We start from the raw sequence: 115,343 nt of genomic DNA, 5'->3' as shown, positions 1-115,343 counted from the left end.
TGGGTAAAAAAGACCTCTTCCCTTCTCAATTGTCAGGTGGTCAGCAGCAAATCGTAGGAATTGCAAGAGCTTTAGCCATTTCACCAAAAATATTATTGGCTGATGAACCCACAGGAAACCTAAATTCTAAACAAGGAGAAGAAATAATGCAGCTCTTTAACGAATTGAATCAGGAAGGGGTAACCATTATTCAAGTAACACATTCAGATAAAAATGCTGAATTTGGAAAACGAATAATCAATCTTTTGGATGGGCAAATAAAACATTAAACTAGACAGAGCCTCACGAAACATATAAAAACAACTTAGAAAACGTATTTAGGATTAAAAAATAAACAAGAGAATACGAGATTCAATGACCTGCTTTATGGAATATTTTTTGTAAAGTTTCAATTATTTCGTAAATTTCAATGTGGAAGAGAAAGAATTAAAAGCGCTGATTTATTTATTAGGTGACCCTGACGCAGACATATATAAGGAAGTAGAGCACAAGTTAATTACATGTGGTCCGGAAGCCATACCCATGTTAGAACACTCATGGGAAACTTCTTTTGACCCTATTTCTCAAAGCAGAATAGAAAATATTGTTCACAAAATTCAATATGATCAAATAAAGAACGAATTGCAATTATGGCGATTAAACAATTCTGAAGATCTATTGGAAGGCCTATTGGTTGTAAACCGATATCAATATCCAAATCTGAATGAAGAAGAGGTTTATTATCAACTGGCAGAACTCCGCAGAAGTGCATGGTTTCATTTGATGTATGACATGAGTCCATTTGAGAAAGTGAAATTGTTGAACAATATCATTTTTAGAGAATTTGGATTATCAGGAAATACAAGCAATTATCACGATCCACAAAATTCGTTCATACATAAAGTTCTAGAAAGTAAAAAGGGAAATCCAATCAGTCTTGCGTGCATTTATGCGCTGGTTGCTCAAAAATTAGACATTCCAATTTATGGTGTCAATTTACCGAAACATTTTGTATTGGCCTACCTAGATAGTGAGAACAGTGATAAAGTTGCTTTCTATATCAATGTATTTAACAGAGGTCAGATTATGAAAGAAGAAGACATTACCGCATTTCTTCGCCAGCTTAATCTTCCTCAATCAGATCAATATACCCTGCCTTGTGATAATCTAGCCATTATCAGAAGGGTATTACGCAATTTAATGGCCGCTTACGATCACGTAGATAACGCTGAAAAAAGATCGGAAATAGAGATTTTATTAACCCTGATGGAAGAAGATTAAAATAGCAAGGGCATTAAAATTAACATTAATCTCTCGCGTCTAGGGAAATGCTAACAGGAGTAGATACATCTGGCATCCGATCCTGTTTGTACTGAAATTCCCCATTAGGCTCAACATTTCCATTATCAGATTTTAAAAATCGATAAACGGCTTTAGAAACCGGATCGGCAACATACAAATATTTACTGTCCTTTCTAAAATCCAGTTCTACATCAACTGGTTGTTTTAATTGCGTTAGAGGGCCTGTGATGATTCTCGATGGCGTGATGGTTCCAGAATTTTGACTAATTGTAGAAAAATTCTCAAAAATTAAAATTCTGCCTTGGTACGTTGCAGATGCTCCGGATCCGGTTTGAATAAAATCTGTAAGTGCTAACATATTGTTTACGGTATCCACCGACATCCCTCTGATATTATTGGCATTTTCAACCCTTAAACTGCGAGTAGGTACCAAATCACTTTTTAAAGAATCTCTGCTACTGATTAGGTTCTCATAAATATCTATTCCAGCTTCACTACCAGATTTATTAATTAATAAATTACTGTTGACAATAGTTAAGTCCCATGGGGTCAATTCCTCCTCGTTTAAGAACGAAAAAGTTTGTCCTGGTTTGCGATCATCAGCTAACCCTCTTGGTCTGTCAAGAACATATACCCTGGGATTAGGATCAACATCTATAAGGTAAAGTTTATCCAAATTAGGATGAAAAGCCATTCCACGAACAGCCCTCAATACTTTATTGGGGATTTTTGGAAGAGTTTCCAAAGCACCACTCAATTCACCTACTGATAATTTATAAAGAAAAGTGTCTATAGCGGAATTATTAGTGGCAGAATGAAAAATCCTTTGTGCTGATGGATTAAAGTAAATGGTATTACCTCCTTGAGCTTCTGAGCGAAACGGTTGAATAATACCACCCATATTCGTGGAGTCATCCGAAAAAGGCAATAAAACAACGTTATTATATCGTGTTTCTCCAGTATTAGGCTGATAGTTCGAATAGGAAATATACAATCTCGAAATAGAGGCGTTTTCAGGTGGTTCGTCGTCCGTACGTTCACAAGAACTATAAACCAAAACACAAACGACTAAAAGTATGAAATAGAAGGACCTAACTGTCATCTTAAGAATATTTTATTACAAATATAAAAAATTATCCGTCTTGCCAACCAGATCAAGAGACCAATAAGTGTTAAAGTTGCTTTAACAAATGCTTTTACGTAATATTGCAAGAGAAATTCTATAGCAATGCAAAACAAAGAATTTGTAAGAGAAAAGTTAGAATTGCCAAAGGGTGGAAAAAAATTATTGCTACACTCTTGTTGTGCGCCTTGTTCGGGAGAAGTCATGGAAGCCTTAATATCGTCGGATATTGATTTTACCATTTATTTCTACAACCCGAATATCCATCCTAGAAAGGAATACGATTTACGTAAAGATGAAAACATTCGCTTTGCAGAAAAGCATAATATTCCCTTTATAGATGCTGACTATGATGTAGATCATTGGTTTGAGTTGGCTAAAGGCATGGAGAATGAACCGGAGAAAGGTTCTCGATGCACGATGTGTTTCGACATGCGGTTTGAAAAAACAGCAGAATACGCCGCTAAACATAATTTTGATGTGATTTCCAGCTCTTTGGGCATATCGCGTTGGAAAAACATGGAGCAGATCAATGATTGCGGATTACGTGCTGCTTCAAGGCACGAAAACATGGAATATTGGACGCTGAATTGGCGTAAAAAAGGCGGATCAGCAAGAATGTTGGAAATCAGCAAAAGAGAGAAGTTTTATATGCAGGAATACTGTGGCTGTGCTTACTCCCTAAGAGACACCAACAAATGGCGCATGGCCAATGATCGTCAAAAAATTGAATTAGGTAAAAATTATTACGAATAGCCTGTAGATTTTTTAAAATAAATTTCATTTATACTTAATTAATCATTACTTTTGCAGGCTTAAATACAAGATTGTGAAGTATCTAAAAAAATACAGAATACCCTTTTCAGGTCTTTCGACAGGTAAACACAGTTTTGACTTTTATATTGATGAAAAGTTCTTTGATTGTTACGAAGATTCAATTGCTAAAGACGGCGATTTAAAAATTGCAGTTCAACTCCAGAAACAGGAAGACATGTTGATTGCAAATTTTGACATCCAGGGTAGCCTAAAACTAACTTGCGATGTATGCCTGTCAACGTTTGACTCCCCAGTCCATATAGAAGAACGTGCATTCGTTAAGTTCGTTCAGGAAGACTGGAATAAGGATAGCGAAGAAATAGTTGTTCTTTCAAAAAACGACTATGAATTGGATATTGCACCTCTGCTTTATGAATACATAAATGTAGCGGTACCTCTTTACACCAAATGTAGTGAACAAGGGAACGGTATTAGCTGTGACCCTGAAATGCTAAACTGGATTAAAAGCGAAACAGAAGACACTTCTCCATCAATTGAGGAAAATGAAAGCATTGACCCACGTTGGGAAGCATTAAAAAATATTAAAAATAACTAAAACACAAATACGAGATGGCACATCCAAAACGGAAAACTTCTAAATCAAGAAGAGACAAAAGAAGAACTCATTATAAAGCAGAACTTCCTAGCTTAACTGTTTGTAAAGAAACTGGTGCGGTACATATCCCTCACCGTGCTTATACAGTAGACGGTAACTTATACTACAACGGTAAATTAATCATTGAGAATACCGCCGTTGTCTAAAGACAATTTTCTAGAAAACATCCCAAAAGAGTGTAATATTTTAAAATATTCACTTTAACTTGGGATGTTTTTTGCGTATTATTGAATATTCTAAATAATAACGAATGAAGATTGGACTAGACGTCTCGGGAGGAGATTTTGCACCTGATTCGAATATAAAAGGGGCAATTGAAGCTCAAAAATTGTTGGAAGAGACCCAGCGTATCGTGCTTTTTGGCGATGAAATTGCCAATAGAAAAGCGATTGAGGAGGCCGGATCGGATTCTTCAAAATTTGATTTTGTCCATGCGCCTGATATAATCAGCATGCATGAACATCCCACTAAAGCGATCACACACAAACCAAATTCTTCTATTGCAAGAGGTTTTGAGATGCTTAAATCCGGAGAGATTGACTCTTTCTCTTCAGCGGGCAATACAGGAGCTATGTTGGTTGGAGCCATGTTTAGCGTAAAAACAATTCCTGGAGTGTCAAGACCTGCTATTGCGACGAACGTTCCTAAATTAAAAGAAGGTTTTGGAATCTTATTGGATGTAGGTGCAAATGCAGACTGTAAACCTGAAATGTTAAATCAATTTGCTATTTTAGGCAGTTTATACGCTGAATATGTATACGGAATACCTTCTCCAAAAGTGGGATTATTGAATATTGGTGAAGAAGAAGAAAAAGGAAATAACCTAACCATTGCTACCTACCCCTTATTAAAAGAAAACAGCAAAATAAATTTTATCGGAAATACGGAGGGTCGTGACCTATTCAATGACCATGCTGACGTAATTGTTTGTGATGGTTATACCGGTAATGTAGTTTTAAAACTTGCTGAATCATTTTATGTAGCAACTCTTAAAAAAGGCTTTAAAGACGAATTTTTTGATCGTTTTGACTATGAAAGATATGGTGGAAGCCCAATCTTAGGTGTAAACGCACCTGTACTCATCGGTCATGGCATCTCAACGCCTACGGCTATAAAAAACATGGTTTTACTGTCAAGAGATATGATTTCTTCAAATTTTATTGAAAAAATCAGATCAGCATTTAATTAAAAAAATATGTCGAAAATTCATGCAGCCATTACTGCTGTAAATGGCTATGTTCCTGACTATATCTTAACCAACAAAGAGTTGGAAACCATGGTCGAAACTAACGACGAATGGATTGTAAGTCGTACTGGAATCAGTGAAAGAAGGATTTTAAAAGATCCTTCGAAAGCGACCTCTGACCTTGCTGTACCCGCGGTACAAGGCTTACTTAAAAAAAGAGGAATTGAAGCAACAGACATAGATCTAATTATTTTCTGTACAAGCACCCCAGACATGTTATTCCCTGCAACAGCAAATATTTTAGCTGATAAAATAGGTGCGAAAAATGCATGGGGATTTGATTTGCAAGCGGCTTGTTCTGGATTCATTTTTGGATTAAATACTGGAGCACAGTTTATTGAATCAGGGAAACATAAAAAAGTTTTGGTTATTGGCGGAGACAAGATGTCCTCAGTTGTCAATTACGAAGACCGCAACACATGTATCCTTTTTGGTGATGGGTGTGGCGCTGTGTTGCTAGAACCCAATGAAGAAGGAAATGGATTAATTGACGCTGTTTTAAAAACAGATGGATCGGGAGGTCAATACTTAAATATTAAAGGAGGCGGATCATTAAATCCAGCTTCACATCAGACTGTAGATGCAGGACTACACTATGCTTACCAAGAAGGTCGAACAGTCTTTAAATTCGCAGTAACGAACATGGCTGACGTAGCCGCGGAAGTTATGGAAAGAAACAATCTATCCTCAGAAGACGTGGCATGGTTAGTTCCTCACCAAGCGAACAAAAGGATTATTGATGCAACAGCTGATCGTGCTGGATTACCAGAAGAGAAAGTAATGGTCAATATCCAAAAATACGGAAATACAACTAGTGGAACTATTCCATTATGTTTATGGGAATGGGAAAGCAAACTAAAAAAGGGCGATAATCTAATATTAGCCGCTTTTGGTGGAGGCTTTACATGGGGCTCAATTTATTTAAAATGGGCCTACTAATCCACAAGATTTTATTACCTTTATAGCTAATCATTTTTTCAACAATTAAACAAACCTGCTAGCATATGAGTATGGACATTAAACAAATTCAAGACCTGATAAAATTCGTTTCAAAATCGGGTGTGAATGAAGTAGCAATCGAAGAAAAAGATTTTAAAATAACAATAAAAACCAATCAGGAACCTACTTACGTTACGGCATCAGTTCCAACACAACAAGCTGTACCTGTAGCTTCTGCACAATCACCAGCTCCTACACCAGCTCCTCTCGCCACACCAACTCCAGCAGTAGCTGTAGCGGATGATACTGCAAAATACATCACCATTAAATCTCCGATTATTGGAACGTTTTACCGTTCAGCAGGACCAGATAAACCTGCATTCGTAAACGTAGGCGATGAAGTGACTAGTGGGAAGGTTATTTGCATTATTGAGGCAATGAAATTATTCAACGAGATTGAATCTGAGGTTGCCGGTAAAATTGTCAAAATTTTAGTAAATGATGCACAACCAGTAGAATACGACCAGCCTTTATTTTTGGTAGATCCTAGTTAATTTTCAGATAACTGAACTTAACTATACAAAAAATAAAGTGTTACATTAGTCAAAATTATGTTTAAAAAAATATTAATTGCCAATAGAGGTGAAATCGCACTCCGAATCATCCGTACTTGTAAAGAGATGGGAATTCAAAGTGTGGCGATTTACTCAACAGCTGATCGCGACAGTTTACATGTTCGTTTTGCTGATGAAGCGGTATGTATCGGTCCTCCTGCGAGTAAAGATTCTTATTTAAATATCCCAAATATTATTTCAGCCGCAGAGCTAACAAACGCTGACGCAATTCATCCAGGATATGGGTTTTTATCAGAAAACTCAAAGTTTTCTGCAATCTGTGCTGAGTACGGCATCAAATTCATCGGTGCAACCGCAGACCAGATTGAAAAAATGGGAGATAAAGCTTCCGCTAAAGAGACAATGAAGTTAGCTGGAGTTCCAATTGTGCCTGGTTCCGATGGATTAGTTCAAGACATAAGAACGGGTATAATAACCGCTAATGAGATTGGTTATCCGGTCATTCTTAAAGCAACTGCAGGTGGCGGTGGCCGCGGAATGCGCATCGTTTGGAAAGACGAAGAATTTGAACCTGCATGGGATTCTGCCCGTCAAGAAGCAGGAGCAGCATTCGGAAACGCTGGATTATATCTGGAAAAATATGTGGAGGATCCCCGTCATATTGAAATTCAAGTCATTGGGGATCAATACGGAACCGTATGCCACTTATCTGAACGTGATTGCTCAATTCAAAGACGCCATCAAAAACTGGTAGAAGAGGCACCCTCTCCATTTATTACAGCTGAATTAAGATCCAAAATGGGTGAAGCCGCAATTAAAGGAGCTCAAGCAGTCAAGTATGAAGGTGCTGGAACAATCGAATTTTTGGTTGATAAACACCGTAACTTCTACTTCATGGAAATGAATACCCGTATCCAAGTAGAACATCCAGTTACTGAGGAGGTAATCAATTTTGACTTAATAAAAGAACAAATAAAAGTAGCTGCAGGTATTCCAATTTCTGGAAAAAGCTATGAGCCAACCATGCATGCTATTGAATGCCGAATCAATGCAGAAGATCCGTTTAATAATTTTCGTCCATCACCCGGCAAAATCACGAATTTCCATTCCCCAGGAGGTCATGGAGTGCGTGTAGATACTCACGTGTATTCTGGATACAGCATCCCTCCTAACTACGATTCAATGATTGCCAAGTTGATCTGTGTTGCACAAACACGCGAAGAAGCAATCAATACGATGGAGCGCGCATTAAGTGAATTTGTTATCGAGGGAGTGAAAACCACCATACCTCTTCATTTGCGTTTAATGCGTGATCCGAACTTTAGAGCAGGGAATTTCACAACAAAATTTATGGAAACTTTTGACCTTACAGAGTATCCAGATGAAGAAGTTGTATAAAATTTACTTTACATAACTAAAACATGCCATTCTTCTGCTGAAGAATGGTATTTTTGTTTCTCAGGAATATTAAAAGCGCACCAAAAATACATGTCCAGAAATATTAAACTTATTGAAGCAATTAAAAATAAAGGGAAGAACTTAGAATCTGAAATGTCATTCTTTGATCACCTAGAAATTCTAAGATGGCACATCATACGTTCCGTCATTGCTATAACCGTATTTGCAATCCTATCCTTCACGTTTTACGATTTTGTATTTAATGAAATCATTATGGGCCCAAAAAGCCTCGATTTTTGGACTTACAGAATGATGTGTAAAGTTGGCGCTTTACTAAATCTGGAAGGATTTTGCGTAGAACAGATTCCATTCAACATTATCAATACAGAATTGGCGGGACAATTCATGTTACAAATCAACTCTTGTCTTTTAATGGCAGTCGCTTTAGGTTTCCCTTACTTATTATTTGAGGTGTGGCTGTTCATCAAACCTGCTTTAAGTGAGATAGAAAAGAAGTCAGCAAGAGGTTTTGTATTCTACGCCACTTTGTTGTTTGCAATTGGGGCATTATTTGGATACTATATTGTAGTACCACTTTCGGTTAACTTCTTGGCAAACGTATCTCTAAGTATTGAAATTACGAATCAAATCACTATAGATTCGTATTTATCAACAATTGCTACATTAACTTTAGGTTGTGGAATTATATTTTTATTACCAATTTTGATTTTTATTCTTTCAAAAATTGGCATAATGACTCCTGAGTTTATGCGGGCTAGCCGTAGATATGCTGTGGTTATCATTTTGGTAATTGCTGCAATTATCACTCCTACTGCAGATATTATAACCCTATTGACAGTAAGTGCCCCCATGTTTCTCCTGTATGAATTGAGTATAATGGTGTCTGCAAAGGTGAAAAGAGCTAAAGAACAAGCTGAAAAAGAGTTTTACAACACAAAATAAAAATACCATGTCTAAAAAAATCGCAATTGGCAGTGATCATGCTGGATTTGAATACAAAACCGAATTAATCACATTCTTAAATGAATTAGGTTACACGGTTCAAGATTTTGGGCCCTCAACAGCTGACTCAGTAGATTATCCTGATTATGCTCACCCGGTAGCCATGAGTGTTGAGAAGAAAGAAAATGAACTTGGCATATTGATATGTGGCAGTGCAAACGGTGTAGCTATCTCAGCGAATAAACACCAAGGCGTTCGTGCTGCAATTTGTTGGTTAGAGGAAATTTCAGCTTTAGCTCGTCAACACAATGATGCAAATATAGTATGTATTCCAGCTCGATTTATTGATTTAGATTTGGCTAAACGTATATCAAAAACCTTCTTAACAACTGATTTTGAAGGTGGTCGTCATGCAAATCGAGTTAATAAAATGAGTTGTATCTAATCAATGATAATAGTTTCATGAAAAAATATCTAATTCTTTCACTTTTAATTCCGACGATCTTTAGCTGTTCAGTCGGACAGGACATTGCTCAGAAAAAATATGCAAAACTGCTAACTGAAGAATCTGCCAAGCAACATCTAACAATATTAGCCTCTAGAGAGTTCGAGGGTCGTGGAACTGGTCAACCAGGTGGCCAAAAGACAGTCGAGTATATCGCAAATGAGTTTAAAAAACTAGGATTAAAACCAGCTGTGAATGGATCCTATTATCAACCCGTTGCTTTGGAGAAAACATCCTATGTGGTGGACAACTTCACCCTCAATGGTCAAAACTTTAAAAACGGGATAGATTTTTTCATCCAAGGTGATAACAATCTTCAAAGTTTCAAAGCTGATGAGGTTGTCGTTATTGGTTATGGAATTCAATCGGAAAAATACAACGATCTATCGGGTATTGATATAACCGGAAAAGTAGTTTTGTTTATAAATGAGGGTGAACCTACTGACAAAACTGGTCTATCTATCATATCAGGAACAAAAGAATCTTCAGAATGGGCAACAAGTCGATTTAAAAAAATACAAGAATTAAGCAAATTAAAACCACAATTGATTATTGCAACTAGTTCTCAAAATTCTAAAATGATTGAACGTTTCGGGAATAGGTTAACAGGTGGAAGGTTTAGTTTAAGATCTGAAAATAAGCCGACAGATCCAAGCATGGCTATCCCAGTGGTCAATCTTACAGAGGAAAGAGCAAACGAGATTTTATCTGCGCATAAAACTACCATTTCTCAAATTAAGGAAAAGATTTCAACGACATTAAAACCTCAATCGTTTCAGATCAAGGCGAAATTATCGGCCACTATGGGCATTAAAAAAGAACAACACAATGATCCAAATGTATTAGGATTGGTGGAAGGTTCTGACCTGAAGGATGAAATTGTTATCATATCAGGTCATTACGATCATGATGGAATCTTACCCGACGGAACTTTTTTTCCAGGTGCTGATGACAATGGTTCAGGTACTGTTGGCGTGATGGAATTAGCCAAGGCCTTTGCCGCGGCCAAGAAAGATGGAAAAGGACCAAGGAGAACAATTTTATTTATGGCTTTTGCAGCGGAGGAAAAAGGTTTACTAGGATCCAATTTCTATTCTGAAAACCCAATATTTCCGTTGGCCAATACTGTTACTTGTTTGAATATGGATATGATTGGACGAATCGACGACAAACATTTGGAAGGAAATCATAATTACATCCACGCTATTGGATCGGGAATGTTAAGTAGTGAACTCAAGGCAATCAATGAAAAAGCAAATCAAGAGTTTACGCAGATGGAATTGGATTATATGTACGATGATCCCAAAGATGAGATGCGTATTTATTACCGTTCTGATCAATACAATTTGGCTAAGCATGGTATTCCAGTAATTTTCTTCTTCTCGGGGTTGCATCCAGATTACCACACTCCGAATGACACGGTCGAGAAAATAGATTTTCCGATGATGGCTAAACGAGAAAAATTAGTTTTCCATACCGCTTGGGAAATTGCAAATCGTGATAAACGTTTAGTTGTTGACAAAACACCTGAAAAAATAAAATAACTTTTGTTATATCATATTCAAAGAAAGGATCGGAAATATACTTCCGGTCCTTTGTTGTGTTGAGGACCCAATAACTCAATAAATAATATCTTAATATTCTTACCGATAACCTACCACTCAGATTTTGCTAATGGAAATGCAGAATCGATATTCTGACTTTAATCTTTTCTTAAACAAAACTTAGAACTTCTTGTTTTTAGTATAAATCAATAAATCACGATGGCATTTCTAGATTATTATAAAGTACTGGGCTTGGAGCAATCCGCAAGCCAAGAGGACATCAAAAAGGCTTTCCGAAAATTGGCAAGAAAATATCATCCGGATCTGAACCCCAATGACCAGGAGGCTAAAAAAAGATTTCAAGAGATAAATGAGGCAAATGAAGTACTGACTGATCCGCATAAGCGTAAAAAATACGATCAATATGGCCAAAATTGGAAGAGTGGAGCGGAATATGAAAAAGCGAATCAAACCCAAGATACATCTAGGGCTAATACAAGAAATAATCCATTTGAAGGTTTTGATTTTAATTACGATGGAAATTACGAAACTGGAGAATATTCAGACTTTTTTGAACAAATGTTTGGGTCCCGCTTTGGAAGTGAAAAAAGATCGGGTCGTAGAACCAGCTATAGAGGTAGTGATTTTGAAACTGTTTTAGAACTGACCTTGTTGCAAGCATCCAATACCCATCAGCAAACATTCAATATCAATGGGAAAAATATTCGAATCACCATTCCGGCAGGTGTAGATAATGGTCAAAAAATCAAACTAAAAGGACTAGGATCTCAAGGAACTAATGGAGGTCCTAATGGAGATTTATACATTACTTTCACGGTTAAACCACATCCTAATTTTCAACGTAAAGGAAATGATTTGTACACCAAGATTGATATCGATTTGTATACCGCTTTGTTAGGGGGAGAAACCATTGTGGAGACCTTAACAGAAAAAATTAAAGTAAAGATCAAACCGGAGACCCAAATTGGAAGTAAAATTCGATTAAAATCAAAAGGTTTTCCGGTATACAAAAAAGAAGGAGAATTTGGCGATTTGTATGCTCAGGTTCTGGTAAAACTTCCAACCAATCTAACCGAACAAGAAAAAGAATTGATTCAACAACTAGCAGATTTAAGTAAATAGATCATGGAAAAGACATTATTCAAAGTGATCGATATTTGCAGATCCAATAATATCGAGAGCACTTTTATCAAAGAGTTGCACCAAAACGGACTGATAGAAATAACAGTGATTGAAGAGCAAGAATTTATAGAAGAAGAAGAGCTTGTTCATTTAGAACGTTTTTCAACTTGGCATTATGACCTTGAAATAAATATGCAAGGAATTGAGGTTGTTAGTAATCTACTTCAAAAAATTGAAGAGTTGCAAAACGAGATAAGAATCCTAAAAGGATAAAATACTCAACACAAAGTACTGAGAGATTAATTAACTAGCAGTGTATCTCTGACCAAAAGTTCCTTACTTGCAGATAAGTATTCAAGTACATATAAGTTAGGACATAGTTTTAATTCAATAGGATCTTTATCTTTTTTAGTAAACAATTTAAAAAAGGACATACTTTTGTTCATTCCATTGATGTCATATAACTTCAAAAATAATGTTTTGTTATCCTTTAAAAGTTCCGTTCTTGGGACAATAGTTAGTTGTTTTCTATTTTGAGGTTCGCAATCAAAAATTTGCCATGTATTTAAATAAGTGGTATCCTGTTTCCGTTCTAAAGCATTGATATTAGCAAGGTAATCAAATTTGCAGAATGGACAATTTCGATGCTCCACAGCAAGAGTGTAATATAGTAATGACAATGCCTGTTTATTTCCATAAGGGATATAGGCATGTCGCACATCAATTCCATCGAATGAAAAATCTTTTTGAAAATATTTAGCTCCCTTGTAGTCGACTTCGTTATATCCCTGAAGATTCACATTACGTTTTTCATGTACTACTGCAATGAAATTATAGAACGGCTTCCGTTCAGGAACCGCGGAAAATAAAACTTTGTTGGTACTTTTTTTCAAATCTGTTAACTGCAACATCCGTTCATCCAATGGGTACAAACTCGTAAGGCGAACACCATTTTTAAAGTCTTCCTTCGGAACAAACGATCTATATACCCAAACATTAACGCCATGCTCTTGATTGAAATATTTATCAACATCTTCGAAAAAATATCCGCCTTCAGCCATTTTCTGCGTTTTACAAGAAGAAATACAAAGAAGAAAAAAAAGTATGAAGCATGCCTTTATTGCAAGATTTTCACTTTTCATAGAAAAAATACGACAACTAGCAATTCGAGATTTATATGGTTCCATTTTAAGTAAAATTTTAGAGATTGAGTTACATGGCTGATAAATCTAGACGAATAGGTAAGTTATATCTCACAGCAACAAAATCTCCATTTTTTCGTGCCGGAATCCATAACGGAGCCTGTTTTATGGTTTTAATAACGCTTTCTTCCAAACCATATCCTAATCTCCTAAGAACTTTAAAATCTTGTGCCGCTCCATCCTTGTTGATCACAAAACTTATCTCGATTGTCCCCTTGATCTCATTATCAAGAGCCTCTTGCGTATATTCAAATTTATTATTGACAAATTTCCTGAAATTATTAATTCCACCGGGATATTCTGCTTTTATCTCTACATCCTCAAAAGTAAAAATACTGTCTTTATCAACTTGAACATTAGCAGATTGAGTATTCAAAGATGAATAATTCATGGTTTTTAAGCCTTGATTGTCAGATGGACCCACCATTTGATCAAAATTTCCTTTGCAACTTGAAATTAGGGTAAGTTCTAGAAAAGATAGCGGAAGGATAATAAAATAGCTATACTTAGCCCAGGATTTAGACTGTTTTTTAAATAACATCTCTATCCTGTGTGTTAAAATTGATTTTTCAGAAAAATTATGACCTAAAACTGAACTATTCACTTGCAAAGCTTGCGCTAATAATAATTCAGCATATTGCACTTTATTGTTAGAAAAAAAGGAATCAACCGAACATTCATGTTGAAATTTTAAAGCCTGCTTAAGAAAGTAAATAATTGGATTAAACCAATTAAAAACTTGGACTAATTCCATAAAAAGCAAATCATAACTATGACCAAGTTTAATATGGATATTTTCATGGTTATTTATAATTTCATTTTCTTTTACGAATGAACCCAAACGGACCTTTCCAAAAAAGGAATAGCTTTCATAATCATGTATAGTGTTCTTTTTTTTATATAAAAAATAAAATTTGATAATTAAAATAATCATTGAAATCAATACACCGACCCAATAAGCGAACACCACCCAATCAAATGCATTTAATGATGTTGTTTTTGTATACATCTTAACTAACTCTGCTGATTTGGAACTTCCTAAATTAACCTCAGGCAAATAAATTAAAGGCAACTCAGTGATCTGATTTTTACTAAATAAAACCAAGGGTATGGCAAAAGCTAACCCGACCGAACCAAGAAGATACCATCTGTTAAAGTTGAAAAAAGTTAATTTACTTAAAATCAATCGATAGATTGAAAAAAATAGCAACAAACCTAAGTTGGAAAGAATTAAATAAATCATAAAAAAAATATTGCTGTTACGATTTGTGTTTATTGATCAATTCCAAAATTTCATCTAAATCAGAAACTTTCATTTGCTTTTCCTCTAAAAAGTAGGATAACATTTGGCTTGCGGAATTCTCAAAATAACCTTTTAATAGTTTGCCTGTGATCACTTTCTTATATTCCTCTTTTCGAATTAACGGATAATACTGATGACTTTTTGCAAACACAGTATGTTGAAGATATCCCTTGTTTTCTAAAATTCTAACAATTGTTGACACAGTGTTATAGGCTGGTTTTGGTTCTGGTAATTGGTCAATAATTTCCTTTACAAACCCCTTTTCAATCGACCATAGGACGTGCATAATCAATTCTTCAGCCTTAGTAAGTTCTCTTAAATCCTTCATATTTCAAATCGAATAACTTGAATCTGACCACAATATATAACTAAATATTTAGTTATACAACTATATTCTTAGTTATTGATGATAAAAAAATATATTGCAGGATAATTAAATTGACAAACAGTGATCGTCTAATTTAAACTAAGAGTCATATTTCCAGCCTCGATCCGATTTTTTAGCAGATAGTTTCTTTTTTCGATCAAGTCTTTCCAAGATAACGGATTTAGGAACTTTTGTAATCATGCGGGGTTTATCTGTTTGGAGCCCTTGGTGAAGAATCTCGAAAAACCTTTCAATTACTATTTTTTTATTTCTCAACTGACTCCTATCTTGGGAAGACTCTAAGAGAAGTTTTGAATCCTTTGTAAGTCTATTTGAAAGATTTTTTTGCAAATTACTTTTTTGTTCTTCATTAAATACAGAAGATTGCATCAAGTCCCAAATCAATAAAACTTTGGAAGACACCTTATTAACATTCTGACCACCCTTACCTGACGATCTTGAGGCCTTAAAAATCAGCTCCCTTAATAGTAATTCTTGATTCGCATTCATTGTTGTGAAATTACTGTTTTTTGCAAACTAATAAAATAATTACACAACAATTATAAAAGCATCCTTATCTTTAGTGTACAAATTCAGCAACTAAGGCAATTTATGAAAATAGGCATTGTATGTTATCCTACCTTTGGTGGGAGCGGTGTGGTCGCGACAGAACTTGGAAAGGCTCTTGCGAATAATAATCACCAAGTCCATTTTATCACGTATAGCCAACCGGCCCGCTTGGACTTTTTCTCTGAAAATCTATTTTACCATGAAGTAGCAATAAACCAATATCCATTATTTGATTTCCCCCCTTATGAAACAGCCCTTGCTAGCAAACTTGTAGATGTAGTCCGATTTGAAGGCTTGGATCTTTTACATGTGCATTATGCAATTCCACATGCCTCTGTTGCCTATTTAGCAAAACAAATTTTAGCAACCACTTATGGGATAAATATTCCTGTTGTGACCACCCTCCATGGTACAGATATCACCTTGGTAGGTAAAGACAAAAGTTTTAGCCCTGTAGTAACATTTTCAATTAATCAATCCGATGGGGTTACCACTGTCTCTGAGAGTTTAAAAGAACAAACCTTAAGTTATTTTAAGATCGACAATGACATTCAAGTTATTCCAAATTTTATTGATCTTCATCGATTTAAAAATAAAAACCACGAACACTTTAAAAAAGCAATTGCACCGAATAATGAGCGAATTATAGTACACACCTCAAATTTCCGTAAGGTTAAACGGATAGAGGATGTTGTACGTATTTTTCATAAAATTTCCCTAGAAATTCCGAGTAAACTATTAATGGTTGGAGATGGTCCTGAACGAAGCAATGCAGAAGAATTAGCTCGTGAATTAGGAATTACAGACAACATACGTTTTTTAGGTAAACAAGACGCTATAGAGGAAATTCTATCCATTGCTGATTTATTCGTAATGCCTTCAGGCTCGGAAAGTTTTGGATTGGCCGCCTTAGAGGCAATGGCATGTAAAGTGCCCGTTATTTCGACCAATACTGGTGGGTTACCTGAATTAAATCAACAAGGGTTTAGTGGCTATTTAAGTGAAATTGGGGACATTGATGATATGGCAAACAAAGCTATCCATATTTTAAATAAAGACGATGTACTACAAGAGTTTAAAGAAAATGCATTAATTCGAGCAAAGGATTTTGAGCTCTGTAAAATAGTTCCAATTTATGAAGAATTTTATGCAAGGATAATAACGAAGGTAAAAAAAGGAAATTAATCTAGTTATTCAAAAGCAAAAAGTCATATCTTTGGCTTTTGGAAATATTCCAGAATAAAATATGAAATATAAACGCATCCTACTAAAACTGAGTGGCGAATCTTTGATGGGTGAGCAAAGCTACGGTATCGATATTAATCGTGTTCAACAATATGCTAAAGACATCCAAGCGCTTCATAGCTTAGGCATGGAAATCGCGATTGTCATCGGTGGTGGAAATATTTATCGAGGTCTTAGTGCAGAAAAATCAGGAATGGACCGTGTGCAAGCAGATTACATGGGTATGCTAGCAACTGTGATCAATTCCATGGCACTTCAAGATGGCCTAGAAAAAGAAGGAATAAAGACGCGATTATTAACAGCGATAAAAATGGAACAAATTTGCGAACCATTTATTAGAAGACGTGCTGTAAGACACCTTGAAAAAGGTCGGGTTGTCATCTTTGGCGCTGGAACAGGAAATCCTTATTTTACAACTGACACAGCTGCTTCATTACGCGCAATTGAAATTAATGCAGACGCGGTACTAAAAGGAACTCGAGTAGATGGAATTTACACAGCCGATCCTGAAAAGGACCCCGCTGCTGAAAAATTTGATCATATATCTTTTACTGATGTATATGCCAAAGGATTGAATGTAATGGACATGACAGCATTTACCTTATGTCAGGAAAACAACTTACCAATTATTGTGTTTGACATGAATAAGCCAGGCAACTTATTAAAACTGGCCAATGGAGATAAGATTGGTACTATAGTAAGCTAATTAAAATTATATTTTAAGTAATACAAGATCACGATATGAACGAATTAATTTCACTTCAACTGGAAGATTGCAAAGACGGTATGGCCAAAGCAGTAGCTCATACAGATTCCGAGTTAACAAAAATTCGTGCTGGAAAAGCAAATCCTGGAATGCTTGATGGAATTTATGTTGATTATTACGGCACATCTACTCCACTTGCACAAGTAAGTAACATTAATACTCCTGATGCAAGAACGATTGTGGTTCAACCATGGGAAAAACAACTTCTTTCTATTATAGAAAAGGCTATCATGGAATCAAACATCGGTTTGAATCCACAAAATGACGGAACTATTATTCGTTTAGCTGTACCTGTATTAACCGAAGAACGTCGCCGAGATTTAGTAAAAAAAGCTAAAGAAGAAACTGAAAGAGGTCGTGTTTCAATCCGTAACATTCGTAAAGAATCTAACGAGGCCATCAAGAAGTTAAAAAATGATGGTGCATCTGAAGATGAAATTAAAACAGGTGAAGCTGAAGTTCAAAAACTAACTGATGCTTACATTGCAAAAATCGACCAATTAGCAGAGCTAAAAGAGAAAGATATCATGACTGTTTAATAAAAACAATCTAAAAATATTATTAAAGGATTCTTGAGTAAAGAATCCTTTTTTTTTCAAAAAAATAGGTATATTCATTCTCAAATAGAATCCTAAATGACACACTCAAGAAGAAATTTTATTAGACTAGCTAGCCTAGGTTTAGTTGGAGGGTTAGTTGCTCCACATTTGATTTCTTGCGACAGCATGAATTCTAAATCGGGCTCACCTTTAAAAAGTATAGGTCTTCAACTATATACGCTTCGGGAGCTATTATCACAAAATCCCAAAGAAGTTATTAAATCAGTAGCCACCATCGGATACAGCCATGTAGAAACCTACGGAGCAGATCCAACAAATGGCACTTTTTGGGGGTTAAGTGTAGACGAACTCAAAAAATTATTAAACGATAATGATTTAAAGACACATAGTGGACATTATGATTTAGGAAAATACCTAAGTAAAGATCATCAAGATAAAGAAAACCTCGAAAAGTATATTGAGATTGCTCATAACCTCGGCCAAGAATATATAATCGCTCCTGTCCCACCTATGGACAAACTCAATTCGTTAACTGTTTCTGACTATCAATATATGGCGGATCAGCTTAACAAAGCAGGTGAAATGGCAAAAAAAGCAGGTGTTAAAATCGGTTATCATAACCATTTTTGGGAATTTAAAGCCTTTGGAAATGGGACCAAAGGACTAGACATTCTTTTGGCATTCACAGAACCTGATCTTGTGGTCTTTGAGTTGGATTTATTTTGGATTAAAAAAGCGGGAGAAAGCCCTCAGTCCTATTTTTCAAAATATCCTGGTAGATTCCCGTTATGGCATGTCAAGGATATGGATAGAGCGGTCTCAAATCCACTTGAGCAAAATAAATTTGACCCTAGAACTGGTAAGCGAGACACTTTGAATTTAGAACAGGTTCTCAAAGATATTAGATATACTGAGGTGGGATCAGGGAGTATTGATTTTATCAATTTAGCAACATTCGCTAATGAGAGCGGATTAAAATATGCGTTTGTCGAACAGGATGAAATCTATACTCCGGATAAATACAATAGCATCAAAAAGAGCTATGATTATATGCAAAAGAACTTTAAATAGCTATTAATCCAAATGGCCAGCGAAAAACTCATTGGCCATTTGGATTTTATATCCTTTTATACTTTTTAAATCTTGGAAATTAAAAACGAAGTCGCTCTACTTCTTTTGCACTTTCTTCCACTTTTTCCCTTAATTCGTTTTTAAACTTGATGATTTCGCTAACCAAATGATCATCGTAAGTCGCTAATATTTGCGCAGCCAATATGCCGGCATTTTTAGCTGCATTTAAAGCCACTGTAGCAACAGGAATACCATTAGGCATCTGTAGGATAGATAAAACAGAATCCCAACCATCTATCGAATTTGAGGATTTCACAGGCACTCCAATAACTGGAAGATGAGTGATTGAGGCTACCATCCCCGGAAGATGGGCAGCGCCACCCGCACCAGCGATAATTACCTTAATTCCTCGATCGGCAGCTTGTTCTGCGAAATCGAACATCCGCTTAGGTGTACGGTGTGCAGAAACGATACTTATCTCATAGTTTACGCCCAAATATTTTAGAACTTCAATAGCATCTTGCATAACAGGAAGATCTGATTGACTTCCCATAATTACGCTTACCTTCGGATTCTCCATTTTTTTAATATAAATTATGCAATAACTCTAATGATTTTTTGAACTTCTCGTGCAATATCAATAGCCTTTTCTCTATTTTGATTAATGATACAAACATGCCCCATTTTTCGGTAGGGTTTGGTATATTTCTTTCCGTACAAATGGATATATACACCCTCCAATTGAAGGACATCTTCAAGTCCTTCGTATTTAGCAAGTCCTTCGTAACCTTGTTCTCCCAAGAGATTTACCATAATGGCATTTCCTCTGGATGCTGTGTCACCTAAAGGCAAATTAAAAATTGCCCTTAGGTGCTGACCGAATTGAGAGGTATAATTCCCTTCAATAGTTTGATGACCGCTATTATGAGGTCTAGGAGCAAGTTCATTAACTAAGATTTCGCCTGATTTGGTTAGAAACATCTCAACAGCTAATACACCCACAATCTGTAAATCGTTTGCTATCTTTTTAGCAATATTTTCCGCTTTCTCTTGAATTTCTTTCGAATAAGTCGAGGGTGAAATCAAAAATTCAACTAAATTAACTTCTGGGTTAAATTCCATTTCAACCATTGGAAAGCACGATAAATTCCCCTTATCATTACGCGCAACAATAACTGCTATTTCTTTCTCGAAATCAACAATTTCTTCTACTATGCTGGGTTCCTCGAAAGCACCTGTCAAGTCTGTCGCATCGTTTAGTCGCATCACTCCTTTTCCATCATAACCATCTTTACGCAATTTCTGAATAAGGGGAAACGGTATTAAACTGTTTGAGAGTCCTTGTTTATTGCTGATAAATTGAAAAGGAGATGTTGGGATATCATTTTGTTTAAAAAATTGTTTCTGTAAGCCCTTATCTTGAATTAACCGAATAACACGAGATTGCGGATAAACAACAACACCCTGTTCTTCAAGTTTTTCTAAGGCGTCAACATTTACTTTTTCAATCTCAATTGTGATCAAATCTAAATCTTTACCGAAATTATACACGGTGTTAAAATCCGAAAGAGACCCTGTTTCAAACTGATTGCACAAGCGTCTACAAGGTGCATTGGGGTCTGGGTCCAAAACATGTATACTTACATTGAAGTTTATTGCCTCTTGGATAAGCATGCGTCCTAATTGGCCGCCACCTAATATTCCTAAGCGCAAATCACCGTAAAAATCTTTTGCCATAATTATTTTATTGCTGTACTGCCTCAGGAAATATCCTGCCTTGAAGTAAAGACTGTTTTTCTATTTTTTGTTGTAATTCTAAGAACGCACCAATCAAGGCTTCAGGTCTCGGTGGACATCCTTGTACATATATATCAACGGGAATTATTTTATCAACTCCTTTGACCACATGATAGCCATGTTGCCAATAAGGACCACCACAGTTAGAACAAGATCCCATCGAAATAACATATTTCGGATCTGGCATTTGTTCATAAAGCTTTTTTATTCGATCAGCCATTTTAAAGGTAACTGTTCCAGCAATTATAATTACATCTGCTTGTCTTGGTGAAGGACGTGGAAATACGCCTAAACGATCTAAATCATATGTAGAAGCCATCGCTCCCATCATTTCAATTGCACAACAAGCTATTCCAAAACTAACAGGCCACATGGAGGACAATCTCGCCCAGTTTAGCAAATCGTCCATTTTGGCGATGATTACCCCATTATTTTGTTGTAATGTTGAATCTATACTCATGGTTACGAATTTGGGTTCTTAAATTTAGGTCTGAATCCCATCTTTACAGGGGCTGCAACTTTTGGTTCTAAATTATCAAGCAAAGGCTGTACTTTATAATCAATAACCGCGTATTTCTTTTGATTTAATTTCTCATAAACAGCACTCGGAATGTTCACATTCACCACAGGAGTTACATGTCTAGGTTTTATCCAATTAATGTCTCCTCTATTCCAAACATAGATTAGTCCTATAATTAAAACGCCAATAAATATGGCCATTTCGATTAAAGTCAACCATCCCCAGCGCGGATCTATCGCATTTAATTCAGCATGACCAAATACTATTGCCCATGGAAAGATAAAAATCAATTCCACATCAAATAACAAGAAAACCAAAGCAATCACATAAAACCTAGGATTAAACTGAACCCAAGAAGTCCCTAGTGAATCTTCACCACATTCGTAAGTGCTCTGTTTAATTGGGTTTGGATTTTTCGGAGAGAGAATACGAGCCAGTAATATGGTTGCACAAACCAACACAATACCAATGATTGCCATCAATAATATTTTACCGTATTGGGATATCTGTCCGGGGTCCTCCATAAGAAGTTTTCTATAAAATTTATTTTAAAATGGTTTACCAGGCATTTTAGGCATATTACGCATCATTTTAGCAGCCATACTAGGGTTTGACATTTGCTTCATCACTTTACGCATGTCGCCGAACTGCTTCATTAATTTATTTACCTCGTTTAAATCTGTACCGGATCCTTTGGAAATACGAAGTCTTCTCTTTTGATCAATCACATCTGGATTGCTGCGTTCAAAAGGAGTCATAGAATCAATAATCGCTTCAATTGGTTTAAAAGCATCATCGTCTATTTCGACATCTTTAATTGCTTTACCAACACCAGGAATCATACCCATCAAATCCTTCATATTACCCATTTTTTTAATTTGATGGATTTGTGATTTAAAGTCGTTGAAATCAAATTTATTTTTACGTATTTTTTTCTGAAGTTCGGCTGCTTCCTTCTCGTCAAATTGCTGTTGAGCACGTTCAACTAAGGAAACCACATCACCCATACCCAAAATTCTAGAAGCCATACGATCTGGATGAAACACATCCAGGGCTTCCATCTTTTCGCCGGTACCGATAAACTTAATGGGCTTATTGACAACTGATTTAATCGATAAGGCCGCACCACCACGGGTATCACCATCAAGTTTAGTTAAAACTACACCTGTAAAATCCAAGCGATCATTAAATATTTTAGCTGTGTTTACCGCATCCTGACCAGTCATCGAATCCACAACGAATAATATTTCATGCGGATTTGTAGCATTTTTAACAGCAGTGATTTCCTCCATCAAAGGTTCATCAATGGCTAAGCGACCTGCTGTATCAATAATCACAACATTATGACCGGATCTTTTCGCTTCATCTACCCCTGCGGCTGCAATAGCAATGGGATCAGTAGATTCTCTATTTACAAAAACGGGTACTCCAATCTGCTGTCCAAGAACTTCTAGTTGATCAATTGCCGCAGGACGATAAACGTCTCCAGCTACTAACAAAGGTTTTTTACCCTTTTGAGTCTTTAAATAATTAGCTAATTTTCCAGAGAAAGTAGTTTTACCAGCTCCGTTTAAACCTGCTATTAAAATAACAGTAGGGTTTTTGGCAATTTCCAACTCATCAACAGAACCACCCATTAATTGAGTAAGTTCATCGTTCATGATTTTAGTCAGGAGCTGACCAGGAGAGATGCTCGTTAATACATTTTGGCCTAAAGCTTTTTCTTTTACATCGTCAGTAAACGTTTTGGCAGTTTTGTAGTTCACATCGGCATCTAATAATGCCTTGCGAATCTCTTTCATCGTTTCTGCAACGTTAATCTCTGTAATATTGCCTTGCCCTTTAAGTACTTTAAAGGCTCTGTCTAATTTATCTTGTAGATTTGAAAACATCGTATAATCTCTTGAAAATCCTTGCTAAGTCACAAAGTTAATAAATCCAATCGAAAGCTTATCAATTCATTCTTTAAACTTCTCACTAAACGTATTTTAAATTAAAAAAACGAAAATAATCTTATAATAAGCAAATCAGATATGTATAATCAATTGCGATTAAACATTAAACGGGATGAGGAAATATTCCTCACCCCGTTTAATGTTTATATTTTTTTTAGTCCCTTCTTCCGAACAAAATGGAAGCGTAGTAAAGCAAGGTAACTAAAGCCGACAAAGCAGCAACAACATACGTCATAGCAGCCCATTTTAAAGCATCTTTTGCTCCATCATGTTCTTCAGTACTGTTTGTTATCCTTGAAGAATCCAACCAGGCAAGGGCCCGATTTGACGCATCGAACTCAACTGGCAAGGTAATAAAACTAAACACTGTCGTTAAAAACAACGCCCCAACACCAATTGCTAAAACAATTGGATTTTGACTATATGCCATCAATAACACACCAATTAACAACACCCATGTTGTCAGCTTAGAGGCTACTGATACGATCGGCACCATGGATGAACGAAACTGTAACCATGAATAGGCCGCGGCATGTTGAACGGCGTGTCCACATTCATGAGAAGCCACTGCCGCCGCGGCAACACTACGGCCATGGTAAACATCAGGGCTAAGATTTACAGTACGATTAGCAGGATTGTAGTGATCCGTCAATTGTCCTTCAACTGAAATAACCTGTACATCTGTGATTCCATTCTCATTTAACATCTTCTGAGCAATCTCGGCTCCAGAGAGTCCGGATGAAAGTGGCATCTCTGAATATTTCTTAAATTTACTTTTGAATCTGAACTGAACTATCCAGCTCACCAACATGATACCAATAAAAAGAATCCAATACATATCTATAATATTTTATTTTTCTGTTTTTTTGTAACTCTAATATACACTATCAAAATTAATTCCATTAGTGATATGACGACAAAGAAATCAAAAACAGACGGAAAATAAGCCTTTTTTACAGATAAATAGACAAACTGTCATAAACAGATGAATTAATAGATTCCATTTTACTAATCAAACGAATTGAATGGACAGAATCCTACCCGAAGAACCGCTTCCTCCATTGGGAGCATACAAACATTTTCCTTGAGTTGATGAACATATCTAGCCATGATTAAGAAGCACTGAATAAGGATAGGCTTGGCGAGCTAGTGAACAAAAAAGGTTCATTTGTAAGCAACAAATGATGCGAAACAAAGATTTTTATGCAGCAAATCCACCTTATTAAATCCCACTTCTTGCAATAGGTTTAATTGGAATGTGATTGAACGAGGACTATCCTCTTTTTCAATATAATTAAATACATGGTTACGGTAATTCTCATCAACAAGTGAGCTCAAATACGCTCCATACAAATCCTTGTATAGGTAATTTTGCATCTTACTATCTTCTTGGAAAACCAAATCAAACACCCAAATACTCCCCCCTTTTTTAAGTAATCTATATAATTTTGAGAATGTGCTGTACCAGTCCTCTTCTTCACGCAAATGATGAAGAACTGAGGTTGCGATCAATACATCGTAACTATTTTCCACTAGATCAACAGTTCTAAAATCTCCCTTAATACCAATTGCTGACAACGGTTTGTAGGCATTCACTCGCTTTAATGCACGATTAATCATTGGTTGACTTAAATCCAAAAGAGTGAAATTCACATTATTTTTCTTGGTCAGAAGTTTTACCGAATAATTACCTGCTCCACAACCGATATCTAGAAGGTTGATCTTTTCAGGATAATTTTGAGTGATTCCCTGAGTAATCAACTCCATATTAAATAGAGCATCTAAAGTTGTTTGCTGCCCGGTATCAAGATTTGAAAATCGCTCGACATCATTGTTGAATCGTTCTTCAATTTCCTTAATTGTTGATTTCATAGCATTAATTTTTCTCAAAACTACACATATCACTTATGCAATAAAAATACTAAATTTATCACAAATTGATACCTTATAAGTATGGAATTACGACATATTCGCTATTTTCTGACTCTTGCTGAAGAACTTCATTTTGGTAAAGCAGCCCAAAAGCTATTCATTTCCCAACCTCCTTTAAGTCGACAAATCAAAGAGCTTGAGCAAGAACTAGGTGTGCAATTGTTTTCACGAGAAAACCGACGGGTCACGCTCACCACGGCCGGCGAACACTTTCAAAAGGAATCTTTAGCTATAATCAAACATCTTGAGTTAGCAAAATTTCAGACCAATCAAATCCATCATTCATTGGCTGGGGAAATTCGAATAGGCTACATCAGCTCAATCAACAAGAAAATTCTAGGTTTCCTGATCAAAAAATTAAACAGTCAATATCCTTTTTTGCAAACAAAACTATTTGAGTTATCGAGCAATCAACAATTGGAGGCTTTAATTGATCAGAAGATGGACATAGGGATCATTCGTGCGCCCATCTCCTCCCCATTAATCCAGACAGAGAAGTTATACGACGATGGATTTTCTCTTGTTTATCCAAAAGGATTCACATTACCCAAAGATCTATCCAAATTATCTTCTGAATCCTTTATTTCCTTCCATGCCGATTATGCACCTGTTTACCACAATCATATGTTAGCGTATTGCGCGGAACTCGGTTTTTCACCGTTGATGCGTCATCAATGCAATAATATGTCATCGATTATAGAATTTGTTCAGCTTGATTTAGGTATCAGTGTAGTCCCAAAATCTTTAATCCAACAATATGAACATCTTAGTTTAAATTTTTTAAGCTTAAAAGATTCCACATTAAAAACGGACATTATTTTAGCACACGCCAGAGAAAACAAACATCCTGCATTAGCGCATATCCGTTCTTTAATTCGAGAGTTATTCACACCATGAAGCAAAATATTGCGCGAAGGAATCAAAAAAAAGAAAAGTTTTTCTTTTTTTACTATTGAATTCAAGAGAATAGCTTGTAAATAGCTTTGGTAAATCATCACTAAAGAAGAGTTATTTTACATTAAAAGATCAAGTAAAACTGTTTTTACTTGATCTTTTATAAATGAATACTTATTCATATTTGAAGAAGTAATCCACGATCTTAACTATGTGATTCCAGAATTATCCTAATTGGAACAACATATTATTTTCTTCTATCATTTTACGAAGGTTAGCCAAAGCATATCGCATTCGTCCAAGTGCGGTATTGATACTAACTTCAGTGATATCTGCAATATCTTTAAAACTCATGTCGCAAAATAACCTCATAATCAGCACCTCCTTTTGATCATCAGGCAATAATTGTATGATTTTCTTCAGGTCCACATCACGTTGATCTTTTAGAATCTTTGTTTCCACATTCTCATCTGAAAATTGAAGGACTTCAAAGATATCAAAGCCATCATTGCTCACGATATTAGGCGCTCTTTTTTCTCTTCTGAAATGATCAATTACCATATTATGTGCTATACGCATAACCCAAGGTAAAAATTTACCCTCATCATTATAGCGTCCGGCTTTTAAGGTATTGATAACTTTAATAAAAGTTTCCTGAAAAATATCTTCTGCGAGATATTGATCCTTTACTTGATGATAAATTGAGGAATAGACTTTGGTCTTGTACCGTTCCAATAGAACTTGCAAAGCTCTCTCCTGCCCCTTAACATACGCTTGTACCAATTCCTGGTCACTCATTTTATTCAATAGTTTCATAATTTTTCCTCCACAAAACCTGTTAGAGTCTTCTATGTCTTTGTAATATTTTAGTTTAAGCGTATTTGTGTTTAATAGGCAGTTTATTTAAATAGTGAAATCAAAGAGAAATAAAATTTCCGGGTATTCAAAAAAAACGTTTTTCTTTTAACATTTCTTCACACAACAGGAACAACAAAAATGGCTCCAAAGTTTTCCTTTGAAGCCATTTTTTTAAATGTTATTTTTTTTATTTATACAATGGAAATTCAGCCATCATAGATCGAACCTTATTGTGGATGCTTTCTAAAGCAGCTTGATCTCCACGATTTATTAAAGCTTCATCAATAAATTCACCAATTTGAATAATTTCAGACTCTTTAATTCCGCGTGAGGTGATTGCGGCTGTCCCAAAACGAACTCCTGAGGTAACAAACGGCGAACGGCTATCGAAAGGAACCATATTTTTATTGGTGGTAATTCCTGCCAATCCCAATACAGCCTCAGCTTCTTTACCAGAAATGTCTTTATTTCTTAAGTCAACAAGCATTAAGTGGTTATCAGTTCCACCCGAGATAATGTTATAGTCTTTGTCAACGAAAAATTGCGCTAAAACTGCAGCATTTTTCTTGACCTGGGTAATGTATGTTAAATAATCATCGGAAAGCGCCTCACCATAAGCAATCGCCTTTGCAGCAATTGTATGCTCTAAAGGTCCGCCCTGAGTTCCTGGAAATACGGCAAGATCTAAAAGTTGAGTGATGGTACGAGTTTCACCTTTTGGAGTTTTAATTCCCCATGGATTTTCAAAATCCTCGCCCACCATGATCATTCCTCCACGTGGTCCACGTAGGGTTTTATGTGTTGTTGTTGTTACAATATGGCAGTGAGGAATTGGATCATTCAATAATCCCCGAGCAATGAGTCCTGCAGGATGAGAAACATCCGCTACAACTAAAGCTCCAATTTGATCAGCCACGGCACGAATTCTTGCATAATCCCAATCACGAGAATAAGCAGAAGCACCGCAAATAATAACCTTAGGCTTCTCTGTTAATGCAATTTCTTCTAGTTGTTCATAATCAATTAAACCAGTATCTTGTTTTACACCATAAAATAAGGGTTGATAAAGTTTTCCAGAGAAATTGGCAGGTGAACCGTGTGTCAGGTGACCACCATGTGAAAGGTCAAACCCTAAAATTTTATCTCCAGGTTTCAAAATGGCTAAAAATACAGCTGCATTGGCTTGCGCACCGGAGTGAGGTTGAACATTTACCCATGCTGCGCCAAACAATTTCTTAGCACGATCAATTGCGATAGTTTCAATCTTATCAACTACTTCACAACCACCATAATAACGCTTACCCGGAAGTCCTTCAGCATATTTATTGGTTAAAACTGAGCCAGCAGCTTCCATCACTTGCTTGCTAACAAAGTTTTCTGAAGCGATTAATTCTATACCTTCTTCTTGGCGTTTTTGCTCTTCAGCAATTAGATTAAAAATGGATTGATCTCTTTCCATATTGAAACTCATTTATAGGGAATATTTAATTATTTCGATTTAGTTGCAAATATAGATAATTACAAAGAATTGCTTTTATAATTAACTAACTTTTATATGTTAAATTCCGATTTTGCAATTTTTTTAATCAAACAACCTGATTTTCGATATTCATAAAAATGCTGCTTTCCCTTAATTTTAAAATTAAAATATTGCCTATTGAAAGTAAAATTGCTTCCAACAGCTCAACAAGCAGCCTTGCTTCTGGAAACCTTTCGGGAAACAAACCTTGCTTGCGATGCGATTTCTGAAGTCGCATGGATTAATCAATACAGAGAAAGAAGACAACAGGTTCGTAGTTCTATTCAAGGCAAAGGCACACGCAGCTCCAAAAGGTTGAGCAAACGGCTTAGTGGCAAAAAACGAACAACATCTGCTATTATCAACCACACCATTTCCAAATCGATTGTAAAATCCGCTAAGGATAAAAGACAAGGGATTACTATTGAAAACCTGACTAACATCCGTTTTAGTTCGAAACCTAGAAATAAAAAGTTTAGAACAAAACTTGGTCGTTGGTCTTTTGGTCAGCTGCGTTCCTTTCTGGAATACAAATCTCTTTTGAATGGTGTTAAGTTGATCGTTGTAGCACCTCAGTACACCTCCCAAACCTGTAATTGCTGCAGATATATTGGTAAAAGAACCAATAAGGTTTTTAAGTGTATAAATAAAAATTGCAAAGTGAATGTGATTGATGCGGACTGTAATGCCGCTCAAAACATTGCTTTGCTTGGGGCGGCTGTAAATCTGCCCGAAAGATGCAATATCTATAGTTGTACTGTGCATTATTGATATCAAAAGCCCATGCCATCACAAAGTGTGCGTGGGTAGTTTACACATTCTAAGTTTTGATACTATTTTCCAAACCACATTAAACATCGGGTCTGTGTCGCCCGAAATCAAAAAACCTATTAATGAAACTCTATTACAGATTTTTTGAACATTATTTCCACCAAAAGCCCTGGGAGTGTGTTTGTTCTTTGTCAAAAAATGTTATATCAATAAAGAAAACTTAAAATTATGTATTTTTGTAGGAATAATTAATACAAGGAATTCATATGGCTTCAGAAAATTTGACAGTTGCAGCTCCGGTAACTTTGACCCAGGGTGCATTAAAAGAATTAAAAAAACTGATTGACCAGCAGGAAATCAGTGAGAATTTTGGTTTACGAGTTGGTGTTGAGGGCGGAGGATGTTCAGGGATGAGCTATATTTTAGGGTTTGATCAAAAAAAAGAAGGCGATTCTGAATATGATATTCAAGGAATCCGTGTTTTTATGAATAAATCACACGGTCTCTATCTTGCTGGAATGGAAATTGATTTTAAAAATGGTCTTGAAGCTCGTGGATTCACCTTCAACAACCCAAATGCTTCTAGCACTTGTGGATGTGGTAGTAGTTTCTCCGCATAAACATCAATCCTCTTTGGGAACTTTTGGAATGACAATTCCATTATGTTAAATTGGGCCGGATTCATCCAGGCTTCCTGAAGAGTATTTTATTGTATGATTTGCCCGGGAGGTTAAAATAATTTCCTCCATTTCTACAGAAATGCTAACGATGAGTCTAACCATCCCACCTTGATGTGATTAGATACGCACTCACTATTTTGTAATAATGTGACCTTTTGTGCAGTCATTTTTAAACACTTTAGGCAATTCAGTGTGAAGTAATCTTTAAATCTTTATCTAAAGTATCAGCACTATTTCACCTTTACTTTTAATTCACTAAATTAGCGACCTTTAAAAATCTGATTTGAGAGCGTAATGTATAAGGAATATAAGCAGTTAAATTTACCAGAAATTGGGAAGGAAATATTAAAACGTTGGGAAGTAGAGGATATTTTTGCAAAAAGCATTTCCAATCGTCCTGGCAGTAAGACATACACTTTCTATGAAGGACCTCCTTCGGCAAATGGAATGCCTGGGATTCACCATGTAATGGGGAGAACTATAAAAGACATATTTTGTCGTTACAAAACTTTAAAAGGATTCCAAGTAAAGCGTAAAGGCGGATGGGATACACATGGACTCCCTATTGAACTTGCTGTTGAAAAAACCTTAGGTATTACTAAAGAAGATATTGGTAAAAAAATCTCTGTTGAGCAGTACAATGAGGCCTGCCGCAAAGAAGTAATGAAATACACTGATGTTTGGAATACCTTAACTCAAAAAATGGGATACTGGGTGGATTTGGAAAATCCATACATTACCTATGATAACAAGTATATTGAAACGTTATGGTTTTTGTTAAAGGATCTATACAAAAAAGGCCTTTTGTATAAAGGGTATACAATACAACCTTACTCTCCTGCTGCTGGTACAGGACTGAGTTCACACGAACTTAATCAACCAGGAACATACAAAGATGTTAAAGACACCACAATTGTAGCGCAGTTCAGATTAGACAAGCAACAAATTCATCCTGCAGTCGATCTTCTATTAGATTCGACGGAAGAGGATCTTGTATTTTTAGCCTGGACAACTACACCTTGGACTTTACCCAGTAATTCAGCTTTGGTTGTTGGAAAAAATATCGATTACGTAAAAATTAAAACCTTCAATCAATACACCGGTCTTCCTGTCTCGGTTGTATTAGCAAAAAATTTAATTTCAAAGCATTTCAAAGCAGAAGGTCAACAAAAATCTTTTCAAGATTTCAATTTAGGGGATAAAATAATACCTTGGGAAATTGCTGCAGAATTTAATGGGGCTGATTTAGCAGGTTTACGCTACCATCAGTTATTACCTTATATTACCTCTGAAGAGTTGCTGGAAAAAGCCTTTAAGATAATTATCGGTGATTTCGTGACGACTGAGGATGGTACTGGGATTGTTCATGCTGCCCCAAGTTATGGTGCTGATGACTTCCGTGTAGCTAAAGAGAACGGCATCCCTGCAATCATGGTCCAGGATGAAAACGGCAAGGAAGTCCCCACCGTAGACCGAACCGGACGTTTTGTAAAAGAAATATCAGATTTCGCCGGCCGTTTCGTTAAAGAAGAATATTATTCACCTCAGGAGCGTGAACAAAAGGATTTTAGACCAACGGATGTACTAATTGCTATTAAACTGAAGGAAGAAAATAAAGCATTTGATGTAAAAAAATACGAACACACCTATCCTCACTGTTGGCGTACTGACAAACCCGTGCTCTACTATCCACTGGATAGTTGGTTTATCAAAACCACTGCGAAAAAAAATGAGTTAGTCGCTTTAAATAAAACGATCAACTGGAAGCCAGAAGCTACCGGATCAGGTCGTTTTGGAAATTGGTTAGAAAATCTGGTCGATTGGAATCTTTCACGTTCTCGGTATTGGGGAACTCCCCTTCCGATATGGAGGAGCGAAGATGAAAATGAAGAAATTTGTATAGGCTCAATGCTTGAACTAAAGTCTTTGTTAGAGGAATCTATTCAGTCTGGAATTCTAACAGAGAGTGAAAAATCAACCAATCAAGCCTACCTAGATAAATTCGGAACGGAAAAATTGGATCTCCATAGACCGTATGTTGATGATATCATTTTGGTTTCCCCAGGATCTCAAAAGTTGTATCGTGAGCCTGATCTGATTGATGTATGGTTTGACTCAGGAGCAATGCCGTATGCACAATGGGGCTTGGATTACGATAAATTAGAAAAAGGCGATCCGCTTCCTTTTAACAAGCAATATGAATCTTCTTTCCCAGCTGACTTTATTGCTGAGGGGGTGGACCAGACAAGGGGTTGGTTTTTTACGCTGCACGCCATCTCAACAATGGTACAAAATTCAGTTGCATTCAAAAATGTTGTATCCAACGGTTTAGTACTGGATAAAAATGGCAACAAAATGTCAAAACGTTTGGGAAATGGAGTAGACCCCTTTACAACGATTGACAAATATTCGGCTGATGCTACTCGTTGGTATATGATTAGCAATGCTGCACCTTGGGATAATTTAAAATTCAATGAAGATAGTTTGGATGAGGTTCGACGCAAATTTTTCGGAACCCTCTATAACACTTATGCATTCTTTGCTTTATACGCAAATATCGACAAATTCAGTTATTCAGAACCAGATATTGCAGTTGCCAACCGACCTGAAATCGATCGTTGGATACTATCTCTCTTAAACAGTTTGACTCAGGAAGTTGACGCATATTTTGAAGAATACGAACCAACAAAAGCGGCAAGAGCTATCCAAAATTTTGTAGATGAACATCTGAGTAATTGGTTCGTAAGGTTATCCCGTCGACGATTCTGGAAAGGTGATTATTCTGCTGATAAAATCTCAGCATATCAAACTTTATATACATGTTTGGATACCATTGCTAAATTGATGTCTCCTATTTCACCTTTTTTTGCAGATCAATTGTATTTGGATTTAAATGCAGTTACTAAAAAAGAATCTTTCGAGTCAGTTCACTTAGCAAACTTTCCAGAGTACCATAAAAACCTGGTGGACAAAGACCTTGAAGAGCAGATGGAACTTGCACAGCAAATTTCTTCGTTAGCTTTGTCTTTGCGAAAAAAATCAAGCATAAATGTTCGCCAACCCTTAAGTAAAATATTACTTCCAGTTTTGGATAATAGTTTTCAGCAGAAAGTAGAGCGTGTAAAAGATTTGATTCTTTCTGAAACAAACATAAAGGACATCGAGTTTATCATTGACACCACTGGAATTATAAAGAAGAAAATTAAACCAAACTTTAAAGCTTTAGGGGCAAAAGTTGGAAAGGATATGAAAATTGTCACAAGTGCAATTCAACGTTTAGATATCCAACAAATCAGTGAGCTTGAAAACAGAGGCAAAATTGCATTGAATGGCACAGAATATGTAATAAGCCTTGAAGATGTAGAAATCATTGCAGAGGACGTTGAAGGGTGGCAGGTCGCCAATTTAGGCAAGTTAACAGTGGCATTGGATATACAAATTACACCGGAATTGAAAAATGAAGGAATTGCTAGAGAGTTGATTAATCGAATTCAAAACTTACGAAAAGAAAAAGGATTTGAGGTCACCGATCGCATAAAAGTGATATTAAGTCAAAATACTGAAATTCAAAAAGCTGTAGATAATAATTTGTCGTATATTTGTACGGAAATTTTAGCTGACACTTTTCAATTTGATAACACGCTGGCACACGGGGATGCAATTGAAATAGATGAGAAGAATTTATTGCTAATTATTGATAAAATTTAATCATGGGAAACACAGAGAAAACAAGATACAGTGACAATGAGCTACAAGAATTTAAAGCAATAATTCTTGAGAAATTACGTGTTGCCAGAGAAGAGTTGTCGTCATTGACAAAATCTCTTAGCAATAGCAATGCGAATGGCACAGACGATACAGCCGGCACTTATAAGACATTAGAGGATGGGTCTGCAACCTTGGAAAAGGAACAAACAAATCAATTAGCTGCCCGTCAGAAAAAATTTATTGATAATCTAGAAGCTGCTTTAATTCGTATTGAAAACAAGACTTATGGAATCTGTAGAGAAACTGGCAAATTAATCCAAAAGGAAAGGTTAAAGGCAGTACCTCATACTACATTGAGTATTGAGGCTAAAAACAAACAATATTAAGTAAAAGATTAATAAATGGTCTTTGTAGGATACACAAAGACCATTTCTATATACTATGAAAGGATACTCAAAGCCCGTTCTATTAATTATTGTCATCTTATTGGTGGACCAGATTTCTAAATTCTGGGTAAAAATGAACATGACCATCGGTCAAGATTTCAAAGTCTTAGGAGATAAAATCTTAATTCACTTTATTGAAAATCCAGGCATGGCGTACGGAATGGAATTTGGTGGTGAATATGGAAAATTATTTTTGAGTGTATTTCGAATTATAGCAGTGATGGGGATTGGCTATGGTTTGTATTATATGATAAAAAACAAATACAATCGAGGTTTTACCTTAAATGTAGCTTTGATCTTTGCTGGAGCTTTAGGCAATATAATTGATTCTGCTATTTACGGAGTCATTTTTAGTGAAAGTACTCATGTTCAAAAAGCCGTTCTATTTCCTGAAGGGGGTGGATATGCGAGCTTCCTACATGGAAAGGTTGTAGATATGTTTTATTTCCCCATAATAGACGGAACTTTCCCAAGTTGGTTCCCAATTTGGGCTGGAGAAGATTTCTTATTCTTTCGACCAGTTTTTAACATTGCCGATTCAGCCATTTCAATAGGTGTTATTTTGATACTAATTTTTCAAAAACGTTACTTTAAAGAAGAACACGAAGAAAAATCAAATGTACACAATGAAATTGTAGAAGACTAAGGATAACCTTATAATAACTTTTCTACCGATACAATTCTTGCTTTATCCTTATATTTGGACATGAAAAATTTCCGAACCCCAATCTTTTTGGCCTTTAGTCTATTGATATTAGGAGTACCAAACGTAGTTTTTTCCCAAATCAATCTGAAAAATCTAGAGAAACATGTCAAGTTTCTCTCGGCAGATAAAATGAAAGGAAGAGAGACTGGCAGACCTGGATCATTCAAAGCGGCAAATTACGTTGAAAAATACTTTAAAAAATATGGCCTTGAACCTAAAGGAACAAATGATACATACCGCCAACCTTTCCAATTCAAAATTACCAAAGTCAAACTAGCAGACAGTGTTAGGCTATCTGATAATATTATAGGATTTTTAGATAATCAAGCGCAATACACTATAGTCATTGGTGCCCATTATGATCATCTGGGTAGTGCCCAAATTGGTGGCAGCAAGGATCCGGATGGCGTTGGAAAAATACATAATGGCGCAGATGATAACGCATCTGGGGTTGCTGGCCTATTGGAATTAGCTAGACATTATGCAACTAATCATCAAAAAGAAGCATTCAATATTTTATTTATAGGCTTTGGAGCGGAAGAACTTGGTTTATTGGGGTCCAAACACTTCACCCAATATCCTACCATTCCATTAGAGCACATTCACTGGATGTTAAACATGGATATGATTGGTAGATATAACCCTGAAAATGGTCTGGCCATTATTGGTTATGGGACGAGTTCAGCATTTCCGGAAATTTTCCAGAATGTAGAAAGCTCAATTAAATTCAACAAAAGCAGAGATGGAAATGGTGGATCAGATCAAACCTCTTTCTATCGAAAAAATATCCCTGTTTTATTCTTTCATACGGGAGGGCATGAGGACTATCATAAATCGACTGACGATGAAGCAAAAATAAATTACAAAGCCATGCAGGCAATCCTTCAATTAGAAATAGATGTAATTGACAATTCAATGAAACAATCTAAAATGGATTTTATATGGACGAACTAATGGATCAAACTTCACGCATACTTCTGACAGGTGCAAATGGGTTCTTAGGTCAAAAGTGCACCGATTTAATCTTGGAGACTACAAACTATGAGCTCTGTTGCACTTCATACTCCATCCAAAAAAATCCAACTAAGCGTAAGCATCAATTTGTCCAATTGGATTTATTAAATCACCAAGCGCTAAGGGAACTAATCAGAAACTTCCGTCCCACCCATATTATTCACTGTGCAGCAATAACCAGCGTGGAGATTTGTGAACAACAGCCCGAACTCTGTCAAAAAATGAATGTTGATGTTGTCGGCTTATTGGTGAACTTGTGCAAAGAATATAACATTCACCTTACCTTCCTTTCCACTGACTTTGTTTTTGACGGTAAAAACGGACCATATGATGAACTTGCAGAATGCAATCCTTGCAATGCATACGGCCAAAGCAAATTGGATGCAGAAAAGGTGATTTTATCCTCAAATACCAGAGCAGCAATATTGCGAACCATATTAGTTTATGGTGTTATTGCTGATAAAAACAGGTCCAACTTGGTCCTTTGGGCTAAGAATAAACTTCAATCGGGGCAATCCATTCATGTCGTTAAAGATCAATGGAGAATGCCTACTTGGGTCGACGATTTGGCAATGGCGTGTCTATTGACAGTAGAAAAAAATGCTCAGGGAATCTTTCATATCTCAAGTGATAAACAATATTCAATAATAGAGGCAGTTTATCTTGTGGCGGATTATTGGAAGCTAGATCGAGCTCTCATTCATCCAATTACCGCTGACGAAATTGGACAACAAGATAATCGTCCAAAGAAAACTGGTTTTATATTAGATAAATCAAAAAATGTTTTAGGATTCCAACCCACCCCATTTATAGAATCATTAGCTCGTATTGACCAGCAAATAAAAAAAATAAATCAATAGAAATGAAAGACGTATTCGCAAAAGAATCCTACACAGAAATGAATGAACTTGTTCTTCCTAATGATACCAATACCTTTGGAAATCTTATGGGTGGTCGGTTACTGTATTGGATGGATATTTGCTCAGCAATGGCTGCTCAAAAGCATTGTAAAAACCAGGTTGTTACCGTTTCGGTGGATAATGTATCCTTTAGGAGATCCATTAAGTTAGGAGAAGTCGTTACTATTGAAGCTCAAGTTACCCGTGCATTCAACACCTCTGTTGAGGTTAGAATGGAAATATTTGCTCAAAATTTACCCTTAGGGACAAAAGTAAAATCAAATGAGGCCTATTATACTTTTGTCTCAATAGATGAGCATAATAAACCTAAACCAATTCCTTCTTTAATTCCTGAAACAGAGGTCGAAAAAGTGTTATTTGAGGAGGCATTGCAACGAAGAGAGCTTCGACTACTCTTAGCTGGAAAATTAAAACCAGAAAATGCCACTAAAATTAAGGATCTAGTCAACCTATATAATAAAATATAAAGACTCGTTTGTCCAATTCAGTTATGATCACAGTTACTAGAACATAAGGGGTGAGCATCAAATGATCTCATTTTTTTAATCTTATGTTCTAGTTAACTCAATTGAATATATTAAGTTCGAGCTCAATCAAGAATTGCCTAGTTCAACGAGTCTATCAAACTCTTCAGCTTTTAGAGGCATGACTGATAATCTTCCTTGTCTAACCAAAGCAATGTTTTGTAAAAAAGGATCTGCTTTAATAGTTTCTAGATTTACCGGAGTTCGAAAACTCTCCACTGGAGCCAAATCTACAACTACCCAACGTTCATCTGAGGTTGTGGGATCTTGATAAAATTCCTTTACCACTTTAGCAATACCGACAATTTCTTTACCCTCATTACTGTGATAAAAAAGGACTAAGTCTCCCTTTTTCATCTCTTTTAGGTTATTTCGGGCTTGGTAATTACGTACACCATCCCAAAAAGTTTCCTTGTCTTTATTAAATTGGTCCCAGCTGTATTTAAAAGGTTCTGATTTTACTAAAAAATAATTCATGCTTTTAGAGTTGTTTACAATAGAATACCCATGGATCCAAAAAGGAAAAGTATTTTAGCTATTTTCTTCTAAGATTTCCATTTTATCCGCGTAATGAGCGCAATAATCACGTAAATCGCCTACAATTTTTTCTGCCATTGGATCACCACCAGATGCTCTTAAAAAAGAATCCCCAAGCGTTTGCAGGGTTTCATAAAAGAATCTTTTCATTTCATCATATGGCATATCCTTAGTCCATAAATCTATTCTCATCGAATTCTTATACTGCGAATCCCAAAGCGCTAAAAACATGGCTTTTGCTGGGAGTTCTTCAGTACTTTGGCCATCGGATGAACTCCATTGAATCCGCTCAGGCACATTTGAATCATCCAACTCAACTTTGAGATTTATTTCTGCTTTTTTCATATTTTATTATGTAATTTAATCAATAATGTGATAACAGCAACCACTATTATAAAACCAATTTCCATGATCCACAATCGCTTAATATTCTTAGTCCAAACCCGAAACAATATATCCACAACCACAAGTACCAACGACAAAATCAAAAGCCAAATCCATGAAAAAGTCGGAACCTCATTATAACTTATCTCGGGGATTGCCCAGAAAAGTAAACAAGCCAAGGTGATGTTTAGCGGAGTGAGTTTCATCGTTTTTTAAAAGGTTTAGAGGAAGTTTTTTTACCCACCTTCCCCTTTCCGTTACCTATAGGTTTCTTTTTATTAATTTTCTTAGCAAATTTCTTCTCGTGGAATGCACCTTTAAATTCAGGATCATTCATTTTCATTTGATTATCAATTTCCCGAGCAATTGCTTGTTTTTCATCAAATGGTGTTTTTTCGATCGTTACCGATTCTGGAATTGTTTTTAATGGAATGGTCTGCCGAATTAGCTTTTCAATTTTACGTAAATTGTATTCCTCAGCCGGATTACAAAAAGTCATGGCAGCACCGGTATGAAATGCGCGTCCTGTTCTACCTATTCTGTGTACATAATCTTCAATAACAATTGGCACATCGAAATTGATAACATGGCTAACTTGAGAAACATCTAATCCTCTAGCGGCAACATCTGTAGCTACCAAAAGTCGAATACTTCCCTGCTTAAATGAATTAATGGTATTAATCCTGGTATTTTGTCCCTTATTAGCATGAATAACACGTACATCCTCTATCCCATATTTACGGGCTAAAAAATTATATATATTATCTGCAACTGTTTTAGTTCTACAAAAAACAATAACTCTTGAGAAAACTTCATCATCTTGAAAGAAATGTTGAAGTAAGTTCAATTTTGTTTTCTGGTTGGGTACCATGTATAAGGATTGCTCCACAGTTTGAGCAGGAGTCGCTTGTTCGGTGACCTCAATTACGGTTGGAAACGCTAAAAAATCTCCAGCAATTTTTCGGACTAACTCGCTCATTGTTGCTGAAAACAATAAATTTTGACGTTTTCTAGGAACCACTTCCAAGATCCGATGGATCTTTCCAATGAACCCCATATCCATCATTTTATCAGCTTCATCCAAAACCAAAAATTTTAGACTTTTTGTATTTATATCTCCCTCGAGATAAAGATCCAGAAAGCGTCCAGGTGTTGAAACAATAATATCACAACCCTTAGCCAACTTTTCCTTTTGTGTCTTTGGGCCTAAGCCACCATAAAGCACAATCGTTCTTAAATCCAAATAGGTCGAAAATAACTGGATATGTTCTTCAATTTGCATAGCCAACTCTCGAGTTGGGCTTAAAATCAATGCCCTAGGATGATCACCTTGAGCATATTTCAACTTCATCAATAAAGGCAACACAAATGCAGCTGTTTTACCTGTCCCAGTCTGAGCAATTCCCATGATATCTTGTCCTGCAAGAATTGGGGTTATTGCCTTGCTTTGTATCTCAGTAGCTGTTGTGTATCCAGCTTCTGCTACTGCATTGAGAATTTGTTTGTTAAATTTAAAGTCTTCAAATGATGCCATCCCGGCAAAGATAGTTATAATCTGGCATAAGATAGAAGTTGAATTCCCGAAATAGCATTTTGATATATGCCTAAATTCCACCAAATTTGTTGTCTACTAAAAAGAAAAAGATGAAAAAAATAGTATTATTATGTGCACTCACAATCTTGAGTACCTTTTCGTTCGCAGATGAGGGAATGTGGTTTTTAATGCACTTAAAACGCATGAATGAGGCCGACATGCAAAAAAAGGGCCTGCAATTGACCGCAGAGGAGATTTACAGCATTAACAACTCAAGTTTAAAGGATGCTATTGTGCAATTTAATGGTGGTTGTACAGCCGAGATTGTCTCTTCAACAGGTTTAGTATTCACTAATCACCATTGCGGCTATGGAGCCATTGCAGAATTATCGACACCTGAAAACGATTATTTGACCAACGGATTCTGGGCTAAGAATCACTCCGAAGAATTAAAGCCAAAATCACTGTATGTACGCTTTTTTGTTCGAATGGACGATGTGTCTAAAAGAATCTTGGGTTTGGTAAATGACTCAATGTCAGAAAAAGATCGGGAAAAAATTATCAATCAAGAAATTGCAAAAATCCAGAGCGAAAATGATGAGAATGGGAAATATGTAGTTTCTGTTCGATCATTTTATGGCGGAAACGAATATTATTATTTTGTATATCAGGATTTCACAGATGTTCGATTAGTTGGTACCCCACCTAGCAGTATTGGTAAATTTGGGGGCGACACAGATAACTGGGAATGGCCTCGTCATACGGGTGACTTTTCAATCTTTAGGGTATATGCAGATAAAAATGGTAATCCTGCTGAATATGCACAAACCAATGTACCTTTAAAGCCAAAGTATCATCTACCAATTAGTATCAAAGGTTTTCAAGACGGTGATTTCTCAATGATTTTAGGTTATCCTGGCCGTACTAATCGATGGATGAATGCCTCGGGAATCGACCAAAATGTGAATTTTGCATACCCCGCATGGGTAGAGGCTTCAAAGGTCGGAATGGATGCGATGAAAAAACATATGGATCAAAACCAAGCCGTGAAGTTAAACTATGCTTCTAAATATTCGGGAGTAGCCAATTATTGGAAAAACAGACAGGGAATGATAGATGCGTTGAAAAAGCATAAAACCGCAGCATCCAAGCGTAAACAGGAAAAGAAGTTTGATAAATGGGCTAATAAATCGAATAACAAGACAAAATATGGCGATGTTATTGAGCAGATCAATACCTTCTATGCAAAAACAAATGATAAATCAAGACATGACAATTATCTGGTTGGTATGTTGAGATCTTCCACTTTTGCTGCTCTTCCCTATTCATTAGGGAATGCATTGAAACAATTCGCAAACTCCAATGAAGCAAAACGGTCTGAACTTTCTCCAGGATTAGAATCATTTATCAACGACAATTACAGCGAGACCTACATGCCACTTGAGGTCGATGTATTGACAGATGAATTAAACCTGTATGCAGCTAAAGCTGGACAAATTGCACCATTGATTCGTGAGATGGCGGATAAAAATGCTGGAAATTTTAAATCAGATGTTCAATCGGCCTTTGATAAAAGTGTCTTTGGTTCCAAAGAAAGGCTTGAAACTTTCCTAAAAGCACCAAATGTTGAAATTATAGAACAAGACCCTCTCTATAAATTATCAACGGCGTTAATGATAAAATATCGTGAGACTAATCCAGAATTAGATAGTTTAAATGAAATTTTTCTTTCGGCTAGCCGAAAATATATTGCAGGAGTTTTAGAAATGGATCCAAATGGCAAGTATTATCCAGATGCAAATTCTACACTACGTTTAACATATGGAACCATAAGATCCCTACCTAAAGACAAACGAAATGATGCAAAAAAGAATTATTACACAACCTTAAAAGGCACAATCGCTAAATTAAAACCAGGCGATGAAGAATTCGATTTACCTCAAAAATTAGTGGAACTCTATGAAAGTAAGGACTTTGGACCGTATGCCGATAAAGACGGCTATCTTCCTGTTAACTTTTTAAGTGACCAAGATATCACTGGTGGTAATTCAGGCTCACCTGTATTAAATGGAAAAGGAGAATTAATTGGTCTAGCTTTTGATGGAAACATAGAGGCAATGGCCGGAGACGTGATATTTGACCCGAAATTACAACGGACTATTTCGGTAGATATTCGATATGTTCTTTTCATCATTGATAAGTTTGCTGGGGCTAAAAACATCATAGATGAATTAAAAATAGTTGAATAGAATTGCCTAAGGGGGGTTTATATACAAAAAAATCAATATAAAATTCGCTTTGTATATTTTCCTTTTGTATATTTATGATATATTAGAGAATTAATTAAGGAAAACTAAAATTATATTAATTGAAAATGGAAAACTACACTAAATTAAAAGATCTAGTAGCTTCTATCGAAGCTGATGCAGAAAAATTCTTTAACAACGGAAATTCTGCTGCAGGAACACGTGTTCGTAAAGGTTTACAAGAAATCAAAACTTTAGCGCAAGATATTCGTAATGAAGTGACTGCTCAGAAAAATAATGCTGCTAAATAAGTAGCATTTATTAAAATGCATAAATAAACCCGTTACAAATTGTAACGGGTTTATTTATGCATTTTTTTTTGTGTCTCCTTCAAGGAATCATTTCTACTACATCTTAGTTAGATCGGCTAATGTATAAAATAAAAATGGAGTGTTCATTCAAACACCCCATAGTCTAACTACTTAATAAATAAAACTTTTAATTTTTAAATGTTTACCCAAATTTAGTCAATCGATCGTCTCTATCCTATTTTATAAAAACATAGCGGCTATAAACAGACTAAATTGTTTATCAGACATCCATTGTCCCATGATTTCTTTCATGCGGGTTTTAGTTTGTAATCGAGTTGTTGTATCAGCCTTCTTTTTTATGAAATTAGAGTTTAAGCTCGCCGCTGTCATTTCCACTTTCTTGGCATAAATATTAAAATGTTGTTCAGGTATTACCAAACCTAAAATCATTCCAGGCAAGCCGTGTAAAGTACTAGGGCTACCGGATGTTGGAATCTGTTCGGTATAAAATGCAACTACATAAACTGAATCTAGAGTTACCCCATTTGCTCTTCGACAATCATACCCGGCGATGTTTCTGTATTCGTTGGTAATCTTCCATTTTACATTGGTTAAGGAGTCCGAGATATTAACAACTGACCCCCCGATATCCATAGTCATTTTACTTTCCTGATTATCTAAATTTTGATAAATTTTTGCTCCATAATCAAGCAGACCCATACGCAATAGATTCGAAATAATTTGTGGTTGTTCCTTCTCCACAGGCTCTACACTAAATTCATTTCTATTGAACGCCAGTTTTTTATCCAAGACAGCCGTTTCAGGCGCTTTGGTCATCAAATCTTCAAAATATTTCTTTGAAAAACCATCGTCTTTCATGCTGGAAAGATGTCTGCGAATCAGATTCTTCACATGGACTGTTTTTTCAAAATGTATATATCCTTGTTCAGGAAAAAAAGCATGCTGTGCATGTGCAAAATTAGAGCCTATTACCAAAAATAATAAGGACACAATTAATAGTTTCATTTTCTTCATCATTATTCTCCTCCTCCATTCATTGAAGTAAAGTCCCAGGTTACTTTTAACATGTAATACCTGGATATTGTGTTATAACTGTTTTGAGTAATCGCGTTTCCGGATTGAAAACGACGAAATCCTTTGTTTTGATTGAATAGATCACTCACATAAAAATCTAGCATTAAATTTTCACCTTTTAAAAATTTCCGAGAAATTCCAGGCTTAAATAAAATTCGTTCAAATTTTTCAGGGAACGCATCCGTTGGTGCTTCGTAAGCGTAATTCATATCACCATATAAGGCAAATTTAGCTGGTAAGTTCCATTTAAACCATAGGTTTGAGTTGAAGGTAAAACCTTCAGAATTACGTTCCGGATTAAGGGTTGTAGTCATTACCCTCCAACCTGGTTCAAAATCGATATTAAAATCTATATTTTTAGTGGTATTCTTACTAATCCCATAACTGAAATTATAATTATAGCTGGTATTGTCATTCAATTCAGAAGCTCCATCTGAGGAATTATCTGATAAATCTCGAATGTAATTGCTGTATTTATTATAACTACCTCCACCTCTAATATTAGATTTAATTTGGAGTTTACGAATTAAATCAAAACCTCCTCCTAACCACGCATTAGCACCGTAGGCTGGTCTGTCCATATTTTCATAAAACATCTCCGTACGTCCTCCCGGATGAATTGTAATATTTTGCTGAATCGCGTCATTGTTTTGATTAAAGGAAACATTACCGTAAATGTATTTTCCCTTCATCATATCGTAAGTATTGAAATAAACACTAACTGAATTACTATTTGAAGGCTTTAAATTCTCATTCCCAATGATCACGTTCATTTGATCTGTATTCTGACGTAGAGGCTGGATCTGAGTAAGGCTTGGTAATTGGTTGTTCCGATTAAAGTTCAATCCGATTCGCTTATTCTTAGTCAAATTATATCGCAGGTAAAAGGAAGGGTTATATGTAAAATAATCCCTGCTCAATTCTACGCTCTCGTAGTTATTACGTTGGAACATATCATCCAAACGTAGATTATTGGTTAGGTTTGCCTCAAATTTGTCTGTTTTATAACCTAATGAAACATTTGCTGCATTTCGGACCGTATTGAAATTAAAATCATTGCTGAATTCCTCATCTAAATCTGTGTAATTCCCCGTTTCATCCTTGTTGTAAGAATTGTTAATAGAGTTTGATTTTGAAGAATTAAATTCATATCCGACAGAAGCTTTAAATCTTTTACTAAGAGGTTCAGTATAGACAATAGAAGAACGTACGTTGTTTCCTGTGTTTAGGATATCCTTGTATTGGTCAATTGTATCAATTCTATCTAAGGTTAAATAATTCGCTTGTGAATTCAGTTGCATATCCCCCTTATCTTCTGAAATATTACCAGCAAACCTTAAGGAAACTGAACGACCCTCTTTTTTAAATTTTCGTGTTAAATAACCATCATAAGTAAAGTTATTATTCTGTGTTTTTAACCGTTGATCAGAAAAATTTTCCGAAGATAATTCATCACCTTGATAGGTCGTACCATCAACTCTGGTATGCCTGTCTACTTCACTTTTTGAACCAGAAAACTTTAATGTTAATGTGGTTAGCGAATCAAGATTAACGTCATATTTTGTATTAATACGATGTCTGAAGGCATCACTTGAGTTGTTATTATTTGTTGTGTTATTCAATAACCCATAATCCGAAGGAGATTGTCTGATTGTAGATTCAGAAATATCATTTTGAATTTTTGCATACTTATAACTTAAATTCAGCTTATGCTTCTTTTCCTTCCAGGCATCCATAAAAGATAGTCCTGTAGAAATTGCCCGTGGCTGACCTTTTCCATTCCAATAGCTAAATTCATCGCGATTCAAAGACATATAGAAACCACCGTCATCAGTCACACCAGATTCCATGGAGGACATATTGAACTTCTCTTCTTCTTCCCAGTTCAAACCGACGGTTCCATCATTTGAACCGATTATATAAGCACCTATTTTCTGTGAGCCTTTAAATTTGTTAATTGCAGCCTTTCCTAAATAATAACCACTGTTATCATCGGTACCTCCAGCTCCCTCAAGTTTGCCAAAAATTCCCTTTTTTGCATCCTCCTTTAGTTTCACATTGATGGTTTGAATACGTTCTCCATCATCAACTCCGGTGCGTTCAGATTCTTCGGATTTCTTTTCATAAACCTGAACCTTATCGACCATATCAGAACGAATATTCCGTGTCACTAAGGTAGGATCATCTCCGAAAAATTCTTCACCGTCAACCAAAACCTTTTCGACCGTTTTACCCTGAGCAGTAATTTTCCCTGTTGCATCCACAGAAATACCAGGAAGCACTTTCAATAAGTCTTCAACTTTTGCATTTTTTTCAGTGACAAAACTCGATGCATCATATTCAACGGTATCTCCTTTGATGACCACAGGAATTTTACCCGTAATAAGTACTTCTTCGATTAAATTTGCGGCACTCTGTAGGGTGATTTGCCCCATCTGTTTATCCCCCGATCCCTTGGCAATGGATTGAAAGAAATCTCCGAATTTTGGATAACTTACCAGAAGTAAATAATCCGCAGTATCGGGATTGTTAATAGTGAATTTCCCATCTTGGTTAACACGTGTAAAATCCACTAAAATTGAATCTTTTGCTTGTAACAACATCACCGTCGCATTACTAAGTTTAGACTTATCTGATTCATCTACAACTTCCCCAGTGACTTTTGATTGCGCAAAAGAATCGAGCGTGAATAAACCTAAAAAAAAGCAAAGAAAAATACTGGTTAGTAGTTTCATAAATTTAATATAATTTCCATTAAGTTAAGGCATTACGAAAATATCATAATTGTGTGAATTATTAGCAACCATTCATTTTTTTTAACAAAAATTTAACACAAGAAATAAGTCATCCAAAAATGCATACTTTCACTCTTATAGGTCGTCTAAGGAAACAAAAAGTTACAATTTTTGTAAAATTTATTTCGTTACCTTTGTCAAAATCCATTTGAAATGCAAAACATCAAAGATTATGTAGAAGCAAATAAAGAACGCTTCTTGGAAGAACTATTTGAATTATTGCGCTTTCCGTCCGTTAGTGCTGATCCACAATTTAAAGAAGGTGTACTCAATACCGCAGAATTTGTTGCTCAAAAATTAAAAGCTGCCGGCGCTGATAATGTAGAAATTTGCCCTACTGCAGGCTATCCAATTGTTTATGGAGAAAAACTTTTTGACCCTTCATTACCGACTGTATTAGTATACGGACACTATGATGTTCAGCCTGCCGATCCAATTGAGTTATGGGATACTCCTCCTTTTGAACCTACCGTTAGAGATGGGAAGATATATGCCCGTGGAGCCGCTGACGATAAAGGTCAATTCTATATGCATGTAAAAGCTTTTGAATACATGATGCAAAATGATCAATTGGCATGCAACATCAAATTCATGATTGAAGGGGAAGAAGAGGTCGGGTCAGAAAATTTAGGAATTTTTGTTCAAAAAAACAAAGAACGTCTAAAAGCAGATGTTATTGTAATCTCTGACACATCAATGATTAGTTTAGAAACTCCTTCTTTAGAAACCGGGCTTCGAGGTTTATCATATGTTGAGGTTGAAGTTAGCGGTCCGAACCGCGACCTTCATTCTGGTGTCTATGGCGGAGCTGTAGCGAACCCTGCGACCATTCTCTCGAAAATGATTGCTTCATTACATGATGAAAATAACCACATCACCATTCCTGGATTCTATGATGATGTAATTGATTTAACAGATGCTGAAAGAAAGGCCCTTAATGAAGCTCCATTTGATATCGTTGACTATAAAAAAGATTTAGGGGTTGAAGAATTATGGGGAGAAAAATCCTTCTCGACTATCGAAAGAACAGGAACTCGTCCGACTTTAGAGGTTAATGGAATTTGGGGAGGCTATATTGGAGAGGGAGCAAAAACGGTGTTACCAGCTAAAGCCTTTGCTAAAATTTCAATGCGTTTGGTTCCAAACCAAAACTCAGAAAGAATCACCAAATTATTCAAGGACCATTTTGAAAAACTGGCACCAAAATCAGTGAAAGTGATTGTAAAACCGCATCATGGAGGTGAACCAGTAGTTACTCCTACAGATAGTATTGCCTACAAGGCCGCTGAGAAAGCGCTAGAGGAAACATTCAAAAAGAAACCTATCCCAACTCGCGGAGGTGGTTCTATACCAATCGTAGCATTATTTGAAAAAGAATTAGGAATTAAAACAGTCTTGCTCGGTTTTGGATTAGACAGTGATAACCTGCATTCACCAAATGAGAAATATGGAATTGAAAATTACTTGAAAGGTATCCAAACGATCCCGCTTTTCCATAAATACTACGCAGAATTAAGTAAGTAAAATACAAGGACTTTAGAAAAACTTCAATTTAAAGAGGAGTGCTTCTAAAGTCCTTTTTAAACTCGAATTACACTATTAATCATGAATTCCAGATTTTAATTTAGCAATGGTATTAATAAGAAAACTGCATAGAGTATTGTATTTCTTTTCTGCCTTCGTTTTCTTTTCAATAAGCTTTCCATTTCTATATTATTTAGCTAAAAGGCCAGAAAAAAACTTTGCAGCAATCGTCTTTTTTAGAAAATGGTTCTCTGTGATCAGCATTCATTCTGTTGGAATTCGGTTCAAAATCACCCATGAAGTCCCGATTGACTGGAGTAGACCATATATCCTTTGCCCCAACCATACCTCCATTCTTGACATAACTGCTTTAACCTATTTATGTCCTCAACAATTTACCTTTTTGGGAAAAGATGATTTGTTACATAATCCTATAACAAGAATATTTTTTAAAAGTATTGACATACCTGTTAATAGGGATAGTAAAATATCATCATTCAAAGCATTTAAAAGAGCTTCTGAATTATTACAAAAAGGAAAGTCGATCGTGGTTTTCCCTGAAGGGGGAATTGACAATACTTTTCCGCCAGTATTACAAAAATTTAAACCTGGCGCATTCCGTTTAGCAATGGAACACAACACACCAATCCTTCCAATTGTCATTCACAATGCTTGGGAGATAATGTGGGATAATGGAGCCAAATTTGGATCAAAACCAGGTGTTATTAAAATTAGTATTCTAAAACCAATTGAGAATCATTTCGGCCAGAACCAGCATCATAAATCTATTGAAGTCGAAGTGAATGAAAAAATGAATAGAATTTTGAATGGATAATTAAAATTATTATATATATAATAATTTTATCTAATTGTATATCAATCGTTTATAATAATTAATAAAGAAATAAACAGTTTTTACTTGTAATAGTTAAATTTAATATTATTTTTGCGAAAACGTAAAACTTAATTAGAGAGATATGTATTGGACACTTGAATTAGCTTCGCATTTAGAAGATGCTCCATGGCCAGCAACAAAGGATGAATTAATTGATTACGGAATACGTTCGGGGGCGCCAGTTGAAGTTATTGAAAACCTTCAAGCTTTAGAAGACGATGGTGAACCATATGAAAACATCGAGGAAATTTGGCCAGATTATCCTACAAAAGATGATTTCTTTTTCAACGAAGACGAATATTAAATTCATTATAAAAAGCGCCTTGAAATAAAGGCGCTTTTTATTTAATCCTTTTTTGTTTTTACAAGTCCAACGAGAAACAAATTATCCATGAAGCACCTATTAGTCTATATTATTTTATTTAGTTTTCCTGGATTTCTGTTTGCTCAAAGGAATCAAGATACAAATCAAGCTGATCATACTGGGTTACAAATTGTAAAATCATTTATCAGTCAACTCGCCGATCAGAACCAACCACTCGATGTTATCCTAAGTCAAAAAGTACTAATCCAAAACCCAACAGAAGAATGGTACGACTATTTGGAAGTCAGCCTTCAAGAAATAAGAATTAATTTATCGTCAAAAGATCTAGATAAAATCGAATATAAAAACTATCATCAATTACCTCAAAAAGAAATTCGTGATATAGATCCGGAAGATCTAAGCGTAGACCAGATGTATTTTTTATATTATAAAAACCGTCTAATAACCAGCATCTATGTAATTGGAAACAAAATCGGGTCATTCACCTTAGTTTCCAAAGGAAATAATCTAGCTCATTTTGTAACATATTAACAAAAAATCATTTTTTAAACAGATTCCTTGCAAATATCAAAACAATCTAAGATATTTGTTTTACTAATGATGAAGAAAACACAATTCAATACAGCTTGGTGGTGGCACAACAATTAACGTTGTGGCAGACACCTATTGGTTGAATTATACGAACTAAATAATAGTGGGCTTGCCTTTTCGGCAGGCCTTTTTTTTTGAAAAATTATATGAAAGAAATTTTAGCACACTTATTCGAATACAAATCCTTTAGCAGGAAACAAGCATATGATATACTGACAAATATTGCAACAGGAAAATATGATTCACACCAAATAGCGGCATTTATGACGATTTATGGTATGCGAAGTATTCGCGTAGAAGAACTTGGAGGATTCAGGGATGCCATGTTTGATCTTTGTAATCAGATTGATTTTGATGGTCAAGATTTAATTGATATGTGTGGAACTGGTGGAGATGGTAAAAACACTTTTAACATCTCAACTCTTGCCTCATTCATAGTGGCTGGAGCAGGGTACAAAGTTGCAAAACACGGCAATGTTGGTGTTTCCTCTGGATGTGGTTCATCCAATGTTATGGAAGCATTAGGTTATACGTTCACCGCGGACCAAGACATTTTGAAAAAGCAATTGGATAAGTCTAATATTTGCTTCCTTCATGCACCATTATTTCACCCAGCGATGAAAACGGTTGCACCTATCCGGCGTGCTTTGGGGGTAAAAACATTTTTCAACATGTTAGGACCGTTAACGAATCCAGCTAATCCAAAATTTCAATCAGTTGGTGTTTTCAGTCTTGAATTAGCACGACTTTATGCCTATTTATATCAGAACACAGATAAACAATATAGTATTATCCATGCCTTAGATGGATACGACGAAATATCTCTAACTGGAGATTTTAAAGTCATCAGTAATCAAGGCGAAAATTACTACACAACACAGGAATTAGGCTTCGCGCCCGTTGCGGCAGACGACCTTGCTGCTGGTGAAACTGTTACTCAAGCAGCCCAAGTATTCAAACAAATTCTACAGGGAGATGGAAGTGATGTTCAAAACAATGTTGTATTAACCAATGCAGCCTTTGGTATCAAAGTTTTCCATCCAGAATTAAGTTTCGGAGATTGTTTTTATCAGGCTGAGGAATCATTATTAGCAATGAAAGCCCTTAATTGTTTCAACACACTGATCAATGGTTAATAACTTATTTATAAAAGTATGTGGCATGAGAGACGCATCAAACATCAAAGCGCTTTCAAGTCTTCCTATTGATTATATTGGTCATATTTTTTACAAAGAATCAAAACGTTACGCCTATGATTTGGAAAATCAGCAATTAAAAAGGATCAAAAAAACAGGTGTATTCGTAGATTCAGATTTAGCGGAAATTAGAGCTATCATCAGAGGACATGAATTGGATGCAATCCAACTCCATGGTCAGGAAAGTCCAACTTTAATCAAATCATTAAAAAATGATACCATTGAAATTATAAAGGCATTTGGAATTGATGATCAATTCGATTGGAACATTCTTATTCCTTACCTAGACCAAGTTGATTTCCTTTTATTTGACAGTAAGAGTCCATTGCATGGAGGTACAGGCAAAAGATTTAACTGGAAAAAATTAGAAGAATATCCTTTTCAGAAACCCTATTTTCTAAGTGGTGGAATCTCCTTAGAAAATATACTCGAGGCTAGTGAGTTTCCAGACGAAAGGTTGATAGGGTTAGATTTAAATTCTAAGTTTGAAATTGAACCTGGGATAAAAGATATAGAAAAATTAAAACAAGCATTGAAAATTATAAATAATGAGTAAATATCAAGTAGATAGCAAGGGATATTACGGTCCATTTGGAGGTGCCTATATTCCAGAAATGTTATACCCGAACGTACAAGAACTTCAGGAACAGTACCTTAAAATAATGGAAAGTCCCGAATTTAAAGAAGAGTTTGAGCACCTATTAAAAGATTATGTAGGTAGACCTTCTCCATTGTATTTTGCTAAACGTTTATCCCAAAGATACAATGCCAAGATCTTTCTAAAACGAGAAGACCTAAATCATACAGGTGCTCACAAAATTAACAATACAATAGGTCAAATATTATTGGCAGAGAAACTCGGGAAGAAAAGGATTATTGCTGAGACCGGTGCTGGTCAACATGGTGTCGCTACGGCTACGGTCTGTGCTTTGAAAGGCTTGGAGTGTGTCGTTTATATGGGAGAAATAGATATTCAAAGACAAGCTCCGAATGTTGCCCGCATGAAAATGATGGGCGCTAAAGTTGTCCCTGCGATATCTGGAAGTAAGACCTTAAAAGATGCGACAAATGAAGCCTTGCGAGATTGGATTAATAACCCTGTAGATACACATTATATTATTGGCTCGGTAGTGGGGCCTCATCCATATCCTGATATGGTTGCTCGTTTTCAATCTATTATTTCTGAAGAAACTAAAAAACAACTTTTAGAAAAAACCGGAAAATCAAACCCTGATATCGTCATGGCATGTGTCGGTGGTGGTTCAAATGCCGCTGGAATGTTTTTTCATTATTTAGATGAACCAGAAGTCGAATTAATCGCTGTTGAAGCCGCTGGTCATGGAATAGAAAGTGGAGAAACAGCAGCAACAACTGTTTTGGGTAAAGAAGGCGTTTTACACGGTAGTCGTTCAATATTGATGCAAACTCAAGATGGACAAGTTATCGAACCTTATTCGATTTCTGCAGGATTAGACTACCCCGGTATTGGTCCTCAACATGCCTGGCTTTTCAAATCCGGGCGAGGAAAATATGTTAGTGCCACCGATGACCAGGCAATGAAAGCAGGGCTCTTATTAACCCAACTAGAGGGGATAATTCCCGCTATAGAGAGTTCACATGCATTAGCTCATTTAGAAAACATGACTTTTAAAGGTAATGAGACAGTGGTTATTTGTCTTTCTGGGCGTGGTGATAAGGACCTTGATAATTATATGAACTATTTTGGATTTTAAATAATGATGCAATTAAAAAAACAAGCAAACGGATTGTTATCTATATATTTTACAGCCGGGTACCCTTCTTTGGAGAGCACAGTTGAAATAGCTTCTGCCTTAGAAAATGCAGGTGTAGATTTTCTTGAAATTGGTTTCCCTTACTCTGATCCAGTTGCAGATGGGCCAACCATACAACACAGTTCCCAGGTGGCATTACAGAATGGGATGACCTTAGATCTTCTATTTGAACAACTGAAAGATCTTCGAAAGTTCGTTTCTATTCCTGTTTATTTGATGGGGTATTTTAATCCTGTTTTGCAATTTGGTGTAGAGAAATTTTGTGAAGCCTGTAAACAGGTTGGTGTGGACGGCACAATCATTCCTGATTTACCAATGTATGAATATGAAGAACTATACCAAAAAATCTATGAGAAAAATGAACTCAGCAACATTTTTTTAGTGACTCCACAAACTTCATATGAACGAATTCGAAAAATCGATGCATTATCGAGTAGTTTTATCTATTTACTTTCCTCTAATGCAACAACCGGGAAAAAACTAGATATTGAACAGCAATCAGAAGCCTATTTTAAAAGTATTAAGGACATGGATTTAATAAATCCAATAATCATTGGATTTGGGATTCACAATAATGAAACATTCCAAAAATCTATAAATTATGCAAATGGGGCAATTATTGGGACCGCTTTTGTCAAACTATTAGCCGAAGAAAATTTTCTATTGAAAATACCAGAATTCGTAAAGAAAATCAAAAATCCTTAGCACTCTCCCGCCTACCGTGAAAAATCGATATATTACACTAGGTTGGAGATGGTTTTCCCAACTTAGTGTAATATAAAAAAACAAATTTCAGTAAACGTATATTATAAATATATATAACATAACTAGGATTCAATTGACCCCAGAAATATTAATCCTTCCCTTTGTTTTAATTCACTCTTTTAAGAATTTTGTTAAATAAAAACAAGACCATTCCTGCCGCAAATAAAAGTCCGAAAACTCCTATATAGAGCAAATTTGGGTGTGCAGCTAAAGTTTCCATAAATTATTAGGTTTTATATAAATTAAGTTAATTCGAATATAAAACAGATAATTCTATCCGCAAATAAAATTTGAATTATTTTATCCACATTTTCATAATTTCTTTGTTACTTTGTCTACCATATGAGACAAATTGTTGCCATATTATTATTATTTATTTATTCTGTATGTAGTACAGGGGCAACAGTCTATATGCATCAATGTGGAAAAAATACTTCAATCTCTTTACTTCAAGAGGTTAATGTATCACATGATGGCTGTCCAATGTGCTCAAACGATCATCAAAGCCTTCAACTGGACAGCGAGTTTGGTAACCTTTCCTCTTGTCACAATCAAGACGACTGCAAAGATGTCGAGGTAGAGCTAAAAACCGATTCTGAACAACTTCAAACTAAATTGCTTTACGGTAATTTTATTGATTTCAGTCCGGCGGTTATACTTATCCCTTGGCTAAACAATTTTTGGAATACAACACCAAAAAATGATTCTCTTAAACCACAACAAAAGCAACTCTCCTTATTAGTCGATTTAAATCCGCTTTTTTTGATAAACTGTACCTTCAGAATTTGATTCATTATTGTTTTTAAAAGTTATTTTTTTTAAAATTCAATAATTCAAAATTCATGTACGTAAAAAAATATTTTATTCTATCAATATTAATTATTATCGGTTCGCAATTGCATGCTCAGTTGAGTATAATAACTGATAAATTCGAGGTAGCAGGAAATTGCGCAATGTGCAAAAAAAGGATTGAAAATGCCTCAAAAACAGCAGGTGCAACTAGTGCTACCTGGGATATTGAAACACATTATGTTTCCGTTACTTTTGATTCCACGACAACAAATGTTAACAAAATCAAAGAAAATATCGCTAAAGTTGGTCACGACACTAAAGAGTTTAAGGCCTCAGATGAAGTTTATGAGACCCTGCATCAATGTTGTTTATATGATCGATGGAAAGATGAACACGACAATAGCTTCATGGAATCCAGCACCCATTCAGGAGAATCCAAAGCATCACACAAGCATAATGATGGATCACACGATGCTCACGATCATGACCATGAAGTTACCGGGGTTGTCGTCAATGAAAATGACAGAGGAGATCTTACTCCTATCACCCAAGTAACCGTTTACTGGCTCGAGAATCCCTCTGGAAAAGTCAAAACTAATGAAAACGGCGTTTTCAAAATTAAGCATATAGCACCTTACCAAAAACTCGTTGTATCGCATACAAGCATGATCGCTGACACTGTTGAGGTCAAGAACCTGGACGAGGTAGTTGTCATTCAGGCGAAAAATAACGTATTACAAGAAATCGTTGTCACTAGAAGCCAAAAATCAAACTATATTTCAAAATTAACACCTAATCGTGTTGAAAATATCACAGCAAAAGAACTGTTCAAGGCTGCTTGTTGTGATTTAAGTGAAAGTTTTGAAACAAATGCCTCAGTCGACGTGATTAGCAGTGACGCTGTAACCGGAAGTAAACAAATTCAAATGTTAGGACTTTCTGGAATATATACGCAGTTAACGGTAGAAGGTTTACCAGGTCCTCGTGGTTTTTCTTCCCCTCTTGGACTAAACAGTATTGCAGGAACCTGGATTGAATCAATCAATATCAGTAAGGGAATTGGATCAGTAGCCAATGGGTTTGAGAATATGGCTGGACAAATAAACGTTGAGCTTAAGAAGCCGCATAACAGCGAAAAATTATTCTTCAATGCTTATGTAAATAATATGGGGAGAACTGATGTGAACTTAAATTTAGCACACCATATCAACGAAAAATGGTCAGTTGGTTTACTTCTACATGACAACTTCATGTTTAATAAAACCATGAATTATAGTGACAACGGTTTCCGGGACGCTCCAGTCGGTAATTTATTTTCAGGTGTAAATAGATGGCATTTCGAGAACGGAAAAGGGATAATCGCACAATTCGGAATCAAGTTTTTACATGATGACCGAATTGGAGGTCAAATTGAGTTCAATGAAAGCACCGATAAATTTACAACCAATACCTATGGATTAGGCTTTAAAAATCAAAGAATTGAAGGATTTGGTAAATTAGGATATGTTTTCCCCAGCAATAAACACCGAAGCATAGGTCTTCAACTTTCTGCTAGTCAATATAAACAAGAGAGCTTTTTCGGCCTCACTGGCTACGATAATCAACAGAAATCTATTTATAGTAATTTACTTTTTCAAGACATTCTGGGAAACGTCGCTCATAAATATAAAGTAGGAGCCTCTGCTCAATATGATAATTATAATGAAAAAATAGCCATTCATAATTCTTCCAACACAGAGAACTTAAACTTTGCAAGGAAGGAAGCTGTTGCAGGTATTTTTGCGGAATACACTTTTAGTCCTAGTGAAAAGTTTGACGCTGTTTTAGGAATCCGACAAGATTACAACAACCTATATGGATGGTTCACCACTCCAAGGGCAGTTCTTCGTTATGAGCCCATACTCGGTTCGACCTTTAGACTTAGTGCCGGTCGGGGACAGCGAACTGCAAACATTTTTGCCGAAAACTTAGGTATTTTCGCCTCAAGTCGATCAATCGAAAATTTAGAACAGTTAACCAAAGGCGCGAAGGCATATGGTTTAAAACCAGAAGTTTCTTGGAACAGCGGAATAACTTTCGATCAAAGTTTTCAATTATTTTCAAGAGAGTCCGGTCTATCGGTTGAGTTATTTCACAGCAATTTTGAAAATCAAATCGTCGTCGACTTTGAAGACCCGCAAAAGATTTCATTTTATAATTTGAATGGAAAATCTTTCTCAAATAGTTTACAAGCCGAATTTAGATTTATGCCGACACCACATTTTGAGGTTAAGACAGCTTATAGATTATTAGATGTGCGAACAGATTACACATCCGCCCGGCTGCAAAAACCATTAACAGCAAAACATAGAGGATTTATGAATCTTGCTTACAGCTTACATTCTGGATGGAATTTTGACTACACATTAAATGTAATAGGTAGTAAAAGAATTTCAAACACGATGTCTAATCCTCAAGAGTTCCAATTGCCTAGCGAATCGAAGGCATATATCACGATGAATGCACAAGTAAGTAAGACATTTGGAAAAGATAAGAATTTTGATATTTATTTAGGAGGTGAAAATTTATCAAATTTCTATCAAAAAGATCCTATTTTAGGGTTTGATCAACCATTTGGGGCCCATTTCGACACCAATATGTTATGGGGTCCTATAACTGGGAGAATGTTCTATTCAGGAATTCGATACCATATTAAATAAAAACTAAGGATTCGTATTCAAAAATTCAATAAAACCCGCTGGTCTTCGATTTTCGACTCGTTACCGGCGGGTTATTGTTTTATACGATTTAGCTTAAAAAAAGTCCTTTAAGTTCTTGCTGCAATCGAGCAGTTGGAAGACCCATCACATTTTCATAAGACCCATCAATCTTTTTGATACCGATTCTGCCAATCCATTCTTGTATACCATATGATCCAGCCTTATCCGTTGGCGGGTAATTCTCAACGTAATATTCAATTTCATTTTTGCTAAGCTCATTGAACCAGACCTTAGTCTCTTCCACAAAAGAAAGCCTTTGGTTCTGATAAGAGAGAGCTACAGCCGTAAAAACACAATGTTCATGGGCCGATAGATCAGTTAATACCTTCAAAGATTCTTCTTTGTTGGCCGGTTTACCGATAACATCTCCATTTTGATTAACGACAATTGTATCGGCACATATCACTAATTTTGTATAAAAAGAGGGTTCATTAAAACTTACTAATTTAGATTCAGCTATTTTTAAGACTATTTCTTGGGCATCCTTACCCGGATCGAAAGATTCATCAATTTCCCGTACCAGTATCTCAAAATTAATATCCATCGCGAAAAGCAAATCTTTTCTCCTTGGTGATTTTGAACCCAAAATGATTTCGATGTTCTTTAGTTTTTCCTGTAAAATCATTAAATGCTTTTAATTTGAGTAAGAACTGGCCATTTCCCCTGTAATTTAAGGATTTTCTCTAGTATGTCTCTCACAGCACCTGCTCCACCATTTTGGGGCGACATGTAATGTGCGATATGCTTTATATCTTCAACCGCATCATTTGGACAAGTAGCAAGCCCAACAAGCTTCATGATTTCATAATCAGGCATATCATCGCCCATATACAACAAATCTGAAGCATCCAATGCATATTTTTCAAGCAATTGATACACCAATTCTTTCTTATTCTCAACCCCTAAATGGATTTCTTTTACGCCTAAACCTTGCAAACGAAGTTGAACACCTTGGTTATATCCACCGGAAATCACCCATATTGGAATTCCCATTTTTTCTGAAAGTTGTATAGCATATCCATCTTTCACAAAAAATGTTCTGAATTGCTGACCTTCATGATTCACCTGTACGGTACCATCGGTGAGCACTCCATCAACATCGAGTACCACTACTTTTACTTTTGCAAACTTTTTAAATATCATGAGATATAAAATATTTTCAAAAATAATTAAAGTTTCTGATTTCTCTACCACGCATAATTAATCAATATCGGACAGTAATTTATCTGTTAAAACACATAAATCAGAGAAATGTCAGAAAATGGTTGCAGAGGAAACTTTACACTCAAAATCCTTGTGTATTCTCCGTTCAAGCTGTACATTTGTATAGAATTCAGAAAGAAAGCAGAATTCGTTTAAAATGTCTTTTCATAATTTAGGTTTATAATTGGTTAGTATCAAACCCTGGCGCCCATCGTCAGGGTTTTTTCAATATTTACATCTCAATAACACCGAAAATTTTTTCAAAAAAATACCATTGAAAAAATGATTAAAAATAGATCCTTTCAATGGTATAATTATTTTACCTGCTAGTTTAGAAAATTTTATTTTTGATCTGAACCATGAGGTTTGGTAATCGAGTTTCTCATATCAGTATCTGATTGGATATTTTGTAATTTATAATAATCCATAATACCCAAATTTCCACTCCTAAAGGCATCTGCTATTGCTAAAGGCAATTGAGATTCTGCTTCTATTACTTTTGCTTTTGCTTCTTGTGCTTTAGCTCTCATCTCTTGTTCATTAGCTACAGCCATAGCACGACGTTCTTCTGCGCGGGCATTAGCAACTTTTAGATCCGCCTCAGCCTGATCAATTTGAAGTTTTGCACCAATATTTTCACCGATGTCAATATCAGCGATATCAATGGATAGGATTTCAAAAGCTGTGCCCGAATCCAGCCCTTTGGACAGTACAGTCTTCGAAATTTTATCTGGATTTTCTAAGACCTCTTTATGGTCTTTGGAAGATCCGATTGTGGTTACAATACCTTCGCCAACGCGAGCTAAAATTGTTTCCTCACCTGCCCCTCCGACCAATTGATTGATATTCGCGCGTACTGTTACTCTTGCCTTGGCGATTAACTGTATCCCGTCCTTTGCCACTGCAGCAACCGGCGGAGTATTAATCACCTGAGGGTTTACTGATAATTGAACCGCATCGAACACGTCCCTTCCAGCCAAATCGATTGCAGTCGCCAATTTAAAATCTAAAGGAATATTTGCTTTATCGGCAGATATCAGCGCTTTTATAACTTTATTTACGTTGCCACCAGCCAAATAATGTGTTTCAATATCATTGGTTGATATTTTTAGACCAGCTTTAGTGGAGGTGATCATTGCATTGGTAACCAAAGCGGGAGACACTTTACGCAAGCGCATTAAAACTAAATTTAACAAGCTTATTTTTACATTAGAAAGCTGTGCTGTAAACCATAGATTCACGGGTAACACGTAAAGCAAAAAAAAGAATGCCACGACAGCCCCGACAATGATGAGCACTAATTGAATTGAAGATTCCATTTTATTTTAAGATTAATATTTTTTCTACAGTACTAAAGATAGATAAAAAATCTGATTATTAACATAGGGTTCAGAAGCTCACCTAAAATCAAAATATTTGAGAAATTCGAATTGAGTATTACTATCTTTAATTTTACGGAAGTTTTAAGATTCTTAATCTCTATTTTTGAATTAAAATCTCAATTTTGAACCATTATAGCTGGTTAAAGTCAATTATTTACAGTAAATTCGTATAAAATTTATAATAATTAGCTATGAAGAAATTATTTTTTGTTCCTGCGTTAGCATTAGCTATTGGAATCTCTTCTTGTGGAAATAACACAGAGAAGAAAGAAGAAGGAACTTCAACTGAAACTACTCCAAGTACCGAGACTGCAACCACTGTAGAAACAGTACCTGGCATTGAGGATGTGACATTATCAAACACATGGACTGTAGAGGCAAATGATCAAATGCAATTCAACACGAACCTAATCCGTGTAAAAGCTGGAGAACCTGTTGAGATTACATTAAAAAACGTTGGCTCCATGCCAAAAGAAGCTATGGGACATAATTTAGTCGTATTAAAACCAGGTGTAGATATTGCAACATTTGGCGGAGAGGCTACTGCAGCCGCTGACAATGAATATATTCCAAAATCAGCGTTAACTTCTATTGTTGGTCACACTAAATTGTTAGGTCCAGCTGAGGAAGATAAATTAACTATTACCCTTGAAGCTGGTGTATACCCTTACTTATGTAGTTTCCCAGGTCATTTTGGAATAATGCAAGGTAAAATTGTTGCAGAATAATTCCATACAACTTCAAATAAATACCAAGATAATTTAAATGCTCCAAAATTTTGGAGCATTTTTTTTGACTTTCTCAAGATCCATTATTGTAAGAATAAAATAACAGTTCCCTGACCAAAAACTATAAAAACACATACGTTTGTCCTGTTATTTATCAATTTTGGTTCGTAGAATCTCCTTTAAAATAGTATTTTTGTAAAATAAAATAAATCATATTTCTATGCAATACGACGTAATCGTAATCGGAAGTGGTCCAGGTGGTTATGTTGCCGCTATCCGCTGTGCTCAATTAGGTTTAAAAACTGCTGTAATTGAGAAGTATAGTACATTTGGAGGTACTTGTTTAAATGTTGGTTGTATTCCATCAAAAGCATTATTAGATTCCTCTGAGCATTTTCACAATGCTGCTCATAATTTTGAGCAACATGGCATCAATTTAAGCGGTCTGAAACTCGACATGAACAAGATGATCGAACGTAAAAATGATGTTATCGCCCAAAATACCGCTGGTATTACATATTTATTCAAAAAAAATAAAATAGACAGTTTCCAAGGTCTAGGATCCTTTGTTGATAAGAATACTATTAAAATCACCAAAGAAGATGGTAAAACGGAAGAGATAAAAGGTGAAAAAATCATTATTGCAACAGGTTCTAAACCTACTGCATTACCTTTTCTTCCAATAGATAAAAAAAGAATTATTACTTCAACTGAAGCACTAAATCTAAAAGAAGTTCCGAAACACCTTATCGTTATTGGAGGTGGAGTGATTGGATTAGAACTAGGCTCTGTCTACGCTCGCTTAGGTGCTAAGGTTTCAGTTGTGGAATATGCAAAATCCATTATAGCAACTATGGATGGTGGACTAGGAAAAGAATTGCAAAGGGTTTTGAAAAAAAATCTAGGCATGGAATTCTTTTTAAGTCACAAAGTTACGGGAGCATCTGTGAAAGGTAAAAAAGTAACAGTTACCGCAGAAGATTCCAAAAATAATTTAGTAGAATTAGAAGGAGACTATTGTATTGTTGCGGTTGGAAGATCCGCCTATTCTGAAAATCTTGGTTTAGAAAACATCGGAATTCAAGTAGAAGAAAGAGGAAATAAAATTCCAGTAAATGAACATCTAGAAACCTCAGTTGAAGGTATTTATGCGATTGGAGACGTAATAAAAGGAGCTATGCTGGCCCATAAAGCTGAAGACGAAGGTGTTTATGTAGCGGAGCGCATCGCAGGTCAAAAACCACATATTGATTATAATTTAATTCCAGGTGTCGTATATACTTGGCCAGAAGTTGCCTCTGTTGGCAAAACCGAAGAGCAACTGAAAGAGGTAGGTACAAAATATAAATCTGGAAGTTTCTCATTTAAAGCGTCTGGTCGTGCAAAAGCATCTGGAGATACAGATGGGTTTGTAAAAGTTTTGGCCGATTTTGAAACAGATGAAATATTAGGTGTACACATGATTGGGCCCCGTGCAGCTGATATGATTGCTGAGGTTGTAGTAGCCATGGAATATCGTGCATCGGCAGAAGATATTGGTAGAATTTGTCATGCCCACCCTACCTTTACGGAGGCAACAAAAGAAGCCGCTTTAGCCGCTAGTGCAAATCGAGCAATACACGCTTAAAAAATAAAAAGGGCAGACGTAAAGTTTGCCTTTTTCATTATTAAACTTTTTATATAAGATCATGAATTTTTATACTAGAAAATGGATTAAACCTGAGGACCTGAATCCTAATGGAACTTTGTTTGGCGGAACACTTTTACGATGGATCGATGAAGAAGCAGTAATTTATGCCATAGTCCAATTGGGGAATCCAAATGTGGTCACAAAATTTATCTCTGAAATCAATTTCGTTAGCTCGGCGAAACTCGGCGAAATTATCGAATTAGGTATCGAAGCAGTAAATTTCGGAACAACTTCAATCACCATGCGCTGTGTGGTAAGAAATAAGATCAGTAGAATGGTTATCTTATCAATTGAGAAATTAGTGTTCGTAAATCTAGATGAAAATGGGATCCCTATGCCTCATGGGAAAACTGAAATAACTTACGCCTACATGGGAATTGAAAGCAATCTTAAGAAGCCTTAAGGATAAGTTAGAACGCTAAAAATTATAATTAGAAAAGGAAACCTAAACCTAGAATAACTTATTACTTATCCTGAGCAATAAACGTATCTTAAAACACAAGGCAAATACCTCAATTACAAGCGCTCCTAAATATTGTAGCAGAGACACCTCTATTACTAAGCCGTCTTTTGTTCTGCGATCACTTTCTTAACATCCTTTTCAACCCAAAATGAAACTACTGGAATTAAACTGATGACCATGTATTTGGCTACACGTTTAAAACTCCAATTATAAGTTTGCCAACAGGCAACTAATAAAACAACAAATAGAACAACCAAAAAGCCATGAATGGAACCAGCGATACGCACCGCTTCCGGAATTCCAGCAAAATATTTTAATGGCATAGCTATAAAGAATAAGCAAACGGTAGAAATAGCCTCCCAAAGTGCAATTTGTTGAAATATTCGTAACATATAAATTTTTATTAATCAGGGCAAAGAAAGGAAAAACCCTATTCTAAAAAAAATGTAAAACACGAAGTGACCTCCTTATGACATATGCCTTAGCCTTTTTCCTAACATACGTGATCGTCATGGGGTTGTTTTACTTAAGAGTCTCATTATTCAATAATTGTCACCAACTTATACCCTTATTAAATTTAAGCTTCTCAGGCTGCTATCCCGCAGATGGGTTTTCCTCATTAATTATAATAAAATTTGTGTATTTTTGATAAATTCTATTATGCAAACATAACGACAATCAATATTTATGAATTACGACATTATTGTTATTGGTAGTGGTCCGGGCGGTTATGTAGCTGCTATAAGAGCTTCCCAATTGGGGTTCAAAACAGCCATTATCGAACGTGAAGCACTCGGCGGAATCTGTCTTAATTGGGGCTGTATTCCAACAAAAGCGCTTTTAAAGAGCGCTCAAGTTTTCGAATATTTAAATCATGCTGCCGAATATGGGATAAAAGTAAGTGGTGGTGAAGCCGACTTTGAGGCCATTGTGAAAAGAAGTCGTGGTGTAGCAGATGGCATGAGCAAAGGCATTCAATTCTTAATGAAAAAGAACAAAATTGATGTCATCATGGGTACTGCTAAAATCAAAAAAGGCGGAAAAATTGATGTAAAAGCAGAAGACGGTTCGGTGAAGGAATATTCTGCAAAACATACTATTTTAGCAACCGGAGCTCATTCTAGAGAACTTCCAAACCTTCCTCAAGATGGTAAAAAAATCATCGGTTATCGTCAAGCTATGAATTTACAGAAACAACCTAAATCAATGGTTGTCGTGGGTTCAGGTGCTATCGGAGTTGAATTTGCCTATTTTTATAATGCAATTGGAACCAAAGTGACCATTGTAGAATTCATGGACCGAATCGTACCCGTTGAAGATGAGGAAGTGTCAAAACAATTAGAAAAATCTCTAAAGAAAGCTGGAATTAACATTCTGACAAAATCTGAAGTTCAATCTGTTGATACAAAAGGAGAATTAAGTAAGGTACAAATTAAGACAGATAAAGGAACCGAAACTATCGAAGCTGAGATTGTATTGTCTGCAGTTGGAATTACTCCAAACATTGAAAACTTAGGCTTAGAAGAGGTTGGTATTAAAACAGAAAAAGGACGCGTTATTGTTGATGATTTCTACAAAACATCAGTTGATCAGGTATATGCCATTGGAGATATAGTTAAAGGTCAAGCCTTAGCCCATGTTGCATCCGCTGAAGGAATAACTTGTGTTGAGAAAATCAAAGGATTACATGTTGATCCAATCGATTATAATAACATTCCTGGCTGTACATATTGTACGCCAGAAATTGCTTCAGTTGGGTTAACTGAAAAAGCAGCTAAAGAAGCAGGTTACGAAATCAAAGTTGGAAAATTCCCTTTTTCTGCCTCAGGTAAGGCGTCTGCAGCTGGAACAAAAGATGGATTTGTCAAGGTTATATTTGATGCTAAATATGGTGAATTCCTTGGAGCTCACCTAATAGGAGCCAACGTTACTGAAATGATAGCTGAGATTGTAGTTGCTCGTAAACTTGAAACTACAGGACATGAAGTCCTTAAAGCTGTTCATCCACACCCGACGATGAGTGAAGCAATAATGGAAGCAGTCGCTGACGCTTATGGCGAGGTAATTCACCTGTAAGCACTAGCTTTCACTTATAATAAACCACAGTAAAAATTTAGACTGCCCCCAAAAAGTTAGATACTTATTGGGGGCAGTCCAATTCAGTAGCCTTTTAATACATCCTCTTTTTAATCTACAAACATAACCTGCACAATAGAAGATTAAAATAGGATGCTTTAAAAGATGTCATTTTTGCTTTTTCCAAATTTTTTCTGCCCATCTGCCCACAAACCAAAAAGACAAGGCTAAAATCAAGAAAAATATCGTTCGATTTAAGTTGTCCCATAGATACTCTACAAATCGAGTATAAAGATTTATTACAAAGAACACAAAGCCAATATCCCGTGATACATGATCTTTCACTTTTAAACCATATATAGCAAGTCCTAATGAAAGTAATATACCAATTAGTCCCCAATAAAAAATTTCGTATTGCTTAATTTCAGACCATTTATCTAGATCACTAAAATTTCCAAAGATGGATAAAAGCCAAAGAGCAATCATCGTATACAATAGTCCAATTACATAACTTGTAGATTGAAAATTGGCTAACACTTTAATTTTTCTTTGAAAAAAATAAGCAAATCCTGTTAATATCAGACCAAATATGGTAAACCGAAGTGGATAATTCATACCCCAAAATTTAAAACCCCACTGACTATGATATGCAGTTTCTGTGGCAAACCAAATTCCTAAAGCGACTAAGGTAAAGACCCAAATAAGTTTTGAATTTAGTTTAACAGATAAGACACCATAAATTATAATTGACAATAAGAACAATAAGGTGTAATGACTCTCAGCCTTGTTTAAAACTTGCCCTAGAAACCCAATACATGCAGCAGTAGAAAATGAACCCGCAAGCATTAGGGTCTCATTTGAAAAGGTTTTCTCAGGAAACCTGTGTTTGTTTCTAAAGCCTAGAAAATAAAACATTATTGCTAACCCAGCAAATAGAACACAAAATACAACGTCAGGAGTATCATAAAATTTCGCTATCAACTTTTCAAGATAACCATCAGAAAATAAAGAAATAACAGAAAAAATCAGTGAAGCCAAGGCAATCCAAAATGCATATCTGGCCAACATTCCCCATTCAAAACTCTTATCATCAAGACTTTCTCTAAGCTCTTTCACTTTGACAGGATCTAAAACATTTTCTTGCTGCCAATGAGACAGAGCCTGTTCTATAGTTTCTCTTTCTTTTTTTGTTACATCAAGTTTTTTCAAAATTTATTTTTTTTGAATACACATTAATTACTTGATTCCAATATAATACAATATTAGCACACAATCACTAATTCCCAATATAAAAATCTGTAACTTTGCCCTTTGCAAAAAAGAGGAAATATTAATGACCATACGTAAAACAGTAGATCTTGGTGATCAAAGCGAATTAGAGGTCTTTGGTGCCCGAGTTCACAACCTAAAAAATATAGATATATCTTTTCCAAGGAATCAATTAGTCGTAATAACAGGACTTAGTGGAAGTGGAAAATCCTCTTTGGCATTTGACACCATTTATGCTGAAGGTCAACGTCGATATATGGAGACATTTTCGGCCTACAGCAGACAGTTCTTAGGAGGGATGGAACGTCCGGATGTAGATAAGATTTCAGGTTTAAGTCCTGTCATTTCGATTGAACAAAAAACAACTTCTAAAAACCCAAGGTCGACCGTTGGAACCATCACTGAAATTTATGACTTCCTGCGACTTCTTTATGCCCGTGTTGGAGAAGCCTTTTCGTATGCTAGTGGAAAAAAGATGGAGCGAATGTCTGATGAAGAAATAACAGACAGGATCATAAAGGAATTTGACGGAGAAGGAATATTCATCCTTGCACCTGTCGTTAAAGGTCGTAAAGGTCACTATAGGGAACTTTTTGAGCAAATCAGAAAGCAAGGATATACCAAAGTACGTGTGGATTCTGAGATATTGGATTTAGAACCAAAAATGCAGGTAGATCGTTATAAAATTCACGACATAGAAATTGTAGTGGATCGAATATTGGTCGAAAAAGATTCAAGAAAAAGACTTTTTACGTCGATCGGTCAGGCTCTTAAAACCTCAAAAGGTATTATAAAAGTTGCTAATAAGGAAAATAAAGAACAATTTTTTAGTCGATTTTTAATGGATGCCGAATACGGAATCTCTTACGATGAACCGCAACCAAATACCTTCTCATTCAACTCACCCTATGGCGCTTGCCCAAAGTGTGATGGATTAGGATATATTTATGAAATAGACAGGAATATTGTTATTCCTGACAGAAGCCTTAGTATTCAAAAAGGAGCTATAGTTCCATTAGGCCCTGCTCGCGAATCCTGGAATTTTGCAATTTTAAAGGCCCTTGCCAAGAGATTTGATTTTTCCCTTACAACTCCAATGGATAAATTATCTGATCAAATCATTGATATGCTGCTTTTTGGAAAAGAAGAACCAATTCCATTAACAGTTTCTTATGGATCATATGGGGCGCGGGAGTACAATATTCAATTTTCCGGCATTTTCAAGATGCTGGAAGAAATGAGTGCCAAATACCATGAAAGCAACCAAACTTTAGATGACTTCAGGACGCAAATAGTTTGCCCTACCTGCAATGGTGCTCGACTAAAACAGGAGTCGTTGCATTTCAAAGTGGCCGATAAGAATATTGCTGAATTGGCAGAAATGGACATCGTTACGCTAATGGATTGGTTTAATGAGGTTGAAAACAAATTAAATGAGCGTCAACTCATCATTGCAAGAGAAATTGTTAAAGAGATCAAAACAAGAATTGGATTTCTGCTGGATGTTGGCCTGAATTATCTTTCCTTAAATCGAAGTTCAAAGAGTTTATCTGGAGGGGAGGCACAACGTATCCGTTTAGCTACTCAAATAGGCTCTCAATTGGTCAATGTATTGTATATTTTGGACGAACCAAGTATAGGTCTTCATCAGCGGGATAACGAAAGGTTAATCAATGCATTAAAGAATTTACGCGACATTGGTAATTCCGTATTAGTCGTGGAACATGATAAGGACATGATTATGCAAGCAGATTATGTCATCGATATGGGACCGGCTGCGGGAGTTTTTGGCGGGCAGGTTGTTGCGCAAGGTACGCCGAACGAATTAATGAAAAAAAGTACTTTGACCACCGAGTACCTCAATGGAACTCGGGAAATAACAATCCCAAAAGAGCGAAGAAAAGGAAATGGACACAAACTGAGTCTAACGGGAGCAAAAGGTCATAATCTAAAAAATGTTAGTATTGAAATTCCATTAGGAGAATTGGTTCTGGTAACTGGAGTTTCAGGATCCGGAAAATCAAGTTTGATTACCAATACGCTCTACCCGATATTAAACCATCACTTCTTTAGAGCTAAAGCAAAACCTCTACCCTACAAAGAAATCCATGGACTGGACCAGATCGATAAAGTTATTGAGATTGATCAGTCTCCAATTGGTAGAACACCACGTTCAAACCCATCTACATACACAGGAGTATTTTCGGATATCCGCACTTTATTTGTACAGCTCCCAGAAGCAAAAATTAGAGGGTATAAACCAGGAAGGTTTTCTTTCAATGTCAAGGGTGGTCGTTGTGAAACATGTCAAGGTGGAGGGATGAAAATTATTGAGATGAACTTCTTGCCGGATGTTCAGGTTCCTTGTGAAACATGCAATGGAAAACGCTATAACAGAGAAACATTAGAGGTTCGCTACAGAGGGAAATCTATATCAGATGTCTTAGATATGAGTATTGATGATGCAGTAACCTTTTTTGAAAATATTCCGACTATCTATAGGAAAATAAAGACATTGCAAGATGTTGGCTTGGGCTATATAACCCTTGGCCAATCCTCAACAACATTATCTGGTGGGGAAGCTCAGCGGGTAAAGTTAGCTACCGAACTATCGAAAAAAGATACTGGTAAAACATTCTACATCCTAGATGAACCGACCACCGGTTTACACTTTGAAGATGTAAATGTCTTATTGGGTGTCATCAACAGATTGGTGGATCGTGGAAATACAATTCTGATTATTGAACATAACATGGATGTGATCAAAGCTGCTGACTGGGTAATTGACATGGGACCCGAAGGTGGTAAAAAAGGAGGTCAATTACTTTTTCAAGGAACTCCAGAAGGATTGATACAACAACAAAATAGCGAGACAGGAAGATTTCTAAAATTAGAAATGAACTCAAAATAACGATTAAAAATAAACAGGAATATCTATTTCCTGTTTATTTAATATATCTGAGATTGACTCCAAATAAACCCCTTATTTAGTTAGAGAGAGAAATGACATCTTCTTTCCATTTTTCCGTTCTAATAATCCTTTTATCATCAACAAGATGACCGTAAACATTGGGTAAATTGGAGGGGGTAGCTTTTCCTAATTATTTTGGAAGTTCAATATTTGTTATGAATTCTCCATTTCCATCTAAAATAAAGGACATTGGATGATCAGGGTCTTTAATAATCTCAAACAAAAGAAAACCCCATGGTTTCCAAAAATTCTCAAGGACCTGTCCATATACTTTTACCTGCCAAGGATCGAAAATCGGTTTCATGGTCCAGTCATTCAATGCCATTGGTTCAACATAAATTACATCTTTAGTTTCCATATAGGTGTATTCCGGCAATTTATTAAACAAATATGCTGAATAAAAAAATCTTGCACAGATTTCCTCAAACTGGATAGGATGCAAAATTTCACCTTTCACTTTATTTAAAATATCCTCATGAAATATTCTGTTGGTTCCATTATCCTGAAGGGTGGCTATCAAAGCAAAATCCTTCATTCTCAAGGAGAAAATTAATGTGTTTATTTCGTCTCGGTACATAAAGGTATCAGGAGCATTATCTACAGGGAATACTAGAATTGAAAATGGATTTTTATGCTCAAACTCCAACGCGCACGTAACGGATTGCAGCATAGCATGCAGATTACGAAATTTATGCACCAACGCCTGAGAGAAATTCATTTCTTCTCCTGAACGTGTAGCCTGTTTCACACCGGCTTGTATTTCATTAAAAACGACGCCATAGAGGATCTTTCCTACCCATTGGAATAAGGTCGTTTGGTCCAGTTGACTAATTGCCTCATATCCCAGACTAGCGGCCTCTTCTACTTTCTCCTCCACTTTATTCAGTAACGCAGCGGTATTGCTTGAGCAGGGTAATTGCAATTGTTTATAGGTACACAAGCTTTCATCTAACATTTTGAAAGGTTTGTCTTCTAAATCGAAAACTCGCATCATCCATACAGGAAAGACCTGTATTCGCTCGTCAGCTGATATCAGCGTTTCACCTGTCAAAAAACAAGTTTTATTTTCAAAATTAAAATCTAAAAATGGATTATAGAGATCTTTTGTCATATTGGTTGTAAAGGTAACAGAATTCAAAGGGATAGCACATGAAAGTGCGTCAAAAAAAAATTACACTACCGATCTAAAAACTTTAAAATTTAGCCTTCAAAAAATTTCGAATGATAAAAGATATTTCAGCTGCATTTGAATACACCATAAAGTGACCAGCTCCTTTTATACGAATTGAGTAATCAACATATTGTATTGGCATCAAACGGTCCTTGTCACCGTGTATATGCAAACAATTCTCTGGGACTTGATCATTTGCCCATTCCATAATTTGCTTAACTGACCAATTCATAAAATCCGAATCAGATTCCCTTAACATTTCAAAAAATAAATCCTTTTGCTCTTGGTCTTTTAGACCGAATAACCAGCTAAAAATTCCTGAAGGAACTTTTGTCAATGAGGACTTTTGAAGTAACTTGTGAAGGTTTAGAAACTTAGATACTCCCAATACTCTGGGAAGTTCATCTTTAGTTTTGGCGGAAGATAGTAAGATAATTTTTTTAAAATTATAATATTTAGCAAGTTCACTTATGCAGATTCCACCAAAAGATAACCCCATAACTCTTGCACCCTGTTTTGGTATTTGATAGTGTTCTGCTAACCGAAATATATAGCTTTCAAGAGCCTCTGTAGGTCTGGGTTTTAACCAGTCAATATATTTTACAGTAATTCCAGATAGATCTAATTTTGCAAAAATTCTTTTATCAGCACCTAAGCCAGAAAAAACATAGAGTGTTTCCATCTACCTAAGATACCTAAAATCAGCCAACATTTACTTTAAAATTCTCAAAGACGAGAACGCCAGAAACCACCTGACCATCCTGATTCTTGATGTCATTTAGGACAGAAGTTTTACCCTTTTCGAGCAAATTTTTCATCTCTTTCTCATCCAAGAAAACACCATTCAAATTTCTCCAGATTTTAAAGTCACAGCCTCGCGCATAGTGATCACATTGCGCTATTTTGTCATAGAGCTGAATATTTCCTTGTTCACATTTTGGGCATTTTATCTTCCCTTTTTGTAATGGTTTGAGCTCTTGATGAGCAATCGCCACCCTCAATTGCAATAATTCCTTTGTAATTTTCGCTGTATAGTCTTTAATGTGTTTCATAAACACATCGTAACTAACTTTTCCTGCCCGCATCTCTTCGAGCTTTTGCTCCCATTTACCGGTCAAAGTAACTTTCGCAATAGAACGATCCTTTACGAGTTGGTACACGGATAATCCTTTTTCAGTAGGAATAAGTTTCTTTTTGTCTCGCTTAATGTAATCTCTTTGAAAAAGAGTTTCTATAGTTGCTGCGCGAGTAGCGGGAGTGCCAAGTCCACAATCCTTCATCGCCTGACGCATTTCATCGTCTTCGATTTCCTTTCCCGAGGTTTCCATTGCTTTTAAGAGCGAGGCTTCGGTATGTATCGGTTTTGCTTTTGTAAACCGTTCCGCCAATTCCAAAGTTTGGATCTCTAACGATTCTCCTTGAACTAGCTTTGGAAGTTGCGCATTCTCATTATCCTGATCCTCATTATTTTTTTCATCCTCGGCAAGCTCCACTTGATCGGAAGACATTCTCCATCCGTATTGTTTGATGACAGTCCCTTTTGCAATTAACTCGACACCTTGAGCGTTTATTAATACCGTGGTTATATCTTTAATACAAACCTCTGAAAAACTCTCAACCATTCGCTTAGCAATCATATTGTATATATTTTGCTGATCTTCAGGCATATAAGATGGCTTTTCGTCGGTGACTAAAAGTGCATGATGATCCGTAACTTTATTATCATCAACAGACCGTTTGTTTAGCTTCGCTCCTATCAGATTTCTACTGACCACTGCAATACTTTCAATTGCAGTATTTGCCAGATGTTCAAAAAGCTCTTCAACTTTTTCAAATACATCTTCTCCAATATATCTGGACCCAGTACGAGGATAAGTGATGACCTTTTTTTCATAAAGCGTTTGCGCAATATTTAGGGTTTGATCCGCTGAATAACCGTACTTCTTGTTAGCATCTTGTTGCAAGGAGGTCAAATCAAACAACAAGGGAGGTGGTTCCTTTGTCTCCTTAGCGTCTACTTTCAAGACTTCAGTCAGCGAGCCAATATGAATATTTGCTATCAGTTGCTCCGCCTGTTCTTTTTTTTCTATTTTATTGGAAGTTGCCTTAAATCGAATTCCCTCTTTCTCAAACCCAGCTTGAATCTTATAAAAAGATTTCGCTTTAAAATCTTTATTTTCTAAAAATCGTGAGCAAATCATTGCCAAAGTCGGTGTTTGGACACGTCCCAATGACAACAATCCATTATTCCCAGCAGCCAATGTTAACGCCTGAGTCGCATTAATCCCTATAAGCCAATCTGACTCAGATCTGGATCTAGCAGACATAAATAAACTATCATATTCAGATCCATCTTTCAAGTTTTCAAATCCTTGTTTGATTGCTTTATCGGTTTGAGAAGAAATCCAAAGTCTTCTGAAGGGAACCTTTAATCCAATGTAGTGATAAATGTTTCTAAAAATAAGTTCACCCTCTCTCCCCGCATCCGTGGCTACGATAATTTCTTCGGCTTGGTTTAATAGATTTTTAATTATGTTCAATTGCTTTAGCGCGCCTCCGTCATCTATCTGTTTACCATCCTTGCGAACTTTTTTAACCTCTAATGCAAATTGTTCTGGAACAATAGGCAAATTAGAGACTGACCAAGAATGAAAACCGTAAGCTTGTGGCGTACAAAGTTGTACCAAGTGTCCAAATGCATAGGTAAATGCATATCCATTTCCACAGATATATCCATCTTTAATCTCTTTCGCTCCCATCACTCTGGCTAAATCACGGGCAACGGAGGGCTTCTCCGCAATTACTACTTTCATTTCCTGATAATCTGATTATAATTCAAAACTATAAAAGGTTGTAGGGTTTTGCTACCTAGTGTTTAATCTAATGAAGGAATTGAAATTCCTTTAATTTTACGATAGAGATCAACAGCATACACATCGGTCATGCCCGAAACAAAATCCAATACCGCTCTAATTTTGGAATATGTATCGGTCATCTCTGTATGGAACTGTTGAGGGATCATTGCTACCATTTTTTTCTCAAACATCGATTTTTCTGCTTTCAAATACGCTGGAAGAAACTCTTCCAATAGCGCATTCAAAACTTTGAAACCAGCAATTTCAATTTGAACGACGGAAGGGGCATTGTAAATTCGCTTAACAGAAATCTCAGAAATTAATTTCATTTGGGAAACAATTTTAGTATCCAATGAATCCATCAAAGATTTCTCAAAAAGTCCGTTGAGAAATTTCTCCTGATTTTCCACAAAAACATTTGCACAGCCTGTAATTAATGTATTAATTGCTTTAGCTCGAAGAAGAGAAACTCTGCTATCTGAGTCTGCCAAAGCATCTAAACGTCCTCTCAAATCTTCATTCCCACAAAGTGGTAATAGCAGTTCTTCAACCTCTGAATAAGAAAGTATTTTTAAATGATGAGCATCCTCTAAATCGATAATATTATAGCAAATATCATCAGCGGCCTCCACCAGATAAACTAATGGGTGTCTTAAATAACCTTTCAAATTTGATGGATCTTCCGTTAGACCTAATTCAGTGGCAATTGTTTTGAATGTAATTTTCTCAGACTCAAAAAAACCATATTTCTTTCTATGGTGAGAAGATTTCTGGTGACCATCAATTGCTGCACACGGATATTTAACGATTGCAGCCAAACTAGTATAAGTCAGCGCAAAGCCTTTAGGATCTTTTCCGTTAAAGGCATGTGTGAGAATTCGAAGTGCATTTGCATTTCCTTCAAAATGCGTTAAATCCTCCCATTGTTCTCTCGTAACTGAATCCTTATACTTCTGTCCTTTTCCATCAATAAAAAAAGATGAAATCGCCGCTTCTCCAGAGTGCCCAAATGCGGGATTTCCTAAATCATGAGAAAGACAAGCTGCTGATATGATATTCCCAACCTCCTGAAGGAAGGGGACCTCACTATCAATATTGGGATTGCTTTTTTTGAGCAAATTATAAAATAAACTTCCCAAAGACCGTCCAACTGAGGCAACCTCTAAACTGTGTGTCAATCTATTGTGAACAAACACAGCTCCCGGAAGAGGAAAAACTTGGGTCTTATTTTGGAGTCGGCGAAATGGCGACGAAAAAATCAATCGATCATAATCGCGCTGAAATTCAGAACGAGCATCAAAATGCCCATTCAGTTCACGCCCTTCATAACCCCATCTTTTTGCGGATATTAATTGTTTCCAGTTCATTTAAATCATAGGATTTTTGATAGGCAAATATACGTTTTAAAACTGGTAGCTTAGGCTGTCTTAGTTGATTTTTGAGAAAACCGAACCAACAATAATGCACAGTACAACTATACATATCGCATCTTTCGAGCAGATTTACAGCAGCCCCAAGCAAGGCGATGTTTTGAGCGGCATTACAGTCCGCATCAATCACATCCACTTTGCAATTTTTATTTGTACACTTAAAAACCTTATTGGTTCTTTTACCAATATATCTGCAGCAATTACAGGTATGGGAGGTGTACTGAGGTGCTACAACGATCAACTTAACAAAAGACATTTGTATTCCAGAAAAGAACGCAGCTGACCAAAAGACCAACGACCAAGTTTTGTTCTAAACTTTTTATTTCTAGGTTTCGAACTAAAACGGATGTTAGTCAGGTTTTCAATAGCAATCCCTTGTCTTTTATCCTTAGCGGATTTTACAATCGATTTGGAAATGGTGTGATTGATAATAGCAGATGTTGTTCGTTTTTTGCCACTAAGCCGTTTGCTCAACCTTTTGGAGCTGCGTGTGCCTTTGCCTTGAATAGAACTACGAACCCTGTTGTCTTTTTTCTCTGTATTGATTAAACAATACGAAGTATACAAAGCTAACTATATATCTAAAAATAACAGCTAATTAAACTAAAATATATAGTAATATTTTAATTTTAAAATTAGGGGTAGCTGCTTTATTTAAGGGGTAGCTGCCTTCCCTCCCACACACGCTTAGGCGATGAGTGGGTTTCCGCAGCATTTTCATGAAGACAAGAGATGACTAATCAATAGACTATAAAAAAGTCAAAAACATAAATGGATTTCTTCTTTGGAGGGGGAAACCTTATTTACTATCTTTATAAGAGAAAGATAACTCAAATGACTACTTATAAACTACCACAGGCTAAGGACTTTGAAGATAATTTAAATGGAAAAAACACCCATTTGATTACTTTAACCAATAGAGCTGGAATGCAAATTGCCTTGACAGATTATGGTGCTAGACTGGTTAGTGCATTAGTACCCGACAAACACGGCGATTTGGTAGATGTTGTTTTAGGTTTCGACAGTATTAAAGGATATTTAAATGCACATGAGGAATACCATGGCGCCAGTATTGGCAGATTCTGTAATCGAATTGCCAAAGGAAGCTTTTCTTTAAACCAAAAGAACTACATTCTTGAGCAGAATAATGGTCCAAATAGTTTACATGGAGGAGTAAATGCGTTTCATAAAAAGGTTTGGGACAGACAGGTCAGTTTTCAAAAATTAGTTAACTTCTATTACGTATCACCTGACGGAGAAGAAGGTTTCCCCAGCGAGCTTAAAACGAACGTATCTTATGAACTAACCAATGAAAATGAAATTGTTATTCAGTTTCGAGCGACCTCGGATGCTCCTACTATCTTAAACCTTACAAATCATGCTTATTTTAATCTTAACGGAGAAGGCAATGGAGACATACTTAACCATGAAATCACTATAAATGCAGATGAATTTATCCCTGTAAATGAGGTTCAAATCCCAACAGGTGAGATTCTACCTGTTCAGGAAAGCTGTTTTGATTTCACACAACCGCAACGTATTTCCGACCGGATTGATAGTACAGATGAGCAAATTATCAACTGTCAAGGATATGATCATACATATATCAATAAACAATTTTTAAGTAGCCCAGTTGCTACTGCTCTTAGTAGACAAAGTGGTGTACAATTAGATGTTTTTACAAGTGAACCAGGGTTACACTTCTATACAGGAAACTTTTTATCTCCCGATCAAGGGAAATCAGGACATAAATACCTGAGACATGGTGGATTCTGTTTTGAAGCTCAACATTTCCCTGATAGCCCGAATCAAGAACATTTTCCTAAAGTCACCCTACTTCCCGGAGAAGTGTTTACGAGTGAAATAAAATATAAATTTTCAATAAAAAAGGAAGATATATAAAAATTTTGCCCCAAAAGTATTGACCTATTGAGGCAAAATTTCATCCTTTTTAGAAAAATCACTAGACCCTATTTTAGTAAGTTTTTCAGCGCTTCACTGACTTTGTCAAAACCAAACTCAGATTTAATTTCTTGAAACATTTTTTCAATTTGATCATTACAGAGATTTCCAATACTTCCTTCGTGTGTATGATTAACTTTTTTTTCAGGTTTAAAATTTCCTTCTTCAATATCTATTCCTATATTTTTGTAGGCTTGACGAAAAGGGATCCCATTTAAAACTTGATTATTAACGACCTCAACACTAAAAAGGTAATCATATTTAGGGTCATTCAAAATCCCATCTTTAACGGTAATATGTTCCAACATATAGTGCGCAATGGCTAAACAGTCATTCAAAGAGGCAAATGCTGGAAAAAGATTTTCCTTTAGCAATTGCAGGTCCCTGTGATAGCCCAATGGCAAATTAGCGGTCATTAAGGCTATTTCATTTGGTAATGCCTGAATTTTATTACACCGAGATCGAATCAACTCAAAAACATCTGGGTTTTTTTTATGAGGCATAATCGAAGAACCAGTAGTCAGATGATCTGGGAAAGAAATAAAGCCAAAGTTTTGATTAATGAACAAAGTCACATCCATCGAAAACTTGGCCAAACTTGCAGCAATTGAGCTTATGGCTTGAGCCAGAATGCGCTCGGTCTTCCCCCTGCCCATTTGGGCGTACACTACATTATAATTTAAATCTTCAAAACCCAATAAGTCAGTAGTCATTTTTCTGTCTAAAGGAAAGGATGATCCATATCCTGCTGCAGAACCCAAAGGATTCTTATTACAGATCTTCCAAGCTGCTTTTAACATGTGCATGTCGTCTACTAAACTCTCCGCATACGCCCCGAACCATAAGCCAAACGAAGATGGCATTGCGATTTGCAAATGAGTATATCCGGGCATCAAAACTCCCTTGTATTGATTACTCAACGCAATCAGCTTTGTAAACAACAATTCCGTATTTTTAAAAATACTTTCAATTTCAGAACGAAAATAAAGCTTAAGATCAACTAAAACTTGATCGTTTCTTGAACGACCTGAGTGTATTTTCTTTCCTGCATCTCCAATTCTTTGTGTTAATAACATTTCAACTTGGGAATGCACATCTTCGACACGATCATCAATTAAAAATTTTCCATCTAAAATCTCTTGGTAGATATTTTTTAATTCCGCTTGAACGACTTGCAAATCTTCCTCATCTAAAAGACCAATGCTATTAAGCATCTTGGTATGTGCTAAGGATCCCAATACATCTGCTCCGGCGAGTTGCAAATCCATTTCACGATCACGACCTACAGTAAATGATTCTACAAAAGAATCCACATCAATATTTTTTTGCCAAATCTTCATTTTCAATTTCTTGTTGAACAAAAGTACCAATATCTTAGCAAAATACAAGTTGCACTGTTTTGAGTGATCCATCTTCTATTTTGAAAAATGCTAATGACTCATCAACTTCTTATAAGGTCTTTTTGGCATATCTACTCAACCACAGTGAAACTGGATTCTGGAATAGATATATTACAAACGATTATTGCGATTTAGCGGAGTAGCAAAGTGAAGTATTCATAGTAAACTTGCAGATTCTAACCATCATGGTTTCTTGAAGTATGATATTATACAGCTTTATTTCTCTCTAAAGCATAAATTGATCAAAAAAGTGATCACTTACTTTTTTATAAAAAACATTTAGGATTAAAATAATTAAAGCCCTATGTTTGTGATGTAAAGGGAGATGAAAAGAAATTTTAAGTGAGTTTGCACTCACGTAATAACCACCCAAAGAAACTAAAAATGATAGACCAAAATGTCTTTAAACTTTAAAAGAATTATTCTATCCAATTATAAACTAACTTTGATTAAAGACTTGTCACGATGTCCACGACAAGTCTTTTTTTATACTTCATATTTTTCAAATCTGGACTACTTCTTTTCGACACGTTCGCTCACTACGAATAAATCAATCCTATTTTGAAAAATCCTATATTTGTATAATTGAAAAGTAATGCAACTTTTCATTATTCATATCCGATGGGAACAGAAAGTAAAAGACAACAAAGATTTGCAGGAGTAATTCAACAGGATCTAGCCGAAATGTTTCAACGTGAAAGCAACGTTTGGGCACCTGGCGCTTTTATTACTGTAACTAAAGTTCGTGTTACACCAGATTTGGCTATTGCAAGGGTGTATTTAAGTTTCTTAAATACCAACACCGCCAAAGAGGATCTCGAGAACGTCCGCAGTAAATCCAATGAAATACGTTACAAATTAGGTACTCGGATTAAAAATCAGGCTCGAATAGTTCCTTCTTTAGAGTTTTTCTTAGATGATACCAATGAATATGTGGATCATATGGAAAAAATTTTCGAGAAGATCAGCAAAGAACCTAGACAATCAGAGGAGTAAAAGTCGAGAATTCTGATGGTTTTTATGCTCAATGAAAATGAGATTAGTTTTCCAGACCCTTCTTTAGCCAACCCGGATGGTCTATTGGCGATTGGAGGTGACTTAAGACAGGAAAGGCTTCTATTGGCATACCAAAACGGTATTTTCCCTTGGTATGATGAAAGTTCACCAATCCTATGGTATGCCCCGTTGACTCGGTTTGTCATATACCCACAAAAACTTCGTATTTCCAAGAGTCTTAAACAATCAATAAGATCAAATAAGTTTACCGTTACCTTAAATACATGTTTCGAGGAGGTCATATTTCAATGCTCATCAGTTCCTAGAAAGGATCAAGAAGGGACTTGGATTATTTCCGATATGATAAATGCTTATATCAATTTGCATCAAGCAGGATATGCCCATAGTATAGAAGTTTGGAAGGATACTAAATTAGTGGGCGGATTATATGGTGTATTAGCAGGAAGGGTGTTTTGTGGGGAAAGTATGTTTTCAAAAGTCTCAAACGCGTCCAAAATTGCCTTAGTCAATTTAGCAGAAAGAGCTAATATCGAATTAATAGACTGCCAAATTGAATCAGACCATCTGAAAAAAATGGGCGCTGAACTTATTAGCCAAAAACAATATTTAAAAGAGTTACTCAAATTTCAAATAGAACCTAATGCCTTTCAAAAAACACTTTAATACCTCAGATGAAATACTCTATCTAAACACACCGGGTAATGGACTGATTCCAAATACAACTCTGGAGTGGAGAAAATCCTGGGATGCACATTTTTTTGATATTAAAGGAGATCAAAGAGATAAACAACAAGAATTCATACAAGAGGTAAAGAAAACAGTTTCAGATTTTTTTGATTCAGATATAGATTCAACATTTCTTACACCTAACTTTTCATTTGCCTATTCGACATTAATTGATCTTTTACCAAATCATTATTCTTATATGATGATTGAAGATGAATACCCATCATTGGAGTATCCAATTATTAGTAGAAGATTAAAAAGATATAGTTTAAAGGTTGATGAAAACTTAGAATCAACAATAGCCGAGGCTGTTGAAGAATATAATCCCGATGTATTAGTGCTAAGCATAGTTCAATACATATCGGGATTAAAGATAGATTTAAATTTTATAAAGAAATTAAAAAAATCAAATCCGGGACTCCTCATTATTGCTGACGGGACTCAGTATCTTGGGACGGAACATTTTTCATTTAAAGAATCTGGGTTAGATGCCATGGCTAGTAGCGGATACAAATGGTTGCTTTCTGGTTTTGGCAATGGATTCTTAATGATCAGTGATATTCTAAGGAAAAGATTAGAGAATTTAATCTACGAAATACCAAGACCCAAATCAGTTATGTGGCAAAATAAAAGTGTATTAAGTACCTTTTTCGAACCAGGTCATCAAGATAATTTAAGTCATGGCACATTGAATCAATCTTTGCTTTTTTTACAAAATTTAGGAATGGACAACATTCAGAGGCATCTTAAGGAAACCTCCGAAAAAGCACATAACTTATTCAGAGAAAGAAATATGCTCTTACCTTTGATTAATCAAAGCAAGGAACACTCACAGGTAATAAATATTCAAATTAACCCTGCATTATATCCATCATTAATAGAAAACGGAGTAAAATGTTTTCCAAGAGGAAGTGGAATACGCATTGGTTTACATCTATACAATGATATCAAAGATATTCATTTATTATTAAACATTTTAGATCGAATCAAATGAGCCCAAACGTAAAAATAGGAGATTTAGTGAGGTTTGTGGATGAACCAATTGAAGGTCATATCACCTCTATTCAAGAGAATGGAATACTTGGAGTAACAGATGATACAGGATTTGAAATACCCGTATTAAAGGATAAGGTAACTTTAGTTCATGGAAATATGCGTTCGAAAGACGATGACCTACCGAAGGTCATTTTGCAAAACGATATTTTCTTAGATAAAGGAATCTTTTTAGCGTTAACAGGAGAACAAAAAGAGGGACTAGTCAAGTTTTATATTGTAAACGAAACTTCTTACGAATTGTTGGTCGCTGTTTCTGAAATCGTTGGCACAAAGTGTACCGGGATTTATTCGAATATGGTGCCTTCTAGAGAATATCATCAGATCTATACCGCAAATTTTTCAACCATACACAAATGGCCAACTTTATCTTTTCAGATATTGCGCACTAGCAACAGACAAACTACGATAGTCCCACCTATAGATAAAACAATTAAGATAAAACCTTTGGATTTGATCAATTCAAAAGAGAATAGTGCAATTTTACCGGAAAAAGCTTGGATGTATGAGCTGGATAAATTAGAAGAAAACATTGGGATAGACAAATTAAAAGACCACTTCATCTCTCATCGGCCAAAAAGATAACGATCAAATTGACTATACGTTCTGTTATTTTTGAACCAAAATTTAGATAATCTACGTCATTTTATCACACGCATGATTATGTTTGTAATTGTATTTTATTTCGCTTTTACATACAAAATTGTATAAATCAACACTTTATGTTGAATGTTACTTTATTTATAATCGTTCTAAATTCGTTCTATTGACAGATTCTTGACAATCGGAAGTAGGTTTTAGTATACATTTGCAGTACAAAATATTGGCGAATTAATTAGGCTTTGAAGAATTTAAAAGTTATAGCGTTTACCCATAAACATGTCGATCTAAAAGATCTTGGCAATTTGGTTATATGCAATGAGGAGTTGGATAGCCGACTTATTAACCTTAAGAACAGTTTAGATATTCCTGAGATCTTTTATATCGGGACATGTAACCGTGTGGAATTTGTTTTTTATGGAGCACATGAATTAAACGATGATTTTGTCGCTCAGTTTCTTGATAAAATGAATTTCTGTGTACCTGAAGAGCGCATGCAATGCTATTTAGGCCAAGTAAACAGGTATTCTGGATTAGAAGCTTTAAATCATTTATTCCGTACCTCTTGTTCAATGGAGAGTTTAGTGGTAGGTGAAAAGGAGATTCTGGCGCAAGTTCGCAAGGCATATGATCGTTGCAAAGCGGCAGGATTTACAGGAGATTTTTTACGACTAATGATGGATCGTTTAGTAAAAACAGCAAAAGAGGTTTATACAAACACCAATATTTCACGTAATCCTATTTCAGTAGTATCGTTAGCCTACCGGAAACTTCGGGAATTCAAATTAAAAGAAAATCCAAGAATTTTGGTTATAGGATCGGGAGAAACTAACCAAAATTTAGCGAAATACCTTAAAAAGCATAAATACACAAACTTCACAATCTTTAATAGAACGCTCACCAATTCTCAGGTCCTAGCAGAGGAATTGTCCGCTATTGCTTATCCGCTGAGTGAGCTTAAAAACTATAAAAAGGGTTTCGACATGATGATAACTTGTACAGGTGCTCCGGAAGCAATTATTCATGAAGAACTGTACCAATCTTTATTAAACGGTGAAGAAGAAAAAAAGGTTATAATTGACCTCGCAATCCCGAATGATATTGACGCAGAAATCATTGCAAAATATCCAGTTCATTATATAGAGGTAAGTAGTTTACAACAAATTTCCGAAAAAAACATTCAAGAACGTTATTCGGAAATAGAAAATGCTGAAAAAATAATTGAACAAAACATTAAAGAATTCCTTCCATTACTAAAACAACGTCGTGTAGAAGTTGCAATGAAAGAAGTTCCAGAAAAGATCAAACAAATTAGATCTATTGCTATGACTGAAGTGTTTGCAAACGAGGTCGAGCAACTAGACCCTGCTGCACGCGAGGTGCTCAATAAAGTCATTAATTATCTTGAGAAAAAATACATCAAGGTTCCCATGGTAATGGCTAAGGAGATCTTAGTAAAATCAGCAGATTCGGATAACAATTAATTCCTTTTTTTTCAAAAACATATGCTTTTGGCAGGGAAAGGTCAAAATTAAGAGGCTATTTGATTAACTTTGTCTCCGAATTATTCATTTTGTAAATCTTTGAACGTGAACAAAAATCTTATTATTGGCACCCGAGGCAGTGAGTTGGCATTATGGCAAGCTAATTTTGTAAAAGATCGATTAGCTGAAATAGGTGTACAAGCCGAACTCAAAATCATAAAAACCCAAGGCGATATCATACAACATCTTCGATTAGACAAATTAGAAGGAAAAGGGTTTTTCACCAAAGAATTAGAAACAGAACTTTTATCCGGCTCGATTGATTTAGCCGTCCATTCACATAAGGATTTACCAACAGTAAACCCGACAGGCCTAATTGTTGCAGCAGTTTCTGAAAGGGAAGACCCTTCGGAATTGCTTATTATACATAAAGACTGTGTAGATATCACCAAACGATTATCGTTAAAACATAACGCACAAGTAGGAACTTCTTCCAACCGCAGAAAAGCGCAAATGTTATCTTTACGACCCGACTTAGAATTTGATGATCTGAGAGGTAATATTCAAACTCGTATTCAAAAATTAAGAGATGATAAATACGATGCTATAATATTAGCTAAGGCTGGGGTCAGCAGGGTTAACATGGATGTCTCAGATTTTCATGTTGAAGAAATTCCTCCTGTAGAAGTTATACCCGCACCCGCTCAAGGTGTACTGGCCATACAAATTCGGGAGTCAAACATCGAGTTATTTGAACTATTGCAAAAAATCCATGATCAAGATGTTGCTCAAACAATAGCAGTGGAACGCAAAGTATTAAATTTATTTGACGCAGGATGCCATGCTCCATTAGGATCATATTGTCGTAAAAAAGATAATAAATACCAATCATGGACTTCAATCGCTGATACAAACGAAGATTTCCCGGATCGCTATTTTCTAGAAGCGGAAACCACCGAGGGGATGGCTGATCAAATTTTTTCAAAATTTCAAAAAAACAGAAGACTTCCGACATCTATATTCATTACACGTGATTTAGACGAGAACTCCTATCTGGGAAGATACCTTAAAAAGCATAATATTCAGGTAGATGACCGTTCTTTAATTCGCATTTTCCCGACTATAAATAAATTAGACTCCTTTATATTAAAAAGAGCTGACTGGATTTTTTTTAATAGCAAAAATGCTATCGAACATTTTTTCAAATTAGATCCTTGGATATTAAAGAAAACAAAGATTGCTGTATTGGGGCGTGGCTCTGAAGACACACTACGCAAATTTAACCGAATAGCAGATTTTTCAGGCGATAACCTAGGAATTGAAACAGAGGATATTGCTAAAGAATTTGCCAAAATAGCAGATGGGCTTACGGTCTTAATACCCAGAGCAGAAGGTTCTTTAATGACCATTCAAAAGGCATTAACCGCTAACACGAAGGTTATAGATATGCCAATCTATGAGTCTGTTATTGAAGAAAAAGTGAATAAAACGAATGCAGAAGTTATGATTTTCACAAGCCCAAGCAATGTTGAGGCTTATTTTCGAGAGAATTTGGCGGATCCAGATCAAAAAATCATATGCATAGGTCACTCTACTGCAAAAGCAATTCAAGAATTAGGCCTGAAATATACTTTACCATTCACTCCAGACGAAATTGGGTTAGCAGAAGCAGTATTTGGATTAGACTATGGAAATTAACAAGATATAAAAAGGGGAGTTTTCCCCTTTATTTATTTAAAAAAACTATTAAATCATGTTACAACGTCCTCGCAGAAATAGAAAGTCTGCAATTATACGCGATATGATTCAAGAAAATCATATCTCAGCAGCAAATCTAATTTTTCCTTTATTTATAGTTGATGGAGATAATCAAAAGGTAGAAGTCTCTTCAATGCCAGGCATCTTTCGGTATTCGATTGATAATTTGTTGAGGGAGGTTGAGAGTTGTATGAAATTGGGCTTACAATCTTTCGATCTATTTCCAGCTGTTGAAGAATCTTTAAAAGACAAATTCGCGACAGAGAGCTATAGAAAAGGGACATTGTACCTTAGTGCGATAGAAGCGGTGAAAAAAAATTTTCCGCAGGCATGTATCATAACCGATGTCGCAATGGACCCATATAGTTCAGATGGTCATGATGGAATTGTTGAAAATGGAGAAATCTTAAATGATCCAACGCTGATGGTATTGGGAAAAATGGCGTTAGCACATGCAGAAGCAGGTGCTGACATTATTGCACCATCAGACATGATGGATGGGCGTATAGGATACATTCGCCAAATTCTTGATGAAAATGGATTCTCCAATGTCTCATTAATGTCCTATACCGCTAAATATGCATCTTCCTTTTATGGGCCCTTTAGAGATGCGTTGGGTTCTGCTCCTAAAAACGGCGATAAGAAAACCTACCAAATGAATCCCGCTAATGCTAAAGAAGCTTTAATTGAAGCCCAATTAGATGCTCAAGAAGGAGCTGATTTTTTAATGGTAAAACCAGGATTACCGTACTTAGACATTATCAAGTCCTTAAGTGATAATTTTGAGTTGCCTATTGCCGCTTATAACGTATCTGGTGAATATGCGATGCTCAAAGCGGCCATTGCTAATGGTTGGTTAAATGAGCAAGTGATATTAGAAACTTTAATGAGCTTTAAACGAGCCGGAGCAACAGCAATCCTTACTTATCATGCTAAGGAAGTCATAGAAAAAGGATGGATAAATCAATAAATTGGCTATTTTTGTATGCTGAGAAGTAAGCTATAAAAAATTTTTCGATCAAAATGGAACATACCCGAATTAAAGTACTCTTAAAATCAGAAGAGTTTGGAAAAGAAGTAATTGTTAAAGGATGGGTCCGAACCTTTCGCAACAATCAGTTCATTGCAATCAATGATGGTTCATCCATAAATAATATACAAGCAGTTATCGACTTTGAAAACACACCAGATGAAATTTTAAAACGCATTACCACCGGGGCTGCAGTGCGCATAAAAGGTCATTTGATAGAATCCCTAGGTAAGGGTCAGAAGGTAGAAGTAAAAGCTACAGAAGTTTCAATTATTGGCGACTCAGATCCAGATAAATTCCCACTTCAACCAAAGAAACATAGCTTAGAATTCTTGCGTGAAATTGCTCACTTACGTTTTCGTACGGGAACATTTAACGCTATTTTCAAAGTTCGTAATGCCCTCGCATTTGCTGTTAATAAATTCTTCAACGAAAGAGATTTCGTTTACATGCATACCCCGATCATCACAGGATCCGATGCAGAAGGTGCTGGAGAAATGTTCCGTGTCACTACCTTAGATTTAAATAATCTTCCAAGAACACCAGATGGAACAATCGATTTTAAAGAAGACTTCTTCGGAAAAACCACGAATTTAACAGTATCAGGACAATTAGAAGGTGAATTAGCGGCTTTGGCATTTGGAAATATTTACACTTTTGGACCAACCTTTCGTGCAGAAAACTCGAATACAACCCGCCACTTAGCGGAATTCTGGATGATTGAACCGGAAATGGCTTTCTATGAATTAGAAGATAACATGGATTTAGCAGAATCATTATTAAAATACGTGATTAGCTATGCCTTGGAAAACTGCCCAGAAGAAATTGAGTTTTTAAAAAATCGTTTATTAGAGGAAGAAAAAAATAAACCATTAGCTGAACGTTCTGAATTAAACTTGGTAGAAAAATTAAAATTCGTACAAGATAATGATTTCGAGCGTGTCACCTATACGGATGCCATTGAGATCCTTAAAAGGAGCAAACCAAATCAAAAGAAACAGTTCAAATATATTATTGAGGAATGGGGCGCTGATTTACAATCAGAGCACGAACGTTACTTAGTAGAAAAACATTTCAAAAAACCTGTTATTTTAACAGACTATCCTAGGGAAATAAAATCTTTCTATATGAAGCAAAATCCTGTTGATGCGAACGGAAGGAATACTGTGCGTGCAATGGACATTTTATTCCCAGGTATTGGCGAAATGGTGGGTGGCTCTCAACGTGAAGAGAACTTAGACAAATTAATCAACCGGATGAATGAGGTTGGAATTCCAGTTGAAGAAATGGAATGGTTCCTTGACACGAGGCGTTTTGGTTCTGTGCCACATTCAGGATTTGGAGTTGGGTTCGAACGTTTGGTTTTGTTTACAACAGGAATGACAAACATTCGAGATGTAATTCCTTTCCCGAGGACACCGAAAAACGCTGAATTTTAATAAAAAATATCTTAAAAAAAACCGTCAAAACAAACATATTTTGACGGTTTTTGTTTAATTAGTAACCAAGTTTAGATTTTGTAGATGTTCATTAAAATATATAACGAAAACCCCAACCCTCAAGCAATTTCACAAGCTGTTGCCATTTTAAAAAAAGGTGGAGTAATTATATATCCGACAGACACTGTTTATGGAATGGGTTGCGATATTACCAATCAAAAAGCGATTGAAAGAGTTTGCTCTATTCGTGGTTTAAAACCAGACAAGGCCAATCTTTCATTTATTTGCTATGATTTAACGGACATATCGACTTATACCAAACCTTTTGACACGGCCGTATTTCGGATACTCAAAAAAGCCTTACCTGGTCCATTCACTTTCATTTTTAATGCAAGTGGACAAGTACCAAAACTTTTAAGCAGTAAGAAAAAGACTGTAGGAATACGTGTTCCAGACAATAACATTGTTCGAGAAATAGTAAAAGAATTGGGCAATCCATTATTGACTACCTCAATTCATGATGAAGATGAAATTGTTGAATATTCCTCTGACCCTGAATTAATCTATGAAAAATATCAGGAAAAGGTAGATCTTGTGATCGATGGGGGTTATGGTGATAACATTGCTTCAACAGTTGTAGATTTAACCAACGGAGAATTTGAAATAATTCGTGAAGGGAAGGGCGATTTGGAATTATATCTTTAAATCATGAGTTTCAACCTTCGTTTTTAAAGCTAGATTAAATCCATTAAAGCTATCCAAGGTAGCTCCAAGAATCATTTTTCTTAGCAACGGGATCAATATGCCAGAAAACTTCTCTCCTTGAATTAGCAAAGTTTCTTTTTCTGTGATGACTTCCAACTTAAAATAATGTTCTCCGTCAAAAATTCCATCCAACCACAATTTCCCTTTCCATCTTATTTCCTTTTCTTTTTCAATATTAAGAAACAAAGGATTCATTTTGATTTTCATCTTTTCTCCTTGTTGAAATATTACCTTTGAGCGCCTACCCATTTCTGGCGTACCCTCAAATTCTTTAATACTGGGACTCCATTTTGGGTAATCTTGAAAATTAGCTAACACCTGCCAAACTTGACGAATATTTGCATTAATAGTTATTCTAGCTTCAATTTCTTCTTTCATTTTTTCCAGACTTATTAAACCATTAATTGGTTTATATATTTAGATCAAATGTAGATTGGAAATAACTAAAAAGAGTTGACTATTATCAAGAATTTAATAATTGACAGAAGAAATCCCCCATTATCATAGGGATGTGGGAGGAATCGAATGAGTATAATTCGGTAAGCAATCTAGATCAATTAACCCGCATAAATTTAAAGGTCATTCCAGTTATAACGAAAATCTAGCGAAAACAACTGTTATGTCTTTTTAAGCCTATTATCATGAATGTTAGGGTCAATGTCGCTATTTCTTTCTTATTCGGCTAAGAGTCTCAGGACTCATACCCAATACAGAAGCGATATATTGCAATGGGACATGATGGAACATGGGCTTATTTAACTCAAAAAATTTCATATAGCGCTCCTCAGCGGATAGCGATATGAAATCGAAAATTCTATTTTCCATCTGTACAAAACATTTAGCCATAAATCTTTTCTCAAATAGATTCCAATCCGGTATGTTCATTTCAAAATCCATATAGTCTTCCTTTGATAAAGTCCATAACCGCATAGGTGTAATCGCTTGAATGTTCCAAGAAGCATTTTGATCAAACAAAAAAGAAGCTAAATCGGTCACAAAGTATCCATTCCCACCGATCCATTGGGTAAATTCCTTTGTCTCGGTTAACTGATACACTCTACAATATCCGGATTCAATAAAACTCATTTTTGAGCATTTCTTTCCTTGTTCTAGAAATAAATCTCCTTTCTCCAATTTCTCTATTACCAATTTAGAGAGTATAATTTCCGCCTGGTTATCAGATACATCGAACAATTGAAACAATTGGTTTTTAAGATTCATCTTAATTCGTTTTTAAGAGAGGATTTCTTTTTCGTTCGTAAATATAGGAGACGTTGAAAATAACTACAGCAATAAAGATCAACCCAAATGCTATGATTTGAGGAATCTCGATAGCTTCATTATAATAAAAGATTGCCAATAAAAAACTAATGATTGGATTCAAATACATTAAAATCCCTACAACTGAAGAATCTAGTTCCTTTAAAGCGAAAATATTCAAAAATAGAGGTATAATGGTATAACCAATTGCAATAACTAGAATTAAAATATAAAACTCATTTGTTTTTAGAATCGAAGTATCAATAAATGCCAAAATTGGAAGCAGTAAAATAGTGCTTATCAAAATATGTATAGTTAAGGTAAAAAATCTATCAATTTGGAATTTATTTTTCTGTAAAATCATATATACTGCATAAGTTAGGGCTAATACCAGACTATATAGGAGATCAATAAAATGTCCATAAGAAAGAATTATACAACTCATTGCGCTAATGGTCACAGCAATCCACTGTCCACGGTTTAATCGCTCATGTAAAAAGAATCTTGCAATTACGGTCGTCAGTATCGGACAGATTAAGTATCCCAGAGAGGTTGCGTTCACACTAATGTTATTCATTATATAAATGAATATAAACCAATTCAAACCAAGTAATATAGCGCTAGCTAATACATTAACTATCAAAATATTTCTTTCCTTAACTTTCGTTGACTTAATGTACCTTAGGCTAGCTAGTGTTTGCTTTTTACGAAAAATAAAACAAGCTAACAATATGCAGAAAGAAGCGAATATTACTCGATAGATCAGAATGTCTAAAGCACCAAATGCATTTAATGGTCTTAAAACTAAAGGAAATGTTCCCCAAACAATAAAGCTCAGCAACGCTGATAAATAATATTTCATGGATAAGGCTTAGCTAAAAAAGTGATAACTAAAAGAGTGTGAAAACTATAAGATAATAAATTCCTCGACTACAACTTGGCCAACGTATTCATTGACACGACCGATAATTTGCCTTCGCATCATTGCAAGTTCATTTTTAATGACCGCAGACTCAACACGAACAAATAATTTTTTGTCCTTTATATATATTTGTTGTGTTCTGTTTGCTATTGCTTTACCTATAAGTTCGGGCCAAGCCTTAACCACTGATGTCTCATCGAATTTTTTTCGTAGGCGATAAACATCTAATAATTTATCAATAGCTTGTTTTATTGTTACATCATCACTCCTTCGAAAAGTATCATCATTATACTTCGCCATTTATTCGCCCTCCTTGAACATCAAATATACGAATAGGCTTGTCGATTTCTTGGAAAATTCTTTGAATTCTTTTTAGGTCAGTATCTGTTAAGAAGATCTGGCCAAACTCATCCTCGGAGACTAATTGCATTAACTTTTTTGTTCTGCGCTCATCTAACTTATCAAAAATATCATCCAATAAAAGAAGTGGCTTGAATTTCTTTTTATTTTTCAAAAAGGCATACTGAGCCAATTTCAAAGCAATAAGAAAGGACTTTTGTTGGCCTTGCGAACCAAATTTTTTCAAGGATAGTCCTTGATGAATGCTAAAATGTAAATCATCTTTATGAATACCGACAGTGGTTCTTTCTAGTTGGCGATCCTTATCCAAATTACTGTTAAGTAAGTCCATGAAATCACCATCTAACAATTGAGATTCATAAACCAAGTCAACCTGTTCTGACTCTTCTGAGAGAAACTTGTAATAACGCCTAAATTCAGGTAAAAATTCTTCCATGAAATCTTTCCTTTTATGAAAGATTCGGATACCAGCTTCAGTCAACTGCATATTTAGGATTTCTAAAAGTCCTAAATCAAAAACGCCGTTTTGTCTGATACTCTTCAATAAACTATTACGTTGCAATAAAATCCGATTATAGATTATCAAGTGGTCCAAATAATGATGATCTGTTTGAGAGATTACATTGTCAATAAACTTTCTTCGTTCCTCGCTTGTATCAAGAATAATAAAGCTATCGTTGGGCGATATCATGACTAAAGGGAATTGACCGATATGGTCCGCAAGCCGGCCGTATTCTTTTTTATTTTTTTTGAAAAGTTTTTTTTGATTTCGTTTTAAACTACAAGAGACGGTATCTAAACTTAAATCCCTATCAAACTCACCCTGCACCATAAACCAATCCTCTCCTGTTTTGATATGCTGAGAATCAATTGGATTGAAATAAGATTTACATAGTGATAAATAGTGAATTGCATCAAGAAGATTAGTTTTACCCGAACCATTTTGCCCTGTAAAAGCATTGGTTTGAGGTAAAAAATCCAAGGTAGAGTCTATATAATTCTTAAAATTTAAAACAGAAAGTTGTTTAAGCCACATAACAAACAAAGATATGTTATTTACTAAGCCAAAACCTATTTTACTTCTTCGAATTCAACAAATTCTCCAGCAGTTTGGGTACCTTTTTTTTCTGAACTTTGTTTAGGAGGCATGTATTCTACACGAATCTTACCATCAGTCTTTGTTTCTTTCTTCTTATATGTGGAGAATGGATCTCCATAATGTCGTTGTCCTGGACCTTCATTAGCATATTGCGCCTGTCCTTTCATCATCTTTTGCATCACTTTGCGCATGATGAAAGGCAAAAATAGCCGAATTCCAAATTTGAATAAGTAATAAAATAAAACTACCGATATAATAAAATATATAAATGTCATTGTCTTTCCTTTTTATCAAAAATAATAAAAATTTGAACTGAAATTCAAATCAAATTGTCAGGACAATCTCAATTAACAAAATTTTAATGTTTTCCCATAGCTTGACGGATCGCTACTAAAAACCGATCAGGATGCTGAGAACCAATCACATAGATGAGTCCATCCTTATCGGTCAACCAAATAGCATCTTTTCCTCCAGAAAAAAAGCGAATCTTACCATTCTTATGGAGATTATAAACAGGATTGTTAAAAAAATAGTTTGAATACCTCTTTTTTTCAACTTTTACAATTGAATTCAAATCTATTTTAACCAAGCTTGTTGTCCAAAGTCCACTCAAAATAATATGGGTTTGGCTGACTTGAGTACGGTAACTTACCATATAGAGCATCAATATGGATACCCCTAATATACAAACTCCAACAATAAAAAATAACTGTTGAGAAACTACGTGTTCCCAATTTATATAATAGGCAACAAAACAAAATAATGCCAAAATCAACCTTACACTAATCCAGGTCATATCACGGCCTAAGTACTGTTTTTCGTGAAATAGTGTATGTTCTTCCATAAACTTTATTTAAATACTAAAGTAACGACTTTCTTTGTATTTTCGGTCACTTTAAAGCGATTATCTAACCGAAAACCGATAATCCATATTACCTCCCCATCTCCATTAACCAGGATTGGGACATTTTGTTTCTGAAAGCGATTTACCTTTTGTTGAATAAAAAAATCCGAAATCTTTTTGCGCCCTCTCATCCCCAATGGGTTAAACCAGTCCCCTTGTTGCCAATTTCTTAAAATTAATGGGAATTTTAATTTCTGAAAATCAATTTGCACTCTATCCTTATCCTTTATTTTGTCCAGAGCATACTGATGATTAAAACTTAATTCATGATCACCAATATGGATGGACCTTTCAAGATTGGAAATTTCCAAATATGTGGAAACATAATCCTGCTTCTTTTTCAGAATCAACTCTTTCCTATTCACTAAAAGTTCAAAAGAAGGAGATTCAAACAACTGTCCCATCTCATTCGAAAAACTTGCGATCATATCTTTAATCACATTCTTTTGAAAACCATAGGGTTTAAAAAGTTCAAATAATAAATAAGGACTATGAGAGTGCTTCAGAAGTGATGATTGATTAATGAGTAGGTAATCCCCTTGTGGTATAAAAAGCTTATTTCGTAAATCGCAAACATATTCATGAATAAAACTATAGCTTTCCTGGAAATGTCGTATGTTTTGGGTTAAAATAGATTGAAAATCGGGTTGAATCTCTTCAAACTTTGGAATAACTTCTAACCTTATTTTATTACGAGCATATTTAGTTGAAAAATTGGATTGATCATCTCGATATGGAACATCTAAACGCTTCACCTCAGCGCCCAGTTCTTCTGCTGTCAAAAAAAGTAAGGGTCTGATAATAGTTCCTCGTTTAGCTTGAATACCGGTTAAACCCAACAGCCCTGTTGACCGAGTTAAATTTAGTAGCACAGTTTCAAGATGGTCATTCTGATGCTGAGCAATGGCAATTACTGAACAGCCTAATCTTTGTCTTAAGTCTTCAAACCAGGTATAGCGGAGCTCTCTTGCAGCCATCTGAATAGATAATTTATGTTTGGCAGCATACTGCAGGGTATCAAAATATTGAACATGAACCAAGAACCCTAATTCCTCAGCATATTCACGCACCAATACCTCATCAAGATCTGACTCTTTCCCCCTTAATTTAAAATTACAGTGTGCAATAATGCAGTCATAGCCCAACTCTTTAAACAAGGTGGCCATTAACATCGAGTCCTTACCTCCACTTACAGCAAGGAGAATCTTATCTCCAGAATGAACAAGATTTTCATCCTTGATGTAATTAGTTAAACGATCGGCGATGTACATAGTTCAAAAATACTCATAATTAATAATCTTCTACCTGAAGCATTAAAATTTATTGTTTAACAATTTTTTGCTAATTTATTGCATATTTTTGCCCTTGTGAGATACCTATTAATTTTGTTTCTAAGCATTTGTTGCTTCTTGTCTTTTGGTCAAACACCAGAAACCGCAGCTCAAGGTGAGCCTATGCGCCTGGTATCCTCATCTACGAGCAGATTTATAGATCAAAAAATATTAAGAAGTTACAATGCTGTCTATGAACATAAAGGTTCTACTCTTGCCGCTGATAGTGGAGATTTATACAAAGATGACATTGGAAATGAGTACTTTGAAGCACATGGTAATATTATTATAATTCAACCCTCCGGTTCCACAATTGAAGGAAGTCATCTACATTATGATGCTTCCTCTCAACATGCAGTCCTTACTCAGAATGTAAAAATGATCGATGGGGAGACAACCCTAACAACGAATTACATGACCTATAATATGCGCAACCAGCAGGGCACTTATACTGGTGGTGGTCGTATAGTGAGTAAGAGCGACACAATTACCTCTCAACGTGCATATTATTTTGAGAATACAAAAGATGCTTATTTTAACAATAAAGTTATCGTTCGTACCCCTAGTGCCATTATTTATACTGACTCCTTGCAATACAATACAATGTATAGGGATGCTAAATTTTTTGGCCCCACCAATATCAATGGTCGCAAAGGTGAAAAACTATACACTGAAAAAGGAACTTATAATACAGACTTTGGAATCGCTAAATTTAATAAAAACAATCTTTATACCGAAGGAAGTAAGTTCTTAAAAGGAGACAGTTTATTCTATGATAGAGATAAAGGAGTTGGTGAAGCTTTTAGAAATGTAATATTTGTAGACACATTAGATAAATTCTATGCCAACGGTGATTATGGCAAGTATTTACAAATTGATCAGTCTATTCTAATGACCGGTAAACCATTAATAAAATATTTAATTCGAAGCGACTCAACCCAACAACAACAAACTGATACGACAATTGACTCATTGAACCTCCAGCAGCCATTAAGCAAAAAAGATCAACAAAAACTTCAGAAGGAAAATGATCAAAAACAGCAGCCGCAGAAGGAAGTGTCCCAAGCAGATAAACCAACCAATGAACTAATCGATAGTACATCTACGGCCAAATTGGACACGCCAACTAAAGTGGATACAGCTTATATGACAGCAGATACATTATTCTCAAAAGTTATTTATGTTCGTGATTACAAACCGCTTGATCTTAAACTGGATCGAAATGGAGGACAGTTGGAAGAGGATAATGAGGTTGATTATGGCAGTATTGATGAAGTAGAATTATTTGACACGTCCGATTCAAGCAAACTACCTGCAGATTCTGCGGCTAAGGTGGAAATCAAGCAAACTATACCACAGAAGGATCGTGAAAAAGTTATTCAAAAAAAATCAAGTAAACCTATCACTAAAAAGCCACCTGAATACGACTCGGAAAACATTACCGCAATAAATAAAACAGATAGTATTCTTCGAAAAAATGCGGTTATGCCGACAGGATTGGAACCCGATAGTCTGATGAATAATGCACTCAAAACCGCACAAACTGCCGATACATTGCTCAAAGATTCAACTGAAATATATGCAGATACTGCCCGAACGCGGGTTGTGAAAGCCTATAATAATGTGCGTGTTTTTAAATCAGACCTTCAGGCTGTAGCCGACTCTGTTTATTATGGGATGGTAGATTCTATGTTTAGATTTATGGGATCGCCAATGATCTGGTCTGAAGGATCCCAAATTAATGCGGATACCATTTATATGCAAATTAAAAATGGTAAAATGGATAACGCTTTACTCAAAGAAAATGCATTTATGATCAATGCTGTATTGGACACAGTTAAGTTCAATCAATTAAAAGGTCGAAAAATTACTGCTTTTTTTGCAAACAATAATATTGAAAAGATTTTTGTTGATGGTAATGCTGAAAATTTGGTGTTTACAACAAACGATAAAACCAATACCATCACCGAAATGTTTCATGACAGAAGCAGCAGAATAAAAATAAGAATGGAGAATAAAAAAATTATAGATTACGTCTCCATTCGTAAAGTAGATCAAAAGATCTACCCTTTTAAATTAGTAACCCAAGAAAATGAGGTCCTTCCAGGTTTTCTCTGGAAACCTGAGGATCGTCCTAAGTCAGTTCAGGATATGCTAAATAGAAAACGTGCAAAATCCAAACCACTTGTTGAACCTGAAAATCTACAAGAGGGCGAACCAGACTCTACAGGGGTAGTTTCTGAACAAATAACCACCGAGAAGAAAATTGATGAAAATGAACTTGACGCTAAAAACCAAGGTTCTCAGCAAAATACGTCAATCATTCAAACCGATACTAAAAACAAGGAAAATATACCAATAAAGAAAACAGATAACTTGTTGACGCCTAGTCCGAGCACCCCCCATAAAACTGATAGTATTAAAACTCTAAAGGCTCCAATACTGCTTCCTGAAAAAAAATAAACTCTGGTCAATTGGATTCCCGAGGGATCAAATAAAAGGATGGAAAGAATACTAATTTAAAAAGTAAAGAAATGAAATTATTTCTAATTATTCTGTTTTTAGAAAAGCGACTAATTTAGCTATTGCTTGAGCTCGATGGCTAATTTTATTTTTTTCTTCCAAGCTCATTTCTGCAAAAGTTTTATCAAAACCATCAGGTATAAATATAGGATCGTAGCCAAAACCTTCAACCCCAATTCTTTTATCAATAATATTTCCCTCGATAATACCCTCAAAAAAATAGTGTTCCCCATTCATAAATTGCAAAGAAATCACTGTTTTAAATCTAGCTTTACGATTAAGCGAATCACCCAATTTTTCCAACACAAGATCGATGTTTTTCTCCATATCCCTACTTCCTGAATATCTAGCTGAGAATACACCAGGTTCTGCATTTAACGCTTCTACTTCTAGTCCAGAATCATCTGCAAAGCAATTCACCTGAAATTTTTCAAATAAGTAATCTGATTTCTGTTTAGCATTCGCCTGAAAGGTGTTCCCTGTTTCTGGAATATCATCAAAACATCCAATATCAGACAGAGATTTAAGGATAATTTTTTTTCCAACCATGTGTTGAACCTCCTGAAGTTTATGTACATTATTTGTTGCAAAAACTAATTCCATTTTGATTTTTTATGATGGGATAAAAACCTTGAACTCTCCCCAGAACATCTTTTTCTTTTGCAAATCATCGAACATCTGTTCAAAACTGAAGGTATTAAAAACAGTCGCAATTTTTCCTTTCATATAGGAGTTATGGGCAATTTCAGGGAGACCTAAAGACTTAGGTTCAACACCTAAAAGAATGATTTTTTTTGGCTGAAAGTACTCCATTATTCGCTTCCATATATTTGGATTGTGTGGATTTGCAAGATTTACAACAGCAACATTACTCGCATTTAGTTGTAAAGCTCCAATAGTTTTTAAAAAAGCATCTTCCGCTTTTGGGGAAAAGTAAGGGTATTCAGGATAGCGAAGGATAAATAAAATTCCTGTGGATTTATCCCCTTGATAAATAAACTCCTCTGCAGTATTTGATGGCTCTTCTTGCAGAGGAGAATTTGTAAGTATATTGGAATTGGTTTGTACAGCTGATTTGTGGTTTTGCTCAATAGCAAATACAGTCTCAGACATTAAAGTCTGAATGGCTATCGGATTATCTGTAATTAAATTACTTTTCAACACCTTGCTATCGTCCAATTCTTTTATTATTATTGACCTAATACCCAGGCAAAAATTAATGGGGCAACTATAGTTGCGTCTGATTCAACAATAAACTTAGGAGACTCAGTGTCAAGTTTTCCCCAAGTAATTTTTTCATTTGGAACTGCTCCTGAATACGATCCATAAGATGTAGTTGAATCTGATATTTGGCAAAAGTAAGACCAAAAAGGAACATCATGCCATTCTAAATCCTGGTACATCATCGGAACTACACAAATAGGAAAATCTCCTGCAATACCACCTCCGATTTGAAAGAAACCAACACCTTTTCCTGAAGAGTTTGCTCTGTACCATTCTGTCAAGTAGATCATGTACTCAATCCCGGTCTTTACAGTATGGACATTTAATTCTCCTTTAATAACATACGAAGTAAAAATATTGCCGGAAGTTGAATCTTCCCATCCAGGTACTACAATAGGAATGTTTTTTTCAGCTGCTGCTAAAACCCAAGAATTCTTTGGATCTATTTCATAATATTGTTCAAGATCTCCCGAAAGAAGGATTTGATAGAGAAATTCATGAGGAAAATAACGTTCACCCTTCTCTTGCGCGTCTTTCCAAGCTTTCTCTAAGTGAGACTGTAAGCGTCTAAATGCTTCTTCTTCAGGGATACAAGTATCTGTAACACGATTGTAGTGATTCTCCAAAAGTTCCCATTCATCTTGTGGAGTAAGATCTCGATAATTGGGTACGCGCTTGTAATGTGAGTGTGCTACTAAATTCATTACATCCTCTTCCAAATTTGCTCCTGTACAAGAAATAATGGCCACTTTATCCTGACGGATCATTTCGGCTAATGAAATCCCTAATTCAGCAGTACTCATCGCACCAGCTAATGAAACCAACATTTTACCCCCTTGGGCTAAATGGGTTTCGTAACCTTTTGCAGCATCAACTAATGAGGCAGCATTAAAATGAAGATAGTTCTTCTCAATAAATTGAGAAATAGGTCCTCTTTGTGTACTCATATTAAATCTGATATATATTCACAAAGTTACTCAAAAATTCAATAATACCTTGGCTAAACACATTTACTTTCTCTTTAGAAGTTTTGAAAATAGATACCCAAAGAAGATCAAAATTAGCACAAGGATAACCAGAATAATTATCTCATTTGTCCCCAAATTCCATCCGTCTTTATTCAGCATAATGTTATTTTTTTATGAAATTACCCATTTTTCACAGCTTTCTAAAAATGTAGGATGAATATCTGCCCCAATTCCTAATCCAGGAGTTAATTTAATAGCATACCCATCATAAATCACCCCTCCAATTACTGGGTCTTCAAGATGTCCAACCAAACAAGTGTCCAGATCAAAGAATTTAACGTTAGGGGCTGCGTATGCAAAATGTGTTTTAGCAGCTAAGGCCAAGCGGCTCTCCAGCATACCTCCTATCATACAAGGAATATTGAATTCTTTAGCAACAGCTTGTATCTTTAAAGATTCCGAAATTCCAGAAGATTTCGAAAACTTAATATTAATATAATCACAACCATCCGTGCGACATAATCGTTCAGCATCATGATGATCGTATACTGATTCATCAGCCATAATTGGAACAATCGTTTGACTTCTTAATTGCGCAAGTAAATGATCATTGTAGGTTCGCATGGGTTGCTCACAAAACTGTATTTTTAATGATTCGAGACCTTGCAATGCTTCTATAGCCTGGTCGTAGCTCCAACCTTGATTGGCATCTATACGAACAGGAATATCAAATCCTACCGCTGTTCGAATTGCTCGCATTCTTTCGATATCCTCTTTGGGATCCTTTCCCAATTTCACTTTTAAGGCCACTGCCCCATTTTGATGCAATTCCTTTGCTTTGGAAGCCATTATATGCGCCTCAGCTATACCTATAGTTATGTCGGTAAATATTTCCCTTGGCTCTCCTCCCAAAAATTGATAAAGCGGTAGTCCTGCCTGTTTCGCCGCCAAATCATACAAAGCCATATCAAAGGCTGATTTCACAGTGCCATTCCTTGCAATAAATAGATGTAGTTCATCAAGTCGTTCTTGAATTTTCAGTGGATTTTTACCTATCCAAACTTTAGCCATTTCTTGCGCAACAGCGATGCAGCTATTTTGCGTTTCGCCGACTATCATAGGGAAGGCAGAACATTCTCCCACGCCATACAATCCTTCGTCTGTAACCACTCTAATGAACGTATTTTGTGCATATTCCATTACCCCAGTAGCAATGACAAAAGGCTCCATCGGAATGCTCAACTTGTAGATCTCTATTTCTTTAATGACCATAATTAATTTGTTGGAAAAACCAAAGTAACGAATGAAATTTCATTTTTACACAAAACCAGCGAAACAAATACGATTTCCCTCAATAATGAAATAAAAAATTACATTAACCATAATATATCTTTACTTTTTTTATTATAATTTCAATTTTTTAGAGATTTTATTCATATATTAGCAAACTCGTTTGTTATTATTACTAATTATCAAAATACAATGCAGTTAGAAGGACTTTACAACCCGGAGTTTGAACATGATGCCTGTGGGGTTGGTTTCGTAGCTCATATAAAAGGGCAAAAATCACACAACCAAGTTAAAGACGCATTAACCATGTTAGAAAACATGGAACATCGTGGGGCATGCGGTTGCGATCCAGAATCAGGAGACGGAGCAGGTATTATGCTTCAACTTCCACATGAATTTTTGTGGGAAGAATGTATTAAACTTGGTATTCAATTACAGGAACCAGGATATTATGGAGTCGGGATGATTTTCTTACCCAAGGAAAAAGAAATGAATCAAATCTGTCGCCAAGTTATCGCTGAGTCTGCTGCAGATCGGAAAATGGAATTACTTGGATTCCGTTCAGTTCCAGTAAATCGAGATGGAATTGGCCCAACCGCATTAGGTGCGGAACCAGAAATTGTTCAATTTTTCATTTCAAGACCCGAAGGGGTAGTTAATACGGAGGATTTTGAACGTAAGCTTTTTGTCTTGCGTCGTTTAATTATTCAAAAAATCAAAAATTATCAGGAATATCCTCTCCCCTTATATGTTGTTTCACTTTCTTGTAAAACCATCATATACAAAGGGCAATTAACAACTTATCAGGTTGGCAGTTATTTTGAAGATTTACGTGATCCCAGAGTAGTATCAGCCTTTGGTATGGTACATTCCAGATTCTCAACGAATACCTTTCCATCCTGGTCGTTAGCGCAACCCTTTAGAATGATTGCACATAATGGCGAAATCAACACGTTAACAGGTAATTTAAACTGGTTTTATGCGGGAGTTAGGGCCTATTCTTCACCATTTTTTACAACAGAAGAAATGGAAATTCTACTTCCAGTGGTTGATAAAGGCCAATCAGATTCTGCCTGCTTAGACAATGTCGTGGAACTATTGCTTCACTCCGGAAGAAGTCTACCCCATGTCTTGTTGATGTTAGTACCTGAAGCATGGGACGGAAATGAGCAAATGGACCCGTTAAAAAAGGCATTCTACGAATATCATGCTACCTTAATGGAACCTTGGGATGGCCCAGCCGCTTTATGTTTTACAGATGGAAATATCATTGGGGCAACCTTAGACAGAAATGGTTTACGCCCACTACGGTATGCCGTTACCTCAGATGACCGAGTTATTGTCGCCTCGGAAGCAGGCGCATTACCTATTGATGAATCTTTAATTATCAAAAAAGGAAGACAACAACCTGGTAAAATCTTTGTAGTGGATATGAGTGAAGGTAAGATCAAATCTGATGACGAGGTTAAAGGCGAATTAATCAGACAACAACCTTACGGAGATTGGTTAAATAATTATAAAATCGAATTAGAAGAGTTAGCAAATCCACGCGTTACTTTCACCTACCTATCCAAAGAATCTGTATTTAAGTATCAACAGTCCTTCGGGTATTCTCGTGAAGATATTGACAATATTTTAACACCGATGGCTCTAACTGGCTATGAACCAATCGGCTCAATGGGAACAGATGTACCCTTAGCTGTTCTCTCTGATCAACCTCAACACATATCAAGTTATTTTAAACAATATTTTGCACAGGTGACAAACCCACCAATCGATCCAATAAGGGAACGTTTGGTGATGAGTTTAGCAACTTTTATAGGGAATTCAGGAAATATCCTCGTAGAGGATAAAAAATTCTGTCATTGTGTTACCTTAGAACATCCGATACTGACCTCGAGTGAGTTAGAAAAACTGCGCTCAATTGACACGGGGGTATTTCAGGCCAAAACAATACAAAGCTATTTTAGAGCAGACGGGAATCCCGGAGCACTACAGGCTGGATTGGATCGATTATGCCGGTACGCTGACGATGCTGTAAAAGATGGATTTGAAGTCATTATTTTGTCTGACAGAGCGATTGACTCTCAACATTGTGCAATTCCATCTTTATTGGCCGTTTCGGCAGTACACCATCATTTGATAAAGACGGGAAATAGGGGTGCCGTTGGATTAGTAGTTGAGGCAGGCGACGCATGGGAAGTTCATCATTTTGCTTGTTTGCTAGCCTTTGGAGCTACCGCGATTAATCCATATATGGCTTTAGCAAGTATTCGTACGATGAAGGCCACCAACCAACTTGACACTGAACTAAGCTGGGAGCAGTTAAAGAAAAATTATGTGAAAGCAGTTTGTAATGGATTACTGAAAATCTTCTCTAAAATGGGAATTTCGACATTACAATCGTATCACGGTGCTCAAATATTTGAAGTATTAGGTATACAGAGTGAAGTTGTAGATCGATACTTTTGTGGTGCTGTTTCACGAATTGGCGGCTTAAGTTTAGATGACCTTGCAAAAGAGGTATTGGCAAAACATCGCAGAGGATTTGAAACCACTAGAGTTAGTCCGACCCTTCTTCCAGAAGGTGGAATATATCAATGGAAAAGAAGAGGTGAAGGTCACTTGTGGAATCCACAAACTGTACATTTACTGCAACAAGCCTGTCGTAAAAATGATTATGAATCTTATAAAAAATATGCTTCGTTGATCAACAATCAAAAGGAACATATGTTTACCCTACGTGGTTTATTAGAATTTGCAAAACACCGTACACCGATTTCAATTGAAGAGGTTGAACCTGTAAGTGAAATCTTGAAACGTTTTGCAACGGGAGCGATGTCATTTGGTTCCATTTCGCATGAAGCACATAGCACCTTAGCCATTGCAATGAATCGAATTGGAGGAAAGTCCAATACCGGTGAGGGCGGTGAAGACGAGATCCGTTTTAGTAAGTTACCAAATGGAGATTCGATGCGCTCGGCCATTAAACAGGTCGCCTCCGCGAGATTTGGTGTTACCTCGAATTACCTCACCCAAGCTGATGAAATTCAGATAAAAATGGCTCAAGGAGCAAAACCTGGCGAAGGCGGGCAGCTTCCGGGCCATAAAGTCGATGAATGGATTGCAAAGGTACGTCATTCAACACCTGGGGTCGGTCTAATTTCACCTCCTCCCCATCATGATATTTATTCTATCGAAGACTTAGCGCAATTAATATTCGATCTTAAAAATGCCAATAGAGACGCACGTATCAACGTAAAACTCGTGTCAAAAGCTGGAGTTGGAACGATAGCTGCCGGAGTTGCAAAGGCGCATGCTGATGTAATTTTAATTGCAGGATATGATGGTGGTACCGGAGCTTCTCCAATTAGTTCAATCAAACATGCCGGTCTCCCTTGGGAACTTGGGTTAGCAGAGGCGCATCAAACGTTAGTTCAAAACAAACTACGTAGTCGTATTGTACTGCAGGCCGACGGGCAAATGAAAACTGGTAGAGACTTGGTTATTGCAACACTATTAGGTGCAGAGGAATGGGGGGTAGCGACTGCCGCATTGATTGCCGGGGGTTGTATCATGATGCGCAAATGTCACCTAAACACATGTCCGGTTGGGGTAGCAACACAAGATCCCGAATTGCGCAAGCTATTCTCAGGAAAACCAGAAGACATTGTTCATCTTTTTCAATTTTTAGCTGAGGAAATGCGTGAAATAATGGCAGAATTGGGATTCAAAACAATCAATGAGATGGTTGGTAGAGCTCAATTTTTAAAGAAAAGAGAAGATATAGACCATTGGAAAGCTAAGAAGATAGACTTTTCGGGCATCCTACATGTTGCCCTAAATTCAACTGGAGAAACCCTACATAATACAGAAGAACAGGACCACGGTCTTAGTATGATCTTAGATTGGGGATTATTAAGGCAGGCTAAAAATGCGATAGAGACAAAAACTCCTGTATTCGGAACCTTTAATGTAAAAAACACAGACCGGACTATTGGCACTTTGCTTTCGAATGAAATTTCAAAACGCTATGGATCGGAAGGCCTTCCAGATAATACCATCAATTTTAAATTTGAAGGATCAGCAGGTCAATCGTTCGGCGCATTCAATACTAAAGGTATTTCATTTGAACTAGAAGGAGAAGCGAATGACTATGTAGGAAAAGGCCTATCTGGAGCTCAGCTTGCAATCTATCCCGCAAAAGAAAGCACCCTGACTCCACATGAAAATATCATCATAGGAAACGTTGCCTTGTATGGCGCCACCTCGGGTCACCTATTTATAAATGGTATGGCTGGAGAAAGATTTGCCGTTCGTAACTCGGGCGCAACAGCAGTGGTGGAGGGTATTGGAGATCATGGATGTGAATACATGACAGGTGGAAGGACTCTAATTTTAGGGGAAACAGGAAGAAATTTTGCAGCAGGGATGAGCGGAGGGATTGCTTGGATTTACGACCTTACAGGAAGTTTTAAAGACAACTGTAACACAGAGTCGGTGGATCTAGACCCACTTGACACTGAAGATGAAACAGCAATTATTAATTTGTTAAAGCGCCACATTCATTTGAGTAATAGTCAGAGAGCGAACTATATTTTAACAAATTGGTCGACAGAGAAAAACCGTTTCATTAAAGTATTCCCTAAGGAATATAAAAACGTAATTAATAAAAAATTAGCAATAGCATAATCGAATAGGAATAAAATCATGGGAAAACCAACAGGATTTTTAGAATTTGAAAGAATGCTCCCTCAGAAAGATGTAGTGGAGAGCAGAAAACAAAATTATCAGGAATTCGTCCACCCTTACTCAGATTCACAATTGAACACGCAAGCAGCGCGATGCATGGATTGCGGAATACCATTTTGTCATTCAGGATGTCCCTTAGGAAATGTAATTCCTGAATTTAACGATGCTGTTTATAATGGAAATTGGGAAGAGGCTTATCAGATCTTAAATTCTACAAATAATTTCCCAGAATTTACAGGTCGCATATGTCCCGCACCTTGCGAATCTGCTTGCGTACTTGGCATTAACAAAAATCCAGTAGCGATTGAAGAAATTGAAAAACACATTATTGAAATCGCTTTTAAAAAAGGATTTGTAAAACCTGATAAATCACATCTATCAACGGGTAAGAAGGTGGCTATTATAGGTTCTGGTCCTTCTGGACTTGCTGCTGCGGCGCAACTTAATAAAGCCGGACATCAAGTCATTGTTTATGAACGTGATGATAAAATTGGTGGTTTATTGCGGTATGGCATTCCAGACTTTAAATTAGATAAATCAATCATTGATCGTAGGATTGAAATCATGGAACAGTCGGGAATTGAATTTAAAACAAACGCAGAAGTAGGCGCAAATGTCGATATACAAGAACTTGACCATTATGACGCAATTGTCTTGTCTGGAGGTTCAACCATACCAAGAGACTTAAACATTCCTGGACGTGAGCTTAAAGGAGTTCACTATGCGATGGAATTTTTAAAACAACAAAACAAACGGGTTGGAAACTCCCCTATTGCTGAACCGCAAATACACGCTAAAGGCAAAAATGTCCTAGTCATTGGAGGCGGCGACACAGGGTCTGACTGCGTGGGAACATCCAATAGACATGGAGCAAAATCAGTGACCCAATTTGAGCTCATGCCAACTCCACCAGAAAGCCGCACAGAAAATATGCCTTGGCCGAGCTATCCGATGTTGCTTAAAACAACCTCTTCCCACGAAGAAGGATGTCAAAGACATTGGAGTATTAGCACAAAGGAATTTGTCGGCGACAGTGAAGGGAATTTGAGGGGAGCTATTATCGTTGATTTGGAATGGGAAATCGACAAAACTGGAAGACCTACTTCATTTAAAGAAGTTCAAGGATCGGCTCGTGAAATCCCGTGTGAATTAGTCACATTAGCAATGGGATTTTTATATCCTCAAAAAAATGGATTATTGGAGCAGTTGGGTGTAAACCTGGATAACCGAGGAAATGTATCAGCGAATGAATCAGACTATAAAACTAATTTAAGTAAGGTTTTTGCTGCCGGAGATATGAGAAGAGGCCAATCTTTAGTCGTTTGGGCGATATCTGAAGGACGCGAATGTGCCCGTCAAGTTGATCAATTCTTAATGGGAACAAGTGTCTTAGAAAGCAAAGAAGCAGTTTACAACCGCTCTTAAAGATTAGAATTACTATTTCTTTTTTTTCTTTTTAAAAAACATGATCTCATAGAGATCGTGTTTTTTTTGTTACCAAAAATCGATGGTTATATTGAAGCATCTCTTGTGAGTGCCTTAACGTAACACGGATGTATCAAAAATCATGGAAACAGGCATAAAAAAAGGTTCCAATCAATTAAGATTGAAACCTAAAAAGTAGCGGGGATCAGACTCGAACTGATGACCTTCGGGTTATGAGCCCGACGAGCTACCAACTGCTCCACCCCGCAATGTATTTTTAATGTCTTTGGACCAAGTCTCGCACTTGGTCCGCTAGTAGCGGGAATCAGACTCGAACTGATGACCTTCGGGTTATGAGCCCGACGAGCTACCAACTGCTCCATCCCGCAATATATTTTTAAAAATCTTGCTCCTATCGACAAACAAGCAGATTATATTACCTCCGAATTGGAGTACAAAGATATTATTTGTTTCTTTGTAAAGCAAATAAAAAACAAAATAATGTCGCATAAAGCTGGATTCGTAAGCATCATTGGTAAACCAAATGCAGGTAAATCAACCCTAATGAACGCTTTAGTGGGTGAAAAGATGTCAATCATCACTTCTAAAGCTCAAACCACACGCCATAGGATTATTGGCATAGTCAATGATGAAGATCATCAAATAGTCTTTTCAGACACTCCTGGTGTTATCAAACCGAACTATTCTTTACAAGAATCAATGATGAATTTCGTCATGGGTTCAATAATAGATGCTGACATTCTTTTGTTTGTTACAGATATTAATGAAAAGTACGATGAAAATGATGTGCTTGAAAAACTTCGCAATACTAATTCCCCTGTCGCAGTGATTATAAATAAAGTTGATAAGTCAACTGAAGATGATGTAAAAGCGAAGATTGAGTATTGGAAAGAGAAAATAAATCCAGAAATCATATTTCCAGTTTCAGCATTATTAGGTTACAATGTAGAGGCTGTGATGAATTATATTAAAGAGAAACTTCCATTTCATGCCCCTTATTATGACAAGGATGAGCTAACGGATAAAACTATGCGATTCTTCACTTCTGAAATCATTAGGGAGAAAGTTTTTAAACTCTATGACAAAGAAATACCATACAGTACAGAAATTATCATCACCTCATACAAAGAAGAAGCAAACATCACAAGAATAGCCGCCGAGATTATAGTAGAGCGTGATTCTCAAAAAAATATAATTATTGGAAAAGCAGGCGCAATGATCAAGAAGGTTGGAACCTACGCTCGACAAGATATTGAAGAATTTATAGGCACCAAAGTATTTTTAGAACTCTTTGTTAAGGTTATTCCGGATTGGAGAAGTAAAAAAAATTATTTGAAAAGTTTCGGATATGAAGATTAAGCGTCTTGAGCAATAGGCTCTAAGTCACTAAGTTTCTTTTTAGGTTTTTTAGGCAACTCATCTTCTCCCGCAAGTTTATTCCAAATATTGCGGGATTCTTTTGTTAATAGTGGTGAAACGATCGATAAAATTAACACATAAACCACCACAAAAGATTGAATTACCGGCAATAATTTCCCAGCTTTACCAATGTTAGCCATGATAATGGAAAATTCTCCTCTAGCTGAAAGCGTGAAGCCTATATCTACTGAATTCTTTGGTTTTAAATCAGAGAATTTACTTGCAACATATCCTGAAACAACATTTCCGATGATTGTGACAACAGCAGCGAATGTCGCCCACCCAACAGCACCTCCTAATGAATAAATATCAATAGAAAGCCCAAAACTAAAGAAAAACATAGCACCGAAGAAATCTTTAAATGGTAAAACCATGGCTTCAATTTTCTTTAAATATTTGGAATCTGCAAAAACCAATCCTGCCATCAATGCGCCTATAGCTTCGGCGACATGAATCGTTTCAGAAAGGCCGGCAATTGTAAACAATAAACTAAAGATGACCAGAATAAATAATTCGGAAGATTTATCGTGAAGCAATTTATCAATATAAGGAACCAATTTTCTACCGAGAATCAAAAACGAAACAATAAAGACCAGCGCCAAAAATGAAGTACCAGCAACTGTCCAAAAAGAACCACCTCCGGTTAAGATCAAACCCGAGAGGAAAGAAATATGCATCGCTATGAATAAGTCATCAAACATGATCATTCCCATGATCACTTCGGTTTCTTTATTTGCAGTACGTTTCAGGTCAGTAAGGACTTTCGCAACGATCGCTGTTGATGAACTTGTCATGATACCACAGAGGACCATCATTTCTTTAAAGGGCAGATTCATCATCCATCCCACCAACAATCCAGAAATAAAGTTCAATAAGACATAAAACGATCCGCCAGTAACAATGGATTTTCCAGACTTAATCAACCGCCCAACTGAAAATTCCAATCCTAGATAAAACAACAAAAAAAGGACCCCTAAGCGTCCCATAAAGTCAATGAAAGGTTTACTTTCCGAAAACGTGAGGAAGGACCACACAGAATTTACTGTGGAGGTCAAGTTCGCACTCCCTAACCGGGTAAGCAAATCAGCCAAAAAATCAGGATAATTTTCATTTCCTAATACCATGCCAATTACAATAAAAAAAGGTATTACCGAAAAACGTAGCTTATTGGCAATCAAACCAACCGATGCTACCAATAAAACAGCGATTCCAATTTCAATAATTATAGTATTAGTCATAGACAAAAATTACAATAAGATTTCTTTTAACAACTTGATACTTTTTTGTTTTCCAGCAATGACGAGTGTCGTTCCTGGGTAGATAATATAAGTAGGTCCTGGATTGATTACGGTATCTCCTTCTTTAATTGCTGCAATGATGGAAGCTCCTGTACGTTGTCTCACCTCTAGCTCTCCGATACTTTTGTTCACTCCATCATTTGATGGTTCAACTTTATACCATTCAATACGCAGATCATCAAGGGCCACCTCAATAATTTCTAATGCCTTCGGCTTATAAGACAAGCCCCCCAAAATACCAGCAACTTGACGTGACTCTTCATCGGATAAAGTCATCACACAATGGGTCTCATTATCCTCATCTTCATGACGGTAAAGTTCCCTCCGACCATCATCATGGATAACTACTACCATGTTGTCTCCAGCCTCCGTTTCAATTTGGTATTTCTTACCAATACCAATAAGGTCACTTTCTCTAACTATCGACATAATAATTAATATTAATTAGATTTAAATTAAAAATGCAACTTGTCTGATCTCAAATATATAGAAATCAAATGAATTATTCAGAATCAACAAGCTTGTAACTACCGTCTTCCTTTAATTCAGGCCGTCCAACAGAAATGCTTTTTGAATGATAAAATAAAAACACCCAACCTTCTGGAGCTCCCTGTGCCCAATATTCTTCTCTGAGTTCTTTTGCTCTTCTACCATTATAATCGTATTTGGCGATGAAATTTCTGAAAATTTCTTCTGGCTCAGGTAATTCATCACCCCCAAAGAAAAAATGTTCACCTTCGGTTTTAATGTGAAAGACTTGATGAAACTGACTATGACCGGCTGACACCTGATAGCTTATCTCAGGTGTCAATTGGCCATCTCCATTGACAAATAATATATTTCCACTCCGTTGTAAGATATCAAAAACATCCGTTTTATAAGAAGAAGATTCTGAGCTATAAGCAGCCTCCCATTCCTTTTCCTGGATCACATATTCTGCATTCGCAAAAGCAAGGCGTTTGGACCCATTTTTCACATCAACCATCCCATTAGCATGATCTTTATGCAAATGAGACATCAAAACATAGCGAACCTCCGAGATTGAAAATCCGAGTTTCTTTATATTCGCATGAATGACCAGTTCATCATCCTCATTTCGTTGACCTAAACCAGTATCAAGGACAATAAGCCCCTCCTTCGTTTCAATCAAAAAAGGATGAACATGAACAAAAAGAGATCCAGGTCTATCCTTTGGATTATCCTTTTTAGGATCAAAAGGAACGAATTTCTTACTAATATCAACGGAATACGAACCTTCAAAAAGGGAATATGCTCGAGCCATACTTATTTGTTTGTTTTCTTGAGAGTTAAGTGCATACTTACAAACACATCAGCTACAGCATTAGGTAAGTAGCATGAGATAATGTATATTTACACGTCATTAAGTAGGCAAAGATATGCAAAAAAGGTGGGTCCTAAAACCAAAAAAGAATGTCGACAAAACAAACAAACTCCAACAGGAACTTGGTGTAAGCCCCATCATTGCAGAACTTTTGATCAATCGCGAGATTGAAACCTTTGAACAAGCACGCAGCTTTTTCAGACCCTCTATAGACCAACTACACGACCCATTCTTGATGAAAGATATGGAGCTTGCGATTGCTCGAATCGAAAGAGCGATTGGGAATAAGGAAAAAATCTTAATATACGGTGATTACGATGTAGATGGTACAACCGCCGTATCTATAGTTTACAGTTTTTTCAGAGATTTTCATACTGGTTTAGAATATTACATTCCAGACCGATACAGTGAAGGATATGGAATTTCCATTCAAGGAATAGACTACGCGTATGAAAATGGTTTCACCCTTATTATTGCGCTTGACTGTGGAATAAAAGCATTAGATAAAATTGATTATGCAAATTCCAAGGGAATAGATTTTATTATTGGAGATCATCATTTACCTGGAGACACATTACCGCAAGCTGTTGCCGTATTGGATCCTAAAAGAGCTGACTGTGAATATCCGTATAAAGAATTATCCGGATGTGGAATAGGATTTAAGATAATTCAAGCATTCATTTTGCAGAATAAAATGAAAATGGAACTTGCTTATCAATTTCTAGATTTAGTGGCTGTTAGTATTGCATCTGACATTGTTCCAATAACTGGTGAGAATCGCTTATTAACTCATTTTGGCTTAAAAAAATTAAACAGTAATCCATGTTGTGGATTGCAGGCCTTAATCAACTTATCGACACATAAATCTGGTCAATTCTCTATCAATGATATCGTATTTCAAATTGGCCCTCGGATTAATGCTGCAGGGCGAATTGATCATGCGAAGGATGCGGTTCAATTACTCATTTCAAAATCGCTTCAAGAAGCGAAGGTTTTTTCAGAAAGCATAGATGATCAAAACACAGCGCGAAAAGGGTTTGATTTAAAAATCACAAATGAAGCATTAGCATTATTAGACAATAATATCCAACTACAGTCCCGTAAAACCACTGTATTATATCAGGAGGATTGGCACAAAGGCGTAATTGGTATTGTTGCCTCAAGATTAACAGAACGCTATTACAGACCAACCATTATAATGACCAATACCAATGGCCATATTGCAGGATCGGCTCGATCAGTGATTGGTTTTGATCTTTACGAAGCGTTAAGCGAATGTAGTGACCTTTTGGATCAATACGGAGGTCATAAATATGCTGCAGGATTAACGATGCAAAAAGATAATGTTGCTCTTTTTCAAGAACGGTTTGAACAAGTCGTCAGCAGAACTATAAAACCAGAAATGCTCCAACAAGAAGTTCTAATTGAAAAAGAAATCAGTTTATTAGATATCGATCATAAGTTTTACCGTATTCTTCATCAATTCCAACCTTTTGGCCCACAGAATGAGGCGCCTTGTTTTTTAACCAAGGGTGTAGTCGCAGGATCACCAGCTTATATTGTAGGTAGCACACATGTAAAGTTCAGCGTTAAACAAGCTGGTTCATTAACCCTTGATTGCATAGGATTTGGTTTAGGGGAGTATGTACAGGAAATCAATTCAACAAAACCATTTGATATTTGCTATTCTATTGAAGAGAATTCATGGAGAGGAAAAAAGAATTTGCAATTAAATATCAAAGCAATTAGATTTTAAAAAATATCTTTGCATTAAAAGGATTAAGTAAATGATTCTAAGAGCAGAACACCTTATAAAAAAATACAAACAAAGAACTGTCGTAAACGATGTTTCTTTTCATGTTGAACAAGGAGAGATAGTTGGTTTATTAGGACCGAACGGTGCTGGTAAAACAACTTCTTTTTACATGATCGTAGGTTTAATTAAACCTAACGATGGTCAAGTATTTTTGGATGATATGGAAATCACTCAAGACGCAATGTATAAACGTGCCCAACGGGGCATAGGGTACCTCGCACAAGAAGCATCTGTTTTCAGAAAACTTTCTGTTGAAAACAATATCCTTTCAGTTCTTGAAATCCATTATCCAAACAAAGGTGAACGTAAGGAAAAATTAGAGGAGCTTTTGACAGAATTCAGTTTACACCGTGTCCGTAAAAATCGTGGAGACTTACTCTCAGGTGGTGAACGGCGTAGAACCGAAATTGCACGAGCTTTGGCGGCTAATCCAAATTTCATTCTTTTGGATGAACCCTTTGCAGGAGTTGACCCTATAGCAGTGGAAGAAATTCAAACCATAGTGGCCAAACTTAAAACAAGGAATATCGGCATCCTAATCACAGACCATAATGTCCAAGAAACCTTATCGATTACCGATAGAGCATACCTTTTAACGGAAGGAAAAATTATGCTTACAGGTACTCCTGAAGAAATTGCGAGCAATGAGCTTGCTCGAAAATTTTATTTAGGAAGACATTTTGAATTACGTCGAAAAAAATTCTAATTTAGAGATTACAGCAGCGGACCATGGCCATTATAAACTCCCTTTTTACTTGGATAATGAAAAAGCGAATTCATCAAATTGAGCTTTTCATAAAGTATCCTCATGATGTACAAGAGGAGTGGTTCCAAAGTTTAATTTCTGCAGCTGAGGCGACTGAATGGGGTAAAAAATATGGTTACTCTAGCATATATACTCCTGAAGAATTTAAAAATAGAGTGCCAATCCAAGACTACGATGATATCAAAGGTTATGTTGATCGCATGATTAATGGTGAACAAAATATTCTTTGGCCTACGGATATTAAATGGTTTGCTAAATCTTCTGGGACTACATCAGATCGCAGTAAGTTTATCCCTGTCAGCATTGAAGCTTTGGAAGAATGTCACTTTCAGGGAGGCAAGGATATGCTTTCAATCTATTGTCATAACAAGCCCGAAAATAAACTGTTTACAGGAAAGTCCGTTGTAATTGGCGGTTCCTCGCAAATCAATAATTTCAGTGCGGATTCGTACTACGGAGATTTATCATCCATCTTAATACGTAACCTCCCTCTTTGGGCGGAATACAAAAGAACACCCAATATTCAAGTAACGTTAAATCCTAATTTCGAAGAGAAAATAGAACAAATAGCCCAAATCACAATAAAAGAAAATGTAACCAGTTTAGCAGGAGTTCCCACGTGGAACCTTGTTATGGCAAATCGTATTTTAGAGATCACTGGTAAGGAAAACTTATTAGAGGTGTGGCCGAATTTAGAATTTTACGGTCATGGTGGAGTGAGCTTCAAACCTTATAGAGATCAATTCAAAAAACTGATTCCCTCTGATAACATGTATTATTTTGAAAACTACAATGCCTCAGAAGGGTACTTTGGAATTCAAGACAGGGCTGATTCAGATGACCTATTATTAATGCTGGATTATGGGATTTATTATGAATTCTTACCAATTGAAAATATACATGATGAAAATCCAAAAACGCTAAGCTTACATCAGGTCGAATTGGATAAAAATTACGCCCTTATAATTTCAACAAACGCAGGTTTATGGAGGTATAAAATTGGGGATACAATAAAATTTACCTGCCTCTCTCCATACCGCATTCAAATCACAGGAAGAACAAAACAATATATCAATACTTTTGGGGAGGAACTCATTGTAGACAATGCTGATCAAGCGCTAGAGGTAGCCAGTAAAGCCACCTTTGCAGCCATAAGGGAATACACAGCTGGACCAGTTTATTTTAAAGATAAAAAGGCTGGTGCTCATGAATGGATTATCGAGTTCGAGAAAGACCCGAATGATTTTCAAAAGTTCAGTGAAATATTAGATCAGACCTTACGCGAGATCAATTCTGATTATGATGCTAAACGCTATAAAAACATGGCTCTCGGATTTCCCGTTATACATCATGCAACAAATGGTACTTTCTACGAATGGATGAAACAGCGGGGTAGATTAGGAGGACAGAATAAAGTACCTCGATTAGCTAATAATCGCGAATATTTAGATTCTATTCTCCAAATTATTACAAAATAAGCTAATTTGATATTAGTCAATTCGTTTTATTAAAACTTCATTTAAGGGAATTATTAGGGCCGAATGGCTGTTTTATATAGAAAAACGAAGAAGCCAAGAATAAACTTCCAAACTCCTATTTCTTGTCTATTGTGTGTATTTAAATTCGTATATTTTCTTTCCATAATTTTTCCGTTAGATCAAACAATCACTACCTTATAACTCGTTATACGTGCAGAAGGTTTTAATTTTAGCAAAAGTTAAAATTCGATACTAATTTCAATTAATCTTGGTTAATCTTCAAACGACACCCTAGTTCTTAAATTGTATCTAAGAATTCTAATTCCTAAGTGAATTCTATATTCCAAATACTGTACCGAAATACAGAAATCTTCTCTAACATTAAGTACAGGTACAAGGGCCACCAAAGTAGTATATAAAACAGTATACACTGATGGATAGCAAAACATACATATTTTTTTGAAATCCATCAGAAGAAGAATCCTATTAATTACTAGAAATACATCTTTAGAATATAATATTTTTAGCTAAATTGCGCTCAGTTAAACATTCAAAATGATATGAGCGCGACAGAACAAATTTCAATTCGCGTAGAGCCAACACAACATTCAAGACTCTCGCAGGTAGATTTTAACAACCTTAAATTCGGACAAATAATGTCTGATCACATGCTGGTTGCAAATTACGATAATGGTCAATGGACTGATGTAAGTATCGTCCCATATGCAAACCTTTCCGTCGATCCATCTATGTCTGCTCTACACTACGGCCAAGCAATTTTTGAGGGAATAAAGGGATATAAATTTGAAGACGGTACACTGAGCATCTTCCGTCCTGAGAAAAACTGGGAACGATTTAACAAGTCGGCGCATAGATTAAAAATGCCTGAAGTTCCTCAAGAGATATTTTTGGATGGTCTGAGTAAATTACTTGATATTGATAGAAATTGGATACCATCAAAAGAAGGGACCTCATTGTACATTCGTCCGTTTATGTTTGGAACAGAGGCTGCTTTGGGGGTACATCCATCAAAATCATATAAATTTATAATTATAACTTGTCCGGTGGGGGCTTATTACAGCAAACCAATAAGTTTGAAAGTTGAGACCCATTATACCCGTGCGGCAGAAGGTGGGGTTGGATTCTCGAAAAATGCTGGTAATTATGCATTATCCCTTTATCCAACACAGCTTGCAAACGATGAGGGTTATGATCAAATTATGTGGACAGACGCCCTAGAGCATAAATACATTGAGGAGGCTGGGACAGCTAACTTAATTTTCCGGATTGGGGAAAGTATCATTACTCCACACGGCGATACGATTTTACATGGAGTAACCAGAAGGACGATCATGGAACTAGCTGAAAAATGGGGTTACAAAACTGAACAAAGAAAAGTATCCGTACAGGAACTCATTGAAGGCATTCAAACTGGTGAAGTAGCAGAGGCCTTTGCTGCAGGAACAGCCGCTACGATCACCCACATCGATCGAATCGGGTTTGATGGTAAAGATTATGCTCTACCCCCAATAGCAGGAAGGGAATTTTCTAATAAAGTCCTAACCTATTTAAACGATTTGCGTTATGGAAAAATTGAAGATCCTTTTGGTTGGAATCTTCTGATAAAATAGACATACAATTATTTCAAAATGAA

108 protein-coding genes and 2 tRNA genes (1 of these 110 running past the window's edge) are annotated in these 115,343 nt (G+C 36.0%); 62 read left to right on the top strand and 48 right to left on the bottom strand.

Going from position 1 to position 115,343, the window contains the following annotated elements; all coding sequences use genetic code 11:
• Both AC6CHH_RS03985 and AC6CHH_RS03980 read left to right on the top strand, forming a co-directional pair.
• Window positions 1–269, top strand: the final stretch of a protein-coding gene (locus tag AC6CHH_RS03985; RefSeq protein ID WP_498279972.1) for an ABC transporter ATP-binding protein. The gene continues 394 nt to the left of window position 1, outside the view; only the last 269 of its 663 coding nucleotides appear in the window; the start codon falls outside the window, past its left edge; the stop codon is at window positions 267–269.
• A 142-nt stretch (window positions 270–411) separates the two neighbouring features.
• Window positions 412–1,260 carry a transglutaminase-like domain-containing protein gene (locus AC6CHH_RS03980; RefSeq protein ID WP_498279970.1) on the top strand — a complete coding sequence of 283 codons (849 nt, stop codon included), beginning with the start codon at window positions 412–414 and terminating at the stop codon, window positions 1,258–1,260.
• Between the two features lie 25 nt (window positions 1,261–1,285).
• Here AC6CHH_RS03980 and AC6CHH_RS03975 read toward each other — a convergent pair whose 3' ends face one another.
• The gene (locus AC6CHH_RS03975; RefSeq protein WP_498279968.1) at window positions 1,286–2,383 is read right to left on the bottom strand and encodes a hypothetical protein; all 1,098 of its coding nucleotides are present in this window, start codon (window positions 2,381–2,383) and stop codon (window positions 1,286–1,288) included.
• A gap of 126 nt (window positions 2,384–2,509) precedes the next feature.
• Here AC6CHH_RS03975 and AC6CHH_RS03970 point away from each other — a divergent pair, with 126 nt between their 5' ends.
• From AC6CHH_RS03970 to AC6CHH_RS03915, 12 genes are all read left to right on the top strand, one after another.
• Window positions 2,510–3,160, top strand: coding sequence for an epoxyqueuosine reductase QueH (locus AC6CHH_RS03970; protein WP_498279966.1), 651 nt, complete (start codon window positions 2,510–2,512; stop codon window positions 3,158–3,160).
• Between the two features lie 73 nt (window positions 3,161–3,233).
• The gene (locus AC6CHH_RS03965) at window positions 3,234–3,776 is read left to right on the top strand and encodes a YceD family protein (RefSeq protein WP_498279964.1); all 543 of its coding nucleotides are present in this window, start codon (window positions 3,234–3,236) and stop codon (window positions 3,774–3,776) included.
• 14 nt (window positions 3,777–3,790) lie between these two features.
• The gene (gene rpmF, locus AC6CHH_RS03960) at window positions 3,791–3,982 is read left to right on the top strand and encodes a 50S ribosomal protein L32 (RefSeq protein ID WP_498279962.1); all 192 of its coding nucleotides are present in this window, start codon (window positions 3,791–3,793) and stop codon (window positions 3,980–3,982) included.
• A gap of 104 nt (window positions 3,983–4,086) precedes the next feature.
• On the top strand, window positions 4,087–5,025 hold the full coding sequence (plsX, locus tag AC6CHH_RS03955) for a phosphate acyltransferase PlsX (RefSeq protein ID WP_498279960.1): 939 nt from the start codon (window positions 4,087–4,089) through the stop codon (window positions 5,023–5,025).
• A gap of 6 nt (window positions 5,026–5,031) precedes the next feature.
• The gene (locus AC6CHH_RS03950) at window positions 5,032–6,021 is read left to right on the top strand and encodes a beta-ketoacyl-ACP synthase III (protein ID WP_498279958.1); all 990 of its coding nucleotides are present in this window, start codon (window positions 5,032–5,034) and stop codon (window positions 6,019–6,021) included.
• A gap of 65 nt (window positions 6,022–6,086) precedes the next feature.
• Window positions 6,087–6,575 carry an acetyl-CoA carboxylase biotin carboxyl carrier protein gene (accB, locus tag AC6CHH_RS03945; protein WP_498279956.1) on the top strand — a complete coding sequence of 163 codons (489 nt, stop codon included), beginning with the start codon at window positions 6,087–6,089 and terminating at the stop codon, window positions 6,573–6,575.
• A gap of 57 nt (window positions 6,576–6,632) precedes the next feature.
• The gene (gene accC / locus AC6CHH_RS03940) at window positions 6,633–7,994 is read left to right on the top strand and encodes an acetyl-CoA carboxylase biotin carboxylase subunit (RefSeq protein ID WP_498279954.1); all 1,362 of its coding nucleotides are present in this window, start codon (window positions 6,633–6,635) and stop codon (window positions 7,992–7,994) included.
• A 90-nt stretch (window positions 7,995–8,084) separates the two neighbouring features.
• A complete protein-coding gene (tatC, locus tag AC6CHH_RS03935) occupies window positions 8,085–8,957 on the top strand; it encodes a twin-arginine translocase subunit TatC (protein ID WP_498279952.1) in 873 nt (290 codons plus the stop codon).
• Between the two features lie 7 nt (window positions 8,958–8,964).
• Window positions 8,965–9,402, top strand: coding sequence for a ribose 5-phosphate isomerase B (gene rpiB, locus AC6CHH_RS03930; RefSeq protein WP_498279950.1), 438 nt, complete (start codon window positions 8,965–8,967; stop codon window positions 9,400–9,402).
• A 17-nt stretch (window positions 9,403–9,419) separates the two neighbouring features.
• Window positions 9,420–11,006 carry a M28 family peptidase gene (locus tag AC6CHH_RS03925; RefSeq protein WP_498279948.1) on the top strand — a complete coding sequence of 529 codons (1,587 nt, stop codon included), beginning with the start codon at window positions 9,420–9,422 and terminating at the stop codon, window positions 11,004–11,006.
• Window positions 11,007–11,225: 219 nt separating this feature from the next.
• Window positions 11,226–12,149 (top strand): DnaJ C-terminal domain-containing protein, encoded by a 924-nt coding sequence (locus AC6CHH_RS03920; RefSeq protein WP_498279946.1) that lies wholly within the window; start codon window positions 11,226–11,228, stop codon window positions 12,147–12,149.
• A 3-nt stretch (window positions 12,150–12,152) separates the two neighbouring features.
• On the top strand, window positions 12,153–12,422 hold the full coding sequence (locus AC6CHH_RS03915; RefSeq protein ID WP_498279944.1) for a chaperone modulator CbpM: 270 nt from the start codon (window positions 12,153–12,155) through the stop codon (window positions 12,420–12,422).
• A 26-nt stretch (window positions 12,423–12,448) separates the two neighbouring features.
• Here the strand turns inward: AC6CHH_RS03915 and AC6CHH_RS03910 are convergent, their stop codons facing one another.
• From AC6CHH_RS03910 to arfB, 4 genes are all read right to left on the bottom strand, one after another.
• Window positions 12,449–13,210, bottom strand: a complete 762-nt coding sequence (locus AC6CHH_RS03910; RefSeq protein WP_498279942.1) for a hypothetical protein — start codon at window positions 13,208–13,210, stop codon at window positions 12,449–12,451.
• Between the two features lie 151 nt (window positions 13,211–13,361).
• Complete coding sequence (locus AC6CHH_RS03905; RefSeq protein WP_498279940.1) at window positions 13,362–14,594, bottom strand: TonB family protein; 1,233 nt, start codon at window positions 14,592–14,594, stop codon at window positions 13,362–13,364.
• A gap of 16 nt (window positions 14,595–14,610) precedes the next feature.
• A complete protein-coding gene (locus tag AC6CHH_RS03900) occupies window positions 14,611–14,982 on the bottom strand; it encodes a BlaI/MecI/CopY family transcriptional regulator (protein WP_498279938.1) in 372 nt (123 codons plus the stop codon).
• 138 nt (window positions 14,983–15,120) lie between these two features.
• The gene (gene arfB, locus AC6CHH_RS03895) at window positions 15,121–15,531 is read right to left on the bottom strand and encodes an alternative ribosome rescue aminoacyl-tRNA hydrolase ArfB (protein WP_498279936.1); all 411 of its coding nucleotides are present in this window, start codon (window positions 15,529–15,531) and stop codon (window positions 15,121–15,123) included.
• A gap of 102 nt (window positions 15,532–15,633) precedes the next feature.
• On the opposite strand from arfB, the gene bshA reads away from it, so the two are divergent.
• From bshA to AC6CHH_RS03875, 4 genes are all read left to right on the top strand, one after another.
• Window positions 15,634–16,776 carry an N-acetyl-alpha-D-glucosaminyl L-malate synthase BshA gene (gene bshA / locus AC6CHH_RS03890; RefSeq protein ID WP_498279934.1) on the top strand — a complete coding sequence of 381 codons (1,143 nt, stop codon included), beginning with the start codon at window positions 15,634–15,636 and terminating at the stop codon, window positions 16,774–16,776.
• Between the two features lie 61 nt (window positions 16,777–16,837).
• Complete coding sequence (gene pyrH / locus AC6CHH_RS03885) at window positions 16,838–17,542, top strand: UMP kinase (protein ID WP_498279932.1); 705 nt, start codon at window positions 16,838–16,840, stop codon at window positions 17,540–17,542.
• A 35-nt stretch (window positions 17,543–17,577) separates the two neighbouring features.
• Window positions 17,578–18,141 carry a ribosome recycling factor gene (frr, locus tag AC6CHH_RS03880; protein ID WP_498279930.1) on the top strand — a complete coding sequence of 188 codons (564 nt, stop codon included), beginning with the start codon at window positions 17,578–17,580 and terminating at the stop codon, window positions 18,139–18,141.
• A gap of 96 nt (window positions 18,142–18,237) precedes the next feature.
• Window positions 18,238–19,233, top strand: coding sequence for a sugar phosphate isomerase/epimerase family protein (locus AC6CHH_RS03875; protein ID WP_498279928.1), 996 nt, complete (start codon window positions 18,238–18,240; stop codon window positions 19,231–19,233).
• Window positions 19,234–19,312: 79 nt separating this feature from the next.
• Here AC6CHH_RS03875 and purE read toward each other — a convergent pair whose 3' ends face one another.
• The 7 genes from purE to AC6CHH_RS03840 form a co-directional block, all read right to left on the bottom strand.
• Window positions 19,313–19,813: a 5-(carboxyamino)imidazole ribonucleotide mutase gene (gene purE, locus AC6CHH_RS03870; RefSeq protein ID WP_498279926.1), complete on the bottom strand. Its 501-nt coding sequence runs from the start codon at window positions 19,811–19,813 to the stop codon at window positions 19,313–19,315.
• A gap of 14 nt (window positions 19,814–19,827) precedes the next feature.
• Window positions 19,828–20,970 carry a 5-(carboxyamino)imidazole ribonucleotide synthase gene (locus tag AC6CHH_RS03865; protein WP_498279924.1) on the bottom strand — a complete coding sequence of 381 codons (1,143 nt, stop codon included), beginning with the start codon at window positions 20,968–20,970 and terminating at the stop codon, window positions 19,828–19,830.
• Between the two features lie 7 nt (window positions 20,971–20,977).
• Window positions 20,978–21,490 carry an NADH-quinone oxidoreductase subunit B gene (locus tag AC6CHH_RS03860; RefSeq protein ID WP_498279922.1) on the bottom strand — a complete coding sequence of 171 codons (513 nt, stop codon included), beginning with the start codon at window positions 21,488–21,490 and terminating at the stop codon, window positions 20,978–20,980.
• A gap of 2 nt (window positions 21,491–21,492) precedes the next feature.
• Window positions 21,493–22,074 (bottom strand): NADH-quinone oxidoreductase subunit A, encoded by a 582-nt coding sequence (locus AC6CHH_RS03855; RefSeq protein ID WP_498279920.1) that lies wholly within the window; start codon window positions 22,072–22,074, stop codon window positions 21,493–21,495.
• A gap of 24 nt (window positions 22,075–22,098) precedes the next feature.
• Window positions 22,099–23,442, bottom strand: a complete 1,344-nt coding sequence (ffh, locus tag AC6CHH_RS03850) for a signal recognition particle protein (protein ID WP_498279918.1) — start codon at window positions 23,440–23,442, stop codon at window positions 22,099–22,101.
• Between the two features lie 217 nt (window positions 23,443–23,659).
• Entirely contained in the window at window positions 23,660–24,343 is a 684-nt protein-coding gene (locus AC6CHH_RS03845; RefSeq protein WP_498279916.1) for a zinc metallopeptidase, read from the bottom strand.
• 326 nt (window positions 24,344–24,669) lie between these two features.
• Window positions 24,670–25,377 (bottom strand): class I SAM-dependent methyltransferase, encoded by a 708-nt coding sequence (locus AC6CHH_RS03840; protein WP_498279914.1) that lies wholly within the window; start codon window positions 25,375–25,377, stop codon window positions 24,670–24,672.
• Between the two features lie 81 nt (window positions 25,378–25,458).
• On the opposite strand from AC6CHH_RS03840, the gene AC6CHH_RS03835 reads away from it, so the two are divergent.
• On the top strand, window positions 25,459–26,334 hold the full coding sequence (locus AC6CHH_RS03835) for a LysR family transcriptional regulator (RefSeq protein ID WP_498279912.1): 876 nt from the start codon (window positions 25,459–25,461) through the stop codon (window positions 26,332–26,334).
• Between the two features lie 222 nt (window positions 26,335–26,556).
• Here the strand turns inward: AC6CHH_RS03835 and AC6CHH_RS03830 are convergent, their stop codons facing one another.
• A complete protein-coding gene (locus AC6CHH_RS03830; RefSeq protein WP_498279910.1) occupies window positions 26,557–27,147 on the bottom strand; it encodes an RNA polymerase sigma factor in 591 nt (196 codons plus the stop codon).
• Window positions 27,148–27,376: 229 nt separating this feature from the next.
• Complete coding sequence (glyA, locus tag AC6CHH_RS03825) at window positions 27,377–28,648, bottom strand: serine hydroxymethyltransferase (protein ID WP_498280392.1); 1,272 nt, start codon at window positions 28,646–28,648, stop codon at window positions 27,377–27,379.
• A gap of 198 nt (window positions 28,649–28,846) precedes the next feature.
• Here glyA and AC6CHH_RS03820 point away from each other — a divergent pair, with 198 nt between their 5' ends.
• From AC6CHH_RS03820 to AC6CHH_RS03785, 8 genes are all read left to right on the top strand, one after another.
• Window positions 28,847–29,479, top strand: coding sequence for an RNA-guided endonuclease TnpB family protein (locus AC6CHH_RS03820; protein WP_498279908.1), 633 nt, complete (start codon window positions 28,847–28,849; stop codon window positions 29,477–29,479).
• Window positions 29,480–29,745: 266 nt separating this feature from the next.
• Complete coding sequence (locus AC6CHH_RS03815; protein WP_498279906.1) at window positions 29,746–30,099, top strand: HesB/IscA family protein; 354 nt, start codon at window positions 29,746–29,748, stop codon at window positions 30,097–30,099.
• A gap of 354 nt (window positions 30,100–30,453) precedes the next feature.
• Window positions 30,454–33,867, top strand: a complete 3,414-nt coding sequence (ileS, locus tag AC6CHH_RS03810; RefSeq protein WP_498279904.1) for an isoleucine--tRNA ligase — start codon at window positions 30,454–30,456, stop codon at window positions 33,865–33,867.
• A gap of 2 nt (window positions 33,868–33,869) precedes the next feature.
• Entirely contained in the window at window positions 33,870–34,253 is a 384-nt protein-coding gene (locus AC6CHH_RS03805) for a TraR/DksA family transcriptional regulator (protein ID WP_498279902.1), read from the top strand.
• A gap of 55 nt (window positions 34,254–34,308) precedes the next feature.
• Entirely contained in the window at window positions 34,309–34,959 is a 651-nt protein-coding gene (locus AC6CHH_RS03800) for a lipoprotein signal peptidase (protein WP_498279900.1), read from the top strand.
• A gap of 60 nt (window positions 34,960–35,019) precedes the next feature.
• Window positions 35,020–35,973: a M20/M25/M40 family metallo-hydrolase gene (locus AC6CHH_RS03795; RefSeq protein WP_498279898.1), complete on the top strand. Its 954-nt coding sequence runs from the start codon at window positions 35,020–35,022 to the stop codon at window positions 35,971–35,973.
• Complete coding sequence (locus tag AC6CHH_RS03790; protein ID WP_498279896.1) at window positions 35,961–36,893, top strand: SDR family oxidoreductase; 933 nt, start codon at window positions 35,961–35,963, stop codon at window positions 36,891–36,893. The genes AC6CHH_RS03795 and AC6CHH_RS03790 overlap by 13 nt, the downstream gene beginning before the upstream one ends.
• Window positions 36,894–36,895: 2 nt before the next feature.
• Window positions 36,896–37,420 carry an acyl-CoA thioesterase gene (locus AC6CHH_RS03785; protein WP_498279894.1) on the top strand — a complete coding sequence of 175 codons (525 nt, stop codon included), beginning with the start codon at window positions 36,896–36,898 and terminating at the stop codon, window positions 37,418–37,420.
• 126 nt (window positions 37,421–37,546) lie between these two features.
• On the opposite strand, the gene AC6CHH_RS03780 is transcribed toward AC6CHH_RS03785, so the two are convergent.
• From AC6CHH_RS03780 to AC6CHH_RS03770, 3 genes are all read right to left on the bottom strand, one after another.
• Window positions 37,547–37,954, bottom strand: a complete 408-nt coding sequence (locus AC6CHH_RS03780) for an EVE domain-containing protein (RefSeq protein ID WP_498279892.1) — start codon at window positions 37,952–37,954, stop codon at window positions 37,547–37,549.
• 54 nt (window positions 37,955–38,008) lie between these two features.
• The gene (gene gldC, locus AC6CHH_RS03775) at window positions 38,009–38,359 is read right to left on the bottom strand and encodes a gliding motility protein GldC (RefSeq protein ID WP_498279890.1); all 351 of its coding nucleotides are present in this window, start codon (window positions 38,357–38,359) and stop codon (window positions 38,009–38,011) included.
• Window positions 38,360–38,600: 241 nt separating this feature from the next.
• The gene (locus AC6CHH_RS03770; RefSeq protein WP_498279888.1) at window positions 38,601–39,932 is read right to left on the bottom strand and encodes a DEAD/DEAH box helicase; all 1,332 of its coding nucleotides are present in this window, start codon (window positions 39,930–39,932) and stop codon (window positions 38,601–38,603) included.
• Window positions 39,933–40,042: 110 nt separating this feature from the next.
• Here AC6CHH_RS03770 and AC6CHH_RS03765 point away from each other — a divergent pair, with 110 nt between their 5' ends.
• On the top strand, window positions 40,043–42,181 hold the full coding sequence (locus AC6CHH_RS03765) for a S46 family peptidase (RefSeq protein ID WP_498279886.1): 2,139 nt from the start codon (window positions 40,043–40,045) through the stop codon (window positions 42,179–42,181).
• Between the two features lie 125 nt (window positions 42,182–42,306).
• A complete protein-coding gene (locus AC6CHH_RS03760) occupies window positions 42,307–42,489 on the top strand; it encodes a BF3379 family histone-like protein (RefSeq protein ID WP_498279884.1) in 183 nt (60 codons plus the stop codon).
• 240 nt (window positions 42,490–42,729) lie between these two features.
• Here AC6CHH_RS03760 and AC6CHH_RS03755 read toward each other — a convergent pair whose 3' ends face one another.
• Window positions 42,730–43,515: a GLPGLI family protein gene (locus tag AC6CHH_RS03755; RefSeq protein ID WP_498279882.1), complete on the bottom strand. Its 786-nt coding sequence runs from the start codon at window positions 43,513–43,515 to the stop codon at window positions 42,730–42,732.
• An 11-nt stretch (window positions 43,516–43,526) separates the two neighbouring features.
• A complete protein-coding gene (locus AC6CHH_RS03750) occupies window positions 43,527–46,319 on the bottom strand; it encodes an outer membrane beta-barrel protein (protein WP_498279880.1) in 2,793 nt (930 codons plus the stop codon).
• Window positions 46,320–46,532: 213 nt separating this feature from the next.
• Here AC6CHH_RS03750 and AC6CHH_RS03745 point away from each other — a divergent pair, with 213 nt between their 5' ends.
• From AC6CHH_RS03745 to AC6CHH_RS03700, 10 genes are all read left to right on the top strand, one after another.
• Window positions 46,533–47,903 carry a dipeptidase gene (locus AC6CHH_RS03745; RefSeq protein ID WP_498279878.1) on the top strand — a complete coding sequence of 457 codons (1,371 nt, stop codon included), beginning with the start codon at window positions 46,533–46,535 and terminating at the stop codon, window positions 47,901–47,903.
• Between the two features lie 106 nt (window positions 47,904–48,009).
• Window positions 48,010–48,738, top strand: coding sequence for a lysophospholipid acyltransferase family protein (locus tag AC6CHH_RS03740; RefSeq protein ID WP_498279876.1), 729 nt, complete (start codon window positions 48,010–48,012; stop codon window positions 48,736–48,738).
• 142 nt (window positions 48,739–48,880) lie between these two features.
• On the top strand, window positions 48,881–49,102 hold the full coding sequence (locus AC6CHH_RS03735; RefSeq protein WP_017258669.1) for a DUF2795 domain-containing protein: 222 nt from the start codon (window positions 48,881–48,883) through the stop codon (window positions 49,100–49,102).
• An 87-nt stretch (window positions 49,103–49,189) separates the two neighbouring features.
• On the top strand, window positions 49,190–49,654 hold the full coding sequence (locus AC6CHH_RS03730; RefSeq protein ID WP_498279874.1) for a hypothetical protein: 465 nt from the start codon (window positions 49,190–49,192) through the stop codon (window positions 49,652–49,654).
• Between the two features lie 206 nt (window positions 49,655–49,860).
• Window positions 49,861–50,850 (top strand): anthranilate phosphoribosyltransferase, encoded by a 990-nt coding sequence (trpD, locus tag AC6CHH_RS03725; RefSeq protein ID WP_498279872.1) that lies wholly within the window; start codon window positions 49,861–49,863, stop codon window positions 50,848–50,850.
• 25 nt (window positions 50,851–50,875) lie between these two features.
• The gene (locus tag AC6CHH_RS03720) at window positions 50,876–51,466 is read left to right on the top strand and encodes a phosphoribosylanthranilate isomerase (protein ID WP_498279870.1); all 591 of its coding nucleotides are present in this window, start codon (window positions 50,876–50,878) and stop codon (window positions 51,464–51,466) included.
• Complete coding sequence (gene trpB, locus AC6CHH_RS03715; RefSeq protein WP_498279868.1) at window positions 51,459–52,643, top strand: tryptophan synthase subunit beta; 1,185 nt, start codon at window positions 51,459–51,461, stop codon at window positions 52,641–52,643. Before AC6CHH_RS03720 ends, trpB begins: the two co-directional genes overlap by 8 nt.
• Window positions 52,644–52,646: 3 nt before the next feature.
• Window positions 52,647–53,408: a tryptophan synthase subunit alpha gene (trpA, locus tag AC6CHH_RS03710; RefSeq protein ID WP_498279866.1), complete on the top strand. Its 762-nt coding sequence runs from the start codon at window positions 52,647–52,649 to the stop codon at window positions 53,406–53,408.
• Window positions 53,409–53,810: 402 nt separating this feature from the next.
• The gene (locus AC6CHH_RS03705; RefSeq protein WP_498279864.1) at window positions 53,811–54,257 is read left to right on the top strand and encodes an HYC_CC_PP family protein; all 447 of its coding nucleotides are present in this window, start codon (window positions 53,811–53,813) and stop codon (window positions 54,255–54,257) included.
• A gap of 53 nt (window positions 54,258–54,310) precedes the next feature.
• On the top strand, window positions 54,311–56,959 hold the full coding sequence (locus AC6CHH_RS03700) for a TonB-dependent receptor domain-containing protein (protein WP_498279862.1): 2,649 nt from the start codon (window positions 54,311–54,313) through the stop codon (window positions 56,957–56,959).
• A gap of 88 nt (window positions 56,960–57,047) precedes the next feature.
• Here AC6CHH_RS03700 and AC6CHH_RS03695 read toward each other — a convergent pair whose 3' ends face one another.
• The 3 genes from AC6CHH_RS03695 to floA form a co-directional block, all read right to left on the bottom strand.
• Window positions 57,048–57,644, bottom strand: coding sequence for a Maf family nucleotide pyrophosphatase (locus tag AC6CHH_RS03695; RefSeq protein WP_498279860.1), 597 nt, complete (start codon window positions 57,642–57,644; stop codon window positions 57,048–57,050).
• Window positions 57,644–58,162: a KdsC family phosphatase gene (locus AC6CHH_RS03690; RefSeq protein WP_498279858.1), complete on the bottom strand. Its 519-nt coding sequence runs from the start codon at window positions 58,160–58,162 to the stop codon at window positions 57,644–57,646. Before AC6CHH_RS03690 ends, AC6CHH_RS03695 begins: the two co-directional genes overlap by 1 nt.
• A 401-nt stretch (window positions 58,163–58,563) precedes the next feature.
• Window positions 58,564–59,541 (bottom strand): flotillin-like protein FloA, encoded by a 978-nt coding sequence (gene floA / locus AC6CHH_RS03685; protein WP_498279856.1) that lies wholly within the window; start codon window positions 59,539–59,541, stop codon window positions 58,564–58,566.
• 254 nt (window positions 59,542–59,795) lie between these two features.
• On the opposite strand from floA, the gene AC6CHH_RS03680 reads away from it, so the two are divergent.
• From AC6CHH_RS03680 to AC6CHH_RS03670, 3 genes are all read left to right on the top strand, one after another.
• On the top strand, window positions 59,796–60,332 hold the full coding sequence (locus AC6CHH_RS03680) for a plastocyanin/azurin family copper-binding protein (protein WP_498279854.1): 537 nt from the start codon (window positions 59,796–59,798) through the stop codon (window positions 60,330–60,332).
• Window positions 60,333–60,552: 220 nt separating this feature from the next.
• Window positions 60,553–61,959, top strand: a complete 1,407-nt coding sequence (gene lpdA, locus AC6CHH_RS03675) for a dihydrolipoyl dehydrogenase (RefSeq protein WP_498279852.1) — start codon at window positions 60,553–60,555, stop codon at window positions 61,957–61,959.
• 61 nt (window positions 61,960–62,020) lie between these two features.
• Window positions 62,021–62,425: an acyl-CoA thioesterase gene (locus AC6CHH_RS03670; protein WP_498279850.1), complete on the top strand. Its 405-nt coding sequence runs from the start codon at window positions 62,021–62,023 to the stop codon at window positions 62,423–62,425.
• 155 nt (window positions 62,426–62,580) lie between these two features.
• On the opposite strand, the gene AC6CHH_RS03665 is transcribed toward AC6CHH_RS03670, so the two are convergent.
• Complete coding sequence (locus tag AC6CHH_RS03665) at window positions 62,581–62,877, bottom strand: DUF3817 domain-containing protein (RefSeq protein ID WP_498279848.1); 297 nt, start codon at window positions 62,875–62,877, stop codon at window positions 62,581–62,583.
• A 295-nt stretch (window positions 62,878–63,172) separates the two neighbouring features.
• On the opposite strand from AC6CHH_RS03665, the gene lpdA (AC6CHH_RS03660) reads away from it, so the two are divergent.
• On the top strand, window positions 63,173–64,561 hold the full coding sequence (gene lpdA, locus AC6CHH_RS03660; RefSeq protein ID WP_498279846.1) for a dihydrolipoyl dehydrogenase: 1,389 nt from the start codon (window positions 63,173–63,175) through the stop codon (window positions 64,559–64,561).
• Between the two features lie 168 nt (window positions 64,562–64,729).
• On the opposite strand, the gene AC6CHH_RS03655 is transcribed toward lpdA (AC6CHH_RS03660), so the two are convergent.
• A complete protein-coding gene (locus tag AC6CHH_RS03655; RefSeq protein WP_498279844.1) occupies window positions 64,730–65,770 on the bottom strand; it encodes a DUF2157 domain-containing protein in 1,041 nt (346 codons plus the stop codon).
• A 124-nt stretch (window positions 65,771–65,894) separates the two neighbouring features.
• Between AC6CHH_RS03655 and uvrA the strand changes: the two genes are divergently transcribed.
• Window positions 65,895–68,741, top strand: coding sequence for an excinuclease ABC subunit UvrA (gene uvrA / locus AC6CHH_RS03650; RefSeq protein ID WP_498279842.1), 2,847 nt, complete (start codon window positions 65,895–65,897; stop codon window positions 68,739–68,741).
• Between the two features lie 190 nt (window positions 68,742–68,931).
• Here uvrA and AC6CHH_RS03645 read toward each other — a convergent pair whose 3' ends face one another.
• The 6 genes from AC6CHH_RS03645 to AC6CHH_RS03620 form a co-directional block, all read right to left on the bottom strand.
• The gene (locus AC6CHH_RS03645; protein ID WP_498279840.1) at window positions 68,932–69,912 is read right to left on the bottom strand and encodes a hypothetical protein; all 981 of its coding nucleotides are present in this window, start codon (window positions 69,910–69,912) and stop codon (window positions 68,932–68,934) included.
• A gap of 82 nt (window positions 69,913–69,994) precedes the next feature.
• The gene (locus AC6CHH_RS03640) at window positions 69,995–70,654 is read right to left on the bottom strand and encodes an alpha/beta fold hydrolase (RefSeq protein WP_498279838.1); all 660 of its coding nucleotides are present in this window, start codon (window positions 70,652–70,654) and stop codon (window positions 69,995–69,997) included.
• A 19-nt stretch (window positions 70,655–70,673) separates the two neighbouring features.
• Window positions 70,674–72,785, bottom strand: coding sequence for a type IA DNA topoisomerase (locus AC6CHH_RS03635; protein WP_498279836.1), 2,112 nt, complete (start codon window positions 72,783–72,785; stop codon window positions 70,674–70,676).
• A gap of 62 nt (window positions 72,786–72,847) precedes the next feature.
• Window positions 72,848–74,194, bottom strand: a complete 1,347-nt coding sequence (locus AC6CHH_RS03630) for a deoxyguanosinetriphosphate triphosphohydrolase (RefSeq protein WP_498279834.1) — start codon at window positions 74,192–74,194, stop codon at window positions 72,848–72,850.
• A complete protein-coding gene (locus tag AC6CHH_RS03625; RefSeq protein WP_498279832.1) occupies window positions 74,151–74,513 on the bottom strand; it encodes a zinc ribbon domain-containing protein in 363 nt (120 codons plus the stop codon). Before AC6CHH_RS03625 ends, AC6CHH_RS03630 begins: the two co-directional genes overlap by 44 nt.
• Window positions 74,495–74,731 carry an IS200/IS605 family accessory protein TnpB-related protein gene (locus tag AC6CHH_RS03620; protein ID WP_498280390.1) on the bottom strand — a complete coding sequence of 79 codons (237 nt, stop codon included), beginning with the start codon at window positions 74,729–74,731 and terminating at the stop codon, window positions 74,495–74,497. Before AC6CHH_RS03620 ends, AC6CHH_RS03625 begins: the two co-directional genes overlap by 19 nt.
• A gap of 360 nt (window positions 74,732–75,091) precedes the next feature.
• On the opposite strand from AC6CHH_RS03620, the gene AC6CHH_RS03615 reads away from it, so the two are divergent.
• The gene (locus tag AC6CHH_RS03615) at window positions 75,092–76,159 is read left to right on the top strand and encodes an aldose epimerase family protein (RefSeq protein ID WP_498279830.1); all 1,068 of its coding nucleotides are present in this window, start codon (window positions 75,092–75,094) and stop codon (window positions 76,157–76,159) included.
• 68 nt (window positions 76,160–76,227) lie between these two features.
• Here the strand turns inward: AC6CHH_RS03615 and argH are convergent, their stop codons facing one another.
• The gene (gene argH / locus AC6CHH_RS03610; protein ID WP_498279828.1) at window positions 76,228–77,559 is read right to left on the bottom strand and encodes an argininosuccinate lyase; all 1,332 of its coding nucleotides are present in this window, start codon (window positions 77,557–77,559) and stop codon (window positions 76,228–76,230) included.
• A gap of 681 nt (window positions 77,560–78,240) precedes the next feature.
• Between argH and rbfA the strand changes: the two genes are divergently transcribed.
• From rbfA to AC6CHH_RS03565, 9 genes are all read left to right on the top strand, one after another.
• Window positions 78,241–78,615 (top strand): 30S ribosome-binding factor RbfA, encoded by a 375-nt coding sequence (rbfA, locus tag AC6CHH_RS03605; protein WP_498279826.1) that lies wholly within the window; start codon window positions 78,241–78,243, stop codon window positions 78,613–78,615.
• A 15-nt stretch (window positions 78,616–78,630) separates the two neighbouring features.
• On the top strand, window positions 78,631–79,299 hold the full coding sequence (aat, locus tag AC6CHH_RS03600; protein WP_498279824.1) for a leucyl/phenylalanyl-tRNA--protein transferase: 669 nt from the start codon (window positions 78,631–78,633) through the stop codon (window positions 79,297–79,299).
• Window positions 79,277–80,356, top strand: coding sequence for an aminotransferase class V-fold PLP-dependent enzyme (locus tag AC6CHH_RS03595; protein WP_498279822.1), 1,080 nt, complete (start codon window positions 79,277–79,279; stop codon window positions 80,354–80,356). The genes aat and AC6CHH_RS03595 overlap by 23 nt, the downstream gene beginning before the upstream one ends.
• Window positions 80,353–81,000, top strand: a complete 648-nt coding sequence (locus tag AC6CHH_RS03590) for a DUF8465 domain-containing protein (RefSeq protein ID WP_498279820.1) — start codon at window positions 80,353–80,355, stop codon at window positions 80,998–81,000. Before AC6CHH_RS03595 ends, AC6CHH_RS03590 begins: the two co-directional genes overlap by 4 nt.
• A gap of 257 nt (window positions 81,001–81,257) precedes the next feature.
• Window positions 81,258–82,499 carry a glutamyl-tRNA reductase gene (gene hemA / locus AC6CHH_RS03585; protein ID WP_498279818.1) on the top strand — a complete coding sequence of 414 codons (1,242 nt, stop codon included), beginning with the start codon at window positions 81,258–81,260 and terminating at the stop codon, window positions 82,497–82,499.
• Window positions 82,500–82,604: 105 nt separating this feature from the next.
• Window positions 82,605–84,197, top strand: coding sequence for a hydroxymethylbilane synthase (gene hemC / locus AC6CHH_RS03580; RefSeq protein WP_498279816.1), 1,593 nt, complete (start codon window positions 82,605–82,607; stop codon window positions 84,195–84,197).
• A gap of 55 nt (window positions 84,198–84,252) precedes the next feature.
• A complete protein-coding gene (hemB, locus tag AC6CHH_RS03575) occupies window positions 84,253–85,227 on the top strand; it encodes a porphobilinogen synthase (protein ID WP_498279814.1) in 975 nt (324 codons plus the stop codon).
• Window positions 85,228–85,280: 53 nt separating this feature from the next.
• Entirely contained in the window at window positions 85,281–86,726 is a 1,446-nt protein-coding gene (gene asnS / locus AC6CHH_RS03570; RefSeq protein ID WP_498279812.1) for an asparagine--tRNA ligase, read from the top strand.
• Window positions 86,727–86,810: 84 nt separating this feature from the next.
• Entirely contained in the window at window positions 86,811–87,431 is a 621-nt protein-coding gene (locus AC6CHH_RS03565) for an L-threonylcarbamoyladenylate synthase (RefSeq protein WP_498279810.1), read from the top strand.
• Here AC6CHH_RS03565 and AC6CHH_RS03560 read toward each other — a convergent pair.
• From AC6CHH_RS03560 to tilS, 8 genes are all read right to left on the bottom strand, one after another.
• Window positions 87,420–87,869 (bottom strand): SRPBCC family protein, encoded by a 450-nt coding sequence (locus tag AC6CHH_RS03560; protein WP_498279808.1) that lies wholly within the window; start codon window positions 87,867–87,869, stop codon window positions 87,420–87,422. The two genes, AC6CHH_RS03565 and AC6CHH_RS03560, sit on opposite strands and share 12 nt — an antisense overlap.
• A gap of 285 nt (window positions 87,870–88,154) precedes the next feature.
• The gene (locus AC6CHH_RS03555) at window positions 88,155–88,712 is read right to left on the bottom strand and encodes a Crp/Fnr family transcriptional regulator (protein ID WP_498279806.1); all 558 of its coding nucleotides are present in this window, start codon (window positions 88,710–88,712) and stop codon (window positions 88,155–88,157) included.
• A 1-nt stretch (window position 88,713) separates the two neighbouring features.
• A complete protein-coding gene (locus AC6CHH_RS03550; protein WP_498279804.1) occupies window positions 88,714–89,613 on the bottom strand; it encodes an EamA family transporter in 900 nt (299 codons plus the stop codon).
• 45 nt (window positions 89,614–89,658) lie between these two features.
• On the bottom strand, window positions 89,659–89,973 hold the full coding sequence (locus AC6CHH_RS03545) for a DciA family protein (protein ID WP_498279802.1): 315 nt from the start codon (window positions 89,971–89,973) through the stop codon (window positions 89,659–89,661).
• Complete coding sequence (gene recF, locus AC6CHH_RS03540; protein WP_498279800.1) at window positions 89,960–91,069, bottom strand: DNA replication/repair protein RecF; 1,110 nt, start codon at window positions 91,067–91,069, stop codon at window positions 89,960–89,962. Before recF ends, AC6CHH_RS03545 begins: the two co-directional genes overlap by 14 nt.
• 35 nt (window positions 91,070–91,104) lie before the next feature.
• Complete coding sequence (locus AC6CHH_RS03535; RefSeq protein ID WP_498279798.1) at window positions 91,105–91,407, bottom strand: DUF4834 family protein; 303 nt, start codon at window positions 91,405–91,407, stop codon at window positions 91,105–91,107.
• 83 nt (window positions 91,408–91,490) lie between these two features.
• Complete coding sequence (locus AC6CHH_RS03530; RefSeq protein ID WP_498279796.1) at window positions 91,491–91,976, bottom strand: hypothetical protein; 486 nt, start codon at window positions 91,974–91,976, stop codon at window positions 91,491–91,493.
• Between the two features lie 5 nt (window positions 91,977–91,981).
• Complete coding sequence (gene tilS, locus AC6CHH_RS03525; protein WP_498279794.1) at window positions 91,982–93,307, bottom strand: tRNA lysidine(34) synthetase TilS; 1,326 nt, start codon at window positions 93,305–93,307, stop codon at window positions 91,982–91,984.
• Between the two features lie 96 nt (window positions 93,308–93,403).
• On the opposite strand from tilS, the gene AC6CHH_RS03520 reads away from it, so the two are divergent.
• A complete protein-coding gene (locus AC6CHH_RS03520; RefSeq protein ID WP_498279792.1) occupies window positions 93,404–95,830 on the top strand; it encodes an OstA-like protein in 2,427 nt (808 codons plus the stop codon).
• Between the two features lie 87 nt (window positions 95,831–95,917).
• Here AC6CHH_RS03520 and rdgB read toward each other — a convergent pair whose 3' ends face one another.
• From rdgB to AC6CHH_RS03500, 4 genes are all read right to left on the bottom strand, one after another.
• Entirely contained in the window at window positions 95,918–96,493 is a 576-nt protein-coding gene (gene rdgB / locus AC6CHH_RS03515) for an RdgB/HAM1 family non-canonical purine NTP pyrophosphatase (protein ID WP_498279790.1), read from the bottom strand.
• A gap of 9 nt (window positions 96,494–96,502) precedes the next feature.
• On the bottom strand, window positions 96,503–97,069 hold the full coding sequence (locus AC6CHH_RS03510; RefSeq protein ID WP_498279788.1) for a hypothetical protein: 567 nt from the start codon (window positions 97,067–97,069) through the stop codon (window positions 96,503–96,505).
• An 11-nt stretch (window positions 97,070–97,080) separates the two neighbouring features.
• Window positions 97,081–98,061: a deoxyhypusine synthase family protein gene (locus tag AC6CHH_RS03505; RefSeq protein ID WP_498279786.1), complete on the bottom strand. Its 981-nt coding sequence runs from the start codon at window positions 98,059–98,061 to the stop codon at window positions 97,081–97,083.
• Window positions 98,062–98,253: 192 nt separating this feature from the next.
• On the bottom strand, window positions 98,254–99,354 hold the full coding sequence (locus AC6CHH_RS03500; RefSeq protein ID WP_498279784.1) for a mandelate racemase/muconate lactonizing enzyme family protein: 1,101 nt from the start codon (window positions 99,352–99,354) through the stop codon (window positions 98,254–98,256).
• Between the two features lie 210 nt (window positions 99,355–99,564).
• Here AC6CHH_RS03500 and gltB point away from each other — a divergent pair, with 210 nt between their 5' ends.
• The gene (gene gltB / locus AC6CHH_RS03495) at window positions 99,565–104,064 is read left to right on the top strand and encodes a glutamate synthase large subunit (RefSeq protein ID WP_498279782.1); all 4,500 of its coding nucleotides are present in this window, start codon (window positions 99,565–99,567) and stop codon (window positions 104,062–104,064) included.
• Between the two features lie 18 nt (window positions 104,065–104,082).
• On the top strand, window positions 104,083–105,549 hold the full coding sequence (locus AC6CHH_RS03490; protein ID WP_498279780.1) for a glutamate synthase subunit beta: 1,467 nt from the start codon (window positions 104,083–104,085) through the stop codon (window positions 105,547–105,549).
• Between the two features lie 196 nt (window positions 105,550–105,745).
• Here the strand turns inward: AC6CHH_RS03490 and AC6CHH_RS03485 are convergent.
• Window positions 105,746–105,818: transfer RNA gene (locus AC6CHH_RS03485), tRNA-Met, on the bottom strand.
• A gap of 47 nt (window positions 105,819–105,865) precedes the next feature.
• Window positions 105,866–105,938 (bottom strand) — tRNA-Met (locus AC6CHH_RS03480).
• A gap of 112 nt (window positions 105,939–106,050) precedes the next feature.
• On the opposite strand from AC6CHH_RS03480, the gene era reads away from it, so the two are divergent.
• Window positions 106,051–106,929 carry a GTPase Era gene (gene era, locus AC6CHH_RS03475; protein ID WP_498279778.1) on the top strand — a complete coding sequence of 293 codons (879 nt, stop codon included), beginning with the start codon at window positions 106,051–106,053 and terminating at the stop codon, window positions 106,927–106,929.
• Here era and AC6CHH_RS03470 read toward each other — a convergent pair.
• From AC6CHH_RS03470 to AC6CHH_RS03460, 3 genes are all read right to left on the bottom strand, one after another.
• Window positions 106,926–108,227, bottom strand: a complete 1,302-nt coding sequence (locus AC6CHH_RS03470) for a cation:proton antiporter (RefSeq protein ID WP_498279776.1) — start codon at window positions 108,225–108,227, stop codon at window positions 106,926–106,928. The genes era and AC6CHH_RS03470 overlap by 4 nt on opposite strands.
• A gap of 9 nt (window positions 108,228–108,236) precedes the next feature.
• The gene (locus AC6CHH_RS03465) at window positions 108,237–108,716 is read right to left on the bottom strand and encodes a cation:proton antiporter regulatory subunit (RefSeq protein ID WP_498279774.1); all 480 of its coding nucleotides are present in this window, start codon (window positions 108,714–108,716) and stop codon (window positions 108,237–108,239) included.
• A 73-nt stretch (window positions 108,717–108,789) separates the two neighbouring features.
• Window positions 108,790–109,569: an MBL fold metallo-hydrolase gene (locus AC6CHH_RS03460; protein WP_498279772.1), complete on the bottom strand. Its 780-nt coding sequence runs from the start codon at window positions 109,567–109,569 to the stop codon at window positions 108,790–108,792.
• Between the two features lie 115 nt (window positions 109,570–109,684).
• On the opposite strand from AC6CHH_RS03460, the gene recJ reads away from it, so the two are divergent.
• The 4 genes from recJ to AC6CHH_RS03440 all read left to right on the top strand — a co-directional run bounded on the left by recJ (window position 109,685) and on the right by AC6CHH_RS03440 (window position 115,320).
• The gene (gene recJ, locus AC6CHH_RS03455) at window positions 109,685–111,385 is read left to right on the top strand and encodes a single-stranded-DNA-specific exonuclease RecJ (RefSeq protein ID WP_498279770.1); all 1,701 of its coding nucleotides are present in this window, start codon (window positions 109,685–109,687) and stop codon (window positions 111,383–111,385) included.
• Window positions 111,386–111,416: 31 nt separating this feature from the next.
• Entirely contained in the window at window positions 111,417–112,151 is a 735-nt protein-coding gene (gene lptB / locus AC6CHH_RS03450; protein WP_498279768.1) for an LPS export ABC transporter ATP-binding protein, read from the top strand.
• Window positions 112,152–112,174: 23 nt separating this feature from the next.
• Window positions 112,175–113,689, top strand: a complete 1,515-nt coding sequence (locus tag AC6CHH_RS03445; protein WP_498279766.1) for a GH3 auxin-responsive promoter family protein — start codon at window positions 112,175–112,177, stop codon at window positions 113,687–113,689.
• 560 nt (window positions 113,690–114,249) lie between these two features.
• A complete protein-coding gene (locus AC6CHH_RS03440) occupies window positions 114,250–115,320 on the top strand; it encodes a branched-chain amino acid aminotransferase (RefSeq protein ID WP_498279764.1) in 1,071 nt (356 codons plus the stop codon).
• The last annotated feature ends 23 nt before the right edge of the window (window positions 115,321–115,343 follow it).

The organism is Sphingobacterium sp. GQ94 (assembly GCF_059758715.1).
This window is presented reverse-complemented; position numbering and strand designations above follow the sequence as displayed.

Bases quoted from the DNA above. Each gene is read 5' to 3' on its own strand.
- asnS (WP_498279812.1), top strand. From the start codon at position 85,281: ATGGAACATACCCGAATTAAAGTACTCTTAAAATCAGAAGAGTTTGGA.
- ffh (WP_498279918.1), bottom strand. From the start codon at position 23,442: ATGTTTTCAAATCTACAAGATAAATTAGACAGAGCCTTTAAAGTACTT.
- tilS (WP_498279794.1), bottom strand. From the start codon at position 93,307: ATGTACATCGCCGATCGTTTAACTAATTACATCAAGGATGAAAATCTT.
- AC6CHH_RS03805 (WP_498279902.1), top strand. From the start codon at position 33,870: ATGGGAAACACAGAGAAAACAAGATACAGTGACAATGAGCTACAAGAA.
- accB (WP_498279956.1), top strand. From the start codon at position 6,087: ATGAGTATGGACATTAAACAAATTCAAGACCTGATAAAATTCGTTTCA.
- AC6CHH_RS03735 (WP_017258669.1), top strand. From the start codon at position 48,881: ATGTATTGGACACTTGAATTAGCTTCGCATTTAGAAGATGCTCCATGG.
- AC6CHH_RS03565 (WP_498279810.1), top strand. From the start codon at position 86,811: ATGTTCATTAAAATATATAACGAAAACCCCAACCCTCAAGCAATTTCA.
- trpA (WP_498279866.1), top strand. From the start codon at position 52,647: ATGATGCAATTAAAAAAACAAGCAAACGGATTGTTATCTATATATTTT.
- bshA (WP_498279934.1), top strand. From the start codon at position 15,634: ATGAAAATAGGCATTGTATGTTATCCTACCTTTGGTGGGAGCGGTGTG.
- AC6CHH_RS03680 (WP_498279854.1), top strand. From the start codon at position 59,796: ATGAAGAAATTATTTTTTGTTCCTGCGTTAGCATTAGCTATTGGAATC.
- trpD (WP_498279872.1), top strand. From the start codon at position 49,861: ATGAAAGAAATTTTAGCACACTTATTCGAATACAAATCCTTTAGCAGG.
- AC6CHH_RS03635 (WP_498279836.1), bottom strand. From the start codon at position 72,785: ATGAAAGTAGTAATTGCGGAGAAGCCCTCCGTTGCCCGTGATTTAGCC.
- AC6CHH_RS03790 (WP_498279896.1), top strand. From the start codon at position 35,961: ATGGACGAACTAATGGATCAAACTTCACGCATACTTCTGACAGGTGCA.
- rpmF (WP_498279962.1), top strand. From the start codon at position 3,791: ATGGCACATCCAAAACGGAAAACTTCTAAATCAAGAAGAGACAAAAGA.
- AC6CHH_RS03505 (WP_498279786.1), bottom strand. From the start codon at position 98,061: ATGAGTACACAAAGAGGACCTATTTCTCAATTTATTGAGAAGAACTAT.
- recF (WP_498279800.1), bottom strand. From the start codon at position 91,069: ATGTGGCTTAAACAACTTTCTGTTTTAAATTTTAAGAATTATATAGAC.
- pyrH (WP_498279932.1), top strand. From the start codon at position 16,838: ATGAAATATAAACGCATCCTACTAAAACTGAGTGGCGAATCTTTGATG.
- AC6CHH_RS03905 (WP_498279940.1), bottom strand. From the start codon at position 14,594: ATGATTTATTTAATTCTTTCCAACTTAGGTTTGTTGCTATTTTTTTCA.
- AC6CHH_RS03730 (WP_498279874.1), top strand. From the start codon at position 49,190: ATGAAGCACCTATTAGTCTATATTATTTTATTTAGTTTTCCTGGATTT.
- rbfA (WP_498279826.1), top strand. From the start codon at position 78,241: ATGGGAACAGAAAGTAAAAGACAACAAAGATTTGCAGGAGTAATTCAA.
- AC6CHH_RS03795 (WP_498279898.1), top strand. From the start codon at position 35,020: ATGAAAAATTTCCGAACCCCAATCTTTTTGGCCTTTAGTCTATTGATA.
- era (WP_498279778.1), top strand. From the start codon at position 106,051: ATGTCGCATAAAGCTGGATTCGTAAGCATCATTGGTAAACCAAATGCA.
- lptB (WP_498279768.1), top strand. From the start codon at position 111,417: ATGATTCTAAGAGCAGAACACCTTATAAAAAAATACAAACAAAGAACT.
- gltB (WP_498279782.1), top strand. From the start codon at position 99,565: ATGCAGTTAGAAGGACTTTACAACCCGGAGTTTGAACATGATGCCTGT.
- AC6CHH_RS03970 (WP_498279966.1), top strand. From the start codon at position 2,510: ATGCAAAACAAAGAATTTGTAAGAGAAAAGTTAGAATTGCCAAAGGGT.
- ileS (WP_498279904.1), top strand. From the start codon at position 30,454: ATGTATAAGGAATATAAGCAGTTAAATTTACCAGAAATTGGGAAGGAA.
- arfB (WP_498279936.1), bottom strand. From the start codon at position 15,531: ATGAATGCGAATCAAGAATTACTATTAAGGGAGCTGATTTTTAAGGCC.
- AC6CHH_RS03705 (WP_498279864.1), top strand. From the start codon at position 53,811: ATGAGACAAATTGTTGCCATATTATTATTATTTATTTATTCTGTATGT.
- AC6CHH_RS03720 (WP_498279870.1), top strand. From the start codon at position 50,876: ATGAGAGACGCATCAAACATCAAAGCGCTTTCAAGTCTTCCTATTGAT.
- AC6CHH_RS03470 (WP_498279776.1), bottom strand. From the start codon at position 108,227: ATGACTAATACTATAATTATTGAAATTGGAATCGCTGTTTTATTGGTA.
- AC6CHH_RS03845 (WP_498279916.1), bottom strand. From the start codon at position 24,343: ATGTATTGGATTCTTTTTATTGGTATCATGTTGGTGAGCTGGATAGTT.
- AC6CHH_RS03785 (WP_498279894.1), top strand. From the start codon at position 36,896: ATGAAAGACGTATTCGCAAAAGAATCCTACACAGAAATGAATGAACTT.
- AC6CHH_RS03645 (WP_498279840.1), bottom strand. From the start codon at position 69,912: ATGACAAAAGATCTCTATAATCCATTTTTAGATTTTAATTTTGAAAAT.
- gldC (WP_498279890.1), bottom strand. From the start codon at position 38,359: ATGAAAAAAGCAGAAATAAATCTCAAAGTTGAGTTGGATGATTCAAAT.
- AC6CHH_RS03690 (WP_498279858.1), bottom strand. From the start codon at position 58,162: ATGATATTTAAAAAGTTTGCAAAAGTAAAAGTAGTGGTACTCGATGTT.
- AC6CHH_RS03835 (WP_498279912.1), top strand. From the start codon at position 25,459: ATGGAATTACGACATATTCGCTATTTTCTGACTCTTGCTGAAGAACTT.
- AC6CHH_RS03500 (WP_498279784.1), bottom strand. From the start codon at position 99,354: ATGGTCATTAAAGAAATAGAGATCTACAAGTTGAGCATTCCGATGGAG.
- AC6CHH_RS03840 (WP_498279914.1), bottom strand. From the start codon at position 25,377: ATGAAATCAACAATTAAGGAAATTGAAGAACGATTCAACAATGATGTC.
- AC6CHH_RS03865 (WP_498279924.1), bottom strand. From the start codon at position 20,970: ATGGCAAAAGATTTTTACGGTGATTTGCGCTTAGGAATATTAGGTGGC.
- AC6CHH_RS03770 (WP_498279888.1), bottom strand. From the start codon at position 39,932: ATGGCATCATTTGAAGACTTTAAATTTAACAAACAAATTCTCAATGCA.
- AC6CHH_RS03630 (WP_498279834.1), bottom strand. From the start codon at position 74,194: ATGAACTGGAAACAATTAATATCCGCAAAAAGATGGGGTTATGAAGGG.
- AC6CHH_RS03855 (WP_498279920.1), bottom strand. From the start codon at position 22,074: ATGGAGGACCCCGGACAGATATCCCAATACGGTAAAATATTATTGATG.
- AC6CHH_RS03920 (WP_498279946.1), top strand. From the start codon at position 11,226: ATGGCATTTCTAGATTATTATAAAGTACTGGGCTTGGAGCAATCCGCA.
- uvrA (WP_498279842.1), top strand. From the start codon at position 65,895: ATGACCATACGTAAAACAGTAGATCTTGGTGATCAAAGCGAATTAGAG.
- AC6CHH_RS03460 (WP_498279772.1), bottom strand. From the start codon at position 109,569: ATGGCTCGAGCATATTCCCTTTTTGAAGGTTCGTATTCCGTTGATATT.
- AC6CHH_RS03665 (WP_498279848.1), bottom strand. From the start codon at position 62,877: ATGTTACGAATATTTCAACAAATTGCACTTTGGGAGGCTATTTCTACC.
- AC6CHH_RS03765 (WP_498279886.1), top strand. From the start codon at position 40,043: ATGAAAAAAATAGTATTATTATGTGCACTCACAATCTTGAGTACCTTT.
- AC6CHH_RS03530 (WP_498279796.1), bottom strand. From the start codon at position 91,976: ATGGAAGAACATACACTATTTCACGAAAAACAGTACTTAGGCCGTGAT.
- AC6CHH_RS03490 (WP_498279780.1), top strand. From the start codon at position 104,083: ATGGGAAAACCAACAGGATTTTTAGAATTTGAAAGAATGCTCCCTCAG.
- aat (WP_498279824.1), top strand. From the start codon at position 78,631: ATGGTTTTTATGCTCAATGAAAATGAGATTAGTTTTCCAGACCCTTCT.
- AC6CHH_RS03560 (WP_498279808.1), bottom strand. From the start codon at position 87,869: ATGAAAGAAGAAATTGAAGCTAGAATAACTATTAATGCAAATATTCGT.
- lpdA (WP_498279852.1), top strand. From the start codon at position 60,553: ATGCAATACGACGTAATCGTAATCGGAAGTGGTCCAGGTGGTTATGTT.
- AC6CHH_RS03670 (WP_498279850.1), top strand. From the start codon at position 62,021: ATGAATTTTTATACTAGAAAATGGATTAAACCTGAGGACCTGAATCCT.
- frr (WP_498279930.1), top strand. From the start codon at position 17,578: ATGAACGAATTAATTTCACTTCAACTGGAAGATTGCAAAGACGGTATG.
- AC6CHH_RS03860 (WP_498279922.1), bottom strand. From the start codon at position 21,490: ATGAGTATAGATTCAACATTACAACAAAATAATGGGGTAATCATCGCC.
- AC6CHH_RS03755 (WP_498279882.1), bottom strand. From the start codon at position 43,515: ATGAAACTATTAATTGTGTCCTTATTATTTTTGGTAATAGGCTCTAAT.
- AC6CHH_RS03535 (WP_498279798.1), bottom strand. From the start codon at position 91,407: ATGACATTTATATATTTTATTATATCGGTAGTTTTATTTTATTACTTA.
- AC6CHH_RS03750 (WP_498279880.1), bottom strand. From the start codon at position 46,319: ATGAAACTACTAACCAGTATTTTTCTTTGCTTTTTTTTAGGTTTATTC.
- AC6CHH_RS03900 (WP_498279938.1), bottom strand. From the start codon at position 14,982: ATGAAGGATTTAAGAGAACTTACTAAGGCTGAAGAATTGATTATGCAC.
- AC6CHH_RS03780 (WP_498279892.1), bottom strand. From the start codon at position 37,954: ATGAATTATTTTTTAGTAAAATCAGAACCTTTTAAATACAGCTGGGAC.
- AC6CHH_RS03745 (WP_498279878.1), top strand. From the start codon at position 46,533: ATGCAAAACATCAAAGATTATGTAGAAGCAAATAAAGAACGCTTCTTG.
- AC6CHH_RS03445 (WP_498279766.1), top strand. From the start codon at position 112,175: ATGGCCATTATAAACTCCCTTTTTACTTGGATAATGAAAAAGCGAATT.
- tatC (WP_498279952.1), top strand. From the start codon at position 8,085: ATGTCCAGAAATATTAAACTTATTGAAGCAATTAAAAATAAAGGGAAG.
- AC6CHH_RS03875 (WP_498279928.1), top strand. From the start codon at position 18,238: ATGACACACTCAAGAAGAAATTTTATTAGACTAGCTAGCCTAGGTTTA.
- recJ (WP_498279770.1), top strand. From the start codon at position 109,685: ATGCAAAAAAGGTGGGTCCTAAAACCAAAAAAGAATGTCGACAAAACA.
- AC6CHH_RS03800 (WP_498279900.1), top strand. From the start codon at position 34,309: ATGAAAGGATACTCAAAGCCCGTTCTATTAATTATTGTCATCTTATTG.
- accC (WP_498279954.1), top strand. From the start codon at position 6,633: ATGTTTAAAAAAATATTAATTGCCAATAGAGGTGAAATCGCACTCCGA.
- AC6CHH_RS03555 (WP_498279806.1), bottom strand. From the start codon at position 88,712: ATGAATCTTAAAAACCAATTGTTTCAATTGTTCGATGTATCTGATAAC.
- AC6CHH_RS03830 (WP_498279910.1), bottom strand. From the start codon at position 27,147: ATGAAACTATTGAATAAAATGAGTGACCAGGAATTGGTACAAGCGTAT.
- AC6CHH_RS03700 (WP_498279862.1), top strand. From the start codon at position 54,311: ATGTACGTAAAAAAATATTTTATTCTATCAATATTAATTATTATCGGT.
- lpdA (WP_498279846.1), top strand. From the start codon at position 63,173: ATGAATTACGACATTATTGTTATTGGTAGTGGTCCGGGCGGTTATGTA.
- AC6CHH_RS03615 (WP_498279830.1), top strand. From the start codon at position 75,092: ATGACTACTTATAAACTACCACAGGCTAAGGACTTTGAAGATAATTTA.
- glyA (WP_498280392.1), bottom strand. From the start codon at position 28,648: ATGGAAAGAGATCAATCCATTTTTAATCTAATTGCTGAAGAGCAAAAA.
- AC6CHH_RS03590 (WP_498279820.1), top strand. From the start codon at position 80,353: ATGAGCCCAAACGTAAAAATAGGAGATTTAGTGAGGTTTGTGGATGAA.
- AC6CHH_RS03740 (WP_498279876.1), top strand. From the start codon at position 48,010: ATGGTATTAATAAGAAAACTGCATAGAGTATTGTATTTCTTTTCTGCC.
- hemB (WP_498279814.1), top strand. From the start codon at position 84,253: ATGTTACAACGTCCTCGCAGAAATAGAAAGTCTGCAATTATACGCGAT.
- AC6CHH_RS03695 (WP_498279860.1), bottom strand. From the start codon at position 57,644: ATGATTTTACAGGAAAAACTAAAGAACATCGAAATCATTTTGGGTTCA.
- purE (WP_498279926.1), bottom strand. From the start codon at position 19,813: ATGGAGAATCCGAAGGTAAGCGTAATTATGGGAAGTCAATCAGATCTT.
- rdgB (WP_498279790.1), bottom strand. From the start codon at position 96,493: ATGGAATTAGTTTTTGCAACAAATAATGTACATAAACTTCAGGAGGTT.
- AC6CHH_RS03465 (WP_498279774.1), bottom strand. From the start codon at position 108,716: ATGTCGATAGTTAGAGAAAGTGACCTTATTGGTATTGGTAAGAAATAC.
- AC6CHH_RS03595 (WP_498279822.1), top strand. From the start codon at position 79,277: ATGCCTTTCAAAAAACACTTTAATACCTCAGATGAAATACTCTATCTA.
- rpiB (WP_498279950.1), top strand. From the start codon at position 8,965: ATGTCTAAAAAAATCGCAATTGGCAGTGATCATGCTGGATTTGAATAC.
- AC6CHH_RS03550 (WP_498279804.1), bottom strand. From the start codon at position 89,613: ATGAAATATTATTTATCAGCGTTGCTGAGCTTTATTGTTTGGGGAACA.
- AC6CHH_RS03910 (WP_498279942.1), bottom strand. From the start codon at position 13,210: ATGGCTGAAGGCGGATATTTTTTCGAAGATGTTGATAAATATTTCAAT.
- AC6CHH_RS03815 (WP_498279906.1), top strand. From the start codon at position 29,746: ATGGCTTCAGAAAATTTGACAGTTGCAGCTCCGGTAACTTTGACCCAG.
- AC6CHH_RS03975 (WP_498279968.1), bottom strand. From the start codon at position 2,383: ATGACAGTTAGGTCCTTCTATTTCATACTTTTAGTCGTTTGTGTTTTG.
- AC6CHH_RS03545 (WP_498279802.1), bottom strand. From the start codon at position 89,973: ATGGCGAAGTATAATGATGATACTTTTCGAAGGAGTGATGATGTAACA.
- AC6CHH_RS03440 (WP_498279764.1), top strand. From the start codon at position 114,250: ATGAGCGCGACAGAACAAATTTCAATTCGCGTAGAGCCAACACAACAT.
- AC6CHH_RS03760 (WP_498279884.1), top strand. From the start codon at position 42,307: ATGGAAAACTACACTAAATTAAAAGATCTAGTAGCTTCTATCGAAGCT.
- AC6CHH_RS03915 (WP_498279944.1), top strand. From the start codon at position 12,153: ATGGAAAAGACATTATTCAAAGTGATCGATATTTGCAGATCCAATAAT.
- AC6CHH_RS03925 (WP_498279948.1), top strand. From the start codon at position 9,420: ATGAAAAAATATCTAATTCTTTCACTTTTAATTCCGACGATCTTTAGC.
- AC6CHH_RS03625 (WP_498279832.1), bottom strand. From the start codon at position 74,513: ATGTCTTTTGTTAAGTTGATCGTTGTAGCACCTCAGTACACCTCCCAT.
- trpB (WP_498279868.1), top strand. From the start codon at position 51,459: ATGAGTAAATATCAAGTAGATAGCAAGGGATATTACGGTCCATTTGGA.
- AC6CHH_RS03950 (WP_498279958.1), top strand. From the start codon at position 5,032: ATGTCGAAAATTCATGCAGCCATTACTGCTGTAAATGGCTATGTTCCT.
- floA (WP_498279856.1), bottom strand. From the start codon at position 59,541: ATGGAATCTTCAATTCAATTAGTGCTCATCATTGTCGGGGCTGTCGTG.
- AC6CHH_RS03640 (WP_498279838.1), bottom strand. From the start codon at position 70,654: ATGGAAACACTCTATGTTTTTTCTGGCTTAGGTGCTGATAAAAGAATT.
- argH (WP_498279828.1), bottom strand. From the start codon at position 77,559: ATGAAGATTTGGCAAAAAAATATTGATGTGGATTCTTTTGTAGAATCA.
- plsX (WP_498279960.1), top strand. From the start codon at position 4,087: ATGAAGATTGGACTAGACGTCTCGGGAGGAGATTTTGCACCTGATTCG.